The 115,343-nt window shown below is 68.0% G+C and carries 86 protein-coding genes and 3 pseudogenes (2 of these 89 only partly in view); 44 read left to right on the top strand and 45 right to left on the bottom strand.

Annotated elements, in window-relative coordinates:
* From ACLB1G_RS07075 to ACLB1G_RS07050, 6 genes are all read right to left on the bottom strand, one after another.
* Positions 1-1,040, bottom strand: partial view of a TonB-dependent receptor gene (locus tag ACLB1G_RS07075; RefSeq protein WP_491626488.1) — the start only. It extends 1,954 nt beyond the left edge of the window; 1,040 of the gene's 2,994 nt are visible here — the first part of the coding sequence; the start codon lies at positions 1,038-1,040; the stop codon falls past the left edge of the window.
* A 172-nt stretch (positions 1,041-1,212) separates the two neighbouring features.
* Positions 1,213-4,458, bottom strand: a complete 3,246-nt coding sequence (locus ACLB1G_RS07070) for a TonB-dependent receptor (protein WP_491626487.1) — start codon at positions 4,456-4,458, stop codon at positions 1,213-1,215.
* Between the two features lie 146 nt (positions 4,459-4,604).
* Entirely contained in the window at positions 4,605-5,603 is a 999-nt protein-coding gene (locus ACLB1G_RS07065; RefSeq protein ID WP_491626486.1) for a FecR family protein, read from the bottom strand.
* Complete coding sequence (locus ACLB1G_RS07060) at positions 5,600-6,148, bottom strand: RNA polymerase sigma factor (protein WP_491626485.1); 549 nt, start codon at positions 6,146-6,148, stop codon at positions 5,600-5,602. Before ACLB1G_RS07060 ends, ACLB1G_RS07065 begins: the two co-directional genes overlap by 4 nt.
* 168 nt (positions 6,149-6,316) lie before the next feature.
* Positions 6,317-7,267 carry a glycoside hydrolase family 43 protein gene (locus ACLB1G_RS07055; protein ID WP_491626484.1) on the bottom strand — a complete coding sequence of 317 codons (951 nt, stop codon included), beginning with the start codon at positions 7,265-7,267 and terminating at the stop codon, positions 6,317-6,319.
* A gap of 7 nt (positions 7,268-7,274) precedes the next feature.
* Positions 7,275-8,276, bottom strand: a complete 1,002-nt coding sequence (locus ACLB1G_RS07050) for a glycoside hydrolase family 43 protein (protein ID WP_491626483.1) — start codon at positions 8,274-8,276, stop codon at positions 7,275-7,277.
* A 195-nt stretch (positions 8,277-8,471) separates the two neighbouring features.
* On the opposite strand from ACLB1G_RS07050, the gene ACLB1G_RS07045 reads away from it, so the two are divergent.
* Positions 8,472-9,437, top strand: a complete 966-nt coding sequence (locus tag ACLB1G_RS07045; protein WP_491626482.1) for a family 43 glycosylhydrolase — start codon at positions 8,472-8,474, stop codon at positions 9,435-9,437.
* Positions 9,438-9,464: 27 nt separating this feature from the next.
* Here the strand turns inward: ACLB1G_RS07045 and arsH are convergent, their stop codons facing one another.
* The 7 genes from arsH to ACLB1G_RS07010 all read right to left on the bottom strand — a co-directional run bounded on the left by arsH (position 9,465) and on the right by ACLB1G_RS07010 (position 15,267).
* On the bottom strand, positions 9,465-10,178 hold the full coding sequence (gene arsH / locus ACLB1G_RS07040; protein WP_491626481.1) for an arsenical resistance protein ArsH: 714 nt from the start codon (positions 10,176-10,178) through the stop codon (positions 9,465-9,467).
* A 59-nt stretch (positions 10,179-10,237) separates the two neighbouring features.
* Positions 10,238-10,738, bottom strand: a complete 501-nt coding sequence (locus ACLB1G_RS07035) for an arsenate reductase ArsC (RefSeq protein WP_491626480.1) — start codon at positions 10,736-10,738, stop codon at positions 10,238-10,240.
* Positions 10,739-10,751: 13 nt separating this feature from the next.
* Positions 10,752-11,081 carry an ArsR/SmtB family transcription factor gene (locus ACLB1G_RS07030; protein WP_491626479.1) on the bottom strand — a complete coding sequence of 110 codons (330 nt, stop codon included), beginning with the start codon at positions 11,079-11,081 and terminating at the stop codon, positions 10,752-10,754.
* Positions 11,082-11,222: 141 nt separating this feature from the next.
* Positions 11,223-12,287 (bottom strand): S41 family peptidase, encoded by a 1,065-nt coding sequence (locus ACLB1G_RS07025; RefSeq protein WP_491626478.1) that lies wholly within the window; start codon positions 12,285-12,287, stop codon positions 11,223-11,225.
* Between the two features lie 18 nt (positions 12,288-12,305).
* Positions 12,306-13,058 carry a LytR/AlgR family response regulator transcription factor gene (locus tag ACLB1G_RS07020; RefSeq protein WP_491626477.1) on the bottom strand — a complete coding sequence of 251 codons (753 nt, stop codon included), beginning with the start codon at positions 13,056-13,058 and terminating at the stop codon, positions 12,306-12,308.
* Positions 13,055-14,089 carry a sensor histidine kinase gene (locus tag ACLB1G_RS07015; RefSeq protein ID WP_491626476.1) on the bottom strand — a complete coding sequence of 345 codons (1,035 nt, stop codon included), beginning with the start codon at positions 14,087-14,089 and terminating at the stop codon, positions 13,055-13,057. The genes ACLB1G_RS07020 and ACLB1G_RS07015 overlap by 4 nt, the downstream gene beginning before the upstream one ends.
* A gap of 263 nt (positions 14,090-14,352) precedes the next feature.
* On the bottom strand, positions 14,353-15,267 hold the full coding sequence (locus ACLB1G_RS07010; RefSeq protein ID WP_491626475.1) for a LysR family transcriptional regulator: 915 nt from the start codon (positions 15,265-15,267) through the stop codon (positions 14,353-14,355).
* Positions 15,268-15,369: 102 nt separating this feature from the next.
* On the opposite strand from ACLB1G_RS07010, the gene ACLB1G_RS07005 reads away from it, so the two are divergent.
* The 4 genes from ACLB1G_RS07005 to ACLB1G_RS06990 all read left to right on the top strand — a co-directional run bounded on the left by ACLB1G_RS07005 (position 15,370) and on the right by ACLB1G_RS06990 (position 18,227).
* On the top strand, positions 15,370-16,146 hold the full coding sequence (locus ACLB1G_RS07005) for an SDR family NAD(P)-dependent oxidoreductase (protein ID WP_491626474.1): 777 nt from the start codon (positions 15,370-15,372) through the stop codon (positions 16,144-16,146).
* 46 nt (positions 16,147-16,192) lie between these two features.
* Positions 16,193-17,071, top strand: coding sequence for an alpha/beta hydrolase (locus ACLB1G_RS07000; RefSeq protein ID WP_491626473.1), 879 nt, complete (start codon positions 16,193-16,195; stop codon positions 17,069-17,071).
* 213 nt (positions 17,072-17,284) lie between these two features.
* Positions 17,285-17,710 (top strand): hypothetical protein, encoded by a 426-nt coding sequence (locus tag ACLB1G_RS06995; protein ID WP_491626472.1) that lies wholly within the window; start codon positions 17,285-17,287, stop codon positions 17,708-17,710.
* A complete protein-coding gene (locus ACLB1G_RS06990) occupies positions 17,700-18,227 on the top strand; it encodes a hypothetical protein (protein ID WP_491626471.1) in 528 nt (175 codons plus the stop codon). Before ACLB1G_RS06995 ends, ACLB1G_RS06990 begins: the two co-directional genes overlap by 11 nt.
* A gap of 121 nt (positions 18,228-18,348) precedes the next feature.
* Here ACLB1G_RS06990 and ACLB1G_RS06985 read toward each other — a convergent pair whose 3' ends face one another.
* The 3 genes from ACLB1G_RS06985 to ACLB1G_RS06975 are packed head-to-tail and all read right to left on the bottom strand — an operon-like array spanning position 18,349 to position 22,504.
* Entirely contained in the window at positions 18,349-19,893 is a 1,545-nt protein-coding gene (locus ACLB1G_RS06985) for a DHA2 family efflux MFS transporter permease subunit (RefSeq protein ID WP_491626470.1), read from the bottom strand.
* A gap of 1 nt (position 19,894) precedes the next feature.
* Positions 19,895-21,037: an HlyD family secretion protein gene (locus ACLB1G_RS06980; RefSeq protein WP_491626469.1), complete on the bottom strand. Its 1,143-nt coding sequence runs from the start codon at positions 21,035-21,037 to the stop codon at positions 19,895-19,897.
* Positions 21,038-21,052: 15 nt separating this feature from the next.
* The gene (locus ACLB1G_RS06975) at positions 21,053-22,504 is read right to left on the bottom strand and encodes an efflux transporter outer membrane subunit (protein ID WP_491626468.1); all 1,452 of its coding nucleotides are present in this window, start codon (positions 22,502-22,504) and stop codon (positions 21,053-21,055) included.
* Positions 22,505-22,600: 96 nt separating this feature from the next.
* On the opposite strand from ACLB1G_RS06975, the gene ACLB1G_RS06970 reads away from it, so the two are divergent.
* On the top strand, positions 22,601-23,215 hold the full coding sequence (locus tag ACLB1G_RS06970; protein ID WP_491626467.1) for a TetR/AcrR family transcriptional regulator: 615 nt from the start codon (positions 22,601-22,603) through the stop codon (positions 23,213-23,215).
* A gap of 202 nt (positions 23,216-23,417) precedes the next feature.
* Here the strand turns inward: ACLB1G_RS06970 and ACLB1G_RS06965 are convergent, their stop codons facing one another.
* From ACLB1G_RS06965 to treF, 3 genes are all read right to left on the bottom strand, one after another.
* Entirely contained in the window at positions 23,418-24,506 is a 1,089-nt protein-coding gene (locus ACLB1G_RS06965) for an SGNH/GDSL hydrolase family protein (RefSeq protein ID WP_491626466.1), read from the bottom strand.
* A gap of 107 nt (positions 24,507-24,613) precedes the next feature.
* Positions 24,614-26,314: an acyl-CoA dehydrogenase family protein gene (locus tag ACLB1G_RS06960; protein WP_491626465.1), complete on the bottom strand. Its 1,701-nt coding sequence runs from the start codon at positions 26,312-26,314 to the stop codon at positions 24,614-24,616.
* A gap of 63 nt (positions 26,315-26,377) precedes the next feature.
* Positions 26,378-27,967: an alpha,alpha-trehalase TreF gene (gene treF / locus ACLB1G_RS06955; protein ID WP_491626464.1), complete on the bottom strand. Its 1,590-nt coding sequence runs from the start codon at positions 27,965-27,967 to the stop codon at positions 26,378-26,380.
* 213 nt (positions 27,968-28,180) lie between these two features.
* Between treF and ACLB1G_RS06950 the strand changes: the two genes are divergently transcribed.
* The 3 genes from ACLB1G_RS06950 to ACLB1G_RS06940 are packed head-to-tail and all read left to right on the top strand — an operon-like array spanning position 28,181 to position 32,488.
* The gene (locus tag ACLB1G_RS06950; RefSeq protein WP_491626463.1) at positions 28,181-29,017 is read left to right on the top strand and encodes a universal stress protein; all 837 of its coding nucleotides are present in this window, start codon (positions 28,181-28,183) and stop codon (positions 29,015-29,017) included.
* 1 nt (position 29,018) lies between these two features.
* The gene (locus ACLB1G_RS06945; RefSeq protein WP_491626462.1) at positions 29,019-29,975 is read left to right on the top strand and encodes a poly-beta-hydroxybutyrate polymerase N-terminal domain-containing protein; all 957 of its coding nucleotides are present in this window, start codon (positions 29,019-29,021) and stop codon (positions 29,973-29,975) included.
* A complete protein-coding gene (locus ACLB1G_RS06940) occupies positions 29,972-32,488 on the top strand; it encodes a cation-translocating P-type ATPase (RefSeq protein ID WP_491626461.1) in 2,517 nt (838 codons plus the stop codon). Before ACLB1G_RS06945 ends, ACLB1G_RS06940 begins: the two co-directional genes overlap by 4 nt.
* On the opposite strand, the gene ACLB1G_RS06935 is transcribed toward ACLB1G_RS06940, so the two are convergent.
* The 9 genes and pseudogenes from ACLB1G_RS06935 to ACLB1G_RS06895 form a co-directional block, all read right to left on the bottom strand.
* The gene (locus tag ACLB1G_RS06935) at positions 32,466-33,509 is read right to left on the bottom strand and encodes a zinc-dependent alcohol dehydrogenase family protein (protein ID WP_491626634.1); all 1,044 of its coding nucleotides are present in this window, start codon (positions 33,507-33,509) and stop codon (positions 32,466-32,468) included. The genes ACLB1G_RS06940 and ACLB1G_RS06935 overlap by 23 nt on opposite strands.
* 181 nt (positions 33,510-33,690) lie before the next feature.
* A pseudogene (locus tag ACLB1G_RS06930) lies at positions 33,691-34,364 on the bottom strand (ABC transporter permease).
* Between the two features lies 1 nt (position 34,365).
* Entirely contained in the window at positions 34,366-37,077 is a 2,712-nt protein-coding gene (rbbA, locus tag ACLB1G_RS06925; protein ID WP_491626460.1) for a ribosome-associated ATPase/putative transporter RbbA, read from the bottom strand.
* Positions 37,078-37,091: 14 nt separating this feature from the next.
* Positions 37,092-38,087, bottom strand: a pseudogene (locus tag ACLB1G_RS06920) (HlyD family secretion protein).
* A gap of 243 nt (positions 38,088-38,330) precedes the next feature.
* A complete protein-coding gene (locus ACLB1G_RS06915) occupies positions 38,331-40,850 on the bottom strand; it encodes a glycoside hydrolase family 3 protein (RefSeq protein WP_491626459.1) in 2,520 nt (839 codons plus the stop codon).
* Between the two features lie 27 nt (positions 40,851-40,877).
* Positions 40,878-42,140 carry an MFS transporter gene (locus ACLB1G_RS06910; protein WP_491626458.1) on the bottom strand — a complete coding sequence of 421 codons (1,263 nt, stop codon included), beginning with the start codon at positions 42,138-42,140 and terminating at the stop codon, positions 40,878-40,880.
* The gene (locus ACLB1G_RS06905; RefSeq protein ID WP_491626457.1) at positions 42,137-43,798 is read right to left on the bottom strand and encodes an alpha-L-rhamnosidase-related protein; all 1,662 of its coding nucleotides are present in this window, start codon (positions 43,796-43,798) and stop codon (positions 42,137-42,139) included. The genes ACLB1G_RS06910 and ACLB1G_RS06905 overlap by 4 nt, the downstream gene beginning before the upstream one ends.
* Before the next feature lie 67 nt (positions 43,799-43,865).
* A complete protein-coding gene (locus ACLB1G_RS06900) occupies positions 43,866-46,535 on the bottom strand; it encodes a TonB-dependent receptor plug domain-containing protein (RefSeq protein WP_491626456.1) in 2,670 nt (889 codons plus the stop codon).
* Positions 46,536-46,548: 13 nt separating this feature from the next.
* Positions 46,549-47,385 (bottom strand): DeoR/GlpR family DNA-binding transcription regulator, encoded by an 837-nt coding sequence (locus ACLB1G_RS06895; protein WP_491626455.1) that lies wholly within the window; start codon positions 47,383-47,385, stop codon positions 46,549-46,551.
* Between the two features lie 165 nt (positions 47,386-47,550).
* Here ACLB1G_RS06895 and ACLB1G_RS06890 point away from each other — a divergent pair, with 165 nt between their 5' ends.
* The 4 genes from ACLB1G_RS06890 to ACLB1G_RS06875 all read left to right on the top strand — a co-directional run bounded on the left by ACLB1G_RS06890 (position 47,551) and on the right by ACLB1G_RS06875 (position 51,970).
* Positions 47,551-48,231, top strand: coding sequence for a response regulator transcription factor (locus tag ACLB1G_RS06890; RefSeq protein ID WP_491626454.1), 681 nt, complete (start codon positions 47,551-47,553; stop codon positions 48,229-48,231).
* Between the two features lie 3 nt (positions 48,232-48,234).
* Complete coding sequence (locus tag ACLB1G_RS06885; RefSeq protein ID WP_491626453.1) at positions 48,235-49,668, top strand: sensor histidine kinase; 1,434 nt, start codon at positions 48,235-48,237, stop codon at positions 49,666-49,668.
* Positions 49,665-51,029, top strand: a complete 1,365-nt coding sequence (locus ACLB1G_RS06880; protein ID WP_491626452.1) for an ABC transporter substrate-binding protein — start codon at positions 49,665-49,667, stop codon at positions 51,027-51,029. Before ACLB1G_RS06885 ends, ACLB1G_RS06880 begins: the two co-directional genes overlap by 4 nt.
* Positions 51,030-51,256: 227 nt before the next feature.
* Positions 51,257-51,970 carry a Fic family protein gene (locus tag ACLB1G_RS06875; protein ID WP_491626451.1) on the top strand — a complete coding sequence of 238 codons (714 nt, stop codon included), beginning with the start codon at positions 51,257-51,259 and terminating at the stop codon, positions 51,968-51,970.
* Positions 51,971-51,972: 2 nt separating this feature from the next.
* Here the strand turns inward: ACLB1G_RS06875 and ACLB1G_RS06870 are convergent, their stop codons facing one another.
* Positions 51,973-53,814: an AI-2E family transporter gene (locus tag ACLB1G_RS06870; protein ID WP_491626450.1), complete on the bottom strand. Its 1,842-nt coding sequence runs from the start codon at positions 53,812-53,814 to the stop codon at positions 51,973-51,975.
* A gap of 199 nt (positions 53,815-54,013) precedes the next feature.
* Between ACLB1G_RS06870 and ACLB1G_RS06865 the strand changes: the two genes are divergently transcribed.
* Positions 54,014-54,340, top strand: coding sequence for an NIPSNAP family protein (locus ACLB1G_RS06865; RefSeq protein WP_491626633.1), 327 nt, complete (start codon positions 54,014-54,016; stop codon positions 54,338-54,340).
* Between the two features lie 5 nt (positions 54,341-54,345).
* Here ACLB1G_RS06865 and ACLB1G_RS06860 read toward each other — a convergent pair whose 3' ends face one another.
* Positions 54,346-56,106, bottom strand: a complete 1,761-nt coding sequence (locus tag ACLB1G_RS06860) for an ABC transporter ATP-binding protein (RefSeq protein WP_491626449.1) — start codon at positions 56,104-56,106, stop codon at positions 54,346-54,348.
* Between the two features lie 190 nt (positions 56,107-56,296).
* Here ACLB1G_RS06860 and ACLB1G_RS06855 point away from each other — a divergent pair, with 190 nt between their 5' ends.
* The 7 genes and pseudogenes from ACLB1G_RS06855 (at position 56,297) to ACLB1G_RS06825 (ending at position 63,512) form a co-directional block, all read left to right on the top strand.
* Complete coding sequence (locus tag ACLB1G_RS06855) at positions 56,297-56,683, top strand: VOC family protein (RefSeq protein WP_491626448.1); 387 nt, start codon at positions 56,297-56,299, stop codon at positions 56,681-56,683.
* Positions 56,680-57,930 (top strand): pectate lyase, encoded by a 1,251-nt coding sequence (pelA, locus tag ACLB1G_RS06850; RefSeq protein ID WP_491626447.1) that lies wholly within the window; start codon positions 56,680-56,682, stop codon positions 57,928-57,930. The genes ACLB1G_RS06855 and pelA overlap by 4 nt, the downstream gene beginning before the upstream one ends.
* 85 nt (positions 57,931-58,015) lie before the next feature.
* Positions 58,016-58,399, top strand: a complete 384-nt coding sequence (locus ACLB1G_RS06845; RefSeq protein WP_491626446.1) for a BlaI/MecI/CopY family transcriptional regulator — start codon at positions 58,016-58,018, stop codon at positions 58,397-58,399.
* Positions 58,396-59,268, top strand: a pseudogene (locus tag ACLB1G_RS06840) (M56 family metallopeptidase); the annotation flags it as partial. The gene ACLB1G_RS06845 and the pseudogene ACLB1G_RS06840, both read left to right, overlap by 4 nt.
* 87 nt (positions 59,269-59,355) lie before the next feature.
* Positions 59,356-60,168 (top strand): class D beta-lactamase, encoded by an 813-nt coding sequence (gene blaOXA / locus ACLB1G_RS06835; protein ID WP_491626632.1) that lies wholly within the window; start codon positions 59,356-59,358, stop codon positions 60,166-60,168.
* Between the two features lie 40 nt (positions 60,169-60,208).
* Complete coding sequence (ampC, locus tag ACLB1G_RS06830; RefSeq protein ID WP_491626445.1) at positions 60,209-61,363, top strand: class C beta-lactamase; 1,155 nt, start codon at positions 60,209-60,211, stop codon at positions 61,361-61,363.
* 193 nt (positions 61,364-61,556) lie between these two features.
* Entirely contained in the window at positions 61,557-63,512 is a 1,956-nt protein-coding gene (locus ACLB1G_RS06825; protein ID WP_491626444.1) for a hypothetical protein, read from the top strand.
* Positions 63,513-63,533: 21 nt separating this feature from the next.
* On the opposite strand, the gene ACLB1G_RS06820 is transcribed toward ACLB1G_RS06825, so the two are convergent.
* Together ACLB1G_RS06820 and ACLB1G_RS06815 are read right to left on the bottom strand one after the other, a co-directional pair.
* Positions 63,534-64,313 carry a helix-turn-helix domain-containing protein gene (locus ACLB1G_RS06820; RefSeq protein ID WP_491626443.1) on the bottom strand — a complete coding sequence of 260 codons (780 nt, stop codon included), beginning with the start codon at positions 64,311-64,313 and terminating at the stop codon, positions 63,534-63,536.
* Positions 64,314-64,414: 101 nt separating this feature from the next.
* Positions 64,415-65,317, bottom strand: coding sequence for a LysR family transcriptional regulator (locus ACLB1G_RS06815; RefSeq protein WP_491626442.1), 903 nt, complete (start codon positions 65,315-65,317; stop codon positions 64,415-64,417).
* 94 nt (positions 65,318-65,411) lie between these two features.
* Between ACLB1G_RS06815 and hmgA the strand changes: the two genes are divergently transcribed.
* Positions 65,412-66,716, top strand: coding sequence for a homogentisate 1,2-dioxygenase (hmgA, locus tag ACLB1G_RS06810; RefSeq protein ID WP_491626441.1), 1,305 nt, complete (start codon positions 65,412-65,414; stop codon positions 66,714-66,716).
* 84 nt (positions 66,717-66,800) lie between these two features.
* Here hmgA and ACLB1G_RS06805 read toward each other — a convergent pair whose 3' ends face one another.
* The 3 genes from ACLB1G_RS06805 to ACLB1G_RS06795 are packed head-to-tail and all read right to left on the bottom strand — an operon-like array spanning position 66,801 to position 69,627.
* Positions 66,801-67,517 carry an MgtC/SapB family protein gene (locus ACLB1G_RS06805; protein WP_491626440.1) on the bottom strand — a complete coding sequence of 239 codons (717 nt, stop codon included), beginning with the start codon at positions 67,515-67,517 and terminating at the stop codon, positions 66,801-66,803.
* A gap of 21 nt (positions 67,518-67,538) precedes the next feature.
* Positions 67,539-68,942 (bottom strand): sensor histidine kinase, encoded by a 1,404-nt coding sequence (locus ACLB1G_RS06800; RefSeq protein WP_491626439.1) that lies wholly within the window; start codon positions 68,940-68,942, stop codon positions 67,539-67,541.
* Position 68,943: 1 nt separating this feature from the next.
* Positions 68,944-69,627 (bottom strand): response regulator transcription factor, encoded by a 684-nt coding sequence (locus ACLB1G_RS06795; protein WP_491626438.1) that lies wholly within the window; start codon positions 69,625-69,627, stop codon positions 68,944-68,946.
* Between the two features lie 140 nt (positions 69,628-69,767).
* Between ACLB1G_RS06795 and ACLB1G_RS06790 the strand changes: the two genes are divergently transcribed.
* Positions 69,768-70,211, top strand: coding sequence for a response regulator (locus ACLB1G_RS06790; RefSeq protein WP_491626437.1), 444 nt, complete (start codon positions 69,768-69,770; stop codon positions 70,209-70,211).
* A gap of 34 nt (positions 70,212-70,245) precedes the next feature.
* On the opposite strand, the gene ACLB1G_RS06785 is transcribed toward ACLB1G_RS06790, so the two are convergent.
* Together ACLB1G_RS06785 and ACLB1G_RS06780 are read right to left on the bottom strand one after the other, a co-directional pair.
* Positions 70,246-70,506, bottom strand: a complete 261-nt coding sequence (locus ACLB1G_RS06785; RefSeq protein ID WP_491626436.1) for a hypothetical protein — start codon at positions 70,504-70,506, stop codon at positions 70,246-70,248.
* 99 nt (positions 70,507-70,605) lie between these two features.
* Positions 70,606-72,318, bottom strand: a complete 1,713-nt coding sequence (locus tag ACLB1G_RS06780) for an ArnT family glycosyltransferase (protein WP_491626435.1) — start codon at positions 72,316-72,318, stop codon at positions 70,606-70,608.
* A gap of 302 nt (positions 72,319-72,620) precedes the next feature.
* Between ACLB1G_RS06780 and ACLB1G_RS06775 the strand changes: the two genes are divergently transcribed.
* Positions 72,621-73,622: a 2-hydroxyacid dehydrogenase gene (locus tag ACLB1G_RS06775; RefSeq protein ID WP_491626434.1), complete on the top strand. Its 1,002-nt coding sequence runs from the start codon at positions 72,621-72,623 to the stop codon at positions 73,620-73,622.
* Between the two features lie 61 nt (positions 73,623-73,683).
* Here the strand turns inward: ACLB1G_RS06775 and ACLB1G_RS06770 are convergent, their stop codons facing one another.
* Positions 73,684-74,430: a GntR family transcriptional regulator gene (locus tag ACLB1G_RS06770; protein ID WP_491626433.1), complete on the bottom strand. Its 747-nt coding sequence runs from the start codon at positions 74,428-74,430 to the stop codon at positions 73,684-73,686.
* Between the two features lie 147 nt (positions 74,431-74,577).
* On the opposite strand from ACLB1G_RS06770, the gene ACLB1G_RS06765 reads away from it, so the two are divergent.
* From ACLB1G_RS06765 to ACLB1G_RS06750, 4 genes are read left to right on the top strand one after another with little or no spacing between them, the layout of a single operon-like run.
* Positions 74,578-75,354: an ABC transporter ATP-binding protein gene (locus tag ACLB1G_RS06765; protein WP_491626432.1), complete on the top strand. Its 777-nt coding sequence runs from the start codon at positions 74,578-74,580 to the stop codon at positions 75,352-75,354.
* A 16-nt stretch (positions 75,355-75,370) separates the two neighbouring features.
* Complete coding sequence (locus tag ACLB1G_RS06760; RefSeq protein ID WP_491626431.1) at positions 75,371-76,402, top strand: ABC transporter substrate-binding protein; 1,032 nt, start codon at positions 75,371-75,373, stop codon at positions 76,400-76,402.
* Positions 76,399-77,154, top strand: coding sequence for an ABC transporter permease (locus ACLB1G_RS06755; protein ID WP_491626430.1), 756 nt, complete (start codon positions 76,399-76,401; stop codon positions 77,152-77,154). Before ACLB1G_RS06760 ends, ACLB1G_RS06755 begins: the two co-directional genes overlap by 4 nt.
* 31 nt (positions 77,155-77,185) lie before the next feature.
* Complete coding sequence (locus ACLB1G_RS06750; RefSeq protein ID WP_491626429.1) at positions 77,186-79,573, top strand: hypothetical protein; 2,388 nt, start codon at positions 77,186-77,188, stop codon at positions 79,571-79,573.
* 89 nt (positions 79,574-79,662) lie between these two features.
* Here ACLB1G_RS06750 and ACLB1G_RS06745 read toward each other — a convergent pair whose 3' ends face one another.
* Positions 79,663-80,229 (bottom strand): carboxymuconolactone decarboxylase family protein, encoded by a 567-nt coding sequence (locus ACLB1G_RS06745; RefSeq protein WP_491626428.1) that lies wholly within the window; start codon positions 80,227-80,229, stop codon positions 79,663-79,665.
* Positions 80,230-80,356: 127 nt separating this feature from the next.
* Positions 80,357-81,613, bottom strand: a complete 1,257-nt coding sequence (locus ACLB1G_RS06740; RefSeq protein WP_491626427.1) for a right-handed parallel beta-helix repeat-containing protein — start codon at positions 81,611-81,613, stop codon at positions 80,357-80,359.
* A 191-nt stretch (positions 81,614-81,804) separates the two neighbouring features.
* Between ACLB1G_RS06740 and ACLB1G_RS06735 the strand changes: the two genes are divergently transcribed.
* The 10 genes from ACLB1G_RS06735 (at position 81,805) to ACLB1G_RS06690 (ending at position 101,074) form a co-directional block, all read left to right on the top strand.
* Positions 81,805-83,256, top strand: coding sequence for a family 78 glycoside hydrolase catalytic domain (locus ACLB1G_RS06735; RefSeq protein ID WP_491626426.1), 1,452 nt, complete (start codon positions 81,805-81,807; stop codon positions 83,254-83,256).
* Positions 83,253-84,539, top strand: a complete 1,287-nt coding sequence (locus ACLB1G_RS06730; RefSeq protein ID WP_491626425.1) for an alpha-L-rhamnosidase-related protein — start codon at positions 83,253-83,255, stop codon at positions 84,537-84,539. The genes ACLB1G_RS06735 and ACLB1G_RS06730 overlap by 4 nt, the downstream gene beginning before the upstream one ends.
* Before the next feature lie 43 nt (positions 84,540-84,582).
* Complete coding sequence (locus ACLB1G_RS06725) at positions 84,583-86,577, top strand: TonB-dependent receptor plug domain-containing protein (protein ID WP_491626424.1); 1,995 nt, start codon at positions 84,583-84,585, stop codon at positions 86,575-86,577.
* Between the two features lie 141 nt (positions 86,578-86,718).
* Positions 86,719-88,107 carry a glycoside hydrolase family 28 protein gene (locus ACLB1G_RS06720; protein ID WP_491626423.1) on the top strand — a complete coding sequence of 463 codons (1,389 nt, stop codon included), beginning with the start codon at positions 86,719-86,721 and terminating at the stop codon, positions 88,105-88,107.
* Positions 88,104-90,227 (top strand): hypothetical protein, encoded by a 2,124-nt coding sequence (locus ACLB1G_RS06715; RefSeq protein ID WP_491626422.1) that lies wholly within the window; start codon positions 88,104-88,106, stop codon positions 90,225-90,227. Before ACLB1G_RS06720 ends, ACLB1G_RS06715 begins: the two co-directional genes overlap by 4 nt.
* Before the next feature lie 25 nt (positions 90,228-90,252).
* On the top strand, positions 90,253-92,070 hold the full coding sequence (locus ACLB1G_RS06710; protein ID WP_491626421.1) for a glycoside hydrolase family 28 protein: 1,818 nt from the start codon (positions 90,253-90,255) through the stop codon (positions 92,068-92,070).
* A gap of 64 nt (positions 92,071-92,134) precedes the next feature.
* Positions 92,135-92,716: an RNA polymerase sigma factor gene (locus ACLB1G_RS06705; protein WP_491626420.1), complete on the top strand. Its 582-nt coding sequence runs from the start codon at positions 92,135-92,137 to the stop codon at positions 92,714-92,716.
* Complete coding sequence (locus ACLB1G_RS06700; protein ID WP_491626419.1) at positions 92,703-93,650, top strand: FecR family protein; 948 nt, start codon at positions 92,703-92,705, stop codon at positions 93,648-93,650. The genes ACLB1G_RS06705 and ACLB1G_RS06700 overlap by 14 nt, the downstream gene beginning before the upstream one ends.
* A gap of 121 nt (positions 93,651-93,771) precedes the next feature.
* Positions 93,772-97,716 (top strand): TonB-dependent receptor, encoded by a 3,945-nt coding sequence (locus tag ACLB1G_RS06695; protein ID WP_491626418.1) that lies wholly within the window; start codon positions 93,772-93,774, stop codon positions 97,714-97,716.
* Between the two features lie 10 nt (positions 97,717-97,726).
* Positions 97,727-101,074 (top strand): DUF4450 domain-containing protein, encoded by a 3,348-nt coding sequence (locus ACLB1G_RS06690; RefSeq protein ID WP_491626417.1) that lies wholly within the window; start codon positions 97,727-97,729, stop codon positions 101,072-101,074.
* Between the two features lie 41 nt (positions 101,075-101,115).
* Here the strand turns inward: ACLB1G_RS06690 and yddG are convergent, their stop codons facing one another.
* Positions 101,116-102,021, bottom strand: a complete 906-nt coding sequence (gene yddG, locus ACLB1G_RS06685) for an aromatic amino acid DMT transporter YddG (protein WP_491626416.1) — start codon at positions 102,019-102,021, stop codon at positions 101,116-101,118.
* 147 nt (positions 102,022-102,168) lie between these two features.
* On the opposite strand from yddG, the gene ACLB1G_RS06680 reads away from it, so the two are divergent.
* The 4 genes from ACLB1G_RS06680 to ACLB1G_RS06665 all read left to right on the top strand — a co-directional run bounded on the left by ACLB1G_RS06680 (position 102,169) and on the right by ACLB1G_RS06665 (position 107,862).
* Positions 102,169-103,620 carry an esterase-like activity of phytase family protein gene (locus tag ACLB1G_RS06680; protein ID WP_491626415.1) on the top strand — a complete coding sequence of 484 codons (1,452 nt, stop codon included), beginning with the start codon at positions 102,169-102,171 and terminating at the stop codon, positions 103,618-103,620.
* 234 nt (positions 103,621-103,854) lie between these two features.
* The gene (locus tag ACLB1G_RS06675) at positions 103,855-105,534 is read left to right on the top strand and encodes a DUF1800 domain-containing protein (RefSeq protein ID WP_491626414.1); all 1,680 of its coding nucleotides are present in this window, start codon (positions 103,855-103,857) and stop codon (positions 105,532-105,534) included.
* A 10-nt stretch (positions 105,535-105,544) separates the two neighbouring features.
* Positions 105,545-106,984, top strand: coding sequence for a DUF1501 domain-containing protein (locus tag ACLB1G_RS06670; RefSeq protein ID WP_491626413.1), 1,440 nt, complete (start codon positions 105,545-105,547; stop codon positions 106,982-106,984).
* A gap of 44 nt (positions 106,985-107,028) precedes the next feature.
* On the top strand, positions 107,029-107,862 hold the full coding sequence (locus ACLB1G_RS06665) for a hypothetical protein (RefSeq protein WP_491626412.1): 834 nt from the start codon (positions 107,029-107,031) through the stop codon (positions 107,860-107,862).
* 51 nt (positions 107,863-107,913) lie between these two features.
* Here the strand turns inward: ACLB1G_RS06665 and ACLB1G_RS06660 are convergent, their stop codons facing one another.
* Positions 107,914-108,939 (bottom strand): DUF4351 domain-containing protein, encoded by a 1,026-nt coding sequence (locus ACLB1G_RS06660; protein ID WP_491626411.1) that lies wholly within the window; start codon positions 108,937-108,939, stop codon positions 107,914-107,916.
* A gap of 150 nt (positions 108,940-109,089) precedes the next feature.
* Between ACLB1G_RS06660 and ACLB1G_RS06655 the strand changes: the two genes are divergently transcribed.
* Together ACLB1G_RS06655 and ACLB1G_RS06650 are read left to right on the top strand one after the other, a co-directional pair.
* The gene (locus ACLB1G_RS06655; protein WP_491626410.1) at positions 109,090-110,310 is read left to right on the top strand and encodes an efflux RND transporter periplasmic adaptor subunit; all 1,221 of its coding nucleotides are present in this window, start codon (positions 109,090-109,092) and stop codon (positions 110,308-110,310) included.
* On the top strand, positions 110,307-111,701 hold the full coding sequence (locus ACLB1G_RS06650; protein WP_491626409.1) for an efflux transporter outer membrane subunit: 1,395 nt from the start codon (positions 110,307-110,309) through the stop codon (positions 111,699-111,701). The genes ACLB1G_RS06655 and ACLB1G_RS06650 overlap by 4 nt, the downstream gene beginning before the upstream one ends.
* Here ACLB1G_RS06650 and ACLB1G_RS06645 read toward each other — a convergent pair.
* The 3 genes in view from ACLB1G_RS06645 to ACLB1G_RS06635 are tightly spaced (at most 23 nt apart) and all read right to left on the bottom strand, a layout consistent with a single transcriptional unit that may run on beyond the window.
* A complete protein-coding gene (locus tag ACLB1G_RS06645; RefSeq protein ID WP_491626408.1) occupies positions 111,698-112,636 on the bottom strand; it encodes an alpha/beta hydrolase in 939 nt (312 codons plus the stop codon). The genes ACLB1G_RS06650 and ACLB1G_RS06645 overlap by 4 nt on opposite strands.
* Positions 112,633-114,582 carry an NPCBM/NEW2 domain-containing protein gene (locus tag ACLB1G_RS06640; protein WP_491626407.1) on the bottom strand — a complete coding sequence of 650 codons (1,950 nt, stop codon included), beginning with the start codon at positions 114,580-114,582 and terminating at the stop codon, positions 112,633-112,635. The genes ACLB1G_RS06645 and ACLB1G_RS06640 overlap by 4 nt, the downstream gene beginning before the upstream one ends.
* Before the next feature lie 23 nt (positions 114,583-114,605).
* Positions 114,606-115,343, bottom strand: the end of a protein-coding gene (locus ACLB1G_RS06635; RefSeq protein WP_491626406.1) for a sialate O-acetylesterase. Its footprint extends 1,221 nt past the window's final position; 738 of the gene's 1,959 nt are visible here — the last part of the coding sequence; the start codon falls outside the window, past its right edge; its stop codon occupies positions 114,606-114,608.

The following is a 115,343-nucleotide window of genomic DNA, read 5'->3' as shown; positions in this document are numbered from 1 at the left end:
TAGGAGTTGGTCAGGCCGGTGCGTTCGTAGTCGGTCTGCGAACGGCGGTAACGCGGAATGCGCGGCGCGAACGAGCCGGAACCGGGCAGCGGCGAGGCCACGGTGCCGCCGTAGTTGTCCAGGCGGCTCATGACGGCGTTGTAGGCGGCCGGGTTGGAAGTACGGGGCACGCCGAAGCCGCAGTTGGCGGCGTCTATGCCCTTGCTGGGCGTGGTGGCCGGGTTCTGCACGGCGGCGCCCAGCGGCGAGCAGAAGCCGCCGTCGTTGCTGGCCGAGAGCAGCTCGACCGCTTCATAGCCTTCCTCGGTGGCGCGGCGTTTCGAGTACGCGGCCGACACCAGGGCGCCGAACTTGCCGTAGCTGGTGACCCAACGGTCCGACAGCAGTGCGGTGACGCGCGGCTGGGTCTTGTCGGTCAGGGTGTTGTGCGACTCCTGCACGCCGAAGCTGATGGTGCGGTCCTTGAAGTCGAACGGACGCGCGGTGCGCAGGTCCACGGTGGCGCCCAGCGAGCCCTCCTCCACCGCCGCCTCCGACGTCTTGCGCACTTCCAGGCTGTTGAACAGCTCGGAAGCGAACACGGAAAAGTCGAAGCCGCGGCTGCGGTTGGTGCTGCCGTTGATGTCGGACGCGCCGGTGGCGGCCACGCCCTCGATGCCGTTGATGCGCACCCGGGTGAAGCCGGCGTTCAGGCCGCGCACGGTGATCTGCTTGCCCTCGCCGCCGTCGCCGCGCGCCAGCGCCACGCCGGGGACGCGCTGCAGCGATTCGGCCAGGTTAGCGTCGGGGAACTTGGCGATGTCCTCGGCCTTGATGACGTCGACGATGCCGTCCGAATTTTTCTTGGTATTGAGCGCGCTGTTCAAGCTGGCGCGGAAACCGGTCACCACCACCACGCTATCGCTGCCGTCGGTCTTTTCGGCCTGCTGCGGTTGCGGTGCGGCCGGGGCGGCCTCCTGGGCTTGGGCGCTGCCCAGCAGGGCAAGCACGCCGAGGCTGATCAGGCTCAGCCGGCAAGCCGGGGTACGTATCATGTTCATGCGTTGATGTCTCCTATCCACATTGACGAGGTCCCGGACAGGGCGCCGCTATCTTGCGTGCTTCACCTGCCCCCTCATCTGGCTCGACGGATGGAGCTCAAAAAATCCTATGGCCAAATTCTTGAATAATCAACTTGCTGAGCGATTCAGGAGAGCGGCTGGCGCCGCCCGCTCAATAGGTGTAGCGCAGGCCGACGGCGTAGGTACGGCCGGAATGCACGTACAACAAAGTATCGTTGCGCTGCGAATCGCGGGCGTAGCGCAGCGGTTCGTCGGTGAGGTTCTGCGCCTCCAGGCTGACCCGCACATTGGGCGACAGCTGGTATGACACGCTCATGTCCACATGGGTGGACGCGTCGGCCATGGTGTAGTCGTATCCTGTCACGTTGCCCGCCACTTCCAGCAGGTAGCGCGAGCGGTAGGCTAGCGAGGCGCGCGCGCTCAGGCGCTTGTCCTCGTAGTACAGGGTCAGGTTATGGGTGCGCGGCGACAGCCCGACGAAGTCGGCCGACTGGGTCAGCTGCTCGTTGGCGGCCGTGGTCGGATTGTCGATGCGGGTGATGTAGGTGACGCGCGAGCGGACCCGGGTGGCGTTGGCCAGCAGGCCGAAATTGGACCAGGCGCCCGGCAGGAAACTGAACGGCGCCTGCAGCGTGAATTCGAGGCCATCCAGGGTGCCGCCCGGCGTATTGACCTTGCGGTTGACCACCACCGTGCTGTCCGGCTGGGTCGGACACACATTGCCTGTGGCGCCAAAGCTACAGCCGCCTGCCGTCAGCAGCGAGTCGGGCAAGCCCAGGGCGGACCAGGTAGTGCGCTCGGACAGGCTCTGGATGAAGGTGCTGGTCTGCTTGCGGAAGTAGCCCAGCGAGACCATGGCCTTGGGCGCGTAATACCACTCGGCCTGCAGGTCGTAGGTGCGGGCGCGGATGGGCGCCAGGGCCGGATTACCCACCACCACATACTGCTGCTGCGGATTCACGGTGGCCAGCGGCGACAGGTCCACGTATTCGGGCCGCGCCATGGTCTTGCCGGTGGCGAAACGCAGCACCACGTCGCGCGGCAGCTGCGCCGCCAGGTTGAGGGCGGGCAGCCAGTCGTCGTAGCGGCGCTGCACGGTGGTGGGCAGCAGCACGCCGCCGGCGTCGTTCAGGGCGGACGCCGTCAAGGTGGTCTCCACGCCGCGCACGCCCACATTGCCGCGCAGGGTCAGCTGCGGCAGCTCGTAGCGGAAGTCCAGCCGGCCGTAGGCGGCGGTGATGTCCTCGTCCACCTTGCGGTTGGCCTGGCCGTAATACTGGTACTGCGAGCCGGGCACGCCCTGGCAGTGGCAGCCCACGTTGAACACGGACAGGAATTTGGGCAAGTCCACCGTCACCCAGGACGAGGGCACGCCGGCGCCACCCAGGCCGCGCCCGAAGTCCGTCAGGCGGGTGGTGATATCGGCCACCGACACCCCGGCCGGCAGGGCGATGCCGGCGCCGCCGGAAGCGATCTCGAAATTGCTCCAGGCGTTGCGGCGGTCCGACAGCCCGCCCTTCAGGCTCCAGTGCTCGGTAAACTGCCAGCTGGCGCCCACCTGCGTGGTCTGCAGCCGGTTACTGGTACGCAGGTAGCGCCCCACATAGGCGCCGTGGTAAGTACCGTCCGCTTCCTGCGGGCCGAAACTGAAATTGGCCGGGTTGGCCACGTCGATGCCGAAATTCAGGGTGGGCACGTTGCGGTTACCGCGAAAGTCCCAGGAAAAGCCGTTCACATTGGGCGCGTCGAACTGCACCGTGGTGCGGGTCGGCTCCAGCAGGTCGGAGCTGGACACGCCGTACACGAAGTCCAGGGTCAGCGTGTCGCTGGCGCGGTGGCTGCCGGACAGCACGTGCTGGCGAAAGCGGGTCTTGTACACGTCCAGCAGGGCTTCGCTGCGCACGTCCACCGCGTTGAACAAGCCATAGTCCCAGCTGCCGTTCTGGTTGAAATGGGCGTCCACGATGGAGGTCTGCGGCTTGCCGTTGGCCGCGCCCAGGGTGCGGCCGAAGGACAGGGCCGCGATGTACTGGTCGCTGCGCTCGTTGGAAAACGCGCCCTGCATCAGGTCCAGGCTGAGCTCCGTGCCGGGGCGCGGCCGCCACTGCAGGGTGCCGGCCAGGCCGCTGCGCACATAGTCGGTCTGCGAGCGGCGGTAGCGCGGCAGGCGCGGGTGGAAGGCGCCGGAACCGGGCGCCGGGTTGGCCACCGTGCCGCCGTAGTCGTCGGTCTGGCCCATCACCAGATTGTAGGCGTCCGACGAGGCCAGGCGCGGCACGCCAAAGCCGCAGCTGGCGGGGGTCACGCCCTTGACGGCCTGGTTGCCGGGATTTTGCGGCGCCACGCCCAGCGGCGAGCAAAAGCCGCCGTCGGCGCTGGCCGCCAGCAGGTCGACCGCCTCGTAGCCTTCCTCGGTGGCGCGGCGCCGGGCGTAGGTGCCGGCCAGCAGCGCGCCGACCTCGCCATAACTTGTGCTCCAGCGCTGCGACAGCAGGCCGCTGGCGCGCGGCTCGGTCCTGCGCGCCACGGAATTGTTCAACTCCTGGCCGCCCAGGCTGAATTTGCCGCCCTTGAAATCGAATGGACGCGGCGAGCGCAGGTCCACGGTGGCGCCCAGCGAGCCTTCGTCCATGTCGGCCGTAGCCGTCTTGCGCACCTGCAGGTTGCTGAACAATTCGGCGGCAAACACGGAGAAATCCACGGCCCGGCTGCGGTTGGTGCTGCCGTTGATGTCGGAGGCGCCGCTGGCGGCATCGGCCTCGATGCCGTTGATGCGCACCCGCGTGTAGGTGGGGCTGAGGCCGCGCACCGTGATCTGGCGCCCTTCCCCGCCCTCGCCTCGTATCAGCGCCACGCCGGGAACGCGCTGCAGGGATTCGGCCAGGTTCGCGTCCGGGAACTTGGCCACGTCCTCGGCCACGATGGCGTCCACGATGCCATCGGCCTGGCGCTTGATGTCCTGGGCCGTGTCCATGCTGGCGCGGAATCCGGGCACGATCACCACCGGCGGCGTATCACTGAAGGCGGGAGTGGTGGCGTGTGCGGGAGCGAGAGGGAGCGCGGCGGCCTTGGGCGGCGGCGTTTCCCGCTCGATGAAGACGGAACCGCCAGGCATCAGCCGTCCGGCCAGCCCGCTGCCGGCCAGCAGCAGGGACAGCGCCTCGGCCACCGTGTAGCGGCCCTTGACGGCCTTGAGCGCGACCTGGTCCAGCTCATTGCCCGAGGCAAGCAGGTTGACGCCGGACTGGCGCGTGAATTCGGCAATGGCGCGCGCACCGGGGCCGGCGGCGATATCGAACTGCCTCTTTTCCTCCGCGTGGGCCGGCAAGGGTTGTCCGGCGACTCCCAGCGTGCAAACCAGCGCGGCGATGGCGCCGCAACGCTGGGTGGGCTTCATCCGCGACTCTCTCCTCACAACCTCGTCTATGGCAGCAACCTTGGTCGCCGCCTGTTATTGACGGTCAGTGTGCATGCGAAGGTGGGGAGCGTCAAGCCGGGCGTTGCGAACGCACACAATGCTCAGCATATTGCGCAAATAGCTGCTTATTTCCCTATCCGTATCTCCTGCGCGGTGATGGAGACCGGCACCTTGAGGAAAGCCCCCACGTCGCGGGCGAAGCGCTCGGGCGCATCGACCTGGTACTGGCCAACCAGGGTCTTATCCTCTATGCTGCGGTCGGCGATGGCGATGGGCTTGACGCTGTAGCGGTTGAAATCGGCCACGGCATCCTTCAGGCGATGGTGCGAAAAGATGATTTTCCCTTCGCGCCAGGCCAGGCGGCGCGCCACTTCCCCGGGGCTGCGCTCCACCGTGGCCTGGGCCGCGCCGGTGGCAATGAAGGCGCGCTCGCCGGCCACCAGGCGCACCGGCGGACCGCGCATGGCGTCGCTGGAGACGGTCACCACGCCCTCGGACACCAGCACCTCGGCGCCGTTGGCCTCGCGCCGCACGCCAAAGGCCGTGCCCACGGCGCGCGCGCGGATGCCGCCCGCGTCCACGATGAAGGGACGGGATTTATCCTTGGCGACCTCGAACCAGGCTTCGCCCTGGCGCAGGTTGATGTCGCGCTGGCCGGGACTGAGGCGCACTTCGATCGCCGAGCCGCTGTTGATGCTGGCCACCGAATGGTCGGCCAGCGGCACCTTGCGGAACTCGCCCTTGGCGGTGGCCAGCACCAGCGGCGGCTCCTGCGGCGGCGTCCAATGGCGCCCACCCAGCACGCCCACAGCCACTGCCGCCGCCAGCCCGCCCAGGGCGATGGCAAAGCGCTGCTGGATTCCGTGGCGCGCGGACCAGCGGCTGGCGCCCCAGCGGCTGTCCGCCTCGTGCGATGGCGCCAGCGCGTCGGCGCCGGGGCGCAGGTTTTCCTGCACCGTCACCCGCGTCATGGCGTTGTGGATGGCTTGCGCGCGCAGGAATGCGCCCTGGTGGTGGATATCGCTGCCATGCCAGTCGTCGAAAGCGGCCTGCTCGCCGGGAGTCAGGGGCCGCTCCGCCTGCAGCAGCGCCCACTTCAAGGCTTCCTTGTCTCTCGCTGTCATGACGTTTTCCCGGCTGTCCGTTTATGTTTGCGGCCGCCCGTCTGCCGGCCGTCGTGCAGCCCTACCCTGGCGACCATTTCCGAAATCCGTTCCATACCCTTCATCATTTCCTGTTCAACGATACCTTCCGTCAGCCCCAGGGCGTTGGCGGTTTCCATCTGCGACAAGCCGTCGATGCGGCGCGCCATCACCACCGCCTTGCAGCGCTTGGGCAGATTGGCAATCAAGCCCATGATCCAATTGAGCTCGGCGCGCGCCAGCACCACCCGTTCCGGCGTGGGCGCGCCATCCTCCACTTCCAGCTCGTCCAGGTTGGCCATGGCCTCCATGCTGACCACGGCGTCGCGCCGCATCCGGTCCATGACCAGGTTTTTCGCGGTGCGCACCAAGAACCCCTTCGGCTCACGGATATGGGCGAAGGAAGGCATCAACAGTATCTTGTAATAGACCTCCTGCACCACATCGTCCACCTCCGCCGGCCCCGAACACACGCGGCGCAGCATTTGCCGAAGCTCCGCCTCGAAAGGCAGCAGGTTCGACGTCACCCAATCTACAGCAGAGCAATCCATAGTCACTCTCTTTATTCAGTCTCCTAATGAGCAAGACGGGCGAGCCCGGAATTTCCTATGCTTTTATTCGTATCCTACACGAGAGGGTGGCTGCAAAAATAGCAACGCCCGGCGCGGGCCGGGCGTGCGCGGGATGGACGGCGCTTACTGGCAGGCCGCGCCGTTGGCTGCCGGGCCTTCCCTGGTCTGGGCGACCTTGGGAATGCCACCGTCGGCCTGGTACTGGAACTCCTCCACCGCCACCGAGCGCCGGAAGTCCGCGTTGGACAACGCATCGTTGTGGTAGAAGATGTAATCCCTGCCCTTGAAGTGGGCAAAGGACTGGTGGATGGTGTGGGTGTACTTGTTCTTGTCCATGATAACGCCGCGGTAAGTCCACGGCCCGGTGGCGCTGGGACCGGTGGCGTAGGCAATCACCTCCGGCAGGCCGCTGGCGTAGCTCAGGTAGTACACGCCATTGCGCTTGTGCAGATACGGCGCTTCCTCGAAGTTGAAGATGCCCACCGTGTGGATGGGGCCATCCATCTCTATCATGTTGGGCTTGAGCTTGACGTACTTGAGCACCTTGTTGCCGAAGTAGAGATAGGCCTGGCCGTCGTCGTCGATGAACACGCCCGGATCGATGTCGTCCCAGCTGTTGGGCGTCTCGCGCGTCATGTCGTTGGTGATCAGGGCCGAGCCGCGCGCGTCGGTGAACGGGCCGGTGGGGCTGTCCGAGACCGCCACGCCGATGGCCATGCCGGGGATGGTGGCGTGGCCCACCGGCGCGTACATATAGTATTTGCCATTGCGCTTGGCGATATCCATGGCGTAGGCGTCGCTCTTGGCCCAGGCGAAGGTCTTGAGCGTGGCCGGCACGCCGTGGTCGGTCCAGGTTTTCATGTCGCAGGTCGAATAGACGTGCCATTCCTTCATCTGGTAGCCGGTCTTGCCCTCCGGCGTTTCGTCACGGCCCGTGTACATGTACAGGCGGCCGCCTTCGACCAGCACGGCCGGATCGGCGGTAAAGATACCGGTGACGATGGGATTGGCGGCATGGGTGGCCTGCACGGCGCCGGCCAGCAGCAAGCCTGCGGCTAACAATTGTTTCAGCATGGGTTCCTCAGGTGGTGGGAGCGGCAGGCCACTTGGCCAGCACGCGGCGGTATTCGTCTTCGGTGATGTTCAGGATGGAGCCATGGCGCTTTTTGGTGGCGCCGTAGTGAATCCTGGCGGGATCGGCGTGCTGGAAGGTATCGGGCCTGGACATGTCCTGCGTCGCCAGCGCCAGGTAGCCGCCGCGGCTGCGGTACTGGTCCACCCACAGTCCCCATTCACCGGTCTGGGTGATGCGGAACAGGATGGGGCCTTCCACATCCTTGCCGGTCAGGCCGATGGAACTCAGGTCGCCCAGGCGCTCCCACTGGCCCAGCAGCGCGTTGCTGCCCTCGATGGTGATCTGGCCGTCGCCGGAGGCGCGGTAATAGCGGTATTTGCCCTTGCCGGGGTCGGCCTCCACGATCTGGGTGTCGATCAGGCCCTGTGCGCCGGGACGGTCGATGTACAGCTGCGCCGGGGTGAAGCTGGCGAAGTCGCGCGTGCGGGAGTAGTAGATGCGCGGCTTGTCCTGGCCGTTGGCGGGCGAGATGGTGGTCCAGTAGACCAGGTAGTCGCCACTGGCTTCGTCGTAAATGGCTTCCGGCGCCCAGGCGCAGCCCGCGTTGGGGATGGCGCCGGCGATATTCACCAGGCGCGGCGCCGACCAGTTCACCAGGTCCGCCGATTCGAAGATGACGATGGAAGTGCTGGCGCGGTGCATGGCCGCGTCCCAGCCCTTGCCGTTGGCCATGCGCAGGTCGGTGGCCAGGATGTAGAACTTGCCGTCCCTGGCGCGGATGATGGAGGGATCGCGCACGCCCTTGTCGCCCACGTTGCTGGTCATGACGGGCTGCGAGTTGTTCAGGTCCTGCCACCGGTAGCCGTCCCGGCTGGTGGAGAAATAGATTTGTTCGCCATCCGTGCGGCCGTCGGTGAAGTGCACCAGCAGATAGTCGGGCGTCGGCGCGGCGGCCAGCACCGAGGCGGCCCACACGCTGAGCGCGGCGCCGGACAGGAATTTGAGCAAGTGAGTCTCCGTTGTTATTGCGTTGTTATTGATACATCTTCGCGCAAGTATAGGCTGCCCGCCACCCGGCGGCCTAATGCATTTTTTTGATCGACCGATACCGCAAACGGAATCGCTCCCAGCTCAAATAATCACGCGACTGACTACTTCGCCGGGCAGCGTGCCAGCGGCGATGGAGTGGGCAATAATCGCCCCATGAAAATCCTGCCACTGATATTTGCGCTGGCCTGCGGCGCGGCCTGCGCGCAGACCGCGCCTCCGGCCATCCTCGACGGCTACACGGCCGATCCTTCCATCCGCGTGTTTGGCGACACCTATTACATCTACCCGACTTCCGACAAGCCCAACTGGCTGACCACGGACTTTTCCGTGTGGTCGTCCAAAAACCTGGTGGACTGGAAGAAGGAAGGCATGGTGCTGGACGTGGCGCACGACCTGTCCTGGGCCAACATCAAGGCCTGGGCGCCGGACGCCATCGAGCGCAACGGCAGCTACTACTTCTACTTCTGCGCCGACGGCAAGATAGGCGTGGCCACCGCGCCCAAGCCCACCGGCCCGTTCCGCGACGCGCTGGGCAAGCCGCTGCTCACGCGCACCGGCAAGATCAGCACCAACACCATCGATCCCTATCCCTTCATCGACGATGACGGCCAGGCCTATCTCTACTTCGGCAACGGCAACAACCACGCCAACGTGTTCAAGCTCAAGCCGGACATGGTCACGCTGGACGGCGAAGTGCAGGAAATCGCCATGAAGGAGTTCCGCGAAGGCATAGTGGTCTTCAAGCGCAAGGGCGTGTATTACTTCATGTGGTCGATCGACGATGCGCGCAGCCCGAACTACCGGGTCGGCTGGGGCACGTCCAACTCGCCACTGGGGCCCGTCAAGGCGTCGGAAAAGAATTTCATCGTGCTGCAGAAGCACGGCGAAGCGGTCGGCACGGCGCACCACAGCGTGGTCAACGTGCCGGGCACGGACCGCTGGTATGTGGCCTATCACCGGCATGCCATCCCGGATGGGAATGGCTACAAGCGGCAGACCAGCCTGGTGCGCATGGAGTTCGATGCGGATGGGACTATCCTGCCGATGGACCCGCTCACGCAGCCGTTCAAGCCGGGGGATGTGGGCGAGCCTATCGTGAATGGCAAGGGCAAGCCCTGAACTTGCCTCATTTGGCCCGGCCTGGTTTCATAGCCGCTGTATCGCCTGGTTGATGGCCTTCATCGCGCGCTCATTGCGCTCGCTGTAGCGATCCGTGAGATAGTCCCTGCGGCCGCGCAGCAGCAGCGTCATCTTGAACAGTTCCTCCATGACGTCCACCACGCGCTCATAGTAGCCTGATGGACGCATGCGGCCATTGTCGTCGAATTCCTTGTACGCCATCGGCACGGACGACTGGTTGGGGATGGTGAACATGCGCATCCAGCGGCCCAACAAGCGCAGCGTATTGACGACGTTGAAGGATTGCGAACCACCACATACCTGCATCACGGCCAGCGTGCGGCCCTGGCTGGGACGAATGGCGCCCATTTCCAGCGGTATCCAGTCGATCTGGTTCTTCATGACGGCGGTGATCGCGCCGTGGCGCTCCGGGCTGCACCAGACCTGGCCTTCGGACCATAGGCACAGCTCCCTCAGCTCCACGACCTTGGGATGGTCCTCCGGGACGCTGCCGACCATGGGCAGCTCGGTGGGATCGAATATCCTGACCTCCGCGCCAAAGTGCTCCAGGATACGCGCGGCTTCCTCGGTCAGATAGCGGCTGAAGGACCGCTCGCGGAGCGAGCCATACAGCATCAGGATGCGCGGCGGGTGGTCCATCTCGCCGGCGGCCAGCTTGTCCATCGTCGGCATATCGAGCTGCTGCGGGTTGATGTTGGGCAGGTCGGGAATCTTGTTCATTGAAGTCATCTCCATGCCGGGTCAGGCGCCCGGCGTCGGCAAGCAGGCAGCCCGGGTGCTCAGACTGCGGTAGCGCCGATGGCGCGGATTTCGTGCTGGATGGCGTTCTTGTCCAGCATGTGCAGCGGCAGGCCGACAAAGATGCTGATACGGGCCATGATTTGGCGGAAGATGCGGTGGAATGCCTCGCGCTTCTGTTCCTCGGTGCCGGTGACGGCGGCCGGGTCTTCAAACCCCCAGTGCGCCGACATGGGATGGCCGGGCCAATAGGGACAGGTCTCGCCGGCGGCGTTGTCGCACACGGTGACGATGAAGTCCATCTGCGGCGCATCGGGCGCGCCGAATTCGTCCCAGCTTTTGCTGCGCAGGCCGTCGACGGGATAGCCGGTGGTTGCCACCTGCTCGATGGCAAACGGGTTCACGGCGCCGTTGGGCTGGCTGCCGGCCGAGTAGCCCCTAAAGCGGCCCTTGCCCATGGTGGTGACGAGCGCCTCGGCCATGATGCTGCGCGCCGAGTTGCCCGTGCACAGGAACAGCACGTTGTACACCTTGTCTTGCATGACGTTCTCCGTATCAGTTGACGGTAAGGTTGGGGGCGCAGCTTGCCGGACCACATGGAACACCGCCACAGCAGTTTTCCGTGAGGTAGCCGATCAAGCCATTCATTACAGTGACATGGGCCGAGTAAATGACGAAACGGCCTTCATTGCGGGAAGTGATGAGCTTGGCGTGGACCAGCTCCTTCAAGTGAAACGACAGCGATGAGGGTGCGATATCGAGCTGTTCGGCTATTTTGCTGGCAGCCATGCCTTCAGGTCCGACTTGGATGAGGAGCCGGAACACTGCCAGGCGGCTTTCCTGCGCGATCGCGGCCAGTGCAGCCAGGACGTCTTTGGTATCCATGCAAGCATTCTATTATTCGATAATTATTGAAATATCGTACAGCAACCACTGCGATAATTCAACCGTCATCGAAGGCCGCACACCGTAACCTGGTCACGTGCCGGGCACGGAGCGCTGGTGTGCGGCCTGTCACTGCCATGCCTACCCGGCTCCGCCCTGTTCCACCACGGCGAGCAGGCGTTGCAGTTCGGTGCGTTCGTCGCCCTCCTTGGCAGATTCCACCAGCTTGCGCAGGATGGCGGCATGCGCCGCCTGCAAGGCCTGCGCTGCCGGCACAGCGACATCCGGTTTGACACCGACCTGCTCCCAGTTGGTTTTGGTGACGACATTGATCGTGCGCGCCGTCGGGATCGAGACCGCGATGTCGTGTCCCAAGCTGTACCAGCTGGTCGGATTGGATGCGCCGATGGTGGTTTCACCGACCAGGGTGCCACGCTTCAGCACCTGGAAGTCATAGGCACAGTCCTCGGCGGCGGAACCCGTCCTGGCCGAGATCAGTACATATACAGGCTTGTCGTAACGCTGCGCGACCGCCGGAACGGTCCAGATCTGCCGCGTCGTATCGGTCGGGCGATCATAGATATCGATCAGGTGGCGCACATCTCCGGCCGGGAGGAAATGGCTGATCAGGTAAGCCACGCTGGCGGGGTCACCGCCGCCGTTGCGGCGCAGGTCGATCACCAGCGCATCGGTGCCCGCCAGGAGCGACATGGCCGCCGTGTACGCCGCACTGACGAATTCCACGCCGGCGAAGCGGCGCAACTCGATGTAGCCGACGTTGCCGGGAAGACGTTCGATCTTCCCGATGTCAAAGCCGCGCCGGGCAACCGCAAGTCGCCATTCGTCCGTCTGGGCGCGGCTCGGCGCCTCCTCGGCGCCGCTGGGTTCCTTGAAGCCCTCATAACGGCCGGCGCTGAAATGCATGTCGCCGCTAATTTCGCGCAAGTCGTGCTTCAGCGCGGCGCTAAACGCCGTCGCGTTGGCTGCAGACGCATAGCCTCCCTCCGCATTTTTCCTGATGATCGCAGTGCCGATCCGCCCGGCCTTCGTGGGTTCGATGTAGTTCGCGTTGATCTTCGCCGCCAATGTCTGCACAATCGCGTCGCGGTCGGACGCGTTCAGGGCGGCATCCTCCCCCGCGAAGGCGGGTAAGGAGCACAGCGCGCCCAGCACAACAGATGCGACCCATGTCTTGCTATTTAACATACAATTCTCCAGGTTGGCCTACGAAACGGATTTTGTGTTGAAGTATTGCAGCGCTTCTGTCAGTGCCGGCATGTAGGAGCGGCTGGCGCGCAGCACAGTGCCGTCGCGCAGGCGCAGCATGGCGTCCCGGTTGGTCAGTGAACGCAGTTCGGCGATCATGTCCAGCCGTACAATGGACGAGCGGTGCACGCGGAGGAACTGGCGCGGATCGAGCTCCATGGCCAGGTTGTGCAGGCGTTCCCGCACCAGCCAGGTCTTGCCATTCGCATGCAGGGAGGCATAGTCGCCGTCGGCCTCGATGCGCTCGACATCGGCCACCGGCACCAAGACCGTATGCGATCCCACACGCACGCTGAAGTTACGCATTGGCGTAAGCGCAGGTGTCGCGGCACGAGTCTGGCCCCGGTAGGGGAACGCATGCTGCGCCCGGCCCAGGGCTTCATCGAAGCGCTCGTCATCGACCGGCTTGAGCAGATAATCGAGGGCGGCCAGTTCAAACGCCTGCAGCGCATGGCCTTCGTATGCGGTTAGCAGTATCGTCATCGGCCGCTGCGCCGGTGGCAGTGCGGCCAGCACGTCGAGGCCCCGTTTGCCCGGCATCTCGACGTCGACAAATACCAGGTCGGGCTTGAGCGATAGTATCCCCTGGTAAGCGCTGTCGCCGTCACCGAATTCGCCCACCAGTTCAAAGCCGCCGCGCTGCGCCAACCTGGCGCTGACCGCCAGCCGGGCCAGCGGCTCGTCGTCGATGATCACCACCCTGATGTTCATGCCGCCGCCTCGATGCGGCGCAGCGGCATCGCGATCTGCACGTGGAAGCGGCCATCGGGACGCCAGCCCGCATCAACCTCCTGTTCCGCGCCGTACAGGTGGCGCAGGCGCTCCCGGACGTTGGTCAAGCCTATGCCGCTACCGTGTTGCGCCGACGGCCGGGCGTCATTCTGCACGCCGATGAGCAGGCGCGTGCCGGCGCGCTCGACCAGAATATCAAGCTGCCCGGGCGCGGCCAGTGGCGCGATGCCGTGGCGGATCGCATTCTCGACCAGCGGCTGCAACACCAGGTAAGGCACGACGCTGCCCAGCAGGTCGGGACCGGTTTTCATGGTGACGCGCAGGCGCTCCCCAAGACGCGCCTTTTCGATGGCCAGATAGGCGTCAAGCAGGGCCAGTTCATCGGCCAGCGCATGTTCGTGGCGGCCATCGTGCGCCAGGGTGGCGCGCAGGAAATCGGCCACGCATGCCAGCATGCGGTTGGCCTCCCGGTTGGACTGGGCCGACACCAGCGCTGAGATCGCATTAAGTGAGTTGAACAGGAAGTGTGGGTGGACCTGCAGGCGCAGCGCGCGAAGTTCGGCGTCGCGCGACGCGCTTTGCGCCTGGGCCAGGTGCAAACGAAGCTGTTGCAGCGACAGGTAATAGGCCGCCAGCGCATGGACCGCGCAGAACGCGACCAGCGCCAGCCAGCAGCTATCCAGGCCACGTGCCAGATAGCGCCATTGGTAGCCGGTCTCCCGTCCTATCGCGATCCCAAAGCTCTGCCCCAGAAAGGCGTTGGTAATTGCCATGGCATAGGTGGTGGCCAGCAATATCGGCCCCATGCGCAGCCAGGACCAATCGCGACGCCACATGGCCCGCTGGAGCAGCGTCAGCGGAATAAGCCACAACAGGCAGGCCACCAGGAATAGCGTGCGAAAGGCTACGATATAGGGATCACTGGCGGCAGGCAGGCCGAGTATCACCATGCAGGCCGACACCGGTAGTGCGGCCAGCGCGGGAACGAGCAAGGGGGTGTCGACTTTCACAGGAGGTTTCCAAAAATACAATCCCGCGATTGTAGCGTTTCAATCACCTGGCGAATAGACGTCAATATGTACATGTACGGTACAGAAGTCGTGAAGCATAGACCTTAGGTGACAGCTCGGCAGCGGTCGAGTCAATTGCGGCGACCCGTGCCTATCTTGCGGCGAGCCGGGTTCAGGAACCTCTGCAGGCGGTGGCTGCCGTTCAGACTCCTCATTCAACTGACTATTCAACCAAGCTCGACGCTGAGGCCGCTTGTTCAGCGTTACATCATCATCGCGGCCAACTCTTGCACCCAGTCGGCAAACACCCGCACCCGCTTGGGGATATTGCGCCGGTGCGGGAACAGCAGGTTGACCGGCATGGGCGCGGCGCGAAACTCGGGCAGCACCTCGACCATGGCGCCGCTGCGTATGCCCTGCCCGGCCCGCAGCGACGGCAGCTGGGCGATGCCCAGTCCCGCCTCGCAAGCCGCCGTGTAGGCCACGCTATTGTTCACGGTGACGATATGCTTCATGGGCACCGATGCGCTGCGGCCGCTGCGCGCCTCCACGTAGTCGAAACCGGCCGGCGCATCCGACACGTTGGGCTGGTAGTTCACCAGCAGGTGCCTGTCCAGATCAGCGAGAGACAAAGGCACACCGTAACGCTCCGCATACTCGCGGCCCACCACGTTGAGCAGCACCATCGCGCCCAGCGGACGGTGCGCCAGCGATTCATCCACCACCGCGCCGCCGCGTATCACGCAATCGTAGCCCTCCCCTATCACGTCCACCCTGCGGTCGGTGCTGCACACGTCCACCTGTATCGCGGGATGGCGCGCATAAAAGGTATGCAGCTTGGGCAACACGACCTCGGTCGCCATCCCCAGCGGCATGTCGACCCGCAGGCGGCCGCTGATTTGGGCGTCGCGCTGCTGGAACAGGGCGGCGATGTCGTCCAGGTCGTCCAGCAGGCGCGCGCTGCGCGCCAGCAGTTCCTCCCCCTCGTGGGTGAGCTGGACGCGGCGCGTGGTGCGCTGCAGGAGGCGCGCGCCGAGTCGGCTCTCCAGCCGCAGCACGGCGCTCGATACGGTGGCGCGCGGCAGCTGCAGCTGCTGGGCGGCCTTGGTGAAGCTGGCGTGGCGCGCCACCAGCACGAAGGCGCGCAAGTCGTCTGGACTCGGTGTGGGCTGGTTCATTGGTTGAAAATTCCGACAGATGATGACGAAATCCACGCATTTATCGCGGCTGTTTCAACCAGTATAGTGAAGTCCTCCCCCACCGACAATGGAGTCCACGACATGAACAGCACCGCACAACACACCAGCCGTATCGCCCTCATCACCGGCGGCAGCCGGGGCCTGGGCCGCGCCAGCGCCCTGCATCTGGCCCAAGCCGGATGGGACGTGGCCATCACCTACATCAGCCGCCCGGATGCCGCAGAGGACACGGTGGCGCAAATCCGCGCGCTGGGCCGCCGCGCCGCCGCCCTCAAGCTCGATAGCGGCGACGTGGCCGCCTTCCCGGCGTTCACCACGCGCTTCCAGGAAGTGCTCCGCGCGGAATTTGGCCGCGACAGTTTCGACGCCCTGCTCAACAACGCCGGCGGCAGCGCCAATACGCCCTTCCTGCACACCACCGAACAGGAATTCGACACCCTGATGAACGTTCACGTCAAAGGTGTATTCTTCCTGACCCAGGCGCTGGTGCCGCTGCTGGCCGATGGCGGCAGCATCCTGAATGTCTCCAGCGGCCTGGCGCGCTTCGCCCTGCCGGGCAAATCGGCCTACGCCATGATGAAGGGCGCGGTCGAGGTGCTCACGCGCTACCTGGCCAAGGAACTGGGCGAGCGCGGCATCCGCGTCAACACCCTGGCGCCGGGGGCGATTGCCACCGATTTCAGCGGCGGCGTGGTGCGCGACAATCCGCAGGTGGCGGCCATGGTGGCTTCCAACACGGCGCTGGGCCGGGTCGGGCAGCCGGACGATATCGGCGCGGCGGTGGCGCTGCTGCTCGATGCCGGCAGCGGCTGGATCAACGGCCAGCGCATCGAAGCCTCGGGTGGCATGTTCGTGTAAATACGCTATGCTGGCGCCTCCCATGACAATAAAGGAGACGCCGCTGATGAACCGCATCTGCCGTAGTGTGCTGCTGCCGCTGGCGCTGTGCGCCGGCCTCGCCCATGCCCAACAGGCGCCGCAAGAAGTGCCGCTGTGGCCCGACGGCGCGCCCGGTTTCCGCCACGAGCATGCCGAAACGTCGGAGGACAAGCACGAGACCGGACGCCTGGACCGCTATCTCGGCTACGTCAGCAATCCCACGCTGACCTGGTATCCGGCGCCGGGGCTGGATGCCGCCGCGCCGGTGGTGCTGGTGCTGCCGGGCGGCGGCTTCCGCTATGTCGCCATCGACAAGGAAGGCCACGAGGTGGCGCGCTGGCTCAATTCCGTCGGCATCTCGGCGGCGGTGCTGAAGTACCGCGTGGTGGCGCCGGACGCGGAGCGCAGCTGGGATGTGATGTCGCCGCTGCTGGCCCTGAACGACGCCGGGCGCGCCATGCGCGTGCTGCGCTCGCATGCGGCGGACTGGAAGATCGATCCGGCGCGCATCGGCGTGCTGGGCTTCTCCGCAGGCGGCACCATGGCGATACGGCTGACCATCGATGCCAGCGATGGCAAGGCCGGCGCCCGGGACCCGGTCGAACGCCTGGGCAGCAAGCCCGATTTCATCGGCCTCATCTACGCCAGCCCGCCGGACAACAAGATGCCCAAGGTGGACCAGCGCACGCCCTGGTTCATCGCGCACGCGGCCAACGACAGCAAGCTGCCGGTGAAGATCGCCACCAAGGTGTTCAACCACATCATCGACCAGGGCGGCTCCGCCGAGCTGCACGTGTACCGCCAGGGCGAACACGGCTTCGGCGTGGCGCCGCCGTCCGGCACGGTGCGCAGCTGGACGGGGCAGTTCATGGCGTGGCTGAAGGATATCGGGATGGCGAAATAAACACAGCGTTCATGCTGGGACCTTGACGCAACTCGCCTGGCCGGCGGCCTATTCGTGGCACGCTGGCCTTTTGTTTTGAGGCCTCCCATCATGGATACATATGTTGAGCGCGTTAGAAAAATGCACTGGCGCGAGTTACGCGGGCTTCGGTAAAACATCCAAAGCGGTGCGACCCCAACCTGGCCTGCGGGGAAAGCATTCGAGCACCTGGTAGTGCGTGGGCTCGAACTTTCCGGACTGGAGGTCGAATATGGTTTCAACGTTCCTCCGGCAGGCAAACCCATCGAACAAATCGATGGCGCCGTCTATCTCAACGAACTGGTTTTCCTCATCGAATGCAAAGACATGGCCCGCAACGACATGGCTGTGATTGCCAAGATTCGCCACCAATTGGAGCGGCGTCCGCCAACTGTCTTTGGATGTATATTTGTCGCCGGAGTGTTTACCAAGCCGGCACTCGACGTGACCGACATTACTGCGCCACAGCGAACTCTGCTGTGGCAAGAGGAGGACGTGTTTGCAGGGTTGGAACAGCAAGATTTGCGCGCTATTTTGCTCAGGAAATATCGCAATCTATGCCGTTTTGGAATGACGGATTATGCTCACCTTTACCAGGGAATGGAGGGGAATGATGAATAGAGTAGCCAAGCATTCAAGGGAAGAGGTCGCACCAGTGATTCTGGTAACGGAAGAATTGCCTGAAACCCGACTCCTGCGCTGCTTACTTGATGGCACCCCTCTGCAAAAGGCCCGCTACTTTGCGGGACAACAAAGACTGGCTGTGACCACCCTGGCACGCAACATCCTGCTTCAGGAAGGCATTCCAGTCATGGTGGTGCTGGATGCGAACGATGATGATCCTGTCGAACTGGAGCAGTTGCAGCTGCGCTTGCTGTCCACGCCTGCTTTCGGTGTGCCGTACAGCACCTTTGTATTCATCCCCTCACTCCGCGCCGTGGCGCAGGAGGTGGCGGCTGCTACGCCGCAGCATCATGAGGCGCTATCGAGCTTGCTGAACAATCCGGGTGTTCGCACACTGCCGCACGAGCTGGTGGTGTCACTACGCCAGCATCCGCAAATACGGGCTTTCATGAACAAGATTTTGCGGGCCTACAGCCCCGTTGAGCCGCGCTGGGACTTCGAGACTGCATCGTGAAAGGCCCCCGCATGCGGCGGTCCGTGCCGCCGCCATGCGGGGAAAACTATGTTCAGCGGACGTTTCAAAAGGAGCGTGGCGAGGAGCTGCAACGACGCCACGGTCTTTTTGACAGGGCCTCTCAGTGGCCGCCGGCGGCGGCGGGGTCGACTACCCTGGTCGGCTTGGGCGCCAGCCAGATCAGCGTGGCGGCCAGCAGGAACACGATGCCGATCAGGCCGAAGATTTCGCTGGTGGCCAGCATCACGCTCTGTCCTTGCACCAGTTGGTCGATATTCAGCAGCAGCGCCTCGCCGCTGGCGCCGCTACTCTCCAGCACCGTGCGCACCGCGCCGTCGGCGTCGGCCAGGCCCACCAGCTCGGCGTGCATGATGGTGGTCAGGTCTTCCCAATAGGTGGTCACCAGCGAGGTGGCGAAGGCGCCGGACAGGGTGCGCAGGAAGTTCATCAGGCCCGCGGCGCCGGCCATCTCATGCTCCTCCACGCTGGCCATGGCCAGCCCGGTGGTCGGCACGAAGAAGAACGGCAGACCAAGGCCCATCACCATCAGCGGCACCGCGATGGTCCAGAAGTCCATGTCGGTGGTGGCGTGCATGCGCCACAGGGTCACCAATCCGATCAGCGTCACGCCGCCAAACACGAGGCGGCGCGGATCGACCTTGGCCGAGAGTCCGGCCGCCACCGGGGCCACGAACACGGCAAACACACCGGTCCAGGACGTCACCAGCCCCGCCTCGGTGGCGGTATAGCCCATGTAGTTCTGCAGCCACAAGGGCGTGAGCACGTTGATGCCGAAGAAGGCCGCGAAGGTCACCGAGATGGTCAGCACGCTGACCGAAAAGCCGCGGTGGCGGAACACGCGCAGGTCCACGATGGGATGCTGCTCGTGCAGCTCCCAGATCAGGAAGGCCGCGAAGCCGATCGCCGCCACCACTGCCAGCGCCACGATCTCGTGCGAGGAGAACCAGTCCAGGTTCTTGCCCTCGTCCAGCAGCAGCTGCAGGGCGCCGACCCAGATCACCAGCAGCAGCAGGCCGACCCGGTCGATGGGATTGCGCACCAGCGGCTCCTCGTAGCGCTTGAGCAGGTTCCAGCCGATGAAGGCGCACACGATGGCGATCGGCACGTTGATGTTGAAGATCCACGGCCAGCTGTACTCGTCGCACAAATAGCCGCCCATGATGGGACCGAGCACCGGCGCCACCAGCGTGGTCATGGACCATAGCGCAATGGCGGCCGGCGCCTTCTCCTTGGGGAAGATGCGCAGCAGCAGGGTCTGCGACAGCGGCATCAGCGGACCGCCGGCCAGGCCCTGGCAAATGCGCGCGAACACCAGCATGCCCAGCGAATTGGACAGCCCGCACAGCGCCGAGAACACGCCGAACATGGCCATGGCGGTGGCGAACACGCGCACCGGCCCGAAGCGCGCCGCCAGCCATCCGGTCAGCGGCACGGTGATGGCTTCCGCCACCGCGTAGGAAGTGATGACCCAGGTGCCCTGGCTGGTGCTGGCGCCCAGTCCACCGGCGATATTGCTGACAGAGACGTTCGCAATCGTCATGTCCAGCACCGCGATGAAGTTGGCCGAAGCCAGTATCAGGGCGGCGAACCACAGCATGCCGCCGGTCAGCGGCTGGGGGCTGTGGACGTGATGGCCCGCGCTCATGTCAGGCACCGGTGCGGGTGTCGATCTTGGCCGTCATCGACAGGCCGACCTTGAGCGGATGCGCCTCCAGCTCCCTGGGGTCGAGGCGGATGCGCACCGGCAGGCGCTGCACCACCTTGATCCAGTTGCCGGTGGCGTTTTGCGCCGGGATGGCGGCAAAGGCCGCGCCGGAGCCGCCCGAGAAGCCTTCCACCACGCCGTGGTAGGTCACCCCGCTGCCATACAAATCGGCCTTGATGGTGGCCTGCTGGCCCACGCGCACCTGCTCCAGCTGCACTTCCTTGAAGTTGGCGGTGACGTACATGTCCTGCACCGGCACCACCGACAGCAGCGGCGTGCCGGCCTGCACGCGCTGGCCGACCTGCACCTGGCGCTTGGCCACCACGCCGTCCATGGGCGCGCGGATCACGGTGCGGTCCAGGTCGACCTGGGCCGCGTCGCGCTTGGCGCGGGCCAGCGCCACTTCGGGATTGGTGGCTTCGTCGGCGTCGCGTATCAGCACGGCGTTGGCGTCGCGCGCGCCTTCGGCGGCCACGCGGGTGGCGCGCGCCTGGGCGGCGGCGGCTTTGGCGGCCGCCAGGTTGGCATCGGCGGCGGCCAGGGAATTCTTGGCGCGCGTCATCTCGTCGCCGGACACCGAGCCGGACGCCACCAGGGCATTGCGGCGGTCGTAATCGACCTTGGCGCGTTCGCGGTCCGAGACGGCAGCCGCCAGCTGGGCGGCGGCGCGCTGTTCGTCGGCGTTGCGCGCCGCGATCTGGGCCGCCAGGCCGTTGTCGTTGGCGACATAGGCGCGCACGCGGCGCTGGGCGCGGCCCAGTTCCGCCTCGGCCTGGGCCAGGGCCAACCTGGCGTCGGTGGGGTCGATCACGGCCAGCACGTCGCCTTTTTTCACGGCCTGGGTATCCTTGACCTTGACGTCGAGGATGGTGCCGCCCACCGCAGGCGTAACCTGCGCCACCTCCACCGCCGCGTAGGCGTTGTCGGTGGAGACATAATGGCTAGCGACCAGGAACCAGTAGGCGGCCGAGGCCGCGCCGATCACGGCGACGGCGCCGCCCAGGCCGGCCAGGCGTTTGTTGCGGCGCTGCTTGAGCACCAGGTCGGCGGCGGCTTCCTGCGCGGGAGAGGTGTGTTCAGTCATGATGGGTCCTGGTCATTATTGTTGGGCGGCCTGGTAGCCGCCGCCGAGCGCGCGGTTCAGGGCGATATCGAGGGTGATGGCGCGCGATTGCATGTCGGTCAGCGCGGTCAGGCTGTCCAGCAGCGCGTCCTCTACGTTCAGCACTTCCAGCCAGGTGGCGAGGCCGCCGTCGTAGCGCTCGCGCACCACGCGGTGGGCGTCGCGCGCGGCTTGCACCGCTTCCTGGGCGCGCAGCAGGCGTTCGCCCAGGGCGCGCTGGCTGGCGGCGTTGTCGGCCACTTCCTGCAGCGCGCGCGCCAGGGCGCCGTTGTAGTTGGCCACCGCTTCGTCATAGGAAGCGCGGGCGCCGCGCAGTTCGGACTGCAAGCGGCCGCCGGTAAACAACGGCAGCGAGATGGCCGGACCCACGCTGGCCATGCCGGAGCCGGCCTTGGTGAGCGTGCCCAGTCCCAGCGCCTGCCCACCCACCATGGCAGACAGGTTGACGTTGGGGTAGAACTCGGCCTTCTTGGCGGCGATGCGGCTGTCCTGCGATTGCACCAGCAGGCGCGCCGCCACCACGTCCGGACGGCGTCCCAGCAGGTCGGCCGACAGCGACGGCGGCAGCCCGAACGGACGCTCGAACGCGAGTGCAGGACGGCCGATCGCCAGCCCGCGGTCCGGACCGGCGCCCAGCAGCGCGGCCAGCCTGTTACGCTGCAGCGCCAGCTGTTCATCCAGCTCCATCACCCTGCCCTGCGCCTGGGCGCGGCGGGCGTCTGCCTGGCGCACGCTGCCCAGGGTTTCCATGCCATTGGCGTAGCGCTCGGCGAACAGCCTGGAGGTCGTGGCGCGCACCTCCGCCATCTGGGCCGCGTTGTCGCGTGCTGCGTGCAGGCGGGCCAGTTCGTTGTAGGCGTCGGCCACGCCGGAGGCCAGCACCAGGCGCGCCTGCGCCAGCTCGGCGCGGCTGGCTTCCTGCTCCGAGGTGGCGGCCGCCAAGGCGGCGCGGTTCCTGCCCCAGAAGTCCAGCTCCCAGCTCAGGTTGAGCGTGGCCTGACCATAGTCGTTCCAGCCGGATGGCGTGAAAGCCGGCGGGGTCAGGTAATTGCTGCTCAGCTTTTGGCCGGTGATGGAACCGTTGGCCGACAGTTGCGGCCTGGAGGCGGCGCCGGCCGTGCCTGTGGCCGCCTGCGCGCGCGCCAGGCGGGCCTGGGAGGCCGCCAGGTCGGGCGAGCCTTGCAGGGCTTCGCCCACCAGCCGGTCCAGCTGGGCGTCGCCATAGCCGCTCCACCACTGGTCGGACGGCCACTCCGCTTGCGGCGCGGCCAGCGTGGCGGCGCTGGCAAAATCGGCCGCCGTCCTGATACGCGCGGCATCCTGGTGCGCCGGCAGCTGGGCGCATCCAGCGGCGACAGCGGCGCAGGCGGCGGCCAGCAGCAGCCTGGATGCCCGCCATCGTGTCGAAACTGCATTCTTTTCACGCATGAATATCTCTTTAAGTGAACTGTACGGTTTAGTTTAGCATTGTGGCGTGGCTAAAGACAAGCTAAACTGGAATCCTCAGTTCACTTAAGCACAGCCATGAAAGCAAAGACCGAGGCGCGCCGCCAGACCATCATGAATATCGCCGAGCAGGTCTTTTCCGAGCTGGGCTTCGAGCGCGCGTCCATGGACGAGGTGAGCAAGCGCGGCGGCGGCTCCAAGGCCACCATCTACAACTACTTCGCCAACAAGGAGGAATTGTTCTTCGAGGTGATGTACCGCTCCAAGGAAGCGGAATTCGAGGCGGTGCACGCGGCGCTGGCCGGCAGCGATGGCGGCAACCTGGTGCAGGTGCTGGAAGATTTCGGGCGGCGGCTACTGGGCCTGCTGTACGCGCCGCACGTGCGGGCCGTGCGGCGGCTGGTGGTGGCAGAAGGCGGCCGCTCGGGCCTGGGTGCGCGCTGCTACCAGCTGGGACCGCAGCGCAGCCTGACCATCATCGCGGACTTCCTGACGCGCGCCATGGAACAGGGCAAGCTGCGGCGCGCCGACAGCCACGTCGCGGCCCAGCAGCTCAAGGCCCTGCTGGACGCTGAACTGATGGAGCGCTTCCTGTGCCATGAGCTCGATGAGGTGAGCGAAGAGGAAATCGCGGCCGTGGTGGGGCGCGCAATCCCCGTCTTCATGGCCGCCTACGGACCGAAGGGCGCCTGAACATGGCCGTGGCGTTGTTGCCGGGCCTCGCCGTGCAGGCGCACTGTCTTCGACCCGGCGCCTAGCCACGCTCATGTTGAGGCGCCCTTCTGAAGGGGGCCTGAACATGGCCGTGGCGTTGTTGCCGGGCCTCGCCGTGCAGGTGCACTGTCTTCGACCCGGCGCCTCGCCACGCTCATGTCGAGTCGCCCTTCTCAGGGGGCTACCACCCCATCTTCTCGCGGATGAAGGCGGTCAGCTTGGCCGCGTTGGCCTGGTGATGGCGCACGCGCGGGTGCGCCGTGTAGCCGGTGAAGTCGAAGAACAGCGTATCGATGCGCTGGTCGCCCTGCTCCTTGCGTATCTGCGCCACCGCCTCGCTGATGTAGCCCGGCCACTTGGACCCAGGACGGGTGGCGTTCATGCTGCCCAGTGCGCACACGATGTAGGCCTTGGGATAGCGCGCGCGTATGGTCTGCACGAACTTCTTGTAGGCCGCCACGCGGTCGGCGTCGCTGGGATGCGGCACCAGGCGCTTGTGGTCATCGATCAGCCAGCTGTCGTTCTGGAACAGGTTGATCACGACCACGTCCGGCGTCCACTGGCTGAAATCCCAGCGGCTGTCGTTCTTGCCGACGGCGCTGAGCTGCTGGTAAAACTCCGGCATGATGAAGGGGAACCAGCTGATCATCACGCCTATGCCGCTCTGGGACGTGATGTGGGCCTCGGCATCGAGGTTGCGCGCCGTGATCGAGGCATAGGACAGGAAGTTGTTCTTCTCCGCGCCCACGTTATCGGGCTTGCCATCGGCCGCCTCGTTGCCCATGCCGCTGGTGATGGAATCGCCAAAGAATTCGATATGGCGCTGCTTGCGCGCAGGCGGCGGCAGCAGCTTGCCGCCATCGGCCAGTTCCAGACCCTGGAACACGGTGCTGCCCTCCTCGCCCTCGGTGCGCTTGGTGACCAGGAAGCGGTGCGGCCCCGGCGCCAGGCCGTCCACCACCGGATAGCGCTTGCTGCCCTGCTCCGCCGCCACGATGTGCGGATGTTCCAGGTCGCCGTCGATGAAGACGTTGAAGTAGTTCTTGCCCTTCTGGTCATCCAGCGTGAGGGCCAGGCTGCTGCCGGTGAATGCGCCCTCGATGCTGGTGCCGGGCCAGGACAGTACCGGCGCCGCCGGATAGGCGAAATCGATACGGCCGGTGTACTGCAGCTGGGCGTTGTCGGGCGCAATGGTGACGCCGGCCGTGGCCAGGCCGGCAAACAGGAGCGCGCTGACGGCGCTGATCAAGCGGGTGGTAAGTGGTCGCATATGGCGGTGGCGTCGTGATGGAATGCCATGATTTTACTGCGCATTCACGCTGATGGGCCACGCCCGCAGATCAAACGCAGGATCGATTGCCCTCCTGCCGGGGGCGATCAGGCAGCCAGCCGCGCGCGGATGACGGCGCGCGCCGCGTGGGTATCGGCAAATGCAAAGCAGAAGTAATGCGATGCCGTCTCCAGCTGCTCGCCGTGGAAGGCCGGGTCCTGCTCGCGCAATGCCAGGGAAGCGCGGGCGCTGCGCAGCCACAGCCAGCCCAGGATGCAGTGGCCCAGCAGCTCCAGCACATCCTGGGCAATCCAGTGCGCCAGCTCCGGCTGGTCCGGGGCACGCGCGGCCAGCTCGCGCGCGATGCCTTCCAGGTCGTCGGCCAGGGCCAGCAGCTGCGCGGCATGCGCTTGTCCGCCCGACAGGTCGCGCCGCACCTGGTCCAAGAAGCGGGACAGCGCCGCGCCCCGGTCGGCCACGATCTTGCGCATGACGAGGTCGATGGCCTGGATTTCATTGGTGCCTTCGTAAATCATGGCCACCCGTATATCGCGCAGGTATTGCTCGATGCCGGTTTCCGTGATGACCCCGTAGCCGCCGTAGACCTGCAGGGCCGCGCTGGCGCCGTCAAAGCCTTTTTGCGTCAGGAAGGCCTTGATCACCGGCGTGACCAGGGCCAGCGTGGCTTCCAGCTCCGCGCGTCTGGCGCCATCCTGCTCATGCGCGGCCAGGTCCAGCAGCAAGCCGCTCCAGTACAGCATCATGCGCCCGCCGTTCACGTAGGCGCGCTGGGTGGCGATCAGGCGCCGCACCGGCGGATGCAGGATGATGGGATCGGCCGCCGCATCGCTGCGTTCCACCGGGCGCGCCACCGCTTTCATCTGCAGCCGTTCCTGCGCATAGCGTTCGGCGTTCTGCATGGCCGTTTCCGCGATGCCCAATCCCTGGGCGCCGACCAGCAGGCGGGCCGCGTTCATCATCGAGAACATGGCGGCCAGGCCGCGATTCGGCTCGCCCACCAGCCAGCCCTCTGCCTGGTCGAACTCCATGGAGCAGGTGGCGCTGCCGCGTATGCCCATCTTGTGCTCGATACCGGTGCAGGCGACGCGGTTCACGCGCCCATCGGGCAGGATCTTGGGCACGATGAACAGGGAAATGCCACGGCTGCCCTGCGGCGCGCCCTCGATGCGGGCCAGCACCAGGTGGACGATGTTCTCCGTCAGGTCATGCTCGCCGCCGGAGATGAAGATCTTGGCGCCGCCCAGGCGGTAGCTGCCATCGGCCTGCTGCACGGCGCGGGTGCGCAGCAGGCCGACGTCGCTGCCGGCCTGCGGCTCGGTCAGGCACATGGTGGCCAGCCACTCGCCGCTGGCGATGCGCGGCAGGTAGCGCTGTTTCAATTCCTCGCTGCCGTGCGCCTTCAGGCAGGTGTAGGCGCCGTGCAGCAAGCCCGGATACATGGTCCAGGCGTGGTTGGCGCTCACCATCATCTCCTGCAGCGCACATTCCAGCACATGCGGCAGGCCCTGGCCGCCGTCCTCGGGGTCGCAGGCCAGCGCCGGCCAGCCGGCCTGCTGGAACTGGCGGTAGGCGTCCGCAAAGCCGTCCGGGGTGGACACGGCGCCTTCGCGCAAGGTGCAGCCCTCGCGGTCGCCGGTCGCATTGAGCGGGAACAGCACCTCGCTGGTAAAGCGCCCCGCCTCCTCCAGCACCTGGAGCGCCAGGTCTTCATCCACCTGTCCCTGCGCGGACAGGACATCGAACAGGACATACCGCATATGCTTGACGGGGGGCTGGTAGGTGAACATGGCGCTCGCTCGAAAAAGAACTGTGGCGATATTATCAGGTAAACTGATATTTTGGCTAGCCGTTCAATCTTCCAGGTGCGGATAGCGCTGCAGCAGCGCGGCCGTGACGCCATTGGTCCAGCCGAAGCCGTCCTGGGTGGGATACTCGCCGCCACCGCCGCTCTTGCGTTCCTCGACATCGTATTTTTCCAGCAGCTTGCCGGTCTCGCGCCAGGTGCGGTCCACGGTGGCTACCCAGCGCGCGGCGACATCGCGCGCCAGCTCCTTGTGGCCGTAGCGTTCCAGGCCGTCGATGGCGATCCACTGCAGCGGCGCCCAGCCATTGGGCGCGTCCCACTGCTGGCCGGTGCGGACCAGCGTGGTGCGCAGGCCGCCCTCGGCCAGCAGCCGGTTGCGGGTGGTGGCCGCCACCGCCTGCGCCTGGGCCGGCGTGGCGATGCCCACCCACAGCGGGAACAGGGTGGCCGCGCTCAACACTTCCGTGGGCGCGCCCTTGCGGGTGTCGTAGTCGGCATAGCGCTGTTCGCTGGCGAGCCACAGGTACTGCTGTATGGCGGCGGCGCGCTGCTCCCTCGCGCGCCGGAATGCAACGGCGCAGGCGGCGTCCCGGGCGGCGGCGCAGCGCGTTTCGATTTCTTCTTCCAGCTGGTACAAGAGGCTGTTGAGGTCCACCGGCAGCACGGACGTGGTGTGGATGGTGGACAGGCGCTGCGCATCGTCCAGCCAGCGCGACGAGAAATCCCAGCCGCTTTCGGCGGCGGCGCGCAGGTCGCGGTAGACCTCGGACGCGGGACGGCGGCTGTCGCGCGCCGTGGCCAGGTCCGGCCCCAGCGCCTCGTCGCGCGGCGTGTCCCTGGCGTCCCAGTAGCGGTTGAGGATGGCGCCATCCTGCAGCCGCACCACATGCTCGCAGGCGCCCGCGCCCTGCCGCGGCAGGCAGGATGCGCCGCGCATCCAGTAGGCATGCTCGGTCTTGAGCGCCGCCAGCGCATCGTCGGCCGGCTGCAGGCGCGTCATGGCGGCAAAGAACGGCGGCTGCGAGCGGCTCAGGTAGTAGGTGCGCGTGCCGTTCGGGATATGGCCGTAGCGCTGCAGCAGGCTTTTGAAGTCGGTGAGCATGGACGCCACCAGGTCTTCGCGCCGGTCCGCGCGCAGGCCCAGCATGGTGAAGTAGGAATCCCAGTAGTAGATCTCGCGGAAGCGGCCGCCCGGCACCACGTAGGCGGCCGGCAGCGGCAACGCCGACGACCACTTCGGCGGCTCCAGCGGCGGCCGCGCCAGTATCGGCCACAGGGAGGCGATGTGCTGGCGCAGCGTGACCTGGGCTGGTTCCGGCAGGGTGAAGTGGCGCTCGACGAAAGCCTTGAGCTGCGCCGCGCCCTGGGGCCGCTCTTGCCGGTAGCGCGCCAGGATGGCGGCCGGCTCCTCCCTGGCCACCGCATCGGCGAAGGTCTTGGCATCGGGATAGATGTGCGCGGCCTGCACCGCCTCGAACAGGGCGCCGTACACCTCCTGCGGCGGCCGTGGCATATCGGCCGGCGTGACCGCAGGGCTCCCACGCTGCGCGTACCCTGGCCCGGCCGCCACGGCAAGCAGCACGCATATCAGGGCGGCCAGCCGCACGCCGCCGCTCGGCATCTCCCGTATTTTCATTTGCGCTCCATGGTAGCTGTAGGCTAGCGCAGTATAAGCAGGCTGGTGCGCGCACGGCGCGCGTATCGGAACCCGGTGAGCCATCCCACATATTCAAGCGTGCAATTGCCGCAAATTTCCGTGCACGGTTTTTGATCAAGCTCAAATCCGGGAACCCTGCCACTCCTCCCGCGCTCCTACACTGGATACCACGACCAATAAAAGGAGCGCACCATGTACAAGACCATACTCGTGCACGTCGACGGCAGCGCCGGGCTGGCCCCCAGGCTGGAAGTGGCGGCTGCCCTGGCCGCCCGCCATGCCGCCCATCTGGTGGGCAGCGCCGTCACCGGCATCGCGCCGCAGGATTACCTGATGCTCGGCAGTTCTCCCATGGGTGCGCTGCCCGCGGCGGACTACGATCTGCTGCGCGAACATGCGGCGCAGCAGCTGCAGGCCTTCACGGCAGCCATGCAGCGCCTGGGCGTGGCGTCCTGGGAACAGCGCATCATCAATGACGACGCCGAACACGCCCTGCTGCTGCAGTCGGCCTATGCCGACCTGCTGGTGCTCAGTCCCGGCACCCCGCCCGGGGCCCGCGCCCGCCTGACCGCCGGCCTGGCCGGCTATGTCGCCCTGCACTGCACGCGTCCGGTGCTGGTGGTGCCGGACGGCTATGGCAAGCAGCAGGTCGGCAACGTCGCCGTGGTCGGCTGGGACGCCAGCAGCGAAGCCTGCCGCGCGGTCGCCGCCGCCCTGCCTCTGCTGCGAGAGGCCACCTCGGTCAAGGTCGCCGTGATCAACCCGGACTCACTGACGCAAACCCACGGCGAGAGTCCCGGCGCCGACCTGGCCACCTACCTGGCGCGCCACGGCGTACCGGTGGAGGTGGTGCGCGAACACAGCACGCTGGGCGCGGCGCCCGCCCTGCTGGGCCTGGCCCGTGACGTGGGCGCCGACCTGCTGGTGGCGGGCGCTTACGGCCACAGCCGCTACCGCGAGTGGCTGATCGGGGGCGCCACCACCAGCCTGCTGGACGACGCCAGCGTGCCCTTGCTGCTGGCGCACTGACATGGCCGACCTGGAAGGATGCTGGCACCCCGCCATGGCGGTGCCGCCGGACGCCAAGCCGGCTGCCATGCCGGACGCGGGGCGCGAGTCCGCGCCGGCGCCTGCGGCGCATCATGCGCTGGATTACGCGCCGGAACCCGCGGCCTATCATGCGCCCGAACGGGCGCCCGACGCCGGGCTGCCAACCGCCGGCGCGCCCGCCATGCCCGGCTCGGTGCAGTATTGCGCCCAGGGCGACAGCGACGACGACCTTGCCGACCTGTTGTTCAACGCCGCCCTGGCCCGGCTGACGGCCTCGGTCTCGCCGGTGGCCGTGGCCGGGGCCTGGTTCGACTGGGCCGCGCACCTGTTGCTGGCGCCGTCCAAGCAGCTGCAGCTGGCCATGTTCGCGCTCGATGGGGCGGTGCGCTGGCTGGCCTACGCCGGCCACGCCGCGCTGCCGCAGGCGGACGAGCCCGCCCCGGTGATCATCGCGCCGCCATCGGACCGGCGCTTCGCCGACCCGGCCTGGCAGGTGTGGCCGTACAACGCCACGTCGCAAGCCTTCCTGCTGGCGCAGCAATGGTGGCAGTGCGCCACCACCGGCGTGCGCGGGGTGTCGCGCCACCATGCCGAGGTGGTGACCTTCATCGCGCGCCAGCTGCTCGACAGCGCCGCGCCATCGAACTTCCTGGCGACCAATCCGGTGGCCCAGGCCACGAGCGCCTCCGGCGGCCACAACGCGGGCGTGGTGGCCCCGGCCGGTCCCGGCGGCCGCAGCTACCAGGTGGCCACCCACCGCCCGAACGCCCCCTTCATCGACGCCGACAGCTGGCGCGCCAGCCAGCCGGTCCGGGCCGGCTCCTGGCGGCCGGAATGGGAAGCGTGGCTGGCGCGCCACGCCGGTCCGCTGCAGGCGCCGCCGCCGCCCTCGCACGCGCTGGACGACGCGCCCGGCGCCTACGTGCTGGAGCCATGACTGGCGCCGCGCCGGTCACCGGCCTGACGGCGGGCGTAGCGGCCGCGCGCCTGGCCGCCGACGGCCCCAACGCCCTGCCCGACCGCGACCGGCGCGGCTGGTGGCGCATGGCGGCGGACACCGTGCGCGAGCCCATGTTCCTGCTGCTGTGCGGCGCCGCCCTGCTCTACCTGCTGCTGGGCGAACCGCTGGAGGGCGGCTTCCTGGCGCTGATGGTGGCGGTCACCATCGGCCTGACGCTGCACCAGCAGGGCAAGACCGAGCGCGCGCTGCAGGCGCTGCGCACGCTGGGCAGTCCGTCGGCGCTGGTCCTGCGCGACGGCCGCCGCCAGCAGGTGCCGGCGCGCGAGCTGGTGGCCGGCGACGTGGTGCTGCTCGATGAGGGCGTGCGTATCCCGGCCGACGCCGTGCTGCTGTCGGCGCGCGGACTGATGGTGGACGAGTCGCTGCTGAGCGGCGAATCGGTCCCGGTGCGCAAACTGGCCGGTCCGGCAGTGTCGCCCGCCATACCCGGTGGCGACGACCAGCCCTGGGTCTATTCCGGCACTCTGGTCACGCAGGGGCATGGGGTGGCGCAGGTGAGCGCCACCGGCCCGCGCAGCGCGCTGGGCCGGATCGGCGCCTCGCTGCACGCCATTGCCCCGCCGCCGTCGCCGCTGCAGGCGCAGAACGCCCGCCTGGCGCGCCGCTTCGCCTTGCTGGGACTGGCCTGCAGCGCGCTGCTGGTGCTGCTGCTGGGCCTGCGCGACGTGCGCTGGCTGGACGCCTTGCTGGCCGGGGTCGCGCTGGCCATTTCGGTGCTGCCGGAAGAATTCACCGTGGTGCTGACCGTGTTTCCGGCCCTGGGCGCCTGGCGCCTGGCGCGCGAGAGCGTCCTGACGCGCCGCCTGGCCACCATCGAAACCCTGGGCGCGGCCTCGGTGCTGTGCGTGGACAAGACCGGCACCCTGACGGAAAACCGCATGGCGCTGCAATGCCTGTGGTCCGATGGCGACAGCGGCGCGCCGGACGCTGTCCTGTCCGGGCCGCAGCTGGAGGTGCTGCGCTGGGCGCTGCTGGCCACGCCGCCGCACACCCGGGACCCGCTGGAACTGGCCCTGCAGGAGCATGCGGCGCGCCTGCCGCAGCCGGCGCCCCCGCCGGGCTGGACGCTGCTGCGCGAATACCCGTTCACTTCCGAGCGCCGCGCCCTGCTGCAAGCATGGCAGCCGGGGCAGGAGGCCGGCCCGGTGATTGCCGTCAAGGGCGCGCCGGAAAGCGTGATCCCCATGTGCATGCTGGCGCCGCCACAGCGCGCAGCGGCCCTGGAAGCGGCGCGCGGCATGGGGGAGCGGGGCCTGCGCGTGCTGGCGGTGGCGCATGTGCGCTCCCCTGGCCACTTGCCCGGGGAGCCGCCGGCCGGCGGCTATACGCTGGCCGGACTATGCGCCCTGGCCGATCCGCTGCGGCCCGGCATCCGCGCCGCCGTGCAGGCCTGCCACGCGGCCGGGATCCGCGTCGTGATGCTGACCGGCGACCATCCAGGGACGGCCGCCGCCATCGCATCCCAGGCCGGCTTGCGCGGCGACACCGCCAGCGGCGCGGAACTGGCCGCGCTGCATGGCGAGGCGCTGGCGGCGCGCCTGTCCACGGTGGGCGTGTGCGCCCGCATTCTGCCGGAACACAAGCTGTCCATCGTGCGCGCCCTGCAGCGAGGCGGCGCCGTGGTGGCCATGACGGGCGACGGCGTCAACGACGCCCCGGCGCTGCAGGCGGCCGACATCGGCATCGCCATGGGCGGGCGCGGCACCGACGTGGCGCGCGAAGCGGCCGACCTGACCCTGCTGGACGACCGCTTCGCCTCCATCGTGGACGCGGTCGCGGCCGGCCGCCGCATCTTCGCCAACATGCGCAAGGCCATGGCCTATGTGGCCGCCATCCACCTGCCCATCACCGGCATGGCGCTGCTGCCGGCGCTGTTCGGCTGGCCGGTGATGCTGGGACCGGTGCACATCGTGTTCCTGGAGCTGGTAATCAATCCTGCCTGCGCCATCGTGTTCGAGCGCGAACCGCCCGAGCCCGGCCTGATGGCGCACCCGCCGCGCCCGGCAGGGTCGGAGCTGTTCGGACTGCGCGAGATTGCCCGGGCCCTGCTGGCCGGCGCCGCCGCCCTGGCCCTGCTGGCACCATCCTATGCCCTGGCCGTGGCGTGGCTGCCGGAGCGCCAGGCGCGCGCCTTCGGCTTTGCCGCCATAGTGCTGTGCAACCTGGCCCTGCTGCTGGTCCAGCGCGCCGGCCGGCGCGGCGCCGCCAGTGCCCTGGGCAATGGCAACCCGGCGTTCTGGATCGTGGCCGCCGCCGCCCTGGCCATGCTGGCCGCGGCGCTGTACCTGCCGCCCATGGCCGGCCTGTTCCGCTTCGACGCCCCGCCGCCCGCCCTGCTGGGCGCCGCCGCGGCCCTGGCCGCCGTGCTGGTGCTGCTGCTGGAGGCGGCCAGGCTGGCGCCGCGCATCATGGGTTGGAGACTTCGATGATCACCTTCAGGACGTGGCTGGCGCCGGCGTCGGCAAAGGTGCGGTAGGCCTCCTCCATGCGCCCCAACGGGTAGCGGTGGGTGAGCAGGCTGCCCGGCGCCAGCTTGCCGGCCTGGACTGCGCGCAGCAGCTGCGGCACGGTGCAGGTATCGACCAGCCGGGTCGTGATGGTGATGTTGTGCGACCACAGGCGCTCCAGGTGCAGGTCGCACTTTTCCCCATGCACGCCGATGTTGGCAATGACGCCGCCCGCCGCCACCAGTTCCTCGCAGCGTTCGAAGGCCTGCGGCAGGCCGACCGCCTCGATCACGGTATCGTAGCCGCGCCCGCCGTTCAGGGCCAGCGCCTCGGCGGCCGCCTCCGGCCCCTCCACCACGGTGGCGCTGGCGCCGAAGCGGCGCGCCACGGCCAGGCGGTGCTGGTCGAGGTCTATCATGGTCACGCAGGCGGGCGTGTAGAACTGCGCGGTCAGCAGGGCCGCCAGCCCGATCGGGCCGGCGCCCACGATGGCCACGCTGGCGCCCGGCGCGATCCTCCCGTTCAGGACGCCGCACTCGTAGCCGGTCGGCAGGATATCGCTCAGCATGACCAGCGCCTCCTCGTCGGCGCCGGGCGGGATGCGGTGCAGGCTGGTGTCCGCATGCGGGATGCGCACATACCCGGCCTGCGTGCCGTCGATGAGGTGGCCCAGCAGCCAGCCGCCGCTGGCGCAATGCGAATACATGGCGCGCCGGCAGGCGTCGCAGCGGCCGCAGGCGGTGATGCAGGAAATCAGCACATGGTCGCCCGGCCGCAGCGCAGCGACGGCGGCGCCCACCTGCTCGACCACGCCCACCCCCTCGTGGCCGAGGATGGTACCGGGCTTGCAATCGGGCAAGTCGCCGCGCAGGATGTGCAGGTCGGTGCCGCAAATGGTGGTGCGAGTGACGCGCACGATGGCGTCGCCGGGTTCCACCAGGGTGGGACGGGGCCGGGTCTCCAGCGCCAGGTGGCCGGGGCCGTGGTACACCAGCGCCGCCATGGCGTCCGGTGCGCCGCCGCTGGCGGCGGGATGATCGAATCGGGTCAGCAAGTCTGCCATGATGCCTCCTCTTTCTGCAGTGTCAGATCCAGCATAGCCTGCGCGCGTATCCAAAGTGTGAGCAATATCAAAGGTGCCTGCCGCTGCTTATGCTAGAGGACGCTACTTCGAGCCCGCGTTCTTAACGCCCGGCCAGCCTGAAGCGCCACAGCGCCGCTCCGAACAGGACCGCGCCGATTGCGGCCAGGGCCAGCAGCTGCGGCCACACCAGCGCCGGCCCGGCGCCGCGCAGCAGGATGGCCTGGGTCACGGCGATGTAATGGGTGGTCGGCGCCAGCAGCATGGGCAGGCGCACCATGGCCGGGATGCTCTCGCGCGGCGTGGTGGCGCCGGCTCGTCCCGGCCGCGCCGCAGGAAGCCGTCCACCTCGGCCTCGGCGATGCACGCGATGTAGGCGGCGCCGGTGTAGGCCTGGCCGACCCGGGTGGCGTCCACGTTCAGCTGCAGCGCCGGACGCCGCCCGGCCAGTACGCGGCGCTGGAAACCGGCCGGTATCACCAGCACGAAGGTATGGCGGCCGGCGTCCAGCGTGGCGTCCACGGCGGACACCGGCGGCAGCTGCGGCGGCGTGAACTGGGGCGGCCGGTAGGCCAGGCGCAGGCGCTGCGACAGCGGCGACATGTCCTCGTCGACGATGGCCAGGGCGGCGCCGGACAGGGTGTCGGGCTGGCCCACCGCCCCCAGGTAGACGGCGGCCGAGAATGTCCATACGATCAATCCCAGCATGACCGGGTCGCGCCACAGGCTCCACAGCTCCTTGCCGCCCAGCCGCAGGATGCGCACCAGCGCCCCCATGTCAGCGCTCCTGCTTGGGCAGCAGCGCCACGGCGGCCGCCACCACCAGCGGCGCGGCCAGGGCCAGCGCCAGGAAGTCGGCCTCCAGTCCGGCCACGCCGAGCGCCTTGCTGAACACGCCCCGGCTGATGGTGAACATGTGCGAGGCCGGAAAGGCCTCGCCGATGGAGCGCCCCAGGCCCTGCATGGACGCCACCGGATTGATCAGCCCGCCGAACTGTATGGTCGGCACGATGGTGCCTATCATGGTCATGAAGATGGCCGCGATCTGGCTGCGCGTGAAGGCCGAGGCCAGCAGCCCGATGCCGGTCGAGCACACGCTGTACAGCAGCGCCGCACCGGCCAGCGCGAACGGGCTGCCGGTGATGGGCACGCGGAACACCAGCACCGCCATGAGCGCCATCAGCACCAGGTTGAGCATGGCCAGCGCCACGTAGGGCGCCTGTTTGCCCAGCACGAACTCGGCGCGGCGCGCCGGCGTGACATACAGGTTGACGATGGAGCCCATCTCCTTTTCCCGCACCACCGCCAGTGCGGCCAGCATGGCGGGCAGCAGCATCAGCAGGATGGGGATCATGGCCGGCACCATGGCCGGCAGGCTGCGCACTTCGGGGTTGTAGCGGAAACGGGTGTCGATGTCCACGGCCGCCGGCGCAGCGGGTCCGCTTGCCTGGGCCGCCAGCCATTGCTGATGGACGCCCAGCGCGTAGGCCTGCACGGTCTCGGCCCGCATCGGGATGGCGCCATCGACCCAGGCGCCGATGCGCACCGGGGCGCCGCACGCCATGTCGCGCGCCATGCCGGGTGGCAGTTCCAGCGCCAGCGCCAGTTCGCCGGAACGCAGGCGGCGCTCCAGCTCGGCCTCTCCGGCCGGCGCCGGCTGCTCGATGAAGTCGCGCGCGGCGGCCAGGCTGGCCGCGTAGTCGCGGCTGAGCGCAGTGCCGTCGCGGTCCAGCACGGCGAAGCCCAGGCGCTCCACATCCATGTTGATGCCCATGCCTATCACCACCATGAGGATCAGCGAACCGGCAAGGGCCAGTGTCATGCGCACCGCGTCGCGCCGCAGTTCCATCGCCTCGCGCCAGCTCCAGGCGTAGCTGCGCGCCAGCAGGCCGCGGCGCCGGCTGGCCGCAGGCGCCGGCTGCAAGGCCTGCGCGCCGGGCGGATCGCCACCGCCGCCGGCCGCCCGCAGGCAGGCCACGAAGGCCTGCTCCAGGCTGGCGCAATGATGGTCGCGTGCGATCCCGGCCGGGCTTCCGGTGGCCAGCAGCCGCCCCGCGTGCATCAGCGCGACCCGGTCGCAGCGCTCGGCTTCGTGCATGAAATGGGTGAACAGGAAGATGGTCACGCGCTCGCGCCGCGACAGGTCCAGCATCAGCTGCCAGAAGCTGTCGCGCGCCACCGGGTCCACGCCCGAAGTCGGTTCATCCAGGATCAGCAACTCGGGCGCGTGCACCATGGCCACCGCCAGCGACGGGCGCTGGCGCAAGCCCAGCGGCAGCCTCGGCGGCAGCGCGTCGCGCTCCGCCGACAGGCCGAAGCGCTCCAGCATCTGGCCGCAGCGACCGTCCACGGCCCCCGGCGCCACGCCGAACAGGCGCGCGTGCAGCACCAGGTTCTGCCAGACCGTCAGTTCGCCATACAGGGAAAAGCCCTGCGACATGTAGCCGATGCGGCGCCGCGCCGCCGGCCCGCCCTGGCGCGGCGCGGCGCCGAACAAGGTGGCCTGGCCGGCGCTGGCCGGCAGCAGGCCGGTCAGCATCTTCATGGTGGTGGTTTTGCCGCAGCCGTTGGAGCCGATGAAGCCGAAGATCTCGCCGCGCGCGATGCGGAAGCTGACCCGGTCGACCGCCACGAAATCGCCGTAGCGGCACGTCAGGCCGCGCGCCTCGATCGCGGTGCCAGCCTCGGCGCCGGGCCCGGGCGCCGCCTGGGGCAGGCGCGCGGGCCCGCGCCGCGCGGGCGGCAGCAGCGCCACGTAGGCCTGTTCCAGGATGGCGCAGCCGGTCGCGGCCAGCAGTCCGGCCGGCGTCCCGCGCGCGATGATGCGGCCGCCGTCCATGGCGGCCAGCCAGTCGAAGCGCGCCGCCTCGTCCAGGTAGGCGGTGGCCACCAGCACGGCCAGGCGCGGACGGGTGGCGCGAATGGCGGCAATCAGCTCCCAGAACTGGTCGCGCGAAAGCGGATCGACCCCGGTGGTCGGTTCATCGAGGATCAGCAGCTCGGGATCGTGCACGAGCGCGCAGCACAGGCCCAGCTTCTGCTTCATTCCTCCTGACAACTGGCCCGCGGGCCGCTCCAGGAACGCTTGCAGGCCGGTGGCCGCCGCCAGCAGCGCCAGCCGTTCACGGCGCGCGGCCGGCGCCAGGCCGAACAGGCGGGCAAAGAAATCCAGGTTTTCACGCACCGTCAGTAGCGGATACAGGTTGCGGCCCAGGCGCTGCGGCATGTAGGCGATGCGCGGACAGACCCGGCGCCGCTCCGCGCCGCAGCGCAGGTCGCCGCACAGCACGGTGACCGTGCCGGCGCGCACCCGGCGCGCCCCGGCCACGCTGGCCAGCAGGCTGCTCTTGCCAACGCCGTCCGGTCCGATGATGCCGGCCACGGCGCCGGCCTCCAGCGCCAGGTCGACGTGGTCCAGCGCCACCTGTCCGCCGTAGCGCAGGCACAGCCCGGCGACCTGCACGACCGCGTCCATGCGCACGGGGCTCATCCGCACGGCACCGATCAGCGTGCCGGGCTCAGCGCCAGGCGCTGCGCCCAGGGCTGGCCGGGATCGGTGCGCAGCCAGGCCACGCCCGGCACGCCGGTCTTGACCTGGTCGCGGTGGCGCACCAGCAGGGCCGGATCGATATTGGCCTTGACCCGGAACATGAGCTTTTCGCGCTCGCTGGCCGTCTCCACGGTCTTGGGCGTGAACTGCGCCGTGCTGGCCACATAGGTCACCCGGGCCGGCACCACGGCCATGGGTGCGGCGTCCAGCACGATGCGCACCTCGCCGCCCAGCGCCACCAGCCCGGCGGCGCGCTCGGGCACGAAGAAGGTCATGTAGACGTCGTCCAGGTCCAGCAGGTTGAGCAGCTTGCCACCCGCCGCCAGCACCTCCCCCGGCTGGGCCACGCGGTACTGGACCCGTCCGGCGCGCGGCGCCAGCAGCCGGGTTTCCGCCAGCTCGGCATTGAGGCGGGCGGTGGTGGCCTCGGCCACCGACACGGCCGTGCCGGCCCCCACCAGCTGGGCGCGCGCCGCCTGCACCGCCGCCGATGCGGCCTGCAGCTGCGCCTGGGCCGAGCTCAGCGCCGCCCCCACCCCGCGCACACGGGCCCGGTCGTCATCGAGCTCCTGGGCCGGCGCCGCGCCGGACTGCGACAGCGCGTAGGAGCGGGCCCGGCGGCGCTGGGCCGCATCGAGCTCGCTTTCGCGCTGCGCCACCAGGGCGGCGGCGGCGGCGCGGTCGCTCTCACGCATGGCAACCTGGGCCCGCACACCCGCCACCGCGTCGCGCGCCTGCTGCTCACGCGCGGCCGCCTAGGCACGCTCGGCCTGCAGGGTGGTGCTGTCCATCAGCGCCAGGGTCTGGCCGCTGGCCACCAGGTCGCCCTCCCGCACCAGGACGGCAGCCACGCGGCCTGGCAGGCGGGTGGCGATGTCGATCTCCGTGGCCTCGATGCGGCCATTGCCGCTCACCAGGCCGGGAGCGGCGTCGGAGGCGGCCGACAGCATGCTCCAGGCCCAGACCACCAAGGCGGCAACGGCCACGGCGGCAGCCACGGCGCCGGCGCGGCGCAGCAGCCGGCGGGACGGCTGGCGGACCGCCTCGGCCTGCGGCGGCGTGTTTGATGCGGACTGTTCCATGCGGCGTCCGTGGATCGCCGCGCAGCGCGGCACCCACTATAGAAGTCCGGCCCGCCGCGCAACCATGATCGAGAACAAACGATTGCGCTGTCTGCCCATCGCCGGTGGCCGCTACTGGTCCAGCTGCAGCTCCTGCCGGGCCTGCAGATTGTTGGAGGCGAAGCCCGCGCTGATGGTCACCTTGCCCTTGGGGGTGATCCACTTGCGCGCGCCTTCATCCCAGTACGACAGCTGGCGGCGCTCGATCGGGATGGTGACCACGCGCTCCTCTCCCTGGTCCAGCTGGACGCGGGCAAAGCCGACCAGTTTCAGCGCCGAGGTTTCCACCGGCCCCGGCAAGGCGCCGCTGTAGAGTTGCACCACGGTGGAGCCGTTGCGGGCGCCGGTGTTCTTCACCCGCACCGACACCTGCGCCGCCTCGTCGGGCCGCGAGGAAGCCCGTACCGCCAGGCCATCCAGGCCGAAGCTGGAGTAGGACAAACCGTAGCCGAAGGCGAACAGCGGCTGCTGGCCGTGCTTGTTCAGGTAGCGGTAGCCGACGTGGATGCCTTCGTCATAGCGCACCGTGCCGCCGCCGCGATAGGGACGGATGCCCTGGCTCTCGTCGGCCGGGAACGACACCGGCAGCCGGCCGCCCGGATCGGCGTCGCCGAACAGCACGCTGGCGATGCCGCTGCCGGTGGCCGAACCGGGATACCACTGCTGCACCACACCCTTGACGCGCGCCAGCCACGGCATCTTGACGGCGCCGCCCGTGTTCAGCACCACCAACGTGTTGGGATTGGCCGCCGCCACCGCTTCGATCAGCGCATCCTGGTCGGCCGGCAGGGCGTAGCTGTCGCGGTCCATTTCCTCGCCGGTGACCTGGTTGACGAACACCACGGCCACGTCTGACTTGCGCGCCAGCGCCACCGCTTCCGGTATCAGCGACACCGGCTGCCAGCCAATCTGGATGCGGGGACCGGTGAAACGTCCGCGGGTCGCATATTCGACCTCGATGCGCACCTTGCGGCCCTTTTCCAGCCGTACCGTGCCCTGCAGCGGATAAGTATAGGGGCCGGAGCCGGGGAAGCCGTCGGCGGTCGAGCGCAGACCGTCGATCACGGTCTTGCCATCCACCGTGACCTTGACCACGCCGCTCAGCGAGGCCGCCAGGCGCACCAGGCCGTCGGCCGGCGGGGTGTAGTCGGTGCTCCACCTGGCCGACCACTTGTCGGGCAGCGCCTCGAAGGCCTTGCCCTTGATGTCGATCTCCTTGACCACTTCCTCGCGCAGCGCAGGACCCGAGAAGTCCTCGCTGCCGTAATAGCTGGCCTGCCAGCCGGGCTGGCCGTTGGGGGCCTGAATGGCGACCGGCGGCGCGAACGGACCCGCGTCCGATGACAGCGACGGCAGCACCACGTCGCCCAGCGTGCCCTGCGCATGCGCCACGCTCACGCCCGGACCGGCCACCGCCGCGATGGCCTCGATGGGCGTGACGAACTGTCCGGGATCGACATAGCTGGACCACATCACGCCCGTGATGGCTTCCCTGCCGGCAGGGCCGATGACGGCGATCCGGCCCTGGCGCTTGAGCGGCAGCACGCCGCCCTCATTCTTCAGCAGCACCGCCGAGCTCACCGCCACGCGCTGGGCCAGGGTCTGGTGCGCCGGCGTGGTCACCACGGCGGCCGGGGTGGTGGTGACCGGACGGTCGAAGGTGCCAGTCGAGAACAGCGCCCACAACGTGCGGCGCACCGCATCGTCCAGGCGCTCGGGCTTGATGCGGCCATCCTTGAGCGCTTCCGGCTTGCGCAGGAAGGGCTGCAGCGACCAGGAATCGATGCCGGCGTTGAACTGCGCCACGCCATCCTGGCCGCCCATGAAGTCGGTGGCCATGTAGCCCTTGAAGCCGTGCTTCTTGATCAACGCAATCAGCTCGGGATTCTCCAGCATGAACTTGCCGTTCACCCTGGGATAGGACCCCATCAGCGAGCCGATATGTGCGTCCTCCACCAGGTGGTAGAACGGCAGGTTGTAGACTTCGTGCAGCGCGCGCGGCGAGACTTCCACGCCCATGGTCAGGCGTTCGCGTTCGGTGTGGTAGGCCGTATAGTGCTTGGCCATGGCGATCACGCCTTCGCCCTGCATGGCGGCGGCCACGGCCGAGCCCATGCTGGCGTTGAGCAGCGCATCCTCGCCGAAGGATTCGGTCAGGCGCCCGCTCAGGCCATCGCGCGCCACGTCCACGGTGGGACCGAGGATCACGTTCCAGCCCTTGCCGCGGGCTTCCTCGGCAATGGCCTTGCCGTAGGCGCGCGCCAGTTCGGTATCGAAGGTGGCGCCCAGGGCCAGCGGCACCGGGAAGGCCGTCACGCCCTTGTCGCCGCGCAGGCCGCCGGAAGCGTCCACCCGGGTCAGGGCCGGGATGCCCAGCGGCGCCAGCGGCGCGTATTCGGCCGGATCGGTGGCGCTGACCAGCACCACCTTCTGGTCCTGGCTCATGGCCTTGAACAGCTGCTCGGCCCGCACTTCGGGACGCTGGGTGGCGTCGCGCCAGGGCTGGCCTGCGCTGCCGCTATCGGCCAGGGCCGGACCGGCGATACCGAGTACCAGCAGCACCGCGTGGCGCAACAGATTATTCTTGCTCATTGTAGTCTCGCTCCTTTGTTATGGACATCAGCGCAGCGCCGCCAACGGCAGCTTGCGTATATACAGCCAGCCCAGCGCCGTGGTGAAGGCCACGGCGGCGGTCAGGGTGATGAACAGCGTGGATGGCCCGCTCTGCATCAGATACGGCGTGCCCAGCGCCGACACGGCCGCCAGCATGCGCGTGAAAAAGGTGCTGGCGCCCTGCGCGGTCGAGCGCAGCAGCGTGGGGAACAGCTCCTGGCTCCACACCTTCCACATCGATTCGCCGGCGAAGGCGCCGCCTATGCCCTGCAGCATCTGCCAGGCCGCCAGCGAGTACACGTTCACGCCGAACAGCACCGGCATGGCCTGCCCGGCAACGGCCAGCACGCCGCCCAGCAGGAACCAGCGCATGCGCGAGGGCAGGTCCACGGTGCGCATGAAGACCACGGCCGACAGGAAGGATACCGCCAGCTGCGCCGTATTCACCATCCCGGCGGTGGACACCGACACATGCGCCAGCTCCGTGTACAGCAGGGTGCCGAACTGCCCGCCGGTGTTGGCGGCCAGGTTGAACACGCCATAGAACAGGCACAGCGCGATGAAAGCGCCCAGGTAGCGGCGGCCGAACAGCTGGCGCATGCCGCTGCTCTCGAGCGCCTGTCCGGCGCGGTCCACCTCGGCGCGGCGGGCGTTGGCCTTGATCCACTCGCTTGATTCCGGCAGCGTGGCGCGCAGCGCCAGCACCAGCAGCGCCGCCAGCAGGATGTGCGCCCACATGATGCGCCCGCCCAGCTCACCCAGCTCCCCCACCACGATCTGCAGCAGGAAGGTGGTGCCGATCGCGGCCATCCACAGCACGTGCGAAAACGCCACCAGCCTGCCCTTGAAGCCGGGCGGCGATTCCTCGGCGATCATGGTCATGGACACCGGCAGGTCGGCGCCTATGCAGAAACCGACCAGCACCGTGCCGGCATACAGCATGCCGGCGCCGTTGGCGAAGGCCAGCATGGCCGTGCCCAGCGCCAGTCCCACCATGGTGACGGTGAACACCTTGCGGCGGCCGTAGCGGTCGCCCAGGTGGCCGCCCACCAGCGCACCGATGGCGAACAAGGCGGTCAGCACGGCCGACAGCTGGCCGATCTGCGCCAGCGTGAGGCCGAAGCGCTCCTTGTACAACACCAGGGCGCCGCCGCTGGTGATGATGGCGCCGGCGTCGAGATAGGACGCCATGCCGGCCAGGATGGCGACGCGCCAGGCGCTGCGCGGCAATTCCCTCAAGCTGGGCGATTCCATGGCTGCCACGCTCATGCCGCCTCCCCTTCTTGATTGCTCTCGGTCTCCGGCTGCGAACCCAGGCCCAGCGCGCGGAACAGCCAGGCCGGCGTACAGCTCCACGCATGGCAATAGCTGTTGGCGTGGATGTCGCCGTAGGGGGAGGCGGATGGATCGTCCGGGTCCCAGGCTTCCCAGAAGGTATCGGCGCCCGCCTCCAGCATCCCGCCCCAATAGGACCGCACCAGCGCCAGCGCTTCCTCGCGCATGCCGCAGGCCAGCATGGCTTCGGCCAGGTAGTGGTAGGCGTACGGGGTGATGGGCTTTACCGCCTGCGGATCGGCCAGCGCCTGGCGCAGCGCGGCCTGGGCCATAGTCTGCGATTCTGGTACCCCGGCCAGCACCATCCAGGCCTGGGCGATGCAGGATACCTGCTGGTCCGGTCCGCTGGTGTAGACGCCGCGCCCCGCGTCGTACAGCTGCTTGCGGGCCGCCGCGCACATGCCGTCTATCAGCGGACCGTAGTGCGCCACTTCGCCCTGGGCGCCCAGGGCCTCGGCCAGCAGCAGCATGCGGCGCAGCGCGAACACGATCACGCCGTGGGTGGCGGCGCTCTTGTGCAGGCCGAAGGCCCAGTCGATGAAGCACCAGGTCTCGCCGGAATCGTGGAACATCAGGCTGTCGTCCAGGCGCGCCAGCAGGCAATCGATCTGGCGCCGGGCCACGGGCCACAGCTCGCGGCCACAGGCCTTGTCGCCGGTGGCGGCCACGTATTCCTGCAGGGTGACGCAGTACAGCGCGGCGTAGTCCAGGGTGGTGGTGTCGGCATAGATGGGATGCGGACGTTCGTAGACGCAGCCGTTCACCAGTCCATCCGAGCGCGGCAAGCCGGCGAACAGGTAGAGGCAGCGCTTGACCACGCCGTTGGCCTGGAAGGTATGGTAGTTGACCAGGGCCTGCAGCCGCAGGTCGCCCACCCACAGGCGGCGGTCGCGCCGGGGGCCGTCCTCGAAGCAGGTTTGCATGCAGTCGCGCAGGGTATGCTGCGATACCAGGTCGACCCGCCGTATCCATTCCGGCCAGGTAGCCGGCAGTTCGGCAGGCGCGCTGGCCGCCGAGGTGACCGCATGCGCCGTGAACTGCCCGAAGCGCACGCCGAAGCGGCGCGAGGCCGCCAGCACCTCCACCTTGACGTAGCGGAAAGCGTGGCGACGCGGCAGCCGCACGCTGGCGGGCAAATCGTCGATGGTGATGACTTCATCGGGCAGCCAGGCCGCGCTGACCCAGCCACGGTACGGATACAAGGGCTCGGCCACGTCCGCGGGCACCTCGCCGAAGGTCAGGCGCAGCCGGATCGGGCTGTCGGCGGCGCTGCCGGTAGGCGCCACGTGGAAGGACAGGTAACCCGTCAGGTGTTCGCCGAAGTCGGCGTAGAACGTATCGCCCTCCTGCCAGCCGCGCTGCGCCAGGCTGGCGCCATCCGCCACCGGCCGCATCGCATGGCGCAGCGGCAGGTCCGGCCGGGACTCCGGCTGCACCAGCGCCGCCACCGGCAACACGCGCTCATGCAGTGTGGGGACCAATGCCTGCGCCGTGTTCAGGAAGGCCGCGACGGGTTCACCGGGCGGCAGGTTGATACGTTTGGCCTCTTCCGCCGCATTGGCTCGGGCGATTTCTTCTGGACTTGGTTTCATGCTAGCTTTATTCATGCTTCAGTGAGGCGTGAGCCCTGCGCACGGCCGGCGGAGGGCCCAGCCGGATTTACCAGCGCTTGGTCAGGCTGGCCGAGATCACACGGCCCAGCGGATTGGCCACCAGGGGGTCGAAGCCGACGATGGAGCCGGTGGTGTAGTACACCGGCGGATTGCGGTCGAAGATATTCGACACGTCCAACGCCAGCGTGGTGTTGTTCAGCGCTCCCTCCTTGAAGTTCCAGGCGAAATGGCCATCGACCGTGTTGAAGCTGGCCACCTGCTGCACCGGGGTCACGCCGGTATTGCGGTAGCCGCCCACGTGATTGGCAAACAGGCCCCCGCTGAAGTTCCCGCTGCTGACGGTGGCCTGCAGCCGCACCTTGTCGCGCACCGAATAGTTGGTGCCCAGCAGTTCGATGGGCTCGGCGATGCCCGGCACGGACTGGTCGAACTTCAGCATGTGGGTGCCGGAAATGCCGAAGTTCCAGTTGCCGCTGGCGTGGCGCAGGCGGTACTCCAGGTTGTAGTCGATGCCGCGGATTTTCTCGTCGGCGAAGTTCTGGCGGCGCAGGTCATAGATCACGGTGGGCAGTCCCAGGTCGGGATAGACCAGGCCATCGTGGCGCAGGCCGGCCAGCAGCGGCTCCACCACCGACTTCCATTGCGCGTCCGTGCTGCCGGCCGGGCGCACGATGCGGTAGGCGTTGTAGGCGGACAGCGGATTGGTCACCGGGCCGAAGGTCGGGAAGGTGATCACGTCCTTGTAGTCGATCTGGAAGTAGGTCAGGCCCAGCCTGGCGCCGCCCAGCAGTTCCGGTCCCAGGTCCAGGCCGACGTTGTAGGTGTTGGCCTTTTCCGGTTTCAGCTTGTTGCCGCCCGCGAGCAGCACGGTGTAGTCGGACGGTCCGGCGTTCGCGCAGCCGACGTAGGCGCCGGGGATGCAATCGAAGTGGATGGCGCGGGTGTCGATGGCCGTGGGCGCGTCGGCCAGGCTGGGCGCATGGAAGGAGCGGCCCGCCGACAGGCGCACCTTGGCGCCATCGGCCACGGTCCAGGTGGCGCCGGCCTTGGGATTGGTGGTGCTGCCGACGTCGCTGTAGTTGTCGTAGCGGGCCGCCACCGAAACGTCCAGGCGCTTGATGCCGGGGCGTGCGTTGGCTTCGCCCACCAGCGGGAAGTACAGTTCCCCGAACACCGACTTGTCGTCGCGGCTGCCGCTGGAGGTGTAGGGCGAGACGGCCGCGCCCGCTGCGCCGGCCGAGGTCAGGCCATCCATCTCCTCGCGCCGCACACCCACGCCAACCGCCGCCCGGGCCTGGCCGCCGGCCATGCCGAACAGCGGGCCGTCGAGCTTGACCACCCCGTCCTTCAAGGTGTGCTGGGCGTAGTAGCGCGTCACGTAGTTGCCGATCTGCGCCAGCAGCGCGGCATTGGTGGCGGCGCCCACGCCGGTCGGGTTGAAGCTGCCGTCGGCGGCGGCCTTGATGGCCAGCGCCTGGTTGATGCCGTGGTTGTTGACGTCATCCTTCTCGCGGCCGTAGTTGAATTCGATCTTGGCGTTCCAGTCGTTGGGCAGCTGGATATTGGCGCCGGTGACGAAGCTGCGGGTATCGGTGCTGATGCGGTTGGTGAAGGCATTGCCGAAGTCGGCCGACGGATTGTAGGTCACGGATTCGGTGACGCCGGCCGCCGCGCCGGACAGCGGCAGGTAGTACGGACTGGTGGCGGGCAGGTTGACGGACAGGCCGCCACTGGTGACGCCGCCGCCGGACACGCGCGAATCAAGCTTGCGCCCCGACCACATGACGCTGGCGTACAACTCGGCCGCCTCGCCCAGGTTCTGGCGTACGCCGACATAAGCCTGGTCGCGGTGCTGGGCCGGATACAAATCGTTGCCGCGATTGGTCTCGCACAGCGTGGCGGCGCCTGGCGCCAGGCGGCCGCCGCCGGTGATGGGATAATTCACGCCGCCGGCCGTCACCGTGCCGGGAGTGCAGTTGGTGGAGCGGGTGTCCGGGCCGCCCCAGGCGCGCTGGTCGTTCACCGCGTAGGAGCGGGCAAAGCCGTCCAGGCCCGTGTTTTCCGAGCGCTCGATGGCCGCCAGCAGGTGCCCGCCTTCCCACTTCTGGCCGAACAGCTGGCTGAAGTTTTTGGTCTGGTAGCCATCGGCGGAACCGAAGCGCAGCTTGGTCTCGGCGCCGGTAAAGCTCTTGCGGGTGACGAAGTTGATCACGCCGGCCACCGCGTCCGAGCCATAGATGGCCGAGCCGCCGTCGGCCATCACTTCCACCCGTTCCAGGATGGAGGTGGGGATGGCGCCCGCGTCGGGGGCGGTCTGGTTGATGCCGGCGCCGGGCAGGCGGTGGCCGTCCACCAGCACCAGGGTCAGGCCGGCGCCGCCATTGCCGACGCCGATGCCATGGATGGCCGGCTGGTCGACGAAGTTGGCCTGGTTCTGGCCATTGTTGTTGCCGGACGCGCTGAAGTTGTTCATCTCCGGCACGGAACGCAGCAGCTCGGTCGAGGTCGTGGCGCCGGTGGCGGCGATGTCCTCGCGGCGTATGGTGGTGACGTCGGTGCCGGTGGCGGCGATGCCGCGTATGCTGGTGCCGGTCACGGTCACCACGTTGTCGGGCTTGACCGGGTCGGCCTGCTGGGCGGCGGCGTGCTGCCAGCAGCCGGCCAGGCCGCAGATGGCCAGCGCGATACGGGTCTTCGGGTAAATAAGTTGATGCATTGCTGTCTCCCTTCTAATAATTGATTTGGTTTGGCGTTACTGTGGTTGCCCGGGGCGCCGCGGGCATGGACGGCGGCTCGGGTTCGACCAGCGTCACCTTGACCCCGGCCCGCTCCAGCATCTGCACGCCGGCGTCGGGCGCGCCGGTGTCGGTGATGACGCGGGCGATCTTGTCGAGCGAGCACAAAAACAGGCTGCCCTTGTTGGCAAACTTGGAGGAATCGGCCAGCACCACCAGTTCCTGCGCCTGGTGGATCAAACGGCCGCTGGCCTGTATCAGCAGCGGATCGGCCTCCATTACTCCGAACGAGGACAGCGAGTGCGCGCCCAGGAACAGCCGGTTGGCGTAGCAGAACTGCACCGTCTCGGTCTCGAAGGGGCTGAGGACGATGCCCTGGTTGCGGTAGATGGTGCCGCCGGACAGGATCACATCATTGTCGCTGGTGGCCAGCAGCCGGCGCGCCACTTCGAAGGAGTTGGTCAGCACCCGCATTTGGCGCGCGGCCATGAATTCGGCCATGCGGAAGGTGGTGGTGCCGCCGCCGATCACGATGGTGTCGCCGTCTCCACAGAGCGACACCGCGTGGCGGGCGATGGCGCGCTTGCGGCCCGCGTTGCTGTCCATGCTGCCGTCGAAGCTGACGCGGTTGAGCGGTGCATGGCTGGCGCCCTCCATCCTGCGCGCCCCGCCGTGCACCCGCTTGACCTGCTGCGTGAGGTCGAGCAGCCGCACGTCGCGCCGCACCGTGGCCGGCGACACGCCCAGCCACCCGGACAATTGCGGAATGGTGGCCGCGCCATGCTCGGCCAGCAGCCGCAGCAGACGCTTATGCCTGTCGTGGTAGTCCATTGCTGTCTCCGTGTGTTTTTGTTTTGCCGCCCGAAGCTTAACGAGCTGTAAGGAAATATACATAATTCTTAAAAACAGGTAAACTTATTAATGAAAAATGACTATGAACTTGATCATTTCCGTCCATGGTGGTGGTTGGATTCATTTATTGTTAAACTCTGACGCATGCACATCCTCCTCGCCGAAGACGACACCATCCTGGCCGACGCCCTGCGCGCCCACCTGACCGGCGCCGGCTACACGGTCGAACACGCGCCCAACGGGCCGGTGGCCGAGTACCTGCTGCAGCGCCACCAGTTCGACCTGGGCATCCTGGACCTGGGCCTGCCCATGGTGGACGGGCTGACGGTGCTGCGTAATGTGCGCGCCGCCAACCAGCAGATGCCGGTGATCGTGCTGACCGCGCAGGATGCGCTGGAAAGCCGGGTGGCCGGCCTGGACGCCGGCGCCGACGACTACATGACCAAGCCTTTCGACTTCCCCGAACTGGACGCCCGCGTGCGCGCCCTGCTGCGGCGCGCCACCGCCCGCAGCGGCACGGCGGAACTGGGCTGCGGCAAATTGAGCTTCGATCCGCGCACCCGGCGCGCGGCCATCGGCGGCGAGCAGATAGAACTGAGTCCGCGCGAGTGGGCCTTGCTGGAACTGCTGCTGATCAACCGCGACAACGTGGTGACCAAGGAACAGATCATCCAGGGCTGGTCGCACGAGGGCACGGCCAGCGGCAACGCCATCGAGGTGTATATCCACCGCCTGCGGCGGCGGCTGGAAGGCTCGGGCCTCGATATCCGCACCGTGCGCGGCCTGGGCTACCTGCTGGAAGCGGACAGCAAGAGCGCGCGCTGAGCCATGGTTTCCCTGCACCGCAAACTGCTGCTATGGCTGCTGCTGCCGCAGCTGGTGCTGTGGGTGGCGGGCGGCGTGGCGACCTTCCGGCTGGCGGCCGGCTATGCCAACAACGCCATCGATGCGACCCTGGTGCAAGCCTCGCGCGCGCTGCTGCGCCAGGTCAAGCCCATCGAGCAGGGGCTGCTGATCGACTTCCCGCGCGCGGCGCAGGAAGTGCTGGAGGCCGATCCCAACGACCGCCTGATGTACACGGTCAGCACCCCGCCCGGGCACTTCATCCTCGGTAATAACAACCTGCCGCCGCCGCCCGGCAAGGGCGAACCCAAGCTCGATACGCCTTATTTCTACGACGCCGAGGTCACGCCCGACCTGAACGTGGACGGGGTGCGCAAGCAGATGCGCATCGCCGCCCTGTACGTGGCCTACGGCGACATCAGCGCGCCGCAGCAGACCATGCTGGTGCAGGTGGCGCGCAGCAGCGCCAACCGCGAGGAGCTGGCGCGGGCCATCCTGGCCGATACGCTGCTGCCGCTGTCGGTGCTGGTGCTGCTGATGAGCGTGATCGTGTGGTTCGGCATCCGCGCCGGGCTGGCGCCCCTGGCCCGTTTGCGGCGCGAGGTGGAGAGCCGCGCGCCAGGCGACCTGACGCCGGTCAAGCTGGACCTGGCGCCCATCGAGCTGCGCTCATTGGCGGCGGCGCTGAACGAGCTGCTGGCCTCGGTGCGCCATCACGTCGGCGCCCAGCAGCGCTTCATCGCGGACGCGGCGCACCAGCTGCGCACCCCGCTGGCGGGGCTGAAAAGCCAGACCAGGCTGGCCCTGGAAAGCGCCAGCGACGAGGCGCAGCGCGCCCGCCTGGACCTGGTGCACCAGAGCGCCAGCCGCAGCGCGCACCTGGTGGCGCAGCTATTGACGCTGGCCCGGGCCGAACCCGGCGCGGCCGCCGCGCTGGAGCGCACCCGGTTCGACCTGGTGCGCTTTGCGCAGGAAGTGGCGGCGCACCTGGTGCCGCGTGCGCTGCGGGCCGGCGTCGACCTGGGCGTGGAGGATATCCAGGAGCGCGCAGGCGTCACGGTGTACGCCAACGCGGCGCTGCTGCGCGAGGCGGTCACCAACCTGATCGACAACGCGGTCCGCTATGCCGGGCGCGGTGCGGTGGTCACGCTGCGGATGCGGCAGGATGGCCCGTGGGCCGAGCTGGCGGTGGAGGACAACGGCCCCGGCATCCCGGCCGCCGACCGCGAACGGGTCTTCGAGCGTTTCGTGCGCGCCACGGCCGATGGCGAAGGCTGCGGCCTGGGCCTGGCCATCGTGCGCGAGATCATCGAGCGGCACCAGGGCGCCGTCACGCTGGGCGACGCCGAGCCGCACGGCCTGCGCGTGACCATCCGCCTGCCCGGCGCCCCGTCTGCCCGGCCGGATGCCGCCGCATGAAGCACCACCCCACCCTGCTGGTGCTGGCGCAAGCACTACTGCGCGCAACGCTGCGGCCTGCGCTGCGGCGGCCGCTGCGGGCTTGGCTGCCACCGCCTCGACTGCCGCGCCAGCACAGGCCAGCGCCAAGCGGCTTGCTGGCGCTGCTGCCGCTGCTATCTGCGCTGCCAGCCTTCGCCCTGGCGGGCGAGGTGGAAGTCCTGCATTTCTGGGCCAGTGGCGGCGAGGCCCAGGCCGTGGCCCAGCTCAAGAACACCCTGCGCGCCCAAGGCCATACGTGGAAGGACTTCGCCATTGCCGACGGCGGCGGCGGGCTGGCGATGGTCATGCTCGATTCGCGCGTGCGCTCCGGCAATCCGCCCACGGCGGCGCAAATCAAGGGCGTGGCGATACAGGAATGGGCGCGCACCGGCAAGCTGGCCGGCATCGACGACGTGGCGACCGCCGACCGCTGGAACGCCCTGCTGCCCTCCAGCGTCAGCGACACCATGAAATACCAGGGCCATTACGTGGCCGCGCCGCTCAACATCCACCGCGTCAACTGGCTGTGGATCAATGCCGACGTGCTGCGCAAGTCCGGCGCCAAGGCGCCGTCGACCTGGGATGAATTCTTTGCGGCGGCCGAGGCCATGCGCAAGATAGGCGTGACGCCGGTGGCCTACGGCGGCCAGTCCTGGCTGGACCTGGGCACCTTCGAAAGCGTGGCGATCGGGGTCGGCGGCGTCGACTTCTACAAGCGCGCCTTCCTGGACCTGGACCGCGCCGCGCTGTCCAGCCCCGAGATGGAAAAGACGCTGGCCACCTTCAAGCGCATCAAGAGCTACACCAACAAGAATTACGGCGGCAGCGACTGGGTGGCGGCCACCGACCTGCTGAACCGGGGCGCGGCCGGGATGCTGATCATGGGCGACTGGGCCAAGGCCGAGATGCTGGCGGCCGGCAAGCGGCCCGGGATCGACATCCTGTGCACCGCCACGCCCGGCTCGCGCGAGGCGTTCAGCTTCGACATCGATTCCTTCATCATGTTCGGCGTCAGCGACGGCAAGAAGCCGGCCCAGCGCGACCTGGTGCGGGCGGTGATGAGCAAGCCGTTCCAGGAAACCTTCAACCTGGCCAAGGGGTCGATCCCGGCGCGGCTGGACGTGCCGCTGGAGCGCTTCGACAGCTGCGCCCGGCGCGCGCGCCAGGACTACCAGGCCAGCGCCAGGCGCGGCACCCTGCTCCCCAGCCTGGCGCACGGCATGGCCCAGCCGGCCCACACCGTCGCCCCCATGTGGGAGGTGATACGCCAGTTCTGGAACCAGGACGGCATGAGCGCCAAGGCGGCCATGGCCAGGCTGGCGGCTGCCGCCGGCCGGTAAGGCAAATCACAACGAAAATTAAAGAATGCTTTAATATGGACTGTCCATATTAAAGACTTCTTTAAAATGTACCGCTCCGCTGGCACCAGCGTCACCATGACCACTGTAGGCGTAACCGTCCGTGCTTTCATCCCGCATGGTCTGCCGCCGCGTGCGCCGTCGCTGGCGATGGAGTCTTATACAACGGCCAATCGCCAGGCAGAACTGGTAAGCTGCTGCTGGACGGTGTGCGCGGCGCCGGCAAGCAGCCCGGTGAACTACGCCGTTCGCAGAACTGGATAGGCGGAAAACGTCCGGGGGATGCCGTGTTCGCGCCTCCGCCGCCGCAGAACGTCACAACTCTGCTGAGCGATCTGGAACGCTACATCCATAGCGAAGATGCAGCGCTGCCGCCGCTGGTGCGCATCGCCTTGGTCCACGCACAATTCGAAACCATACACCCCTTCCTCGACGGGAATGGCAGGATAGGCCGGCTGTTGATTTCAGCCCTTCTGGAACACTGGCGGCTCATGAAGGCGCCGCTGCTGTACATCAGCGCCTACCTGAAACAGCATCAACAGGAGTACTACCGCCTGCTGTCCGGTATACGCACGGATGGCGACTGGGAAGCCTGGATAGCATTTTTCCTTGAGGGCGTGACCGATACCGCCGTCCAGGCAGAACACACCATCATAGACCTGGCGACGCTAATTACCAGCGACCGCCGCCGATTGCTGGAGGCGCCGAGGGCGGGCGCAGCAGCCTACCGCCTGTTCGAATCGCTGCCGACCATGCCGCGCTTGACGGTCGAACAGGTGAAACAGCGGCTGGCAACCAGCTACCCAACCGCTAATGCCGCCGTCAAGGCGCTGGCGGACCTGGGCATCATTCAGGAAATGACCGGCCTGCGCAAGAACCGCAGCTTCGGCTACAGGGCTTATATCGATATCCTGTCGCGCTAGGCTCAGCGCTGGCGCACCGGCGAGACAAAGGCCAGCGCTTCTTCAAAGGTGTGCAGCACCAGGTCGGTCTGCTGGGCCACGGCGGCCGGGGTGGCGCGCATTTCCTCCTGTGGACGCATGGTCACCACCGGGATATCGTGCAGCTGCCCGCGCAGGTCGGAGACGGCGCCGCACCAGTCTTCCACCGAGCAGTCTATCGGCGCGATCACGAACACCGTCGACAGCAGATGCTCGGCTTCCGGCTGCGCTTCCTGCTGCTGCTTGGTGAGCACGATGCTGCGTGCGTCAAGGCCAGCCTCGCGCAGGGCCAGCACCAGCAGCTCGTTGAGGAATTCGTCGCGGATGTTTTCCATCGACGCGCACAGGATGACGGAATGTTCGGGCACATCCAGCGATCCCTGCCAGCGCCCCAGCCTTTCCTCGCGGGCGTGGCGCAGGTGGGCGCCTATGCCTTCGTTGAGTATCGACACGCTGCGGCGCCGCGAGCGCGGCGGCTTGCCGCCGGCCGCCAGGGTATCGGCCACCATGACGATGGTGGAACGCAGCCGCTCCTCCTGCTCTTTTTCGATGGTGCCGCCGCGCAGGTCATTCCCCGCCAGGATCATCCCGGGCAGCAGGATCTGGTCGCAGTAGCGCGCCATGCTGGACTTGCGCAGGAACACGCGCGCGTCTTCCAGGATGGCGGCCGCGTCGCCGCTCAGCGCGCGGTGGTAGAAGCGCTGCGCGCCGCTGGCGTTGGGCGTCTCGGCGAACAGGATGCTGACCGGCTCCAGCCCCTTCACATAGCGGCCCGCGATCACCAGGCACAGCGTCAGCGGCGTGGCCAGCAGCAGCCCCACCGGACCCCATAGGGCGCTCCAGAACAGCGCCGAGATGATGATGGCCAGCGGCGACATGCCGGAACTCTGGCCATACACGCGCGGCTCGACCACGTTCGCCACCAGCACCTCCAGCGCGCCGAACAGCAGCAGCGCCACGATGGCCAGGGTCCAGCCGGGATCGACGGCGGCCGCGAACAGGGCGATGCCGCCGCCCGCGATCAGCGCGCCAATATACGGGACGAAGCGCAGCAGCGCGCACATGGCGCCCCACAGCGCCGCATGCGGTATGCCCAGCAGCCATAACACCAGGCAGATCACGGTGCCGAACACCAGGTTGACCACGAATTGCGAAAAGAAGAAGCGCGACACCCCATGCGCCGCATCCTCCAGGCCTTTCATGGTGCGGCTGACGTCACGCTGGCCCGTCAAGCGTATCACGCGGTCGCGCAGGCTTTCGTAATCGAGCAGGATAAAGATCAGCAGCACCAGCACCAGGCCGGCCTCGCCCAGCGGGCCGGACACGACGCTGATGGCGCGCGTGACGGAATCCTGGGTGCTCATGCGCTCGTGGATCTCGACCGGTATCGGCTGCGCGGGATTGGGCTTGAGCCCGGCGATGGTGGCGACGTCGCGGTCCTCGAACGGCACCGGCCCCGGCGTCAGCAGCTCGGTCGGCAAGCGCGCCAGCGGCTGTTCGGCCAGCACCTCGAGCTGCTTCATCTTGGCCCGGATCTGGTCGCGGTATTGCGGTAGTTCGGCGGTGAGCGACAGCAGCTGGCCCGCCAGCACCGTGCCGGCGCCGGCCAGTACCGCCACCACGATGCCCAGCGCGGCAAATGTGGACTTGGCCCTGGACAGGCCGCAGGAAGCCAGCGCCGTGATCAGCGGCGCGATGGCCAGGCTGAGCACGAAAGCCAGGGTGATGGGTTGCAGTACTTCGCGGCCGAAATGCAGCAGCGCGATCAAACAGGTGGCGGTGACGATGGCGTTCGCCGGACGTTTCAGGATGGAGGATTCGGGCATGGACAACCTTGGCTTGGACGCTGCTGGACAGCCGCTATCATAAACCACCTTCGCGCCCTGTTCCGTGCGCATGCCTGGGACCGCCGTGGAAGCCGGAGGCGGCGCCATGGGCCGGGCGGCCGCCGGGCCCGCGCCAGGGCTGGACGGCGCCGCCGATCGGGGCTATGCTGCCGCCATCATCCACGCACCCGGGACCACCATGATCATCGAATTACGCGTCTACCATTGCCTGCCGGGCCGGCTGCCGGCCCTGAACGACCGCTTCCAGAACGTCACCCTCAAGCTGTGGGACAAGCACGGCATCGAGCAGGTGGGCTTCTTCACCACCGTGGCCGGTCCCAGCAACCAGACCCTGACCTATCTGCTCAAGTGGGACAGCCTGGCCGAGCGCGAGGCCAGGTGGAACGCCTTCGCCAGCGATCCGGAATGGCTGCAGAAGCGCGCTGAATCGGAGGCTGTCTCGCCCATCGTCGAACGCATCGAGAATTCCTTCCTGAGCCCGACCGCCTACTCGGCGCTGAAGTAAGCGCCTCAGGCAAAGCCGCTCGCCTGCATCCGGTACATCCGTGCGTAGGCGCCGTCCAGGGCCAGCAGCTGTTCGTGGTTGCCGTATTCGCTGATGGCCTGCTGGTGGAACACGGCGATGCGGTCGGCGTGGCGCGCGCCGGCCAAGCGGTGCGATACCAGGATCACCATGCCGCGCCGCCGCCCCTGCCTGAATTCGCGGAAGATCCTGTCCTCGCTCGGCACGTCCAGCGCGGCGCTGGGCTCATCGAGCACCAGCAGGCCGGGCTCCTCGCGCATGTAGGCGCGCGCCATGGCGATCTTCTGCCATTCGCCGCCCGACAACTCCACCCCGCCATCGAACGTGCGGCCCAGCATGGTGTCGTACTGCCGTGGCAGCTGCTCCAGCACCCGGTCGGCGAAGGCGCGCCAGGCGGCCCGTTGCCAGCGTTCCCGGTTGCCGGCATCGTCGACATCGCCCAGGCCGATGTTCAACCCGGCCGTGAAATGGTATTTGCTGAAATCCTGGAACAGCGCCGAGGTGCGGGCGCGCAGCGCGTCCTCGTTCCACTGCCGCAGGTCGGTGCCATCCAGCGTGATGCTGCCGGCGCTGGGCTGCAGCAGCCCGGCCGCCAGCTTGATGAAGGTCGATTTGCCGGCGCCGTTCATGCCCACCACCGCCAGCGACTTCCCCTCCGGCAGGTGCAGGTTCACGCCGCGCAAGGCCGGCGACTGCTTGCCCGGATAGGTGTAGTGGACATCGATGAAGCGCAGCCCGTCGCCGGGAACCGCCCCCTCCCTGGCGCTGCCCCACACGCTGGCGCTGCTCAAATCGATGATTTTCAGGTAGTTCGAGAAGTGCATCAGGTGGGCACGCATCTGGCTGACGCCGGACAACAGCGTGCTGAGGGTGCCCTGGGTCTGGCGGGTGATGAGCAGCAGCGCCGCCAGCTGGCCTATGCTGATGCTGCCCTGCGCCGCCTGCACGGCGGTAATCGCGTAAACGATATATACGGACAGGGTGCCCAGGCTGTCGACGACGCCGCCGTTCAGGAACCCGCTCCAGGCGATGTGCAGTTCGCGCGCCGCCAGCGCATCGGCCGCGACGGTGTATTGGGGCAGCAGCAGCCTGGGCAGGTTATAGAGCTTGACTTCCTTGGCGTTGTTCCCCAGGACCAGGGCATCCTGCAGGTAATGCTGCTGGGCGGAGGAGCGATGCAGTTCATCGACCATGTTGAACATCCGTTTGTTATGCCGGTCGGACAGCAGGAAGCCGGGTATCGCGGCCGCCGCCAGTATCAGGCCATTCATCGCCGATGACCTGGTAATCACGGCGATTGCGGTGCCCAGCATGACCACGTTCTGCAACAGCGCCAGCCCGCTGAAGAACATGGCAACGCCGCGGCCCACGCCATCCGTCTGCGCCAGCATGTAGTCGCTGCGCATCTGCGGGGTATCGACCTGTTCGTAGCTGAGCGTGAGATACTTGTCCATCAGCCGCAGGACCAGGCTGTTGCGCACGCGGGTAGCAGCCGTGGCCTGGACCACGCTGGCCAGCTTGCCCAGCAAGGCGGCGGCGATCACCAGCGCGGCCTCGGCGGCGACCCAGGCCGGAACGCTGTCGGCCGCGTGCCGGTCGCCGCGCGCCGCCAGCGCTATCGCGTCAAGTACGTAGCCGCCCAACACCGCGATGGCGGCAGGCAGGGCGCCATTGACGAGGGACAGGGCAGTCAATCCCAGCGCCTGCCCCCTGGCCGCGCCAAACACGATCCGTAGCTGCCTTTTCATTGCAGGCTCCATCCATGAGGAGATTACATTATAGGCAAGTAGTTCCAGCTGAAATCAGTACGGTCGCGGCGCTGCGCTTCATACTGTCATGCACAACTTTTCGCTACAGTCCAGGCCAGCCTGCGGGCCTGTTACGGCGCGCCGCCGGCCGGCTGTGCTAGAGTGAGGCACCCTTACTTACGGAGGCCTTATGAAGCGCGTGACAGGTGTAGGCGGTATCTTCTTTTATGCGAAAGACCCGGCGGCGCTGCGCGAGTGGTACCGGCGCCACCTCGGTATCGACGTGCAGCCCTGGGGTGGCGCCGCCTTCGAATGGAAGGATGGCGAAGGCCAGCCGGCAGGCGGCACCACCGCCTGGTGCATCAGCGCGGCGGACAGCGGCCATTTCGCACCCGGCTCGGCTTCCTTCATGGTGAACTACCGCGTGGCCGACCTGGACGGCCTGCTGCAGGCCCTGCGCGACGAGGGCTGCCATGTGCTGGACAAGGCCGACGATTCCGAGTACGGCAAATTCGGCTGGGTGATCGACCCGGAGGGCAACAAGGTCGAATTGTGGGAACCGCCGGCGGGCCAATGATCAGGATCTCCCTGCTGCTTGCCGCCGCCTTCAGCCTGCCGCTGCATGCGGCCGTGGTCGGCCGCACCGTTCCCGCCACGCCGCTGACCGAGGCGCGCGTCGCCGGACAGCCCGAATGGCAGGCCTACCTGGCGCGCTCGCGGGCGCTGATGGCGGCCGACAAGGCGTCGTTCCAGGCCGAGCGCGCCACCGCCGCGCCGCCGCCAGTCATGGAATCGGCGGGCGGCGCCAAAACCATGCCGCTGAACCGCCCCACCGCCTGGTACGCCACGGCCGAGGCGCGCCATATCGCCGACGTGATCGCCAGCTTCCAGACCCCGGCCGGCGGCTGGAGCAAGAACATGGCGCGCGACGGCGCCACCCGTCTCCCGGGCCAGCCCTACGTGGCGGCCCACGCCCGCGCGGCGCCGGACGACGTGCCGTGGAACTGGGTAGGCACTTTCGACAACGACGCCACCACCACCGAGCTGCGCTTCCTGGCGCGGGTCGCCGCCCAGGCGCCCGGGGCCGAGGGCGAGGCCTGGCGCGCCAGCTTCCTGCGCGGCCTCGACTACGTACTGGCCGCGCAATATCCCAACGGCGGCTGGCCGCAAGTCTACCCGCTGCAAGGCGGCTACCACGACGCCATCACCTACAATGACGACGCCATGGCCGATATCGCCAACCTGCTGGCGGACGTCGCCGCCGGCCTGGGCGACTACGCCTTCGTCCCGGCCGACCGGCGCGCTCGCGCCGCCGAGGCGGGCAAGCTCGCCATTGCCTGCATCCTGGCCACCCAGGTGCGCCTGGACGGCCGCCTGACGGCATGGTCGCAGCAATACGATCCCGTCACGCTCAAGCCGGTGGGCGCCCGCAACTTCGAGCCGGACGCCCTGTCCAGCGGCGAGAGCACCGGCCTGCTGCTGTACCTGATGAAACTGGAACAGCCGGCGCCCGGGGTGGCGGCCGCCATCGAGGCCGGCGTGCAATGGCTGCGCGCCACCGCCATCCGCGACCGCGCCTGGCGCCACTCGGCGCAGGGCAGCGTCCTGGCGGAGCAGCCGGGCGCGCCGCTGCTGTGGGCGCGCTACACCAGCCTGGAAAGCGGCAAGCCGGTGTTCGGCGACCGCGACCTGACCCTGCACGACGATGTGATGGAGATCTCGGCCGAGCGCCGCAACGGCTACGCCTGGTACCTCACCGGCGGCCAGCGTGCGCTGTCGGCCTACGCCACTTGGAAGGCGAGGCAGGGCGCAGCCCCACCCTGACAGCGCGCCGCCCACGCGTTTTCGATTGACGCCGTGTGACAGTTGTCGCAAAATACTCCCAACTGTCACAAACGGAGTATATGCAATGGCTGTCCCCTCCCCCACCGAGCTGTGCGTGCTGAAGGCGCTGTGGCGCCAGCATCCGCTGAGCGCGCGCGAAATCCATGACGCCGTCGCCGGTGAACTGGCGTGGTCGTTTTCGTCCACCCGCAAGACGGTCGAGCGCATGCTGGAAAAAGGCATGCTGGTGCAAGCCACGCGCCACGGCGTGCAGGTGTACCAGGCGGCGCTGGAAAAGGTGGGCACGCTGGCCGCCTTCGCCCACGACTTCGGCCGCCGCGTGATGGAAATCGACTCGCCGCTGCCGGTCAACATGTTTACCGGCTCCCGGCTGGTGGACGCCCAGGAACTGGCGCGGCTGGAGCAGATGCTCAGCGACTGGCCGGACGACAAGGACGGCGCCCCGTGACAGCACCGGACTTCCTGCTGCTGCGCCTGGCGCTGGCCAGCCTGTGCTGCCTGGCGGCCGGCGGCAGCGTGTGGGCTCTGGCGGTCCTGTTGCGGCGCTGCCTGCCCGCACTGGCGGCGCAGCGTTCGGCATGGCTGCTGGCCCAGCTGGCGGTGGCGGCCACCTTCCTGCTGGTGCTGCTGCCGCACAGCGAACGGGTGCGCCTGGTGCCCCCCATCGAATACGCGGCGCAAGCCGTCACGCCCTATCTGCCGGCCCGGGAGGCGGCCATCCCGGTGCGCGATCCGGAACACCGTGCGCAACCGGGCGGCACCGATGCCGGCGCCAGCTGGATCACGCTGGCCGCCCGCGCCTGGGGCCTGCTGTACCTGGCCGGCCTGGCCTGCTGCGTGGCGCGGCTGCTGCGCGCGCGCCATGTGCTGGCGCAGTTGGCCGCGACCGGCCGCAGCCTGCCGCCGGCGGGCGGCGCGGCCGTGATCGAAGTCGACGCCCCCATCTCGCCCATGCTGCTGGGCCTGTTCTGGCCGCGCCTGCTGCTGCCCACCCACCTGCACGGCATGGAGCCGCTGCAGCGCCAGCTGATACTGGAGCACGAGCTGGCGCATTTGCGGCGCCGTGACCTGCACTGGATGGCGGCCGGCGCCGCCCTGCAAACCCTGCTGTGGTTCAACCCCTTCATGCACCTGCTGCGCCGCAGCCTGGCCTGGGCCCAGGAGCTGGGCTGCGACCGCGACGTGCTGCGCGGCCGGCCGCTGGTGCAGCGCAAGGCTTACGCGGCGGCCCTGGTGGCGCAGCTGCGCCTGCAATGCCCGCCGGCGCCGCCGGCCCTGGCTTTCGGCGGCGCCGGCGCCCACACCCTGTCCGGACGGGTGGCGGCCATACGCGACCCTGGCAACCCTGGCAGCCCCGCCCAGGCGCGACTGGCCCGAGGGGCCGCCCTGGCGGCGCTGGCCGCCGTGGCGGCCGCCAACTTCGCACTGCAGCCGGCGCTGGCCTGGAACGCCGCGCCGGAACAGCAGGCCTGGAGCGCGCTGGCCTGCACCACCATGGTCGACGCCGCCAGCGGCAAAGCGCTGGAGCACAGCGGCTCGTGCGGCGTGCGCATCACGCCCGTGTCCACCTTCAACATCGCCGTCAGCCTGATGGGCTACGACAGCGGCATCCTGCAGGACCAGCACGCGCCGCTGCTGCCCTTCAAGCCCGGCTACGTGGACTGGCAGCCCAGCTGGCGCCAGGCGCTGGACCCGGCCGGCTGGATACGCACCTCCTCGGTCTGGTACGCCCAGCAGGTCACCGCAGGACTGGGACCGCAGCGCTTCCAGCGCTATGTGCAGGCTTTCGGCTACGGCAACCGCGACGTGGCCGGCGACCCGGGCGCCAACAACGGCCTGCGCATGGCCTGGATAGATTCCTCGCTCAAGATCTCCGCTGACGAGCAGGCCGGCTTCCTGCGCCGCCTGGTCAACCGCGAGCTGGGCGTCTCAACCCACGCCTACGACATGACGGCAGCCCTCTTGCGCCTGGACGTGCAGGCGGACGGCTGGCAAGTGTACGGCAAGACCGGCTCCGGCTACCCGGTCAACGCCGACGGCACGGAAGACCGCGAGCACGCCTATGGCTGGTTCGTCGGCTGGGCCAGCAAGAACGGCCGCACCATCGTGTTCGCCCAGCTGCAGCAGGACCGCAAGGACGAGCCCAGGGCCGCCGGCCCGCGCGTGCGCGACGCCTTCCTGCGCACCCTGCCGGCGCGGCTGGCCGCCGCCCCCTGATTTCCCCCACCAAGATTCCCCCACCAAGAAAGAGCAAACCATGAAGCTGATATTTGCGATGTGCGCCATCGCGGGACTGTCCACGTCCGTCGCCGCGGCCCCGTCCACCCTGCGCGACACCGTGGACGGCGTGATCGCTCCCATCATGAAGCAATACGACGTGCCCGGCGTGGCGGTCGGCGTGATCGTGGACGGCAAGGCGCAATTCTTCAACTACGGCGTGACGGCGCGCAGCGGCGGCGCTGCCGTCACCGAGCACACCCTGTTCGAACTGGGATCGATCAGCAAGACCTTTACCGCCACCCTGGGCATGCTGGCCCGGGCCGAGGGCAAGCTGTCGCTGGACGACCACCCGGGCAAGTACCTGCCGGCGCTGCAAGGGGCCGCCATCGACCAGGCCACCCTGCTGCACCTGGCCACCTACACGGCGGGCGGCCTGCCGCTGCAATTCCCCGACCAGGTGGACGACGCGGACAGCGAACAGGCCATGCTGGCCTATTTCCGCGACTGGAAGCCGGACGCCGCGCCCGGCGCCATACGCCGCTATTCCAATCCCAGCATAGGCCTGTTCGGCCATGCCGCCGCGGCAGCGCTCGGGACCGACATCGCCACCGCCATGGAAACCCGGCTGTTTCCCGCGCTGGGACTGACCTCCACCTACATCAAGGTGCCGGACAGCGCCATGCCCAACTACGCCTGGGGCTACGACAAGCAAAACCGGCAGGTGCGCATGCATCCCGGGGCCCTGGCCGGCGAAGCCTACGGCGTGCGCTCGACGGCGGCCGACATGGTGCGCGTGCTGCAGGTTAACATCGACCCCTCCCTGCTGCAGGGGCCGGTGAGGCGCGCGGTGGAAGCCACCCACCAGGGCTATTTCCGCACCGGCCCCATGACCCAGGCCCTGGGCTGGGAGCGCTACAGCACGCCGTACGACCTGCAGCGCCTGCTAGCGGGCAACAGCAGCGCGATGGCGTGGGAACCCCACCCGACCCGGCGCCTGGCGCCGCCGCTGCCGCCGTCCGGCACCGCGCTGTACAACAAGACCGGTTCGACCGGCGGCTTTGGCGGCTACGCCGTGTTCATCCCATCGCACAAGACCGGCGTCGTCATCCTGGCCAACCGCGCCTACCCAAACGAGGAACGGATCAAGGCCGCCTATGCCATCCTGAAACAGCTGGGCGCCACCGGGCGCTGAAGGCGCTTGCCGCCCGGTACGTCCGGCTGGCGCCGCGCGCCATGTACGCTTGCGCCCGATCAGGGCAGCCCGGTTGCGCCAGCCTAGACTCGATGATGGCGCCCGCCGCCGGCCGCTCGCCTCAGCCTGCCGGCAACAGTGGCGCCAGTGCAAGCAGCAGCTTGTACTCACTCTCTGCTGGAGGGACTACATCATGTCGCACCTGTTTATCCAAGCCCGGCCGCACCGCCGCGCGGCGCTCACCCGCGCGCCGCTTACCCGCCTGGCGCTGGCCTGCGCGGCGCTGTGCGCCCTGCATCCGGTGGCCGCGGCCCAGCCTGGTCCGGAAGCGGCGCCACCCGTCGCCAACATCGTCCTGCCGCGCTTCGGCGTCTACAGCGTCATCAACCTGTGGCCCGAAGCCAGCTGGGCACTGCTGAACGAGCGCGGGCAGGCCGCGTTCGGCTCCGTCAGCTACGAAGGCTTGCGCAACGGCTACTTCGACGGCGACCGCATCCACGAAATCGGCACGCTGGGCGGCGATTACACGGTAGTAAGCGGCTTGAACGACCGTGGCGTGGTGGTCGGCGAGTCGGAGGATGCCGAGGAACACAGCAACATCCTGGCCTATACCTGGACCGTGGCGGAGGGCATACGCGCCCTGCCCGGCATGACCGTGTCCAGCGCCAACGCCATCAACAACCGCAACGAGGCCGTCGGGCTGGTCAGCAGCCCGCCCGTCACCGCCCGCGCCGTGCTGTGGGACGCCAGCCGCGCCATCACGGACCTGGGGCCGCAGCCGTTTTCGCTGTCGGAAGCCTTGGTCGTCAACCAGTCCGGCGACTCGGCCGGCTACGCCGACGTGGCGGACGGCGGCATCCACGCCATGCTGTGGGACCGGGCCGGGGGCCAGACCGACCTGGGCGACATGAACGGCGGCCTGGCTTTCGGCGAGCGCATCAACGACCGCAACGAGGTGGCCGGCACCGCCAGCACCAGCGACGGACGCACCATCGGCTTTTACTGGAACCGGCGCACCGGCATGGTGCCGATCGCCGTGGAAGGCGGCGGTATCCGCCTCGTGGCCGACCTCAACAACCGGGGCGAGATCGTCGGCGACACCGTCATCGGGGAACGCAGCGCAGCCTACCGCTGGACGCTGGCGCGCGGCCTGGCGCCCCTGCCGGCCGGCAACGCCGAGCGTACTGATGTATTCGACATCAACAACCTGGGCGTCATGGCCGGGCTGGTCGTGCGCCCCGGCAGTGGCGGCGCGCAACGCGCGGTCGCCTGGCCGGGGATGTCGCCTCCCATCGACCTGAACGGACTGCTGTACCGGCCGCCGGCGGGGCTGGTGCTGGAAGCGGCGGCTGCCATCAACGACAGCGGCGCCATCCTGGCCCACTCCAACGCCGGGCTGGTGCTGCTGCGGCCCGGCTGGCGCGGCAGCGATGCGCCCGTGCTCGGCCCCCTGCTGGGCTTACCCGACAGCCTGGCGGTGGGCCAGGAACTGGCGCTGACGCTCAACTTCGTCGACCAGAACCGCGACCAGACCCACAGCGCCAGCAGCAGCTGGAGCGACGGCTGCGCATCGGCCGCGCCGGTGGTCAGCGAACGGCACGGCGCCGGGCAGGTACAACTGCGGCACCGCCTGTGCGCGGCGGGCTTCCAGACCGTGCGGGTGCAGGTCGCCGACTCCGGCGGCCGCCAGACCGAAGTGCGGCGGGACATCGTGGTCGATGACCCCGGCCTGGCTGCAGCCAGCGGCAAGGGCCTGCTGGAGGCGGGCGCCACGGCGCCGGCGCCCGGCCGCAAGATGGCGCCGCTGGGCTTTGCCCTGTGGGCGCCGTCCGGCGACAGCGCGGCGGGCGCGGCCGTGGTGTTGTCCGGCCCCTTCCACTTCCGCAGCGAGACCGTGGCCACCAGCATCAGCGGCCGCCAGGCCCGGGTGGAGGGGACGGGACGGCTCAACGGCCGGCCCGGCTACCGTTTCCTGATGGAGGCCGAGGCCGGGGAAACGGCCCGGCTGCGGGTGCGCATCAGCCATGTGGACGCGGCCACCGGCGCCGAGCTGCCCGACTACGACAATGGCGCGCCGAGCCAGGGGCGTGCCGCCGCCGGCATCGACCGCACCGTGGTGCCGCAAGGCTGGCTCAAGGTGCGCGGCTGAGCGGGGCGGAGCCGCGCGGGCTCAGGCCGCGTGCGCCGGCGCCGCATCGGGCTCCGGCAGGGCCGGCTGCAGTCCGGCAGTTAGCGCCACCAGCGCGGCGCGGTCGGACAATTCCACGGCGCGCCGCTCCAGTGCGATCCAGCCATGCTGGCGCAGGCTGGCCAGCTGGCGGCTGACGCATTCGATGGTCAATCCCAGGTAGGAGGCCATGTCCTCGCGTGACATGCGCAACTGGAAGCTGCGCGGCGAAAAGCCGCGCTGGGCATAGCGCCCGCCCAGGTCCAGCAGGAAGCTGGCCAGGCGCTGGTCGGCCCGCATATTTCCGAGGAACATCATCGCAGCCTGCACCCGCAGCAGTTCGCGTCCCAGCAAGTGGTGGAAGCGCTCCAGCAGCCGTGGCGCCTCGGGCAGCAGGGTATTCAGCCGGGCATAGGGTATCTCGCACACCTCGGCATCTTCCAGCGCCATTGCGGCGCTGGCGTGCACGCCGTTGCCTACCGCGTCCATGCCCAGCACGTCGCCGGCCATCTGGAAGCCGGTGACGTGGCTGGCGCCACGGCGATCGGCCTGGGTGGTCTTGAAGTGGCCGAACCGTACCACATACAGGGACTGGCCTGGCTCCCCCATGCGGAACAGCTGCTGGTCGCGCACCACGCGGCGGCGCCGGATGAGGTGCTCCAGCCTGGCCAGTTCGCCGGCGTCCAGGCCCGCCGCCAGGCACAGCGCCCGCAGGGCGCAGCCGCCGCAGCGCACCGGTGCGCCGCGCACCGGCAATGTATGCAGTGGTATGTGCTTGCCCATCGCCCGTCCTCCCGTGTCCATCATGCTTGACAGCGTACCGGTCCAGCCGCATAAAAAGTTTGATACAAATCAAAAATGGACATCTGACCGTGTGCTTGCGCTTATTCCGCAAACATGTCGGCCAGCAGGCCGCGCAGCCAGCGGCCGGCCTCGTCCTGGTGGTAGCGCCGGTGCCAGAACATATTGGTCTGCAGCGGCGGCAGGTCCAGCGGACTGGCGGCATAGGCCAGCTGGAACGGTCCGGCGGCACGCTCGGCCAGCTTGTGCGGCACGGTCGCCACCAGCTCGGTGCTGGCCAGGATGTAGGGCACGGCGGCGAAATGCGGCACGCTGAACGAGCGCGCCAGGTCCACGCCGGCCTGCGCCAGCGCCCGGTTGATGGCGTGGTAAGGGCTGTCCATGGCCGTCACCACCAGGTGGCGGGCGGCGGCCAGGCGCTCCAGCGTCAATTCACCCTGCGCCAGCGGATGACCGGCGCGGAACATGCACACACAGGACTGGCGGAACAGCCGGCGCTGGTACAGCGCGCCGGGGGCATCCTCGAAGGCGCCCAGCGCCAGGTCGATGCGCCCGGCCTCCATCTCGGCGCGCAGGTCGATGGCGCCCAGCCGCACGGTGGCGAGCTCCACCTGCGGCGCCAGCGCCGCGCAGCGCTCCACCAGGCGCGGCATGAAATACATTTCGCCCACGTCCGTCATGGCGACGGTGAAGCGGCGCCGGCTGCTGTCCGCCTGGAATGCGTCGGCCGGACGGAAGGCCTGCTCCAGGCCGGCCAGGGCGGCGGCCACCGGCTCCGCCATGCGCTCGGCGTACGGGGTCGGCTGCATGCCCTCGGCAGTACGCACGAACAAGTCGTCGCCGGTGCTGGTGCGCAACCGCGCCAGCGCGTTGCTGACCGCCGATTGCGTCAGCCGCAAACGCCTGGCCGCGGCCGAGATCTGGCGTTCGCGGAAGATCTCGCGGAACACCAGCAGCAGGTTCAAGTCCAGGTCGCGCAGCTCCATTATTTACACTATAAATAGTCTGAATTTTTGCATTTATATCGCAAATTTAACCGGATTGCACTACATTCTTCCCATCAAACCAGGAGGAGACCACATGACCACCGAAGGATATTTGTCCGGTTTCGGCAACGAATTCGCCACCGAAGCCCTGCCCGGCGCCCTGCCCGCCCACCGCAATTCGCCCCAGCGCGCGCCGTACGGCCTGTATGCCGAGCAGCTGTCCGGCACCGCCTTCACGGCGCCGCGCGCCCATAACCGCCGCAGCTGGCTGTACCGCATCCGTCCGGCCGCCATGCACCAGCCGTTCCGCCAGGTGGACCATGGCCGCATCGTCAGCAGTTTCGACGCGGTGGCGGCGCCGCCCAACCAGCTGCGCTGGGACCCGCTGCCGCTGCCGCCGGCCGAGCTGCCCACCGACTTCATCGACGGCTGGGTCACCATGGCCGGCAACGGCTCACCCGCCGCGCAGAGCGGCAACGCCATCCACCAGTACGCGGCCAACCGCGATATGGCGGGCCGCTATTTCTACAATGCGGACGGCGAGCTGCTGGTGGTGCCGCAGCAGGGCCGGCTGCGCATCGCCACCGAGCTGGGGGTGATGGTGGTCGAGCCGCAGGAAATCGCCGTGCTGCCGCGCGGGGTGCGCTTCCAGGTGACGCTGCCGGACGGCGTGGCGCGCGGCTATGTCTGCGAGAACTACGGCGCCCTGCTGCGCCTGCCTGACCTGGGCCCGATAGGCTCCAATGGCCTGGCCAACCCGCGCGACTTTCTCACCCCGCAGGCGGCCTTTGAAGACATCGAGGGCGATTTCGAACTGCTGGCCAAGTTCGGCGGCAACCTGTGGAGCGCCCGCATCGGCCATTCGCCGCTGGACGTGGTGGCCTGGCATGGCAACTACGCGCCCTACAAGTACGACCTGCGCCACTTCAACACCATCGGTTCGATCAGCTACGACCATCCCGATCCCTCCATCTTCCTGGTGCTGCAGGCGCCATCCGACACACCCGGCGTCGATACACTGGACTTCGTGATCTTCCCGCCGCGCTGGCTGGCGGCCGAAAACACCTTCCGTCCGCCCTGGTTCCACCGCAATGTCGCCAGCGAATTCATGGGGCTGATCGTAGGCCAGTACGACGCCAAGTCGGAAGGCTTCCGCCCCGGCGGCGCCAGCCTGCACAACTGCATGGCGGGCCACGGCCCGGACCTGGCCACGTTTGAAAAAGCCAGCGCCAGCGACACCCGCCAGCCGCACAAGGTGGACCACACCATGGCCTTCATGTTCGAAACGCGCGACGTGTTACGCCCCACCGCCTGGGCGCTGGCCACGCCCCAGCTGCAGCCGGACTACTACCAGTGCTGGCAGGGGTTCACCAAGCACTTCACGGGCAAGCCGGCCTGAATCCGCTAGCCGGCCGGGGCGCGCAGGAGGGGCGCGCCCCGTTGTTGGGATTGGAGCGGGACCGCCCCCGGTTCCCGGCCGCCGTCAGTCGCTGGTACTCGGACTCCAGAAGGCCTGGCGCACGAAGGACAGCGCCTGCAACTGGGCCACCAGGGCATCCAGTTCGCCGCCGTCCACCGAGGTGCTGGCCAGGGTGGCCTCGATTTCCACCTCGTCCTGGCCGAAGGCGTGCAGGTTGAGGTCACGGGCCGGATAATTGCCGCGTTCCAGCAGCTGCTCCAGCTCGGCCATCACTTTTTTCTGCTGCGCGCGCTCGGCAATCACATACACGGTATTGGTGGCTTCCACCGACACCACATCGATGGGCTTGCGGTTGATGCTGTTGACGATGGGCCGCAGCAGGGTATTGGCCGACAGCACGAACAGCGTGGCCAGCAGCGCCTCCAGTATCAGGTCGGCGCCGGCCGCCGCACCCACGCAGGCGGAACCCCACAAGGTCGCGGCCGTGTTCAGTCCGCGCACATTGCCTTCCTCGCGCATGATGGCGCCGGCGCCCAGGAAACCAATGCCGGACACCACGTAGGCGATCACGTGCACCGCCCCCTCGTGTCCCTGCAGGCGGTTGGCCATGTCCACGAACATGGCGGCGCCCACCGCCACCAGCACGTTGGTGCGCAAGCCTGCCGTCCGCTGCCGGTATTGCCGCTCCAGCCCGATCGCCCCGCCCAGGATGAAGGCGGACAGCAGGCTGACCAGGGTATCGGCCAACGAATTCAAATTGATGTTCAACAACGCCTGCATGTGATCTCCTATATGGCCCGCTCATTCCTCGCGCCGGTACGGCAGCCGCAGGCTGAAGCGCGCCCCGCCCTGCGCCAGGTTGACCGCCTCTATGGCGCCGCCATGGGCCTGCAGCACCGCCTTCGACAGCGCCAGCCCGAGGCCGTATCCATCGACCTGCCCGGCGCGTGCCCGCTCGCCCCGGAAAAAGCGGTCGAACAGGAAGGGCAGTTCGGACGCCGCCACGCCGGCGCCCTGGTCGGTGATCTCGACCACGGCCTCCGCCCTCTCGGTTGCGGTCCGCACCAGCACCTGTGCGCCGGCCGGCGAGAACTTGATGGCGTTGTCCAGCACGTTGCGCAGCGCCAGCGCCAGCGGCGCCAGCTCCACCAGCACGGCCTCGCTGGCGGCATTGTCCAGCACCAGCTCGACGCCACGCTCGCGCGCCGCCGGCCGCATGCGGCTCACGGCGTCGCAAGCCAGCCGCACCAGCTCGATGCGGCCGGCCGGTGCGCCCTGCTGGCCGCCGTCGAGCCGGGCCAGCAGCAGCAATTCTTCCACCAGCGTGGTCAGGCGCTCCACCTCGTCCAGGCAGGAACGCAGGGTGCCCACGTAGTAGGCTTGCTCGCGCGGGCGGCGCAGGCTGATCTCGATCTCGGCGCGCAGCCGCGACAGCGGCGAGCGCAGCTCATGCGAGGCGTCGGCCGTGAAGCGCTGCTGGATGTCGAAGGCGCGCTCGATGCGCCCCAGCATGGCGTTCAGGGTATCGACCAGGTGGCCGACCTCGTCGTCGCCGCCCGGGTGCGGCAGGCGCCGGTCCAGCTTGCCGTCCTCGATCTGGGCGGCCTGGTCGACGATATGCTCGAGCGCCACGAACACCTTGCGCGACAGGCGCGCGCCGGCCCAGCCGGTCGCCGCCAGCAGGACCGCCGCCATGCAGGCGAACAGGATGGCGGCCGATTTGCGCACCCGGTTCATGTCATCCATCGAACCGGCCACCTGCACCGCATAGGCCTGGCCATCCACCTGCGCCGGCAGGGACACGCGCCGCAGCGGCTCCTCGCTGGTGTCCGGCAAGGTCTCGAACACGGTCTCGCCGGCCGCCAGCCGGGCCAGCAGCGCGGCCGGCACCGGCAGCCGCTCCGGTCCCAGGTTGGCGCTGCGCGCCAGCACATGGCCGTTGCCATCGATGATCTGCACCAGCCGGTCCAGCCGCACCAGGGAGGGGATGCTGCCGGCCGGCGCCTCATGCACATGCACCGGGCCGGCGCCCTCGGCCAGCGCGGCCACCTCGGTTTCCGCCAGGGCCAGCAGGGCGCCATCGAGCTGGCGCAGCAGCGATTGCGACAGCAGCCACCAGCCGCCGGCCGCCGTGCCGCCCACCGCCACCAGGATGGCCAGCAGGTGCGGCAGCACCAGCCGGCGCCGCAGGCTAAGAACCCGCATTCTAAGCACGCGGCTCTCCGGGCACGGCGAGGCGGAAGCCCTGCCCGCGCACGGTGTCGATCTGGGCCGCGCTGCCGGCGGCGTCCAGCTTGCGGCGCAGGTTCTTCATGTGGACGTCGATCAGGTTGTCGATGGCGATCAGGTCGGCGTGCCAGACATGCTCGGCCAGCTGCAGCCGGCTGACGATCTGGCCCTGGCGCTGCATGAACAATTCCAGGATGGCGTATTCCTTGCGGGTCAGGTCGAGGCCGACGCCGTCCCGGCTGACTGCGCGCGCATCCTGCTCCAGCAGCAGGTCGCCGGCGCGCAGGACGACCGGCGCCGCCTGGCGCGCGCGCCGCAGCAGGGCCCGCACCCTGGCCAGCAGCTCGCCGAAAAAGAAGGGCTTGGTCAGGTAATCGTCGGCGCCCGTGTCCAGGCCGGCGATGCGGTCGGCCACGGCATCGCGCGCCGTCAGCATGATGACCGGCATGCGCCAGCCGGCCCGGCGCCAGTCGCCGCACAGGGCGACGCCATCGCGGCCCGGCAGCATCCAGTCCAGGATCGCCAGGTCCACGCTGGACAGGTCGAAGGCGCCGGCTTCCTGCGCCGTATGGGCGATCGACACCCGGTAGCCCTCTTCTTCCAGGCCGCGGGCCAGCAGGCGCGCCGCCTTATGATCGTCTTCCACCAACAGGATATGCATGGTGGCGCAGTATAGCAGCGCCGGCGCGCCGCCTTCCTGAAGAAGAATTCAGGCAGCAAGCCGGCCGGATTTTGTACCATGGGCAGGCTGCACGATTCCGAACGGCTTAACACCGGCACTAATGCCAGATATTCATGACCATGATGGCCCCCGCACCCCTGATCCTGTTCATCGGCCGCTCCGCCCAGGCGCTGGACGTCCTGCAGCGCCTGGCCGTTTGTGGCTACCTGACGGAAACAGCGTGCGACGGCGCAGCCGCCGTGCTGGCCGCCATGACATCGGCGCCGCATGCGGTGGTGATCGAGACGGGATGGGGGAATGGAGAAGGATGGCGGACCGCGCAGACCCTGCGCGCGATCCCGGACTTGTGCGATGTGCCGCTGCTGGCCCTGGATTGCAGTGGCGGACCCGGCTGCGGCGCCACGGGCCGCCTGTTCGATGGCTGGCTGCCTCCAACCGGGGACGACCAGGCCTTGCGCCTGGCGATAGACGCCTGCCTGAACCAGCCTCCGCCCCCTACCTTGCGCAGCAAGCCGGCCGGCACCCGCCAGCCGCTACGGCTGGCGCGGCGCCGCGCGGCCTAGCGCGCGCGCCGTGGCGCCCTGGGTCGTGGGCGTATCAGCAGCCCAGGCCAATCGACCAGCCCGGACGGGCGCTGCCGTTGTCCAGTGCGCGCTGGCGGTCTTCCAGGTCATACAGGTCGCCGGCGCCATCGAGGTAGTCCTGCTCCCAGCCGGCCACTTCCTGTTCGCTCTCGGTAGACTGGGCCTGGCCATTGCTGGCGAACAGGGCGCGCAGGGCGGCCGCGGCGAAGTCGAACAAGGGGCTGAAGCTGATGCTGCTGGAAGCGCTGGTGGCGGCAAACGTGGATGCGGACATGATCTGAACTCCTTTTTAACCAGTACATGATGTTGCACTGCAGTACCAGTATAGCGATTCAGCGTTATAAGGCTACTTTAGATTTGGCATGTCCAGCATTCACAAACCAGATAACACGACCTTGCTTGCAACCTTGCTGCGCCGCTCGAACAGCCAGAAACGCTCGTTGGTCACGCCGGGACGCGAACCGCGCCACACTTCGCGCCATTGCGCCGTATCGATCTCCGGTTCGCCATGGGCGGCCTCGCGCTGGACCAGCAGCGCGCTGCAGGGCGCGTCCGGCGCCACCTCGCGCCGCACCGGATTGCGGCCGGTGACGTAGCGCAGCATGGCGCGTTCGCCCTCGCCCAGGTTGATGCTGGACAGGCAAGTGGTGGCCGGCGGAATGGGCATGGCGGCAAACACGCCCCGGTAGCTCTTGGCAAAGTCCAGCCACGGCATCCACAGCGTGGTCAGCAGCGACCAGCTGAGCGTGATGCCCAGCGCCCACACCGTCAGGCCGCGTGCCGGCAGCGCCCACAGCAGGCGCAGCACGGCCACCGCGCCGGCCGCCAGCAGCAGCGCCGCCGTCGCATGGGCGGCGTCGAAGTAAGGGACGAACTCGACCGGCAGCAGGCGCAGCAGTTGCGGCCAGGCCGGCGGCATGCCGGTCGCCATCATCAACAGCCAGGCCACCACCACGGCCGCCGCCAGCGATCCGAACACGGCCAGGCCCAGCGCGCAAAAGGCCGCGTCCACCGCCCGGGGCAGCTGCTGCGCGCCACGCGCGGCCAGCAGCGCCAGCGGCACCAGCAGCGGCCAGGCATACACGCAGCGCGCCGACGAGGAAGTCGCCAGCACCAGCAGCAGCACGGCCGACGCCACCAGCGCATACTGCACGGCCGGCGTGGCCAGCGCCGTGCGGCGCATGCGCCACAGCGTCCACAGGGCGAGGGGCGCGGCCGGGAAGGTGAACCAGGGCAGGGTCCGGGTCCAGAACCACGGCGCGTGCTCGGTGCGCAGCTGCGGCACCGAGAAGCCGAGGAAGCGGCCCACGTTATTCATCCAGAACCAGTCCATGAACAGCTGCGGCGAGCGCAGGTACAGGCATACCGGCCACACCACACACCACGGCAGGCTGACCAGGGCGGCAATGGCCAGCCCGCGCCAGTAGGCGCGCCGGCGCCAGTGGGCAAAACACAGCGGCAGCAGCAGCGCGGTGGCGCCCATCACGGCCGGCCCCAGCAGCCCCTTGGACAGGAAGCCCATGCCCCAGCCCAGGCCGATCAGTACGCCGCCACGGGCTGGATGCTCCAGGATCCAGGTGGTCCCCAGCGCCGCCAGCGCGAAACTGGCCAGCAGCGGGATGTCGGGCATCATCAAATGACTTTGTTCCAGCGAGCCCAGGCAGGCCAGCAGGGCCAGCGCCGCATAGCGGCCCGTGCCCTGCCCCCACCAGCGGCGCGCCGTGGCGGCGGTGGCGCCGCAGGCGGTCAGCATGAACATGCCGGACGCCAGCCGCGCGCCGTCGTGCAGCGGCAACACGCCCGACAGCAGCCGGGCAAAGACCGTGGCAACCCAGTAGAACAGCGGCGGCTTTTCCATGAAGGGCTCGCCGGCCAAGGTGGGGACCACCCAGTCGCCGCTCTCCAGCATGTGGTGGATGACGCCGAACACATAGGCCTCGTCGGCCTTCCAGGGATCGTGGCCGCACAGGCCGGCAAAGATGTACACCAGGGCGATGGCGCCGCAGGCCCAGGCGGCCGGTGTGGCGGATCGTGTGAATTGCAGGGTATGCGGCAGCCGCAGGCTGCCCGTGTTTGCGCTCGACATCGTTTATCCGGAATAAGGGAAGGATGGGCAGCAAAGCGGGGCTGCGGTACTTGCAGTCAGTCGGAACAGGTCGCGGGCGCGCTGATTGGGCGCCGGCGATAATTTCCGTTAAGCAATGAGACTATTTTACATGCATGTCGCATGCAAAGCACGGAAATGTTGCAACCCTGTGCCACGGAGGACTACACATGCTGCTGAACGGGCTGGCCGCTGCGAATGGGCGCCAGCGGTGCGCTTGATTGAAAAGGCACGTTTCATGTCATTATGTCGGCTATGACATATGACACGCCACCGGAATCGCCATGAAAACCGCCGTATTCAGCGCCAGACGCTATGACAAGACCATGCTGGCGCGCGCCAACAGCGAGGCCGGCGCCGGCCACGAGCTGCGCTTCCTGGAAGACCGCCTGACGGCGGCCAGTGCGCCGCTGGCGGCCGGCTGCGAGGCGGTCTGCGTGTTCGTCAACGACACGGTGGACGCCGGCACCCTGGCCATCCTGGCCGGGCTGGGGGTGCGCCTGGTGGCCACCCGCTCGACCGGCTACAACCAGATCGACGCGGCCGCCGCCGCACGCCATGGCATCGCCGTGGTGCGCGTGACCGACTATTCGCCGCACTCGGTGGCGGAATTCGCGGTCGGGCTGCTGCTGGCGGTGAACCGCAAGATCGTGCGCGCCAGCGTGCGCACGCGCGACGGCAATTTCGACCTCGACGGCCTGATGGGCTTCGACCTGCACGGCAAGACCGTGGGCGTGATCGGCACCGGCAAGATAGGCAGCATCTTTGCGCGCATCATGGCCGGCTTCGGCTGCACCGTGCTCGGCCATGACAGCCATCCCTCGCCCGCCTTTGCAGCACTGGGCGGACGCTACGTGGCGGTGGAGGAACTCCTGGCTTGCAGCGACGTGGTCTCGCTGCACTGCCCGCTGACCAGCGAGACCCGCCACATCGTCAACGCGGCCTCGCTGGCGCGCGCCAAGCGCGGCAGCATCCTGGTCAACACCAGCCGCGGCGGACTGATCGACACCGAGGCCGCCATCGCGGCGCTCAAGACCGGCCAGCTGGGCGGCCTGGCCATCGACGTCTACGAGCAGGAGGCGGCGCTGTTCTTCCAGGACCTGTCCTCCACCGTCATCTGCGACGACGTGATCCAGCGCCTGGTGTCCTTCCCCAATGTGATCGTCACCGGCCACCAGGCATTCTTCACGCTGGAAGCCATCGGCCAGATCATGCGCACCACCGTGGACAGCATCACGGCCTTCGAACGCGGCGAGCCGCTGGCCAACCGCATCCCGCCGCCTTAGACCCCGTTCAACGTGCCCCTGGCGCCGTTACGCCGCCTCGCACCGCTCATGTTGAAACGGCTTACTGGTTCGCCACCTGGAAGGTGCAGCTGGCGAAGAACTCGTAGCGGTCCGGGCAAATGTGGAAAGTGGAGAAGTCGCAGCACTCGCCGTTCGGGTAGGAGGAAGTGCGCGTCATCACCAGCAGCGGGCTGCCGCTCTTGACCTTCAGGATACGCGCCACCCCGGCGGACGCCGCCTCGGCGCGGATGGCGATTTCGGCCTGCGCCACGCCCTTGCCGTCCAGGGCGGCCAGCAGCGCGTAGTTCGGCGTGTGCGCCACCTCGCCGGCAGGCAGCGCTGCGATGGCGCGCGGCAGGTGGCTGGCGCCCAGCGCGATCGGACGGCCCTCCACCAGATGCAGGCGGCGCAGCAGCACGCAGCCGCCATCACCGCCGCTGAAACGGCCCTGCAGATGCTCGGGCACCGCCGCCGGATCCAGCGACAGCAGCCGCATCTCCGGCTTCAGTCCCTGCTGCAGCAGCGAATCGTGGAAGCTGCGCAGCGCGTCCAGGCCGTGGCGCACGCGCCGTCCGGCCACATAGGTACCCTTGCCCTGCTTGCGCTCCACCGTGCCCTCCCCGGCCAGCTGGTCCATGGCTTGCCGCACCGTGATGCGGCTGACGCCGAAGCGCTGGCACAGCTGCGCCTCGGACGGCAGCTTGCCGGACGGTTCATAGACGCCATTCATGGCCTCCTCGCGCAGGCGGGTGGCGATCTGCTGGTACAGGGCGGTGACGTTCTTGCGTTCCAGGGTGCTGGTGCTCATGTTAGGGCTTGCTTGTAGGCTTGTTGGTAGGCTTGTTTGCGGGCTGATGCGCAGAAACTGGATATCGATATACGGATTGCTTAGTTCGGCCAACTCATCTTAATACGTATTATAACAAGCTCATACCACCCGAGATATGGCCAGCCCATGCAACCGCAGCAGATACCGCGCCTGTCAGTCGACAGTATCAGTTTCAGCCACCCCGGCGGACACACCGTGTTCCGCGATTTCTCGTTCCAGGCCGCGCCCGGTGAATTCGTCGCGCTGCTGGGGCCCTCCGGCTGCGGCAAGTCCACCCTGCTCAACCTGCTTGCCGGCTTCCACGCGCCCAGCCGTGGCACGGTGCGGGTCGACGGCGTGGCCGTGGCGCCGGAAATGCCGCAACTGGGCTACGTGTTCCAGTCGCCGCACCTGTTCCCCTGGCTGAGCGCCCTGGAAAACGTGCGCTTCGGCCTGCGCATGGCGGGCGCCGCCGATACCCGGTCGCAGCGCGAACGCGCCCTGCACTACCTGGACCTGGTCGGCATGGCGCATGCCGCCGCCCGGCTGCCGCACGAACTGTCGGGCGGCATGCAGCAGCGCGTGGCGATCGCGCGCGCCCTGGCGATGGAGCCGGGCGTGCTGCTGATGGATGAACCGTTTTCCGCGCTGGACGCCATCACCCGCGCCGCGCTCAATGAAGAACTGCTGCGCATCTGGTCCACGCTGGGACAGACCATCGTCTTCATCACCCACGACATCGACGAAGCCGTGTTCCTGGCCGACCGCGTCATCGTGCTGGGCGCCGCCCCCGCCGGGGTGCTGGCTGAGGTGGACATCGCCCTGCCGCGTCCGCGCGGCTACCACCAGGCCCGCAAGCTGCCGCGCTTTGCCGAATACGCCAGCGGCCTGATGGACCAGATCACGCTCGCCACCACCACCTGAACCGGAAAGACCTATCATGAAACGAGCAACCCTTGCCCTGCTGCGCCTGGCCGCAGCCGCCATCCTCGCGCTGCCCGCCAGCGCCCATGCCGACACCCCTGCCCTGCGCATAGGCTGGGTGTACGCCATGGCCAACGCGCCGGCCCTGATCGCCGACAAGAAGGGCTACTACAGCGAGGAAGGCCTGAAGGTGGAACTCAAGTCTTTCGGCGACGGCCCGGTGGTGCAGCAGGCCCTGTCGGCCGGCGAGCTGGACATGGCCTACATCGGCGCGGTGCCGGTGTTCCAGTGGTATGCGCGCGGACTGCAAAGCCGCATCCTGGCCAAGGTCAATTATGGCCAGGCCGCGCTGATCGCCGGCAGCGCCGCACCGGTCAAGTCGCTGGCCGATTTGCGCGGCAGGAAGGTGGCCGGGGTGGCGCGCGGCAGCGGCATGGATGTGCTGCTGCGCGGCGCCATCCTGCGCGACATCGGCAAGCTGGATGCGGAGCGCGACCTGCAAGTGGTCAATATGCCGGTCGGGAACATGAATGCGGCGCTGGAGCGCGGCGTGACCGACGCTGCCTTCAGCTGGGAGCCGTTCGTCTCCGAAGCCCTGCTGCGCGGCAGCGCGCGCCTGGTGCTGGATGTGAACCAGCATATCCCGCGCTATCCGTGGTACGTGCTGATGGCCGTGCCGCGCACCCTGGCTGGCCGCCCGGACGACGTGGTGAAAGTGCTGCGCGCCCACCGCAAGGCGATCCGCTTCCTCAACGAACACCCGGACGACGCCGACCGCATCATCGCCGACGCCTTCAACATCGCGGCCATCAAGACCGCCGACGGCAAGAGCATCGCGCCGGAAGCCGTGGTGCGCGAAGCGCGCAAGCGCCTGGGCTGGTCGGACCAGATCGCGCCGTCCGACCTGCAATTCATCCAGCGCCAGATGAATGACGCCCAGGCGCTGGGCTACCTGAACCGGCCGCTCAAGGCCAGCGAAGTGGTCGACCTGTCGTGGCAGCAGCGCGCGGCGCAGGGGCAGCCGCAAGCCGGCGGGCGCCGCCCATGAAGCCGGCCGCGCTGCAATCCGGCTGGAGCTGGGCCGCCCTGCCCTTCCTGTTGCTGGCCTGGACTGTGGTGGCCAGCCGCTTCCCATCCTACATCCTGCCGCCGCCGTGGGAAGTGGCGGCCGAAGGCTGGCGCTGGCTGGCCGGCGGACGCCTGTGGCAGCACCTCGGCGCCAGCCTGTTCGAGGAAGTGCTGGGCTTTGGCGCCGCCGTCATCGTGGCCGCGATATTGGGCGTGGCCAGCGGCCTGAGCACCGGTTTCCGCGATTTCGCCACGCCGCTCAACAACCTGTTCATGTCCATCCCGCCGGTGGCCTGGGCGCCGCTGACCATGATCGTGTTCGGCCTGGGCGCCCCGGCCATCATTGCCGTGATCTTCATCGCCGCCGTGTTCCCGATGGCGCTGACCTTGCAGACCGGGGTGCAGGGCATACGCCAGGGCGAGGTGCGCGCGGCCCGCATCCTGGGCGCCAGCCGCGCGCAGCTGCTGGCCCACGTCTACCTGCCGGCATCGTTGCCGGCCCTGACCACCGCGCTGCGGGTCGGCTTCAGCCAGGCCTGGCGCGCGCTGGTCGCGGCCGAAATGATAGGCGCCTCGCGCGGCATAGGCTGGATGGTGTCCATGGGCGGCCAGACCGGCAACAGCAGCCAGGTCCTGTTCGGCATCACCCTGATCGGCGCCTTTGCCTGGCTGGCCGAGCATTTCATCTTCCGCCGCCTGGAAAACCATTACCGCGCCTGGCGCCACATCTGACCTTTTTATCTGAATTTCCTCCAACCTCAACATGAACACCATTTCAGCACAATACGCCGCCCTGCGCGAAAAGCTGGGCCCCCACCACGCGCCGCAAGGCCTGTACGAACAAAACAAGGCGCTGCCGTTCGCGGGCCGGGTCAGCTGCAATGTCACCCGGCTGGAAACCGGCAGCTGGAACGAGATCGTTCTCGATTACGAAGTCGGCGCGGGCGGGCTGGCCGACGGCGGCTGGTTCAAGGCCACCTTCAAGTTCTATTCCGACTGGGCGCTGTTCCAGACCAGCGATCCGGCCGCCGCCAACTACCTCTCGGCCGAGTACCAGGCCGGCAGGCTGGCGCCTGGCCAGAGTCCGGCCACGGTGCAGTCGCTGAGTGTGCGCTTCGACCAGAAGGGCCACGAGCGTCCATTCCAGAAAGCCATCATCGTCGACGTGGTGGACGGCTACCTGAACGCGGGCGACCACATCATCATCCGCATCGGCGACCGCCGTGGCGGCGGGCCGGGCACGCGGGTGCAGACCTTCGTGGAGGATAACTTCCGCTTCCGCTGCTACGTCGACCCCCTCGGCACCTCGCGCTTCATTGCCGTGCCGGGCGACGTGGTGATCGACATGGCGGCCGGCGCCCCGGCCCGGCTGCTGCTCAGCGCACCGCGCTACGCCCGCCCGGGTAGCGCGCTGCCGCTGCGCATCACGGCGCAGGACCGCTGGGGCAATGTGTCGCAAGACCGTCCCGGCGACGTCCTGCTGAGCGCCTGGCAGGGCGAGGAACAAGTCTACGAACGCCGCCATGCCCTGCCCGCCACCGGCTGGGCCAGCATAGGCGTGGACGACCTGCCCGCGCGCGAGGGCGAACTGCGCATCGTGGCCAGCCTGCCGGACCAGCGCGGCGTGCCCGCGGCCGAGGGGTACATCAACATCGGCGCCCACTATCCCGCGCCGCGCTCCTACTTCGCCGACCTGCACGTGCACGCCGGCGACACCGTGGGCACCAACAGCCCGGCCTACAACGCCGCCTATGCGCGCGACATTGGCGGCATCGACGTGCTGGGCTACACCGCCAACGACTTCCAGATCACCGACGCCAACTGGCAGCTGGGGGTGGACACGGTGGAGCAATTCAACCAGCCGGGCCGCTTCGTCTGTTATCCGGTGCAGGAATGGTGCGGCAGCTCGACGGCGGGCGGCGACCATAACGTGGTGTTCCTGGGCGACCAGGCGCCCGGCTTCCCCTATAACCGCAAGGGCGAACATAACCGCACCTTCGTCTGGAACGAGGACATGAAAGGCAGCTCGGTCGAATTGGGCCGCTGGCCGGTGGAAGAACTGTGGGGCGCCTACGTGGACGAGGCCGACGACCACCTGATCATGCCGCATGTGGGCGGACGGCGCTACATTCCGGACTGGCATCATCCGGAACTGGAGCGGCTGGTGGAGATCGCGTCCAGCTGGGGCCATTTCGGCTGGCTGTACCAGGATGTGATCGCGCGCGGCTACAAGATGGGCGTGGCGGCCAGCGGCGACGAGCACCGTGGCCGTCCGGGCGGCGGGCCGCCGGGCACGCAGGTGTTCGGGGTCCATGGCGGGCTGACCGGCGTGATCGCGCAACAGCTGGACCGCCGCACCATAGGCCGCGCCCTGCGCGCGCGCCACACCTGGGCCACCACCGGCGAACACACGGCGCTGCTGGTGCGCAGCGGCGCTCACATCCAGGGCGACGAATTCACGCAGCATGGTCCGGCCACGCTGGAGTACGAACTGCTGGGCGACGCCGGCTGGGAGGAAATCTCAGCCTACGACCACAGCGGCTTGATCTGGCAGCGCAAGCTGCACCAGGAACTCGGCTATTCCGAGCGCCTGATCCGGCTGCGCTGGGGCGGCGCGCGCGTGCCGGACCGCTACCGCTGGGCCTCGTGGCGCGGCCGCATCACCATCCTGAACGGCACCATCAACCGCTACTCCTCGCACGGCTTCGAGCACGCCGAGGAGGTCAGCTGGCGCGACGGCCCGACCGGCATCGGCTTCCGCAGCGACACCTATGGCGACGCCGACAGCGTCGAGATCGACGTCAGCAACCTGCGGCACGCCACCATCCTGGTCGAGGGCACCATCGACAGCTACGTGAAAGTCGGCGATCCGCTCAAGCGCAATCCCTACGTGCACGCGCCGGAATTCAGCTGGAAGATCAGCGGCCAGCAGCTGCTGGACGAAGGCGGTGTGCGGCTGGAGCTGGGCGGCACCGAGCTGTTCCTGGCGCTGGAACGGCTGACCGAACGGCCGCTGCCGGTATCGCTGTCGGGCAGCCTGCAGGTGGCGCCGGACAACGCTCCCTTCGGCCACCGCCCGGTCTACCTGCACGCCCGCCAGCGCAACGACAGCAAGATATGGTCGTCGGCGATGTTCATCCGGTTCGCATAAGGTGATCCTGGAAGGGGGCGTCCAGTACGCTGGGCGCGAAGGCCATGGACGTGGCGCCATGGCGTATCGCCCAGCGCATTGCGCCGCGCCTATTCGCGCTCGGGCACCGGAACGTTGAAGCCGTTGAGCGTGGTCGACACCAGCGCATACAGCCCAACCAGGTAGATCAACTCATTGGTCCCCTTCTGGCCGAAGGTGGCCACGGCCAGCCGGTACAAGGGTTCCGGCAGCGTGCCGCCCCGGCACAGGGCGTAGCTGAAGTCGAAGGCGGCATTTTCCTGCGCCGACAAATCGGTGGGCTTGAGCCCCGCCACCAGCGCCGCCAGGCGCTCGGCCGGCATGCCCTCCTTCTCGGCCACGGCGACGTGCGCGTACAGCTCGTACGCCGCGTTATAGCGGGCGCCCACCACCAGGATGGCGATCTGGCGCACATTATCGGGCAGGGCCGCGTTGGCCGTCATGGCCAGGGTCAGGTCCCAGATCGCCTTGCCTATGCCCGGCTCGTGCAGCCAGGGATTCCAGGGGCCCATCAGTGCCCCATCCTCGCGTTCGACCTTGAACGCGTTGAAATTGCCCGCTATGCCCTTGCGCATATCGTCGTACAGGGATTTCTGTTCAGCCGTGAGTTCGCCGGGGGGTATCAGTGGTAGCCGCATATGTCCTCGCATGGATGGGATGAATGGCGAGGCGAGCCATCGGGTGCCGGGACCCTGTCTCGCCCCGGTCCCATTCTGGCAGCTTACGGATGAGCTTGGCGTCCAGTTGGCTAGTCCGGAACGCAGATCAGCGCGCGAAAGCGCCCATCCCGGCCAGCGGACTGCCCTTGCGCGGGCGCAGGTTGGGGATTTCCGGCAGGCTGCCGTCGGCCTGGCGCGGCGCATCCCAGCCCTGGTCCGAAACGCGCTCAAAATCCGCCTCGGTCACGGCGGCCGGCAGGTCCCAGGCGTTGGACGCCGAATCAGCGCCATCGATCTTCAGCCTGGACCTGGGCTGCAGCGCGATATTGTTGCGCAGCGTGCCAAGGTTGACCGGCGCGCCATCGGGCGCTATGCCCAGCATGTTGAAGTCGGTCCCGTTGTGGAAGGCCGTGTTGTTGTAGAAATCGATGGTCAGCGGGTGGTGGTTGGCATAGAAGCCGTTGACCTTGTTATCGAAGGCCACCGAGTAGCGCACGATGTGCTTGACGGCGTTACCCGCATACTTGCCGCCATAGCCGCCGGCCTTGATGCCGTTACCATTGCCGGCCGGGAGCGGGTCGTGGGTGCCGGGCAGGTAGCCGTGCTGCCAGGCCCACGAGTATTCGATGGTCACCGGCGTATAGGCGTTGATCAGGTCGAAGCCGTCGTCGGTATTGGCCCAGGCGCGGCAGCCACGGAACACGTTGCCGGGCTGGTTGGCGCGGATGTGGGCGCCGAAGCCGTCCGCGCTCTGCCCGGCGCCATTGGAGGTGTAGGGATCGTAGTTATGGTGCGAGTCCGAGTTCAGCACCAGGTTGTAGCTGCCATCCTTGATGAACAGCCCGGGCCCCATGTTGTGGTGCAGGTCCAGCAATTCGAAGATATTGTGGCTGCCGCTGTTCCATACGCCCCAGGATTCGTGGTTGAGGCGGTTCTCCGGCTGCTGCGGGGCGCCCGTCACTTCCAGGCCTTTCAGGTGCAGCCAGCTGGCGGTCACGTTGAAGCCCTTGACGCGGCAATCGTTTTTCATCTCATGGAAATCGAACCTGGGCTTTTCGCCCGGATAAGCCCAATAGCGTATGGGCTGGCCCTCGGCGCCGCTCTTGTTCAGGTCCACGCCGCTGACCACGGCCGTGTGGCTGGCGCACTCCGAGGTGGCCTGGGCGATGTTATAGCTGCCGCCGCGCAGGTAGACCGTGTCGCCAGGCGCGGCGGCCTGCTGGGCGCGGACTATGGATTTCCAGGGGGCCGCCATGGTGCCGGCGGCGCTGTCGTCGCCGTTGGGAGCGACGTAGTAGGTGGCGGCTCGGGCGGCGCCGCCGCAGGCCAGCACGATGGCCAGCAGGTGCTTCAGGTGGGACATGGTCGGATCGAGGGCATGGTGGACCGCGAAATTCTAGATGAGCGCCCAGGCGCCCGGCCTGGCGCCGTCCGAATAATCACGGCCTTGAGCGAAACGGCCTGCGATTGTCAAGGCAGTGAGAATTTTCCGTCCAGGCCGCACACGCGGGGCCGGGCGCGGCATCATGCAGGATTCAACCTGCCACTCCAGCTATGCGCCACCAATTGCTGCTGCGCCTGTGCGCCCTGCTCTATCTGCTATCCGTGCAACTTTACACCAACACTGCCTGGGCCGTCGTGCTGCGCCCTGTCGGCCTGCAGGCCGAGGGGCGGCAGCAAGCAGAGGGCGTGGACAACCCCCATCCCCTGCTGGACTGGCGCCTGGCCGCCAGCGGCCAGCGCGACGTGCGGCAGAGCGCCTACCGCATCCTGGTGGCCAGCTCGCCCGCCAGGCTGGCCAGCGGCGCCGGCGACCTGTGGGACAGCGGCAAGGTGAGCTCCGGCCAGACCCGCCAGATCGCATACCGTGGCAAGCCGCTGCGCTCGTCGCAGGCCGTGTACTGGAAAGTGCGCAGCTGGGACCAGGCAGGCCAGGCCGGCGCCTGGAGCGAACCTGCGCAGTGGGCCATGGGGGTCCTGGACCCGCAGGACTGGCGCGGCGCGGCCTGGATAGGCTACGGCGACGGCATGGCGCAATCGGCCCTGCTGCGCAAGGACTTCACGGCAAGCGCGGGACTGCTGCGCGCCACCGCCCACGTCAGCGGCCTGGGCCTGTACGAGCTGCGCGCCAACGGCGCCCAGGCCGGCGACGCCATGCTCACGCCCGGCTGGACCCATTACGGCAAGACCGTGCTGTACGACAGCCATGACCTGACCGGGCTGCTGCACACCGGCGCCAACACCATCGCGCTGGTGCTGGGCAACGGCATGTACAGCGTGGAGAAGACGCCGGCGCGCTACAACAAGTTCCACAGCCCGGCGCAGCCTCAGAAAGCCATCCTGCTGCTGCAGCTGGACTACCGCGACGGCCACTCCGAATGGGTGGTCAGCGACGGCAGCTGGCAGGCCGGCCCGTCGCCCATCACCTATTCCAACGTCTATGGCGGCGAAGACATCGATGCGCGCCGCGTGCAGGCAGGATGGGATGCCCCCGGCTTTGCGGCGGCGGGCTGGGAGCCGGCCAGGCTGGCCGCAGCGCCCGCCGGACGCCTGCGCGGCCTGTCGGCGGCCGCCCTGCCGATCCGCCTGCACGAGAACCTGGCGCCGCAGCGTCAGCAATGGCTGCAGCCCGGACTGGGCGTGATCGACCTGGGGCAGAACGCCGCCCTGCTGCCGGCTATCGCCGTACGCGGCCGGGCCGGCGACAAGGTGCGCATCACCGGCTCCGAGCTGCTCAAGCCCGATGGCGCCATCAACGACACCATGACCGGCGGCCGCGCCTACTGGGAATACACGCTGGCGGGCACCGGCGAGGAACACTGGCGGCCGACCTTTTTCTATCGCGGCGCGCGCTACCTGCAGGTGGAGCTGATCCCGGCCAGGCCGGGCGGCGAGCTGCCGCAGCTGCTGTCGGTACAGGGCCGGGTGCTGCACGCCGACGCGCCCGCCGTGGGCAGCTTCCGCAGCTCCAGCGAGCTGTATAACCGCATCAGCGCAGCAACATGATGAGCATCCTGACCGATTGCCCGCACCGCGAGAAACTCGGCTGGCTGGAGCAGAACTACCTGAACGGTCCGGCGCTGCGCTACAACTTCAGGGTGGACGCCATCCTGGCGAAAAACATGAACGATATCGCCGATGCCCAGCAGGAGACCGGCATGGTGCCCAATATCGCGCCCGAATACGTGGCCTTCCCCATGCAGCTGCCCACCCAGTTCCGTGAATCGGCCGAATGGGGCAGCGCCTACATCCAGGTGCCATGGCAGCAGTACCTGTACGCCGGCGACCTGGGGCCGGCCAGGGCCCACTACGCCGGCATGGCGCGCTACGTGGATTACCTGCAGTCCAGGCTGACGCCGCAGGGCCTGCTGCACATCCCCGGCGCGCTGGGAGACTGGTACGATATCGGCCCCAAAAAACCTGGCCCCGCGCAGCTGACCAGCACCGACCTCACCGCCACCGCCATCTATCACGACGACCTGGCGATCATGGAGCGGCTGGCCAGCCTGCTCGGCAAACCGGAGGACGCCAGGCGCTACGGCGCCATGGCGGCGCGCGTGCGCGCCAGTTTCAACCAGGCCTACCTGCGCCCGGAAGGCGGCTATGAGGCGGCTTCGCAGACGGCCAACGCGATGGCGCTGTCGCTGGGACTGGCGCCGGACAGCGCGCAAGCCGCGACGCTGGCGGCACTGGTGGCCGACGTCCAGGCGCGTGGCCTGACGGCGGGCGACATAGGCTACCGCTATCTGCTGCGCGCCCTGGCCGACGGCGGCCGCTCCGATATCGTCCACGCCATCACCAGCCAGAGCGAACGCCCGGGCTACGGCTACCAGCTGGCCCAGGGCGCCACCAGCCTGGCGGAAGCCTGGAACGCCGAGGCCCGCTCCTCGCAAAACCACTTCATGCTGGGCCAGATCAACGAATGGTTCTTCCACGACCTGGCCGGCATACAGCCAGACAGCCGCGCGCCCGGCTTCAAGCACATCGTGATCCGTCCGGCGCTGGTGGCCGGCCTCGATGCCGTGGAAGCCAGCTACGACTCCCCCCATGGCGTCATCCAGTCCGCCTGGCGGCGTACCGCGGACCGGGTGCTGCTGGAGGTGGAGATCCCGCCCAACACCACGGCCACCATCATCCTGCCCGCCGCCACGGCCGGCGCCATCACCGAATCCGGCCTGCCGCTGGACCGCGCGCCGCAGGTGCGCCTGGATGGCTGGCGCGATGGCATGGCCACGCTGGCCGTACCGTCCGGACGCTATCGTTTCGCCGTCACGCAGCCAGCCATGTAGAAGTGGATTGCGGACGGACGATATTCATTGCACAATATTGTTCATGCGCCCTGCCTCCCCTCTCCGCCATGCGGCCCTGCTCCTCACGCTGGGCCTGTCCCCGCTGGCGGGCGCCGGGGAGGCGCCGCCGGTGCAGTCTTACCAGCCCGGCTACTTCAGCCAGTTCCAGGCCGGGACCGCGATGGATATGGTGACCCGCCTGCCCGGCTTCGTATTCGACGGCGGCAACGCCTCGCGCGGGGTGGCCGGCAATGTCTTCATCAACGGCAAGCGCCCGGCTTCCAGGACCGAATCCCTGGGCGACGCGCTGGGCCGCATTCCGGCCGCCGCCGTCCTGCGCATCGATGTGATCAATGGCGGCGCCGGCGGCCTGGACATGCAGGGCCATGCCACCGTGGCCAATATCGTGCTGCAGGAAATGGACCTGGTGTCGGCCTCCGCCACCGCTTCCAGCTACCTGATGGCGGACGGCCGGCTTCAGCCCGGCCTGGAGGGCAACTACAGCCTCAAACGCGGCGACAAGAGCGTCAACCTGGGCCTGGGATGGACTGCCTCGCCCGACACCGGGCAGGCGCGCGGCCACCGCAGCACCCATTACACCGGCAACAGCACGCCGGCCGAGGTGGACATCGCGGCCCGGGGCGGCTCCGAACGCAAGACCGTCAAGCTCAATGCGGGACAGGACCTGCTGGACGGCCAGTTGAGCGCGAACGCCTCCTACAGCCCCTGGGCCTACCAGTCGCAGGCGCGCTACGATGGCGGTGTCCCCTCCCTGAACAGCAATGACAACAGCGGCCACAACCGCGAACTCGGGTTGTCGTACTCGCGCGACCTGGCGCCCGGCGCCAGCCTGGACTTGCGGGCGCTGTACCGCAGCGCCGACAGCAGCGCGGAGGCGGTCGCCACCTCGGGCGGCAACACCACGGCAACGGTGACCACGGCCAGCGCCGAGGAGCAGCTGGTTGCGGGACAACTGAGCTGGCAAGTCCTGGATGGCGTCGTGATACGCGGCGGGCTGGAACATGCGCTCAACACCAACGACAGCAGCAGCACCTGGCAGCCCGGCGCCGGCGCGCCCGCCACGCCCAGCGGCGCCGCCTGGGTGCAGGAATCGCGCCTGGAAGCGCAGCTGTCGTCCGCGTGGCAGGTGGACAGCGCGAGCGCCGAAGCGGGACTGAAACTGGAGCACTCCAGCCTGAGCGCGGGGGCCGACCAGCCGGAGGGCCGGGCCTATGTCTATCCCAAGCCGCGGCTGCGCCTGGCGCTCTCGCCTTCGCCCGCGCTGCAGCTGCGCCTGCGCATGGAGCGCGAAATCAGCCAGCTCAACCTCGGCGACGCCGCCGCCTACTTCAGCACCGACAGAGCCGTGCGCGCCGGCCACCCGGACCTGCTGCCGGCCAGGACCTGGCTGTGCGAAGGCGCGCTCGAATACCGCTTCCTGAAACGCGGCTCGGCGGTGCTCAGCTACACCCAGTCGCACATCAGCGATGTGATCGACCGCATGCCCATCCGCACCGCCTCCGCCACTTACGACGCGGCCGGGAATATCGGTGACGCCGACGCCGGCAATGTCACCGGCGCGCTCAACCTGCCCACTGACAGCTGGGCCCTGCCGCTGGGCCTGCTCAAGCTCTCGACCACCTGGCGCACCTCCTCGGTCACCGATCCCACCACGCTGGAGACGCGCCGGCTGTCGGGCGAGCAGGCGCTGGCCTGGCGGGTCGAGTTCTCGCAGGACTTGCCGCGCCAGAAGGCGGCGTGGGGATTTTCAGTCGATAACGGCTGGAGCAACGAGAGCTGGCCCGTGGCCGAGCGCGACACCAGCAGCGGCAGCGGCTGGGCCCGCGCCTACATCAACTACCGGCCCGAGTCCAGGCTGACGGTGACGCTGGAACTGAACAACCTGGCCAGCCGCGTGATCAGCTACGACCGCCTGCATTCGTCCGGCGACCGCCTGGCCGGCGGCGTGGACTTCATCGAACACAACCTCACCCGCACCCAGCCGTTTGCCATGCTGCGGCTGCGCCGCGACTGGTAACTCTCCCGGCCGCGCCACACACTGATCAGATAGTTGATTGAAATATCAATCACTGGCCAGCAGAACGGCGTTACACTCAGTTCATAATTTATTAAAAACTTATGAGACACCGGCGCTTCAGCCGGGTTAGGAAACCATTTCATGAAGTTGTCGATTTTCGCCGCCTGCGCCTGCATGGCCGGCAACGCGCTGGCGGCCGATTTCAACGTGCGCGACTATGGCGCCAGGGGCGACGGCGTCACCACCAATACCGCCGCCATCCAGCAAGCCATCGACGCGGCGGCCAGGGAAGCCGGCACGGTGGTGTTCCCGGCCGGGACCTACCTGACTGGCTCGATTTTCGTCAAATCCGGCGTCACCCTCAAGCTGGACAAGGGCGTGACTTTGCTCGGCTCGCGCAATATAGACGATTATCCCATGATGCCGACCCGCATCGCCGGCATCGAGATGCGCTGGCCGGCCGCGCTGGTCAACGTCTACCGTCAGAGCCAGGCCGCCATCGTCGGCGAAGGCACCATCGACGGCGACGGCAAGGTGTACTGGGACCACTACTGGGCGCTGCGCAAGCAGTACGAGCCGCGCGGCCTGCGCTGGGCCTCGGACTACGATGCGCGCCGCCCGCGCCTGCTGCAGGTATTCGATTCCACCGGCGTCAAGGTCGGCGGCGGCCTGCTGCTGCGCCGCTCCGGCTTCTGGACCGTGCATGTGTGCTACTCCCAGGATGTGGCGGTGGACGGGGTCAGGATAGACAACAATGAGGAAGGCCACGGCCCCTCCACCGATGGCATCGACATCGATTCCTCGCGCAAGGTGCTGGTGGCGAACGCCGACATCGCCGTCAACGATGACGCCGTGGTGCTCAAGGCCGGCCGCGACGCCGACGGCCTGCGCGTCAACCGCCCCACCGAGGATGTGGTCATCCGCGACGTCAAGGTGCGCTTTTCCAAGGGCGGCATCGTGTTCGGCAGCGAGACTTCGGGGGGCTTCCGCAACATCGAGGCCTACCGCCTGGCCTTCGACGAGAAAACCCCGGTCGGCATCCTGTTCAAGTCGGCCCACACGCGCGGCGGCTGGGGCGAAAACATCCGCCTGCACGACATCACCATGAGCGGCACGCCGGTGGTCATGCGCATCAACATGAACTGGAACCCGGCCTACAGCTACGCCAGCATCCCGGCCGGGACCAAGGACGTGCCGGAACACTGGAAGGTAATGGCGACCATGGTGCCCAGGGAACAGGGCATCGCCCACTTCCGCGACGTGAAAGTCTGGAACGTCAAGGCTACCGGCGCCAGAACCGCCTTCGAAGTCGCCGCCTACCCCGACGCGCCGCTGCAACGCTTCCAGTTCGACGGCCTCGATATCGAAGCCAAAAGCGGCGGCTACATTCGCGACGCCCAGGATTGGCGCTTCACCAATACCACGCTGCGCCTGCCTGCGGACGCGCCGGTTGAAGTGGGCCCGGCCAGCAGCGTGAGCGGCCTGCCCGCCGCCACCGTCCCCACCCGCACACCGGAGAATAAAGGATGATGCATCCACGTTGCTTCCTGTTCTGCCTCGTATCGTTGCTGCCGGCCGCCCACGGCGCGGACCAGATAGACCGCCAGGCCCTGGTCGCGCGCCACAACCCGCAGCTGCGCGCCTTCGATCCCATGTCGCCGCTCAGCGTGGGCAACGGACGCTTCGCCTACACGGCCGACGTCACCGGCCTGCAAACCCTGCCCGCGCTGTATCACGGCCAAGGCACGCCGATCGAAACCCAGGCGCGCTGGTCCTGGCACGAAGACGCCAACCCCAACCATTACCAGCTGTCCGACGCCAACCGCGATTACACGGCCTGGGGCCGCACGGTCGGCTATCCGACCAACACCAAAACCCCGGCCGGCCAGTGGCTGCGCGAGAATCCGCATATCCAGCCGCTGCCGCAAATCGGCTTCGTGCTGGCTGGCGCCGGCGCCAGGCCGCTGACAGCCGCCGACCTCGCCGCCATCGACCAGCGCCTGGACATGTGGCGCGGCCGCCTGGACAGCCGCGTGCAGCTGCTCGGCCAGCCGGTCAGCGTCAGCAGCGCCGTCAGTCCGGACAGCGACACGCTGGCCCTGCGCATCCGCTCGCCCCTGCTGGCCAGCGGCCGCATCGCGGTGCGTATCGCCCTGCCCTACGGCTACAAGATGGGCGACCACCACAACCCACCGCTGGACTGGTCCCACCCCGAGGCGCACCAGACCCGGGTGCTGGCGCAAGGCGGCCAGTCGCTGCTGGTGGAGCACAGCCGCGATGCGGCGCGCTACGCCATGGCGCTATCGAGCCCGGCGGCGCTCAGCATCGCCCATCCCGAAACCCACGTATTCGAGATCACCCCGGAGTCCGGCGACACCCTGGAACTGGCCATTTCCTTCGCCCGCGACGGCAGTCCCAAGCCAGCCGACGCCAGGACCGTGTTCGAGGCCAGCGCAGCGCACTGGGAGCGTTTCTGGCGCAGCGGCGCCGCCGTCGACTTCAGCGGCAGCAAGGACCCGCGCGCGCCTGAGCTGGAGCGGCGCGTGGTGCTGTCCCAGTACCTGACCGCGATCCAGCTGGGCGATGAATTGCCGGCCTCGGAGAGCGGCCTCACCACCTCGACCTGGTACGGCAAGCACCATACCGAGATGGTGTGGTGGCACACCGCCCATTTCGCCCTGTGGGGCCGTCCCGAATTCCTGGCGCGCACGCTGGAATGGTACCAGCGCACCCTGCCGGTGGCGCGCGCGGTGGCGGCCAGCCGTGGCCTGCAGGGCGCGCGCTGGATGAAGATGACCGGTCCCGGCGGACGCGAAAGCCCGGGCGGCAATCCGCTCATCGTGTGGAACCAACCGCACGCCATCCACCTGGCCGAACTGCTGTACCGCGCCAATCCAACCCGCGCGACGCTGGAGAAGTACCGTGAACTGGTGTTCGATACCGCGCAGGGCATGGCCTCCATGCTGCACTGGGAAGACCAGGGCCAGCGCTATGTGCTCGGTCCGCCGCTGTGGATCGCGCAGGAAATCTACGACCAGTCCAGCAGCATGAACCCGACCTATGAGCTGAGCTACTGGGCGCGCGGCCTGGAAATCGCCCAGCGATGGCGCGAACGCCTGGGCCTGGTGCGCGACGCCGACTGGGAACAGCGCCGTACCCACCTCTCGGCCCTGCCGCAAAAGGATGGCCGCTACGTGGCGCTGGAATCGCATCCCGACACCTGGGACAACATCGATTCCCGCCACGACCATCCCTCCTTCCTGATGGCGCTGGGCCAGTTGCCGGGCGACGGCGTTGACCGCGAGACCATGCGCCGCACCCTGCAGGCCGTGCTGTCCAGCTGGGACTGGAAAACCAAGATCTGGGGCTGGGACTACCCGATGATCGCCATGACGGCGGCGCGCCTGGACGAACCGCAGCTGGCGCTCGGCGTGCTGCTCAAGTCCGATGGTCCCAACAACGGCTACACCGTGGCCGGCCACAACCCCAACACCAAATTGCAGGTCTACCTGCCCGGCAACGGCGCCCTGCTGGCCGCCGTCGCCATGATGGCGGGCGGCTGGGATGGCGCGCCGGAGCGCCCGGCGCCGGGCTTCCCCGCCGACGGCAGCTGGACCGTGCGCGCCGAAGGCTTCCAGAAGCTGCCCTGACATCATCACCACCAGACGACCAACCATGATGACCAGTAATTCCTACCGCCGCCGCTTCCTGCGCGGCGCCACGGCGGCCGGCGCGCTCCTGGCCGGCAGCCCGCTGGCGATGCTGACCGCTGCCCGGGCGCAGCCGCAGGCACGGGCCCAGGACGATCCCTGGCAGCGCGCACGCGACATCGCCGAACGCTGTACGCGGCGCCTGGTATTCCCCCGGCGTGACTTCATCATCACCCGCTATGGCGCCAGAAGCTGCGCGCTGGTGTATGCCAAGTCGGTATGGCGCAACAGCCAGCGAGACGTACAAACACCTGCGCCTGGCGCCACCGACTGCTACCCCGCCATCGCCGCCGCCATAGCCGCGGCCAGCGCGGCCGGCGGCGGGCGCGTACTGATCCCGGCCGGCAGCTGGTACTGCAAGGGCCCCATCGTGCTGCGCTCCAATGTGCACGTGCACCTGGCGGCCCGGGCGCAAATCTACTTCAGTCCCGATCCCGCCGACTATGCGAAGTACGGCGACATCGATTGCGGCCAGGCCGGCAAGCTGGTGCTGTCGCGCTGGCAGGGCAATGACGTGATCAATTATTCGCCGCTGGTGTACGCCCGCAACCAGTCCAACATCGCCCTCACCGGCGAGGACTGGACCAGCGTGCTCAATGGCCAGGCCGGGGTGGCCGTCAACGCCGGCGCCGGACCGTGGTGGGACTGGATAGACAGCAAGCCGGGCGTGGTCAACGCGGGCAGCGCCAATCCGCTCAACCTGCCGCTGGACCAGGTGGCGCCCTCGCTGACGGCCGCCCAGGCCGCCCTGATCCAGGGTACGCACCCGCGCTGGAACGGCGATCCGCGCTACCTGCCGGCGCTGTCCGAGGCCGGCGTGCCGGTGCAGCGGCGCGTGTTCGGCGTCGGCCACCACCTGCGCCCATGCATGATAGAGCTGATCGGCTGCGAGGATGTGCTGCTGGAAGGCTACCAGGTCAGCGATGCGCCATTCTGGCAGCACCACCCGGTCGATTGCCGCAGGCTGCGCATCAGCAAGGTCCACATGGACAGCATGGGACCGAACAACGACGGCTTCGATCCCGAATCCTGCGACACGGTGCTGGTCGAGCACTGCACCTTCAACACCGGCGACGACTGCATCGCCATCAAGTCCGGCAAGAACCGCGACACCCAGTACGGTCCCACCCGCAACGTGGTGATCCAGGACTGCGTGATGAACAGCGGCCACGGCGGCGTCACGCTGGGCAGCGAGATGGCGGGCGGGATCGAGCATGTGTACGCGCAGCGCATCGAGTTTCGCAACGAGCACTGGGCCACCCATCCGCTGGGCAGCGCGATCCGCCTGAAATCGAACATGAACCGGGGCGGCTTCCTGCGCCACCTGTACGTGCGCGACGTGACCTTGCCGAACGGCGTGGACGCCCGCCCGCGCAAGACGCCTCCGCCCGATCTGGACAGCCCGCTCAAGGGCCTGGCCACCGGCGGCGGCGCCATCGTCACCATCGATTGCAACTATGCGGCCGGCGATGACGGCGTGCGCACCCGTCCTCCCGAGGTGTCGGACGTGCACATCTCCAACCTGAAGGCTGGCAACGCCGCCATGGCGGACGGCGCCTTTTCCGGCTGGCAGGCGCTGCTGATACTGGGGCCGGTGGCGGCCAGCTACAACGGCCCGCCGGGCGCGGCCATCACGCCGGTGTCCCAGGTCACGCTGACCGACTGCGACTTCGGCACGCCGCGCAATGGCGCCCAGCCGGTCCAGCTCTACAACGCACGCGGCGTGGTGCTGGCCAACGTGACCATCGCCGGCAAGACCGTCAACCAGACCTTGTCGGCATAAAAAAACTTGAGGAAGCGGACGCGCCGTTCGTCTTCATCATCAGGGGACCAGGATGAGCAAACACATGGACACTGAAGTCATAGACTGGCTGACGATACACTTCCTGCCGCACGAGGCGGAACTGCGCAGCATGCTGCGCCGCGTGTGCGCCAGCCCGGCGGAGATCGACGATGTGATACAGGAAACCTGCTACCGCATCCTGTCGGCGGGCGACCTGGCCCATATCCGCGATCCCAAGCCCTTCGTGTTCCGCACCGCGAAGAACCTGGTGCTGGACCGCATCCGGCGCGACGCCGTGGTCAGCATCGAGGCCATGGCCAACCTGGAGGAGCTGGACATCGCAGACAGCGCGCCCTCGCCTGACCGGGTGGTGTTTGCCCGCGAGGAATTGAAATGGGTGTTCGGCCTGATCGGCAAGCTGCCGGACCGCTGCAAGTCGGTGTTCCGCGCGCGCCGGCTGCACGGCATGTCGCAGAACGAGACGGCGCAAATCCTCGGATTGAGCGATGGCGTGGTAGAACATGAGATGATGAAGGGGATGCGGCTGATGTCGGAGATGATTTCCCGGCAGGGCATGGAGCCGCCCCAGGAGCGCCACCGCTCCCCACCCAAACGTAGGCTAAAAACCGGCAATGTCCAAGATTGATCATGAAGCCTTTGCCTGGCTGGCGCGCCAGCAGGTGCGCGGCCTGGATGACGCCGAATCGGCGGCGTTCGACGCCTGGTACCAGGCCGATATCCGGCACCAGGGCGCCTACGCGCGCGCCATGGCCATCCACAATGCCATCCACCTGGTGAATGGGAATGCCCCGCTGCCCCGGCAGCATGGCAGGCGCCGGAAATTCATCGCAGGCGCCATGGCCGCCGGCCTGGCTGCCATCGCCGGAAAATTCACCTACTCGGCGCTGTGGCCGGACGATGTGCTGACCACGGCCAAGGGCGAGTTCCGCAAGGTGCCGCTGCAGGATAACTCCATCATCAATATCAACAGCGGCAGCCAGCTGGAAGTCGCCTACACCGAACGGCAGCGCAAGATCAGGCTGCGCCAGGGCGAAGCCTGGTTCGAGGTGGCCAAGGACGCCAGCAAACCGTTTATCGTGGAGGCCGGCGATGCGCTGGCGCGCGCGGTCGGCACCGCGTTTTCCGTGCGGCGCCTGGCCACCGGCTGCGAGGTGCTGGTGACCGAGGGCACGGTGGAGGTGTGGAGCAAGGACGGCAAGGCCCGGCGCCGCCTGGTGTCGGCCGGCGAACACGCCTACCTGGGGCGCGGCGCCGGGGCCATCCCGGTATCGCGTCAGCCGGAAGAAATCAAACGCCGGCTGGCCTGGCGCGAAGGCAAGCTGCTGCTGTCCAGCCAGACCCTGGACGAGGCGGTGGCCGATTTCAACCGCTACAGCGCCAAGACCATCGTCATTGCCGATCCCTCCCTGCGCGACAAGCGCCTGGTCGGCCAATACCAGCTGGACGAGCCGGAATTGTTCGCCAAGGACATCAGCATGATACTGGATGTGCCGGTGCTGATCACCTCCGGACAGATACTGATCGGCCAGGCCCGCGAGGCCGGCCGCAGCCATCTCTGATCAACCTGCTCCACCGTGCGGATTTATTTTTCCGGCAGCCGAGGAATGCACGCCGCCGTCCGTCTTAATCAATAACGGGGCACCATAGTCCCGGCGTTCAGATGTGCAGGAGTGGGGAGACATGACCTGGATGTACCAATACAGCCTGGTGCTGGCGGTAAGCCTCGCGGCTCATGCCGGCGCCGCGCACGCGCAGCAGCTACCGCAGGCCTTCAATATTCCAGCCGGCGCCGCCGCGCGTTCGATACCGGAGTTCGCGAAACAGGCCGGCATCAATGTGCTGGCCTCGGCCGACATCCTGGAAGGCGTGACGACCAATGCGCTGGTGGGTATCTTTGTCATCCCCGAGGCGGCCGACCGGCTGCTGCTCGGCACCAATCTGATCGCCAGGACCGGAACTGGCGGCACCGTCGTGATTATGAAGCGCCCCCTAGGCGCGCGCGCCAGCACCATTGCCGGCGCGTCCAACAATATGACGGAGGAGACCATGACAAACTTGAACATACCGGGCCAGCGCACGGCGGCCTGTTGCGCCGTATCGGCGGCGGTAATGATGATGGGCGCGCCGCTGGCGCAGGCGCAGGCCCAGGCCGCAGCCGAGGCCCAGGCCCAGGCTACCGCCGACGCCGAAGCCATCCAGAAAGTGAAGGTGGTGGCCACGCGCGCCTCGCAGCAGTCCAGCATAGAACGCAAGAAGAACGCCGCCACCGCCATCGACTCCATCGTGGCCGAGGACGTGGGCGCCCTGCCCGACCGCAACGTGGGCGAGGCCATCTCGCGCATGGCGGGCATCGCGCTGGACCGCGGCGATTTCGGCGAGGGCGTCACCGTGTCCGTGCGCGGCAACGGTCCCGAGCTGACCCGGGTCGAGCTGGACGGCCAGGCCGTGCAATCGGCCGGCGGCAGCGACATGGCCGGCGGCGGCGATGGCCGCGCGGTGGAATTCCGGCAGCTGTCGGCGGACCTGATCAAGAGCGTGGACGTGGTCAAGGGCTCGACCGCAGACATGGCCGAAGGCGCGCTGGGCGGCGGCATACAGATCAAGACCCGCACCGGCCTGGATTTCAAGAAGCCCTTCGCCTCGCTGCGCGTGGCGGGCAGCCAGAGCAGCTTGAACAAGAAATGGCAGCCGGACGCCAACCTGATCCTGGCCGACAAATTCATGAACGGCCGCCTCGGCCTGCTGCTGAACGCCTCCACCACCACGCTGGACAACGAGGGCCACCTGGCCCAGGTATCGGGCAGCAACCAGGGCTACTACCGCCTGTACGACTTCGACAACTCGCCGCAGAAGACCTTTACGTTCCAGCCGGGCACCGTCAACACGGCGGACGCCTCGGCCCGCACGCCCATGCTGTCGTCGCCGCTGGCCGGCGGCGGCACATTCAACTCGGCCACGCCGCTGGAGCTGGTGACGCGTTCGGCCGCCGCCCAGACCAAGGCCGACTGCCAGGCCAGCTTCGCGCCCCTGAGCGCGGCCCAGCTGGCCGCCATCAGCACGGCTGCGGCGCGCACGGCGGCCCAGAACCAGCGCAGCAACGAGCTGACTACATGCCTCAACCAGTGGAACGACTACACCCCGTCCGCCCCCCGCTACGTGGTCAGGCGCGAGATCGACCGCCGCCAGAACCTGGACCTGCGCGCCGACTTCAAGGTCAACAACGAACTGACCATCTACGCCAAGGGCAGCTACAACCGCCGCCACGACGACATCAACCAGCTGGCCTTCTCGATGGGGAATTTCACCGTCAAGAACGGGGTGTCCAATGTGCAGCCGGCATCGGTGGTGGTGGACGCCAACCACCACCTGACCCAGTACACCTTCGATAACACCGACAGCAACGGCGTGGCCAAGACCAACCAGAGCCACGGCATAGGAGAGACCACGGCGCGCTATTTGCAAACCGGCGGCACCTTCAAGCGCGGCGGGTTGACCGCCGAATTCTTCGTCGGCGACGCCCGCTCCAACTTCCAGAAAGGCGTCAAGGAACTGACCCTGAACGATTACTACGGCTCCGGCACGCTCAAGGTGCTGCCCAACGGCCTGTGGGGCTACAGCTTCCCCGGCTACGACCCCACTGACAATTCCGACCTGTCGCGCTTCGCCAAGCTGTATCCGCGCGGCGCCAGCGCCGCCATCGTGCCAGGGACCTACACCGGCACCAGCGCGCCGGCCTACACGGCGGCCCAGCAGAACGCCGTCACGTCCTCGCCCAACCTGACCTGGGTGCCGACCATGTATTTCAGCGAAGAGCGCACCGCCAAGCTGGACGTGACCTGGGCCACACCGGAGTCGGTGCCCTTCTTCAAGCGCTTCAAGACCGGCTTCAACCTGCGCGAGAACCGCAACGACAACTGGAACATCAACAACGGCGGCTACACCTTGCGCAATCCGGTCGGCACCTATGGCACGGCTGGCTACGTCGCGCCGCTGGTCATGCCCTCGCCCACCCTGCGCAGCAGCATGTACGGCTGCGCCGACACGCCCGGTTCGCTGGGCCCGGGAGGCAATGCCTGCGTCTATGGCTGGATACCCAAGCTCGATATCCGCCAGTCGCTGGACGGCACCACGGTGCTGACCATGGACCAGTTCGCGAACCTGCTGCAGCAGACCATGACCCTGCAAGCCACGCCGACCCAGTTCTTCAGCGGCGCCCAGGGCCGCCCCGCAGGCCTGATCAACAACTGGACCCAGATCGATGTGGAAAAGATGTTCTCCCTGCTGAACATCCCCAATACCAATTTCAACTGCGTCAAGCAGTGCACGGCCAATGACGGCAAGGTCTACGACCAGCCGGCCCAACACCTGAAGGAACGCACCGACGCCTTCTACCTGATGGGCGACTTCAGCCTGGACCACGTGCCCTTCACCAACCGCGCCCTGCCCTTTGGCTGGGAAATCGACGGCAACCTGGGCGTGCGCTACGTGCGCACCCGCGTGCACGGCACCGGCATGATGAGCTTTACCTCCATCACCAAGACCGCCAGCTACGACCCGGCCCTGCCGGACGCGCCGGGCGGCACCGTCACCACCACGGTACAGCAAAGCACGGTCACCGACGCCCAGACCTCGGACGTGCTGCCCAGCCTGAACCTGGCCACCTGGGTCATGCCGGACAAGATGGTGCTGCGCTACAGCGTGGGCAAGACGGTGGCGCGCCCGCCCGTGTCGCGGCTGGTGGCTTCCGGCTCCTGCACCTACAACCAGGTGCTGGCCGGCCAGGGCGAGGATGCCCAGAAGTGCTCAGGCACGGTCGGCAATCCGGCCCTGCAGGCGCAGAAGAACGTCAACCAGAACCTGTCGCTGGAATACTATCCGAACAAGGACACCATGCTGACCGTGGCCGGCTTCCGCCAGCAGGGCAAGATAGGCCCGGCCATCGCCCAGGGTGTGTCGCGTTCGCCGCTGTTCGCCAACACCAACCTGGTCGATCCCGCCACCGGCATCTCGCTGGGCCAGGCCCTGTTCGACTATTCGACCTGGATGAACGGCGCCGTCACCGGCCGCAAGGGCCTGGAACTCTCCACCAAGACCGCCTTCACCTTCCTGCCCTGGCTATTCCGCTACACCGGCTTCGATGGCAACTACACCAAGATGCGTTCGGCCACCAGCACGGCCAACATCGTCGACCTGCTGACCGGCACCCCGCTGCCGCCGCAGAACGAATCGAAGTACACCTACAACGCGGCGCTGTGGTACGACGATGGCCGGCTGTCGGCCCGCGTCGCGGTGCAGGCAGTGGCATCCTACTTCAACTGCATCGCCGCCTGCGGCGGCAGCACCAGCATGCTGAACTACCCCAACGTGGGCGGCGGCCGTCTCGGTCCGCCGTACAACCCGGGTTCGCCCAACTTCACGGATTCGACCCGCTTCATCGACGCCAAGATTTCGTACAAGTGGTCGCCGCAGGTCGAGTTCTTCATCGAAGGCCGCAACCTGGGCAACGCCACCACCTCGCACAGCCAGGGCCAGTTCACGCCCTTCAGCGATGGCACGCCGGTCCTGCTCGATTATGCCTATGCGGGACGGCGTATCATGGTCGGCGTGAATTTCCGCTCACTCTGACTCGGGACGCATGAAGACCCTCTCCGTATTGATACTGGCGCTGTCGTGCGCGGCGGCCGCTGCCGCTGCCGAGGACTCGCCCGAGATCCGCAACGCCAGGCTGCGCCCCAATCTCCAGGGGCAGCTGGCGCAGCCGCTGCGCTACCATCCTGATGGCCAGGATTTCGTGATCCACAATGGCGGGGAGTTCTTCAACCGTTCGCTGTACGGCGCCAACGACGCCTTCCGCGTCGATGGCGGCGACCGGCCGGAATTCTCGCTCTACCTGCCCGGACGCGGCGGCAACCTGCGCCTGGGCGTGCATACGGCGGCAGGCACGTTGTGGCTGCACAATGCGGCGGACGTCACCACCCGCTACCGGCCCGGCGAGCTGCTGTACGAGATCGCCGATCCGCTGCTGGGCGCCGCCGGACGCATGCGGGTGGCCGCCGTGGCCTATGCCGCCACCCAGGGGCTGGGCCTGCAGGTCAGCGGCGAGCGGTTGCCGGCCGGCGCCGAACTGGTATTCGCATTCGGCCCGGGCAATGGGCAAAAGGGCCAGCGCGGCGGCGACATCGGCAGCGAAAAGGTGCCGATCAGCGAGTTTTTCCAGTTCTCGCCCGAGTATGCGCGCGAGACGCGCTATGAACTGGATAGGCGCGGCTTCACGGCGGCGGCGCGCCACGCCACCATCAGCGCCACCATCAGTGGCCACGAGGGCGGCGCCGCCCGGCTGCGGCTGGCCGACGCCGGCCTGTGGAATGATGCGGCGGCCCTGCTGTCCTCCCCGGCAGGCGCCACGCCCGCCGTGGTGGTGGGAACGCTGCCGCTGGGAGCGCAGACTATCGATCTCTCACTGCAGGTCACGGCCTTGCCCCCACCCAAGGCAGCACCAGGCACCACCGCAGCGGCGCCTTCACTGCCGCCACGCTACCCTCCAGCCGAACTGGCGCAGCGGTTTGACCAGGCGCGCCGGCATGTGGCCGGGGTGCGTGGCCGGGTGCGCATCGATACCCCCGATCCGTGGCTGAACGCGGCCATGGGCGCCCTGAACGTGGCGGCCGATGCGGTGTGGGACAGCGAGCAGCAGGCCATCATGCACGGCGCCATCGCCTGGCGCATGAAGCTGCTGGGCTGGCGCGGCCCCTACGCGCTCGATGCCCTGGGCTGGCATGATCGCGCGCGCGACAACTTCAATGTATGGACCGCGCGCCAGGATACGTCCCCGGTTCCAGACCGGCCGCCGGCGGCCGATCCCAAGGCCAACCTGGCGCGCAACGAGCCCGGCCTGCACTCCAACGGCGCCATGAGTTTCTCGCACTACGACATGAACCTGGTGTTCATCGACGCCCTGCTGCGCCACCTGCTGTGGACCGGCGACGTGGATTACGCGCGCGCCGTGTGGCCGGTGCTGGAACGCCACCTGGCATGGGAACGCCGTTTGTTCCGGCGCGAATTCGGCCCGGACCGGCTGCCGCTGTACGACGCCTACGCCGCCATCTGGGCCAGCGACGATTTGTACTACAACGGCGGCGGCGTCACGCATACCTCGGCCTACAACGCCTGGCACAACGAGATGGCGGCCCGCATCGCCACGCTGCTCGGCAAGGATGCGGCGCCCTACCAGCGCGAGGCCGACGCCATCCGGCACGCCATGCGCCAGCAGCTGTGGATGCCGGAGCGCGGCGCGTTTGCCGAGTACCGCGACCTGCTGGGGCGCCAGCTGCTGCATCCCAGCTACGGCTTGTGGAGCTTCTATCACACCATCGACTCGCAGGTGCCGGACGCTTTCGAGGCGGCGCGCATGGCGGCCGACCTGGACCGCCATTTGCGCCCCATCCCGGTCACCGGTCCCGGGGTGCCAGCCGACCGGCCCTACCGCCTGCTGTCCGAGAGCGACTGGATGCCCTATGCCTGGTCAATCAACAACGTGGTGTTCGGTGAGAACCTGCATACCGCCCTGGCCTACTGGCAGGCAGGCCGTCCGGACACCGCCTACGACATTGCCAAGGGCGCGGTCCTGGCCAGCCTGTACATGGGCATCACGCCAGGGAACATCGGCACCCTGAATTATCTGGACGTGTACCGGCGCGAGGCGCAGCGCGATTTTGCCGATGGCGTGGGCGTCATGTCGCGCGCCATCATCGAAGGCTTGTTCGGCGTGCGCCCGGACGCACTGGCCGGCGTGCTGACCGTGCGTCCCGGCCTGCCATCCACATGGGAGCACGCATCGCTGGCGCATCCGGACCTGGGCCTGGCCTACCGCCGCAGCGGGCAGCGCGACAGCTGGACCGTCAGCCAGGCCGGCACGCGCTTCCGGCGCCTGGTGCTGGAACTGCCGGTGCGCGGCGCCAGGGTGGCGCAGGTGCTGGTCGATGGCAAGCCGGCGCGGTGGCAGTCCGAGTCCGACGCGGTCGGCCCGCCCCGGCTGCAGATAGCCGTGGCATTCGCGCAGCAAGCCAGCATCGTAGTGTCATGGGACGCCAGCGACGCCGCCGTCCAGCCTACCGGCGCCACGCGCGAAGGCTACAGCCAGCAGCGCCGTGGAGACTTCAGCTGGTGGCAAGCCGACGCTGCCCCTGGTGGCACGGCGAGCGCGGACGCGGCCCACGCCGGCGCGTGCGGACCCAGCGCTGCTGCCTGGACCGGCGGACCGCGCATCGCAGCCGTGCCGGTCGACCTGTCGCCGTGGTTCAACGACAGCGTCACCGCCATCTTCAAGCCCGGCAAGTACCAGGCCCCGCGCGCGCCGCACGTGACGCTGGCCCTGCCCTCGCAAGGCGCCGGCGCCTGGGCCGGCCACCTGAACGCGCTGCCCGGTATTGACGACAGCGGCCTGCGCGCGCTGGGCGGCGCGCTGACACTGCCGAACGGCCTGCGCTTCGCCACACCGGCCGGGACCGCGCCCAACGTGCTGTTCACCTCCCAGTGGGACAACTATCCGCGCGACGCCGCCATTCCGCTCCAGGGCCAGGCGCGCCGCGCCTTCCTGCTGATGGCCGGCTCCACCAACTTCATGCAGAGCCGCATCGCCAATGGCGAGATCGTGGTGGCTTACGCTGACGGTGGCGTAAGCCGCACCGATCTGCGCAATCCGGACAACTGGTGGCCCATCGAACAAGATTATTTCGTCGACGATTACCAGTTCCCTTTGTGCGCCCCCTTGCCGGTCCGGGTGGACCTGAAGACAGCCCGCGTGCGCGTGCTGGAGCCGGCCAGCTTCAAAGGGACCGGCCGCGATATCCCGGGCGGCGCCGCCACTGTGATCGAGATTCCGCTCGATTCGTCACGCCCGCTGAAAAGCCTGACCGTGCGCACGCTGGCCAACGACGTGGTGATCGGGCTGATGGCGCTGACCTTGGACGCCGGCAGCCATTAAGCTTGGCCGGATGCCCGTGCAAGCGCCCAAAGACGGTCGCCTCAGGCCGCAGCCTGCCGGCCACGCCTGGTACGCGTGGCCAGCCAGCACAGGATCGCGCCGCCGCACACCATGGCCGCGCCTTGCCAGAACGCCGGCGACAGCGGCGTGCGCAGCAGCAGCGAAGACAGCGCCGCCGACAGCACCGGGATGAAGTAGGACGCACCCGCCAGGATGGCCACATTACCATGCAGGATGCCGATATTCCAGGCGCCATAGCCCAGGCCCATGGCGGCTGCCGCCAGCAGCAGGTAGACGACGGCCTCGCCGCTGAACGCCATGCGGCCGCCGCCCTCCAGCCCGTACTTGCCCCACAAGGTCAGCGACACCAGGATGAAGAACAGGGTCACGCCATTCCTGCCCTCCGCGATGCGCGCCGTCACCGTGCAGTAGCCGGCCCAGATCAGGGCGCCGGCAAAGGCCAGGCCGTAGCTGAGCGGGTTGTCGAGCACATTGTCCAGCATGCCGGCCGGATCGAAGCCCTGGGCCCCACCCAGCACCCGGCAGATGCCGGCGATGGACAGCAGGAAGCCCGGCACGATCAGCACCGTGGTGTGCTGGCGGTTGAACAGGATGGCGGCCACGATGGTGAAGGTGGGCCACAGGTAATTGACCATGCCGACCTCGATGGCCTGGCGCGCAGTGTGGGCGTAGCCTATCGACAGCGCCAGGCACAACTCGTACGCGACAAACAGCAGGCTGCCCCAGGCCAGGTAGCGGCGTGGCAGGTCGCTTGGTCTGGCCTGTCCCACCGCCAGCAGCAGGAACACCGAGGCCAGGCTGTACATCATGGCGGCGCCGCCGGTGGCGCCCAGGTGCTGGCTGACACTGCGGATCAGGCCGATGAGGGAGCTCCACAGCAGCACCGCCGCCAGCCCGACCAGGGTGGCCTTGTTTGTCTTGTTCATGTATCGGTTCTTGCTCCGTGTCAGGAGCCGAAGTATAACCGGGCGCCGGCTGCGTACTCCGCACGCCGGCAGGTTCGGTAGCTTTCCGTCATCATTGCGTAACAGTCAAAAAATATACTCTCGGCTTTCAACCCGACTGCTTGCCACATGACTCGCTCTCCCTCCTTTTTTGCCGCGATAGGCGCGGCGGCCGTGACGCTGATGCTGACCGCCTGCGGCGGCAATGATGCCTCCGATGACGTCTCCGTGCCCACCCTGATCGGCTTTGCCTCGCTGGCGGCGGATTCCTTTGTCGCCGGGCCCACCTCCGGCCAGTACGTCAACGGCGGCGACTACAGCACCGCCACCGGCACCTACGGCTACACCCTGCCCTTCACCGACAAGCAGCCCATCCAGGGCTTCTCGGCCTTTGCCGCCGGGCCGCAGCCGGGCTGCTACTACGCCATGCAGGACAATGGCTTCGGCAGCAAGGGGGCCTCTCCCGATGCGCTGCTGCATGTGTATGCGATCAAGCCGGACTGGAACACCGGCAAGATCGTGCCAGCCAACTTTGCCACCTGCGACAGCCTGGCCTCCTTTGATGCCAACAGCTACATCCGCCTGCGCGACCCCGACCGCAAGCTGGGCTACGCGCTGGTGGCCGACGGCGCCAATTATCCGGGCACGACCACGGCCGGCGGCAAGACCGTGGCAGTCGACCCTCTGATCAGGAATGGCCGCCTGCTGACCGGCGGCGACATCGATCCCGAATCCATGCTGATCGACGCCGACGGCAATTTCTGGTTCGGCGAGGAATTCGGTCCCTTCCTGATCAAGACCGACAAGACCGGCAAGGTGCTGGCCAGGGAAATCCCGGTGCCCAACACGCTGGGCCTGGGCAGCAACCCGCTGGGCGGCACCCCGCTGGTACAAACCTCCAACAATCCCTACCTCGGTTCGGGCACGGCCAACCTGCCCAGCTCGGGCGGGCTGGAGAGCATGACCATCAACACCTCGCGCACCCGCATCTACACCATGTTCGAACGCGAGCTGAGCACCGACACCGATACCCAGCGCCGCATCCTGAACGTGTTCGACATCGCCAGCGGCGCCTTCCTGAAAACCGCCTACTCGTACCGCGTCGACAGCGGCAGCTACGTCAACGCGGCCGGCGCCACGGTCAAGGAAAACTACAGCGTCAACGACATGACCGCCATCAACGACCATGAATTCCTGGTGGTGGAAAAAGACCGCGGCGCCGGCGACGCCCGCAGCGGCAACTTCCCGGCCACTGGCGCGGACCGGGTGGCGGCCAGGGTCAAGCGCGTGTACAAGATCGACCTGGACAAAGTGGGCAGCGACGGCTACCTGGTCAAGGAACTGGTGGTGGACCTGATGAACATCGCCGATCCCAAGCAGCTGGGCGGCAGCGCCACCATCAACGGCGTGTTCACCTTCCCGATGGAATGCGTGGAAGCGGTGCGCATCGTCGACAAGCGCACGCTCATGCTGGTCAACGACAATAACTACCCGGGCGGTTCGGCCTCGCGCAATCCCAGGAAGCCGGACAACAACGAATTCATCCTGATCCGGCTGCCCATGGCGCTCAATACACCATAGGGTAACATCCCGCCCCTGGCCGCAAGGGAAGAAACTGTTGCTGCAAGCTGACATGGATATCTCGTCAACTTGGTTTTCGCTTGTATAAGTTCGGGCTACGTTATGGGTTTTCCGCCCTTCTTCGGCGAAAAGATTGCACGGCCAGTAATGGTGTTATTGCACAAAGAAAAGAATATTCGTTGCCTCCGATAAAGTAGTTCTAGAATTCCCTCATAGATTTCCATGGGAAATATCGTGAAACGCATCTTCTTTTCAGTCTTGTGCAGCTTGCTCCTGGCCGCTTGCGGCGGCGGGCCGGCCGACACGCCAGTGGTACCGGCCGCCTCGGCGCCGCCCGGCCCCACTGCCTCGGCCGCCCCCCGCAGCGGCATGAGCAAGTCCGAGGCCTCGCTATTCCTGGCGCAAGCCACCTTCGGCCCCACTGCGGCCAGCATCGACGCGGTGGCGGCCGGGAGCAAGGCGGACTGGATTTACAACCAGTTCCAGCTGCCGCAAACCCTGCACCGCGACACCGTGCAGGCAGTGATTAACTCGGGCGTCACGGCCAGCCAGAACCTGGTGCTGGAATCGTTCTGGAAGCAGGCCGCCACAGCCGAGGACCAGCTGCGCCAGCGCGTGACATACGCCCTGTCGCAAATCTTCGTCATCTCCATGGTGGACGGCAGCGTGGGCGGCCGCCCGCTGGGGGTGGCCAGCTATTACGACATGCTGGGACAGCACGCCTTCGGCAATTTCCGCAACCTGCTGCAGGGCGTGGCGCTGCATCCCATGATGGGCATCTACCTGAGCCATTTGCACAACCAGAAGGAATCCGGCAGCCGCGTCCCCGATGAAAACTTCGCGCGCGAGGTGATGCAGCTGATGAGCGTCGGCCTGTACCAGCTGAACCAGGATGGCAGCCCCGTATTCCGCGCCGGCAAGCCAGCGGAAATCTATACCCACGACGACGTTGCCGGACTGGCCAAGGTATTCACCGGCTGGAGCTGGGCCGGACCGGACCTGAGCGCCACGCGCTTCCTCGGCGGCAACGCCGATCCGGCGCGCGACTGGCTGCCCATGCAGATGTATCCAGCCTATCACTCCAATGCGGCCAAGAATTTCCTGGGCGCCGGCACCAACGGCGGCGGCGAGAACGACCTCAAGGTGGCGCTCGACACGCTATTCAACCACCCCAATGTGGGCCCCTTCATCGGCCGCCAGCTGATACAGCGCCTGGTCACCAGCAATCCCAGTCCGGCTTATGTGGGCCGGGTAGCGGCCGCTTTTGCCAACAATGGCGCAGGGGTGCGCGGCGACATGCGCGCCGTCATACGCGCCGTGCTGCTCGATCCCGAAGCCGCCGCCGGGACCAGCGCCCGCAAGCTGCGCGAACCGGTGCTGCGCCTGGCCAACTGGATGCGGGCCTTCAACGCCAAGTCCACCTCGGGCCGCTTCCAGATGTCCAATACCGATGATCCCCTCACCGGCCTGGGCCAGACGCCGCTGCGCGCGCCCTCCGTGTTCAACTTCTTCCGCCCCGCCTACACGCCGCCCAATAGCGAGCTGTCGGCGGCAGGCATGGCGGCGCCGGAAATGCAGATCACGGGCGAGCCCTCGGTGACCGGCTACCTGAATTACATGCAGGGCGTGGTACCGAACGGCGTCGGCGTGAGCCGCGACATCCTGCCCGACTACAGCGCTGAACTGGCCCTGGCCGCGCAGCCTGCACAGCTGGTGGACCGGGTCGACCTGCTGCTGATGGGCGGCCAGATGCCGTCCACGCTGCGCAACCAGCTGGTCACCGCACTGAACGGCGTCAAACTGCCCACGGCCACCGCCACCAACACCGCCAGCGTCGAGGCCGCGCGCAAGAACCGCGTCTACCTGGCCGTGTACCTGGCCATGGCCTCGCCAGAATACCTGGCCCAACACTGACAGGACCACCATGCACCACATTCCCACCACGCGCCGCGGCTTTCTCGGCACGATGCTGGCCATGGCCGGCTCGGGCGCCATGCCGTTCACGCTCAACCTGGCCGCCATGGGCAACGCGGCGGCCCAGAACGCCAACGACTACAAAGCCATGGTGTGCCTGTTCCTGGCCGGTGGCAACGACCACTTCAATACCGTACTGGCCACCGACAGCACCTCGTGGAGCGCCTACCAGCGCATCCGCACCACCAGCGACGCCGGCTCCATCGCCCTGCCGGCCGCCGGCGCGGCCGGCGGCGTGCTGCCGATCACGCCCACCAGCCCGCAGGCCGGCCGCAGCTACGCCCTGCATCCCTCGCTGGGACCGCTGAAGGATTTGTTCGACGCCGGCCGCCTGGCCATCCTGGCCAATGTCGGCACCCTGGTCATGCCCACCACCCTGCTGCAATACAAGGCCCAGTCGGTGCAGCTGCCGGCACGCCTGTTCTCGCACAACGACCAGCAGGCCAGCTGGCAATCGTCGCAGACGGAAACCTCGGCCTCGTCCGGCTGGGGCGGCCGCATCGCCGACCTGATGGCCTCCGCCAACGGCAGCGCCACCTTTACCTGCGTGTCCGGCTCAGGCAATACGCTATTCCTGGCCGGTCGCCAGGTGCGGCAGTACCAGATCAGCGGCGCCAACGCGGTGCCGATCGCGCGCCTGAACGATTCGCTGTTCGGCCTGCCGGCGGCCAGCAATCCGCTGCGCCAGATCGTCAGCGCGGAGCGCAGCGACCTGTTCCAGAAAGAGCATGCGGCTGTGGTGGCGCGCGCCATCAACGCCCAGTCCTCGCTGAGCGGCGCCATGCTGGCGGCCGGCACCGGCGTGCCGGACCCCACCCAGTACATCAATCCCAACACCGGCGCGGCAGCGGTCAATCCGCTGGCGGTGCAATTGCAGACCGTGGCCCGCATCATCGGCGGGCGCGCCACCCTGGGCGCCAAGCGCCAGGTGTTCTACGTCAGCCTGGGCAGCTTCGACACGCACGACTTCCAGCGCACCAACCAGGCCGACCTGCTGGCCCGGCTGGCCCATGCGATGGCCTATTTCGACGGCGTGCTGGCCAACCTGCAGGGCGCCGACCTGCGCAAGCAAGTGACCCTGTTTACCGCCTCGGACTTCGGCCGCACCTTCACCAGCAACGGCGACGGCACCGACCACGGCTGGGGCTCGCACCACTTCATCATGGGCGGCGCCGTCAAGGGCAAGGATATCTACGGCGCCATACCGGTCACCGGCCTGGGCCACTCGCTGGACGTCGGCTCCGGTTCCCTGCTGCCGACCACCTCGGTAGACCAGTACGGCGCCACGCTGGCGTCCTGGTTCGGCCTGTCGGCCAGCCAGGTGGCGGACGTGTTTCCCAACATCGGCAACTTCAGCACGCGCAACCTGGGCTTCATGAGCGGCGCATAGGCGGCATAGGCTACAATAGCCGACTTTTTGCCGGAGTCGCATCCATGCCGTTGATGCTGCGGATTATCGTTGTGCTCGCCTGCGTGCTGCTGGGTACGTCCGCCAGCGCTGCGCCCGGCGCCACCCCTGCGCCGCTGGAGCTGCGCATGGCGGTATCGTCCGACGGTCACGCCCGCTACTTCAGCCGCCTGCTGGAGGAATCGCTGCAGCTGATACACCAGCCCTACCGCATCCGCTACCTGAAGGACATCCCGGCCCGCCGCATGTGGTGGATGCTGGGCCGGGGCGACATCAATCTGTTCTACGGCATGCAATCGCAGGACAAGGATGGCAGCAAGCGGCTGGTTGCCGTGCGCAATGGCCTGACCAACGGCCTGATCGGGCAGCGCGTCCTGCTGATACGGCGTTCGGATGCTGGCGCATTTGCCCGGGTCCGGTCGGTGGCGGACTTGCAGCGTACCGGCTTGATCGCCGGATTCGGCGCCGGCTGGCGCGACGCCGGTATCTGGCAGGCGGCAGGATTGCCGGTGTACGAACACGGCGCACCTTGGCAAACCATCTATGCCATGGTGGCGGCGCGCAACCGCAACGTCGATTATTTGCCGCGCGGCGTAATCGAGGCCATGGACGAGGCCCGCGCCCATCCCCAACTGGCGGTGGAACAGCACCTGCTCATCGAATACGAGGGGGACCTGGTGTTCTACCTGGATGCCGGCGCCGCCGCCTACCAGCCCATCATCGAGCGCGCCCTGAAGGAGGCGGAAGCGAGCGGGCTCAAGGCCCGCCTGATCGAGGAGGTGTTCGGCGCCGACCTCAAGGCGCTCGATTTGCATCGGCGGCTACGCCTGCGGCTGCCAGCGCCGCCGTCTGGCAGTTGAAGAATGGTGCAGCGCTGTGCGCGGCGACCCGCCAATAACTTCGGCTGGCAGCTATTCGAACAATTGCCTCAGCGAACTGGCAGAGGGCAGGGCATCTCCCCAAGCCTCCAGCTGCGCCAAGCTGGCCCGCGCCAATCGGGCCCGCACCGCTCTCGGTATGGGGCCAAAACGCGAAACCAGCTGCCTTTCCAGCATTGCCATCGCACCCTCCTTGCGACCTCGCTCCAATCCTTGCTCCAGTCCTTGCTCCAGTCCTTGCTCCAGTCCTTGCTCCAGGCCTTGCTCCAGTCCCTTTTTCAGGCCCTTTTCCCAGCCCTTGTCCATGAACGACTGCTCCAATGGGGAGATCCATTTCATGTTGCGCTCCTTCTCCAGTTTGAGCACAGCCTGCCAATAGCGCTTCTGGTGCTGCTCAGGCAAAACCATCATCCAGTTGATCACATTGAACAAGGCGATTATGCGCCGTTTGCGCCAGCCATGCTGGTACAAAAGCCTGGTCAGCTGCCATTTGGCTGCGTACAGTCGCTCCGCATCGTGCCTGGCTTGCTGCGTGCGCAAATGCGCCAGTGTGATCCAGGCAAATGGGTTGTCCGAGGCCAGCAATTCGTCGTGGCGCCTCGCGTAGTCCTGCAACTTGGCGCTGGCAAAGGATATGCCCATTACGGTACCCAGCAGTTCGTTATGGAAGCCATGCGGATGCCAGTTGGGATCCTCATCGGCCAGCAGGACCAGGCTGGCCACCGGCCGCGCGTAATGCTTGAAAATGCGATAGTTATAGTCGAGTACCCGCGCTCCCAGCCCATCATCGCGCTGGGCCTGGATTTCGATATGGACCAGCACCCAATGAGCGCGGCCGTCACGCAGCCAGACCTCGACCAGCTTGTCGGCGACCACGCCATGCGGCGCGGCGCCGAAGCCTATCCCCGCCAGCTCCTTGTCACGCGAACGCGGCCGCCTGCTCCAGTCTATCTGTGCATGGATCGCGGGGTAAAAGAAGGAAATGAAGGCCGGAAAAGCGTGGGACAAGGCAGCTTTCCAGGGCAAATCAAAGCGGGAGGGTGGCGTGGAGTTAGGCATCCAACCAGTCTACGGCCAGACAATATGCGGCCGTATTGAGGTGTTACAAAGGAAGCCGTCGACCGGCAAGCGGCACAGCCCGGCCATGGAGTGCCATGCCTGTGCATGAATACGCTAGAATGGCCGCACGCTGTCAACGATGTAGAACTGATGAACGACAAACAAGACGCATCGCGCCGCCCACTTTCCCTCCCTCTGGCGGCGGCGCTCCTGCTGGCGCTGCCGGCCGGTCTGTCCTGGGCCCAGACGCCGGATCCGGCGCCGCCGCCATCGGCGGCCGCCACGCCGTCCTCGCCTGCCGCAGCGGCAGAACCCAGGCCGGACACGGTAACGGTACAGCGCGGCGACCTGCTGCAAACGGTGGAAGCCACCGGCAAGCTGCAGTTCCGCCAATTTGCGGATGTAAACGTCCAGGTTGCCGGCCAGGTCAAGGAAGTGCGGTTCGCCCTCGGTGACGCCGTGCGCGAGGGCCAGCCGGTGATGGAGATTTCGCCCGCGCTGCGCCCCAGCCAGATGGAGAGCAATCGCGCACAAATGGCGCGGCTGCGGGCCGAATTGGCGGACCAGCAAGCCCAGACGGAATTCGCCGAGCTGCAGTTCAAGCGCCAGACCCAGCTCAAGGCGCAAAACGCCACCCGCGAGGAAAGCTTCGAGTCCAGCCGCATGGCCTTGTCCTCGGCCCGCGCCCGCATGGACTCCATCCACGCGCAGATCCAGCAGCTGGAAGCCACGCTCAAGGCCGACGAGGAAAGCATGCGGCAAACCCAGGTGCTGGCGCCGCTGTCCGGCACCGTGGTGGCCTTGAACGCCCGCCCGGGACTGACGGTAGGCACAGGCCAGCCGGCCGTGCCCCTGATGCGCATTGCCGACCTGTCGCGCATGACGGTGCAGGCCCGCGTGGCGGAGGCCGACGTGACGCGCCTGCGGCCCGGCATGGCGGCCAGCTTCACCACGCCCGGCTATCCCGGCCGCAGCTGGCAGGGCAAGCTGCGCCAGGTGATACCCGTGCCTGCCGATGGCACGGGAGAACAGGGCAAGCAGGCCTACTACCACGTCTTGTTCGAGGTCGACAATCCGGAACAGGAGCTCATGAGCGGCATGACGGCCCAGGTACAGTTCATCGTGGCCCAGGCCAAGGATGCCTTGCTGCTGCCGGCCAGCGTGCTGGGCAAGCGCGATACGACTGGCATGGTCCAGGTCCAGGTCGTCACTTCCGACAGGCGCATCGTGGCGCGCAAGGTGAAGATCGGCTTGCGCACGGCGCAGCAGGCGCAGGTGCTGTCCGGCCTGGAGGCGGGCGAGCAAGTGCTGGCCGCGCCTGCGCCTGCGCCGGTACAGCCCAAGCCGGCCGCGCCGGCGGCAGCGCCATGAGCCGGCGCGCCAGCGCCCGCATCTGGGCGGCTAGCCTGGCCGGCGCCCTGCTGGCCGGTTGCACGCACACCATGCCCGTCAAGGAAGCGGCGCCTGTGGTCGAGTTGCCTTCCACCTGGTCGCAGGCCGGCAAGCCGGCCGGCCAGGAATGGCCGGACAGCCACTGGTGGCAGCGCTTCGGCAGCGAGGAACTGAGCCAGCTGGTGCGCCAGGGCCAGGACAGCAACCTCGAATTGGCCGCCGCCATGTCCCGGGTGCGCCAGGCGGCCGCGCAGGCGCGCATCGCCGGCGTGGCGCTGTTGCCCGCCGTCGACGCCTACGCCGGCGCCAGCCGCGACCTGCCGCTGGCCGGCCACCGCGACGCCAGCCTGGCCTCAAACGCCGGGTTCCAGGTTTCCTACGAACTGGATTTCTGGGGCAGGAACGCCGCCGGCGCCGCCGCCGCCGAGGCATCGCTGCGCGCCAATCTGTACGACAGGCAGACCGTGGCCCTGACCGTCACCAGCGGCATCGTTTCGACTTACCTGCAGCTCCTGTCGCTGCACGACCGCCTGGCCGTGGCGCGCGAGAACGCCAGGACGGCGGAGCGGGTACTCAAGCTGGTCGAGGCCCAGAGCAGCGTCGGCGCCGCCACGCCGGTGGATTTGGCGCGCCAGCGTTCCGCCGTCGCCAGCCAGCGCGCCGCCATTCCCGATTTGCTCCAGCAGGCCCGCGAGGCGCAAGCGGCGCTGGCCATCCTGCTCGGACAATCGCCGCAGCGCTTCAAGATAGGTGACCGTGGACTGGACACCATCCGCCTGCCCGAAGTGACAGCAGGAATGCCGTCCGAACTGCTGTCGCGGCGCCCCGATATCCAGCGTTCCGAGGCGATGCTGGCGGCCGCCAGCGCCAACGTGGACGCGGCGCGGGCAGCCCTGTTTCCCAGCATACGCCTGACCGGATCGGCCGGCACGCAAGGCGGCTCCCTGGGGTCGCTGCTCAGTCCCCAGAACCTGCTGGCCAACGTGGGCGCCTCGCTGGTGGCGCCCATCTTCGATGGCGGGCGCCTGCGCACGGAGCGCGACCTGGCGCTTGAACAGAAACAGGAACTGGTGCAGAACTACCGCTCGACGGTGCTGGCGGCCCTGGCGGAAGTGGACACCGTGCTGGGCCAGATCAACAGCCTGGACGAGCAGCGCCGCCTGAAAGAGGCGGAACTGGAACAGGCCCGCCTGGCCTTCAACCTGTCGGAAATCCGCTACCAGGCCGGGGCCGAGGACTTGATGACCGTACTGGATACCCAGCGCAGCCTGTCCGACGTCCAGAATGAGCTGGGCAAACTTAAGCTCAAGCGCCTGCAGGCCACGGTGTCGCTTTACAAGGCCCTGGGCGGCGGCTGGCAAGCCAGCTAGGACGCCGGACGGAACAGCAGGCGGGCGTAGTGGTACAGGTTATCGCCCCAGCTGGCGGCGTCGTGCCCATGCTCGTCCACATTCCACACGTGCGGCACGCCCTGCTGGCGCAGGTGGCGGTGCACACCCTGCGAGATGGCGAGCAGGTTGTCCCGGTTGCCGCACGAGAGGTACAGCAGACGCAGGGACGCGGCCTGGCTGGCCTGGGGCAGCAGCGTGGCCGGGGCACGGGTGTTGGGAGCGGCCGAGAAGGCGCCTATCCAGGCGAAGGTGTCGATGTGGCCCAGGCCGATATTGAGCGACTGTCCTCCGCCCATGGACAAGCCGGCAATGGCGCGCTGCTCGCGTGCGGCCAGGGTGGGATAGGCGGCGTCGATGGCCGGTATCAGTGTCTGCAGCAATTCCCGTTCGAAGGCCTCGAAGCCGGCGATGTGCGCGGGCGCGAAGGTGCGATCGCCCGGCGGCGGGCGGTCGTCGGCCAGGGCGCGGCCGTTGGGCAGGACCACGATCATGGGCACGGCCTGGCCGCCGGCGATCAGGTTGTCGAGGATGGCCTGGGCGCGCACATAGCCGCGCCATTCCTCCTGGTTGCCGCCTATGCCGTGCAGCAGGTACAGCACCGGATAGCGGCGCTGCGGCGTATAGCCGGGCGGGAGGTAGACATTGGCCGTGCGCCGGGTGTGCGTGACGGGCGAATCGTAGCTGAACGGCACCACCGTCCCATGCGGACGGCCCGGATGGTCGTCGGCAAAGCCGGCCGGCGCCGGCGGGAAGGCCCGCACATCGTCGGCGGCCAGCGTGATCGGCCCCACGGGTGCGCCGGGACGTTCGGGATTCGCCGCCACCGGCGCGGACTGGCAGCCCGACAATGCGGCCAGCACTGCCGCCAGGCAGCCGGACAGCAACAGCGCCAAGGGACGGGACGTGGTCTTCATTGCTTGCCTCCTTGCTTCGTGGACGATGACAGCGCGGCCTCGGCCCAGGTGACCGGCAGCTGCTCGTTGGCCGCCACCACGCTGCGGGCCACCAGTTCCACCAGCTGCACGCCGGCTACATCGGCGCCCAAGGCCTGGGCCGGTTCGCCCCGGCGCAGCGCCCTGCTCTGCGCCAGCAGCCTGCCGTCGCCGTAGATCTGGAAAGTGACGGCATCGCTGCCGTTCTGCGCCGAATCGTCCACGCCCACCCGCACCGCCAGGCGGCTATAGCCGGGATTGCGCACTTCCAGCCGCGAATTGGCCAGCACGCCGATGCCGGCGCCATAGGGCTTGCCGGCGATCTGCAGCACCTGGCCGTAGGGCGTGCTGTCGGCGCGCGCGCCGCCCCAGCCTGCATACATGGGCCGCTCGCCGGCGCCCCGGGTGCCGCTCCAGCCGGCCGACGAGCGGAAGATGCCCGGATCGGCCTGCGGCCGCTGCACGCCATCGACGGCCGGATTCACCCTGCCGGGCTGCTCGGACAGGTACACGCCATCGGCCAGCAGGCGCGCGCCCTCGACGCGGAAGATGCGCGTCTCGCGTGGCGCCACCCGCACCCTGGTTTGCTTGCTGAAGGTGGTCTGCTGCTTGCTCCACAGGTCGGTCAGCGTGACCGGCGCGTCGGACCGCAGCTTCAGGTGCGCGGCGGTCAGGTCGGCGTCGATGGCCGCCAGGCCGCGGTTGAAGATGGCCACCGCCTTCTGTCCGGAAGCCAGCTGCTTGACCAGGATTTGCAGGTCGTCGGCGTCATAGGCCAGCACGGCCTGGTTGCCGGCCGGGTCCTGGTTGAGCGCGATGATGTCGGCATTGCCCACCATGTCCAGCAGGGGCTGCGCCAGGCTGCGCAAGTCCGCGCCCAGCATCAGCGGCGCGTTCAGCATGGCCCACAGCGCGAAGTGGGAACGCGCTTCCACCAGGTGGGCGGCGTCGAAGTCGCCCTTGCCGATGTAAAGCATGTCGGGATCGTTCCAGCTGCCGGGGTGGGCGTACAGTTCGCGCCTGGCCGCGCTGTCGAAATTGGTCAGCATGCGCGTCCAGGACGGCGTGATGTCGTCGCTGGTGCGGGACAGGTTGCCGTAGTTCTTGCCCCAGGCGCGCACGTCGGCCGCGCCCCAGACGCACAGCGACAGCAGGTAGTCGCCGTCGGGATTGCTGCGCTGCAGGGCCTCATTGATGGCGCTGAATTCGGCCTGCACGGCCGGGATGTCGGAGCGGCTCACCGATTGCAGGTCCAGCACCGGCGCCAGCTCCCGGTAGGCGCCCGAGCGCACCTTGGGACTGCCCGCGCCGTAGGCGCGCAGGCCGCAGCCATCGACCTTGATGAAGTCAAAGCCCCAGCCGGCGAAATACAGGGCGATGTCCTGCTCGATATGCCCGTACAAGCCGACCTCGCGTTCCGGCACACTGCCCCTGGGCAGGTCGGTGTCGTCGCCGGAATAGGCTTGCGAGCAGGTGTTGCGGCCCAGGTCGGAATAGATGCCGGCCTTGAGCCCCATCGCGTGCAGCTTGTCCGTGAACGGGCGGAAGGTGCTGCCGCCGCTGGAGGAAGGAAAACGGTCGGGCCGTATCACCAGCCGGCCATCCGGCTGCTGGCGCCGCAGCGCCCAGCCGTCGTCGATGTTGACGTAGCGGTAGCCGCGCGCGGCCAGGCCGGTGGCGACCAGGCGCTCGGCCGAGCCCATGATCTTGGCCTCGTCGATATCGGTGCCGAACGCGTTCCAGCTGCTCCAGCCCATGGGCGGGGTGGCGGCGCGGCCGGCCGTGTAGGCGCTCCAGCGCGCGGATGGCGCCAGCGCAGCGGCGCCCGGCGCAGCGGCGCCCGCCTGGGCGGCCGTGGCCGCCGTCAACAGGCACAGGGCCAGCGGCGCCAGGCCCAGGCAGGCGCGCGCGGTCGATTTGTCTTGCATCAGTCTGGTCTCCAGATCGGCGCTCAGCGCAGGCCGAGTTCGAATGGCGCGGCGGGCAGGTCGTCGCCACTGTACAGGTTGACGAAGGGGGCGTCGGCCCAGGCGTAGCGCACCCGCGTGGCGTCGGGCGTACCGGCGCCGGGCAGGCGCACCGTGTCGCCTTCCACGCGCGCTTCGGCGTAGCGGCAAGCCTTGGCGGCGCACACTTCGAAGCCGATGGCGCGCTCGGAACCATAGGTGGCCAGGCCGCCGCCGGTGTCGCGGAACGCGATCACGATGTCCTGGCCGCTGCGGCTGGCGGACACCGCGTAGGGGCTGCCGGGCGCGCCCTGTCCACCGTAGGCCACGCTGCGCGCCGCGCGCGCCATGCGTTCACCCACCACGGTCTTCTGGGTCGGATGGATGTCGTAGCGGTCGCCCACATCCAGGATCACGGCCAGCCCGGCGTGGGCGTCGGCCGCCACGGCGGCGGCCTGCGCCGCCCGCAGCTCGGCCCAGCCGGACTCGCGCGGCGACCTGGCCGGTGCGCCGAACGCCGTCAGCTGCGCGATCACGAACGGCAGCTCCGGCTGGCCGAAGCGCTGGCGCCAGTCGCGCATCAGCAGCGGCAGCAGGGTGCGGTATTCCTGCGCCGCGCCGGCATTCGATTCACCCTGGTACCAGGCCGCCAGCTTGAACTTGTAGCCGGCCAGCGGCGCGATCATGCCGTTGTACAGGGTGGTCAGGCTGGTCGGCACATCCCACGGCGCGGGCGGCACGGA

Source organism: Duganella kummerowiae (assembly GCF_053572355.1).
This window is presented reverse-complemented; position numbering and strand designations above follow the sequence as displayed.

Excerpts from the sequence above, each read along its gene's own strand:
- ACLB1G_RS06770 (WP_491626433.1), bottom strand. The coding sequence starts at position 74,430 with ATGAGCACCAGCACCCTGGAACGCAAGAACGTCACCGCCCTGTACCAG.
- ACLB1G_RS06895 (WP_491626455.1), bottom strand. The coding sequence starts at position 47,385 with ATGGACTACCACGACAGGCATAAGCGTCTGCTGCGGCTGCTGGCCGAG.
- ACLB1G_RS06890 (WP_491626454.1), top strand. The coding sequence starts at position 47,551 with ATGCACATCCTCCTCGCCGAAGACGACACCATCCTGGCCGACGCCCTG.
- rbbA (WP_491626460.1), bottom strand. The coding sequence starts at position 37,077 with ATGAGCCCCGTGCGCATGGACGCGGTCGTGCAGGTCGCCGGGCTGTGC.
- ACLB1G_RS06755 (WP_491626430.1), top strand. The coding sequence starts at position 76,399 with ATGAAGCCGGCCGCGCTGCAATCCGGCTGGAGCTGGGCCGCCCTGCCC.
- ACLB1G_RS06665 (WP_491626412.1), top strand. The coding sequence starts at position 107,029 with ATGCCGTTGATGCTGCGGATTATCGTTGTGCTCGCCTGCGTGCTGCTG.
- ACLB1G_RS06775 (WP_491626434.1), top strand. The coding sequence starts at position 72,621 with ATGAAAACCGCCGTATTCAGCGCCAGACGCTATGACAAGACCATGCTG.
- ACLB1G_RS07030 (WP_491626479.1), bottom strand. The coding sequence starts at position 11,081 with ATGGATACCAAAGACGTCCTGGCTGCACTGGCCGCGATCGCGCAGGAA.
- ACLB1G_RS06880 (WP_491626452.1), top strand. The coding sequence starts at position 49,665 with ATGAAGCACCACCCCACCCTGCTGGTGCTGGCGCAAGCACTACTGCGC.
- ACLB1G_RS06765 (WP_491626432.1), top strand. The coding sequence starts at position 74,578 with ATGCAACCGCAGCAGATACCGCGCCTGTCAGTCGACAGTATCAGTTTC.
- ACLB1G_RS06730 (WP_491626425.1), top strand. The coding sequence starts at position 83,253 with ATGATGAGCATCCTGACCGATTGCCCGCACCGCGAGAAACTCGGCTGG.
- ACLB1G_RS07020 (WP_491626477.1), bottom strand. The coding sequence starts at position 13,058 with ATGAACATCAGGGTGGTGATCATCGACGACGAGCCGCTGGCCCGGCTG.
- yddG (WP_491626416.1), bottom strand. The coding sequence starts at position 102,021 with ATGAACAAGACAAACAAGGCCACCCTGGTCGGGCTGGCGGCGGTGCTG.
- ACLB1G_RS06790 (WP_491626437.1), top strand. The coding sequence starts at position 69,768 with ATGATGGCCCCCGCACCCCTGATCCTGTTCATCGGCCGCTCCGCCCAG.
- ACLB1G_RS06720 (WP_491626423.1), top strand. The coding sequence starts at position 86,719 with ATGAAGTTGTCGATTTTCGCCGCCTGCGCCTGCATGGCCGGCAACGCG.
- ACLB1G_RS06865 (WP_491626633.1), top strand. The coding sequence starts at position 54,014 with ATGATCATCGAATTACGCGTCTACCATTGCCTGCCGGGCCGGCTGCCG.
- ACLB1G_RS06845 (WP_491626446.1), top strand. The coding sequence starts at position 58,016 with ATGGCTGTCCCCTCCCCCACCGAGCTGTGCGTGCTGAAGGCGCTGTGG.
- ACLB1G_RS06690 (WP_491626417.1), top strand. The coding sequence starts at position 97,727 with ATGAAGACCCTCTCCGTATTGATACTGGCGCTGTCGTGCGCGGCGGCC.
- ACLB1G_RS06780 (WP_491626435.1), bottom strand. The coding sequence starts at position 72,318 with ATGTCGAGCGCAAACACGGGCAGCCTGCGGCTGCCGCATACCCTGCAA.
- ACLB1G_RS06990 (WP_491626471.1), top strand. The coding sequence starts at position 17,700 with ATGATGAATAGAGTAGCCAAGCATTCAAGGGAAGAGGTCGCACCAGTG.
- ACLB1G_RS06800 (WP_491626439.1), bottom strand. The coding sequence starts at position 68,942 with ATGCGGGTTCTTAGCCTGCGGCGCCGGCTGGTGCTGCCGCACCTGCTG.
- ACLB1G_RS06860 (WP_491626449.1), bottom strand. The coding sequence starts at position 56,106 with ATGAAAAGGCAGCTACGGATCGTGTTTGGCGCGGCCAGGGGGCAGGCG.
- ACLB1G_RS07010 (WP_491626475.1), bottom strand. The coding sequence starts at position 15,267 with ATGAACCAGCCCACACCGAGTCCAGACGACTTGCGCGCCTTCGTGCTG.
- ACLB1G_RS07065 (WP_491626486.1), bottom strand. The coding sequence starts at position 5,603 with ATGACAGCGAGAGACAAGGAAGCCTTGAAGTGGGCGCTGCTGCAGGCG.
- ACLB1G_RS06680 (WP_491626415.1), top strand. The coding sequence starts at position 102,169 with ATGACTCGCTCTCCCTCCTTTTTTGCCGCGATAGGCGCGGCGGCCGTG.
- ACLB1G_RS06905 (WP_491626457.1), bottom strand. The coding sequence starts at position 43,798 with ATGAAACCAAGTCCAGAAGAAATCGCCCGAGCCAATGCGGCGGAAGAG.
- ampC (WP_491626445.1), top strand. The coding sequence starts at position 60,209 with ATGAAGCTGATATTTGCGATGTGCGCCATCGCGGGACTGTCCACGTCC.
- ACLB1G_RS06900 (WP_491626456.1), bottom strand. The coding sequence starts at position 46,535 with ATGCATCAACTTATTTACCCGAAGACCCGTATCGCGCTGGCCATCTGC.
- ACLB1G_RS06660 (WP_491626411.1), bottom strand. The coding sequence starts at position 108,939 with ATGCCTAACTCCACGCCACCCTCCCGCTTTGATTTGCCCTGGAAAGCT.
- ACLB1G_RS06760 (WP_491626431.1), top strand. The coding sequence starts at position 75,371 with ATGAAACGAGCAACCCTTGCCCTGCTGCGCCTGGCCGCAGCCGCCATC.
- hmgA (WP_491626441.1), top strand. The coding sequence starts at position 65,412 with ATGACCACCGAAGGATATTTGTCCGGTTTCGGCAACGAATTCGCCACC.
- ACLB1G_RS06670 (WP_491626413.1), top strand. The coding sequence starts at position 105,545 with ATGCACCACATTCCCACCACGCGCCGCGGCTTTCTCGGCACGATGCTG.
- ACLB1G_RS06785 (WP_491626436.1), bottom strand. The coding sequence starts at position 70,506 with ATGTCCGCATCCACGTTTGCCGCCACCAGCGCTTCCAGCAGCATCAGC.
- ACLB1G_RS06950 (WP_491626463.1), top strand. The coding sequence starts at position 28,181 with ATGTACAAGACCATACTCGTGCACGTCGACGGCAGCGCCGGGCTGGCC.
- ACLB1G_RS06645 (WP_491626408.1), bottom strand. The coding sequence starts at position 112,636 with ATGAAGACCACGTCCCGTCCCTTGGCGCTGTTGCTGTCCGGCTGCCTG.
- ACLB1G_RS07035 (WP_491626480.1), bottom strand. The coding sequence starts at position 10,738 with ATGCAAGACAAGGTGTACAACGTGCTGTTCCTGTGCACGGGCAACTCG.
- ACLB1G_RS06650 (WP_491626409.1), top strand. The coding sequence starts at position 110,307 with ATGAGCCGGCGCGCCAGCGCCCGCATCTGGGCGGCTAGCCTGGCCGGC.
- ACLB1G_RS06815 (WP_491626442.1), bottom strand. The coding sequence starts at position 65,317 with ATGGAGCTGCGCGACCTGGACTTGAACCTGCTGCTGGTGTTCCGCGAG.
- arsH (WP_491626481.1), bottom strand. The coding sequence starts at position 10,178 with ATGAACAAGATTCCCGACCTGCCCAACATCAACCCGCAGCAGCTCGAT.
- ACLB1G_RS06700 (WP_491626419.1), top strand. The coding sequence starts at position 92,703 with ATGTCCAAGATTGATCATGAAGCCTTTGCCTGGCTGGCGCGCCAGCAG.
- ACLB1G_RS06745 (WP_491626428.1), bottom strand. The coding sequence starts at position 80,229 with ATGCGGCTACCACTGATACCCCCCGGCGAACTCACGGCTGAACAGAAA.
- ACLB1G_RS07045 (WP_491626482.1), top strand. The coding sequence starts at position 8,472 with ATGAAAATCCTGCCACTGATATTTGCGCTGGCCTGCGGCGCGGCCTGC.
- ACLB1G_RS06970 (WP_491626467.1), top strand. The coding sequence starts at position 22,601 with ATGAAAGCAAAGACCGAGGCGCGCCGCCAGACCATCATGAATATCGCC.
- ACLB1G_RS06885 (WP_491626453.1), top strand. The coding sequence starts at position 48,235 with ATGGTTTCCCTGCACCGCAAACTGCTGCTATGGCTGCTGCTGCCGCAG.
- ACLB1G_RS06870 (WP_491626450.1), bottom strand. The coding sequence starts at position 53,814 with ATGCCCGAATCCTCCATCCTGAAACGTCCGGCGAACGCCATCGTCACC.
- pelA (WP_491626447.1), top strand. The coding sequence starts at position 56,680 with ATGATCAGGATCTCCCTGCTGCTTGCCGCCGCCTTCAGCCTGCCGCTG.
- ACLB1G_RS06710 (WP_491626421.1), top strand. The coding sequence starts at position 90,253 with ATGATGACCAGTAATTCCTACCGCCGCCGCTTCCTGCGCGGCGCCACG.
- ACLB1G_RS06940 (WP_491626461.1), top strand. The coding sequence starts at position 29,972 with ATGACTGGCGCCGCGCCGGTCACCGGCCTGACGGCGGGCGTAGCGGCC.
- ACLB1G_RS06915 (WP_491626459.1), bottom strand. The coding sequence starts at position 40,850 with ATGAGCAAGAATAATCTGTTGCGCCACGCGGTGCTGCTGGTACTCGGT.
- ACLB1G_RS07070 (WP_491626487.1), bottom strand. The coding sequence starts at position 4,458 with ATGAAGCCCACCCAGCGTTGCGGCGCCATCGCCGCGCTGGTTTGCACG.
- ACLB1G_RS07000 (WP_491626473.1), top strand. The coding sequence starts at position 16,193 with ATGAACCGCATCTGCCGTAGTGTGCTGCTGCCGCTGGCGCTGTGCGCC.
- ACLB1G_RS06715 (WP_491626422.1), top strand. The coding sequence starts at position 88,104 with ATGATGCATCCACGTTGCTTCCTGTTCTGCCTCGTATCGTTGCTGCCG.
- ACLB1G_RS06735 (WP_491626426.1), top strand. The coding sequence starts at position 81,805 with ATGCGCCACCAATTGCTGCTGCGCCTGTGCGCCCTGCTCTATCTGCTA.
- ACLB1G_RS06725 (WP_491626424.1), top strand. The coding sequence starts at position 84,583 with ATGCGCCCTGCCTCCCCTCTCCGCCATGCGGCCCTGCTCCTCACGCTG.
- ACLB1G_RS06820 (WP_491626443.1), bottom strand. The coding sequence starts at position 64,313 with ATGGGCAAGCACATACCACTGCATACATTGCCGGTGCGCGGCGCACCG.
- ACLB1G_RS07025 (WP_491626478.1), bottom strand. The coding sequence starts at position 12,287 with ATGTTAAATAGCAAGACATGGGTCGCATCTGTTGTGCTGGGCGCGCTG.
- ACLB1G_RS06705 (WP_491626420.1), top strand. The coding sequence starts at position 92,135 with ATGGACACTGAAGTCATAGACTGGCTGACGATACACTTCCTGCCGCAC.
- ACLB1G_RS06805 (WP_491626440.1), bottom strand. The coding sequence starts at position 67,517 with ATGCAGGCGTTGTTGAACATCAATTTGAATTCGTTGGCCGATACCCTG.
- ACLB1G_RS06655 (WP_491626410.1), top strand. The coding sequence starts at position 109,090 with ATGAACGACAAACAAGACGCATCGCGCCGCCCACTTTCCCTCCCTCTG.
- ACLB1G_RS06945 (WP_491626462.1), top strand. The coding sequence starts at position 29,019 with ATGGCCGACCTGGAAGGATGCTGGCACCCCGCCATGGCGGTGCCGCCG.
- ACLB1G_RS06910 (WP_491626458.1), bottom strand. The coding sequence starts at position 42,140 with ATGAGCGTGGCAGCCATGGAATCGCCCAGCTTGAGGGAATTGCCGCGC.
- ACLB1G_RS06855 (WP_491626448.1), top strand. The coding sequence starts at position 56,297 with ATGAAGCGCGTGACAGGTGTAGGCGGTATCTTCTTTTATGCGAAAGAC.
- treF (WP_491626464.1), bottom strand. The coding sequence starts at position 27,967 with ATGAAAATACGGGAGATGCCGAGCGGCGGCGTGCGGCTGGCCGCCCTG.
- ACLB1G_RS06985 (WP_491626470.1), bottom strand. The coding sequence starts at position 19,893 with ATGAGCGCGGGCCATCACGTCCACAGCCCCCAGCCGCTGACCGGCGGC.
- ACLB1G_RS06795 (WP_491626438.1), bottom strand. The coding sequence starts at position 69,627 with ATGCATATCCTGTTGGTGGAAGACGATCATAAGGCGGCGCGCCTGCTG.
- ACLB1G_RS06640 (WP_491626407.1), bottom strand. The coding sequence starts at position 114,582 with ATGCAAGACAAATCGACCGCGCGCGCCTGCCTGGGCCTGGCGCCGCTG.
- ACLB1G_RS06975 (WP_491626468.1), bottom strand. The coding sequence starts at position 22,504 with ATGCGTGAAAAGAATGCAGTTTCGACACGATGGCGGGCATCCAGGCTG.
- ACLB1G_RS07055 (WP_491626484.1), bottom strand. The coding sequence starts at position 7,267 with ATGCTGAAACAATTGTTAGCCGCAGGCTTGCTGCTGGCCGGCGCCGTG.
- ACLB1G_RS06965 (WP_491626466.1), bottom strand. The coding sequence starts at position 24,506 with ATGCGACCACTTACCACCCGCTTGATCAGCGCCGTCAGCGCGCTCCTG.
- ACLB1G_RS06980 (WP_491626469.1), bottom strand. The coding sequence starts at position 21,037 with ATGACTGAACACACCTCTCCCGCGCAGGAAGCCGCCGCCGACCTGGTG.
- ACLB1G_RS06960 (WP_491626465.1), bottom strand. The coding sequence starts at position 26,314 with ATGTTCACCTACCAGCCCCCCGTCAAGCATATGCGGTATGTCCTGTTC.
- ACLB1G_RS06750 (WP_491626429.1), top strand. The coding sequence starts at position 77,186 with ATGAACACCATTTCAGCACAATACGCCGCCCTGCGCGAAAAGCTGGGC.
- ACLB1G_RS06825 (WP_491626444.1), top strand. The coding sequence starts at position 61,557 with ATGTCGCACCTGTTTATCCAAGCCCGGCCGCACCGCCGCGCGGCGCTC.
- ACLB1G_RS06935 (WP_491626634.1), bottom strand. The coding sequence starts at position 33,509 with ATGGCGGCGCTGGTGTACCACGGCCCCGGCCACCTGGCGCTGGAGACC.
- ACLB1G_RS06740 (WP_491626427.1), bottom strand. The coding sequence starts at position 81,613 with ATGTCCCACCTGAAGCACCTGCTGGCCATCGTGCTGGCCTGCGGCGGC.
- ACLB1G_RS06695 (WP_491626418.1), top strand. The coding sequence starts at position 93,772 with ATGACCTGGATGTACCAATACAGCCTGGTGCTGGCGGTAAGCCTCGCG.
- ACLB1G_RS07005 (WP_491626474.1), top strand. The coding sequence starts at position 15,370 with ATGAACAGCACCGCACAACACACCAGCCGTATCGCCCTCATCACCGGC.